Origin of the sequence: Stieleria sp. JC731, assembly GCF_020966635.1 — a bacterium.
In the GTDB taxonomy this organism is placed as follows: domain Bacteria; phylum Planctomycetota; class Planctomycetia; order Pirellulales; family Pirellulaceae; genus Stieleria.
The window spans coordinates 115,344-230,686 of the sequence record NZ_JAJKFQ010000002.1 but is presented as its reverse complement, the minus strand read 5'-3'; the positions used below and the strand labels follow the sequence as shown (position 1 = coordinate 230,686).

Below are 115,343 nucleotides of genomic sequence, written 5' to 3'. Positions count from 1 at the left end.
CAGAGGTAGCACATTCCGTCACGTCCGACGGTCGCTAGCTGATCGTCATCAACAGATTCAATGTCAAGGATGCCACCACGGTGCCCTTCGTGTGTCCGGATAGTCTGGTTCGGCCAATGCTGACGCAATGTTGATTGCTGCTCGGGTTTATCTGCGGTCATTACGGGGAAACGCATTGGCAGCGATAGAAAACTTCCGTTAGCGGTCCCGATGAGCAGCAAATTCGCTTGTGGTGCAAAGTGCGCGGTCGTGATGACAGACTTACTTTCCAGGGCACGTTCCGATGGTTGATCGGGATGCTGTAGGTCATACAAGAGAACGCTGATTTGACGATTCTTTGCAAGCTCGGCCGGCGTTTGCGGCGACAGGCTTTTAACCGGCTTTTCAAGCCGCGTCACGCCAGCGACCACATATCGTTCATCGATGACGCATGCGGTTGTGAAATGGGAACGGCGGCTATCTGGAATATTTAATTGCTGAAGCGGTTCGCCGGATCCAGGACGCATGATGTGGATTCGATCCGCGCAAGCGATAGCGATTAAGTTGGCGGCCGACTGCTGTGGGTTGGCGATCGGCAGCGACAGTTGCCTCACTTGTTTGACCGATCGATGTTCGATCGTTGCTGATGGCAGTTTGTGAGTTTGGAATCCCGGTTGGAAGCTTTTTCGATGGTTCAGGCTGACCGCGATGATGTTGTCATTGGATAGCCATTTTGCGTCCAGAAGCCCGTGGCTTGGCAGTTCGATCGCATCGATGGACTGATGGTTTTCATGTCCCCACTGAAATATGTTGCCGTTGTCGCTGCACGAAACGAGATACGCGGTTCCAAAGTACTGCCGCAGTTCACGCGGTTTTAGGATCGGCGGGAACAGATAAGCCGCATCACGTACAGGCGATTCATGTCCGAAGTAGTCTTTGACGTGTCGAACACCCAATGTCGGCCGAATTTCAGTGGAAGCGGTCGGTGCAGAGGGCTCTTGATCATTCGCAAGACGCTGGGTGTCTGAGCTTGTTGCTGCTAAGGATGATTCGGAAGAGCTTTCTTGATTGGCAGCCAGTTGAGATGATTGATTGTCCGTCTTCGAAGAGGCGGCTTTTTCGTCCGAGGTGCCTTCCAGGTTTTGGGATGCTGAGTGTGGTTCGGACGATTCGGGTAAACCGATATTCCAGCGTGAGACGTTTCCATTTAGCGATGTGACCGCAAGTTCTCGCCCACTTGGTGCGAATCTCACCTGCGTCAGAGCTTGTTCTCCGACTCGAAATTGGCACAACGACTTGTTGGAATCATGATCAAGACAGCGGACATAAACCATGCCGCTTTCGTCGCACCATGCAACCCGTCGAGTCAGCGGATGGTAGTCCATGCCCATCATCGCGGTGCCTCGCCAGATCATTTTGTCCGACCGTAGTTGACCATTTTCCAAACGCCATCGCTGAACCATTCCGATATCACGTTGTTCCAACAGTTCACCCGGGATGGTCAGGCTTCCACGCGTGCAGTAGATCTCGTCTTCGCCAGTGAAGACGAGTGATGTGAATGCGGCTCGGTCCCAATGATACGATTCGGCTAGTTCGAAAGCACCCGATTTTGACAGCTGATAGCGAGTGATCCAGCTTGACCAATCTGGTCGAACGTTTTCGCCAAGTTCGTTTCCACCGGCGACGACCAGTTGATTGGACTTTGGAGAAAAGGCCAGCGTATTCGCATTTGTTTGATCTGCTTGTTCGAGATGCTGTGCCAGTTGGTTCTCTTCAAGGTTCCAAATAAAAACGTCGCCATCGATATTAGACCAGGCGAGCCATTTCCCATTGGGGCTGGTCGCTAGGTCAGTCACTTCGGAAACGCCCGCGTAGAGAACCTCGGGTTTAGGAAATCGAGGACGCTTGTTTGGGTCTTTTAGAAAGAGCGGTTTGTGAGCGGGTAATTTCCATCGGATGACTTTGCCATCCGCGGATGCGGCAAAAAGGAATCTTCGTTGGTGGCTGACTTCGAGCGAGTTGATCGGTGCGTCAAAATCTTTGTTGGCTTTTCCGTTTAGGATCGATTGGGCTGGCGAGTGGGAAACCATATCGAGCAGTTGCCATTCCCAGTTCCTTGCGGCAACGGGAATTTCACGCAACATAGCCAAGCCACGATGGCGGTCGCCACTTTTGATTTCCTGGGATGCTCGAGCCAACTGTACCATGTGGTGTTCGGTAACCAGCTCGCGGTTTTCAACAGTCTCTTCGATCAACTTGTCGACCAGCCGATGCTGACGGAATTGAGAGACCGCCAGGAAGATAGTCAGGAGAACAATCAACGGCACCATCGTTCCGAGCAACGTCGCGATCGGGTGTAGCCGCATCCAAACCCGAACATTCTCGATCGCGGAAACCTTCCTTGCCTTAATCGGTTCGCGTTTTCGAAAACGAATCAGGTCATCGCGCAGATCGTTGGCGGTTCGGTATCGACCGGTGGGGCTTTTGGCCAAGCATCGGAGCGTTATTGTTTCCAAATCGCGTGGGATGCCTGCGCGGCGTGAGCGGGGCGGGACCGGAATGTTCGTTTTGTTCGCCTGAATGACTTCGCGTGCTTTGCCAACAAACGGCGGTGCACCGGTCAGCATCTCGTAAAGAATCACACCGAGCGCATAGATGTCCGTCGGTGGTTTATTTCCATCGTCACCGCCTTCGGCTTGTTCGGGGCTCATATAAGCAGGTGTACCAAGGACAGTGCCCTCGCTTGTTAAGCCATTGGATAGCTGTGGGTAGCTCGCCAATCCGAAGTCCAGCACCATCGGACGATTCTTGTCCAGCATGACATTAGCTGGTTTTAGATCTCGGTGAACGATGCCGCATTCGTGCGCGGTGGCGACCGCATCGGCAATCTGTGCCATCCAGTCGGCGGCCAAGTCAAAGTCCAGGGGACCGTGTTCCTTCATGTACTTGGCAAGAGATGGTCCATCGATCCATTGCTGAATCAAAATCGGCAAGCCGTCTTCGATTAGCACCTCATGAACTTGGACGACATTGGGGTGGCTAATTGCTGCGGCGGCGCGTGCTTCGGTTTGAAACCTTGCCGCATTCGTTTCGCTCATCACTCGTGTCGCATGGGGAACCTTCAGAGCGACCCAGCGTGCAAGACGTGCGTCGCGAGCGCACCAGACGCTTCCCGTTGCACCTGTGCCCAAGCGTTTACGAATTTCAAATCGGCCCAGCCAGACTTTATTCGAGTCGAGGGTGGCTAATTCGGCGAGTCGACTTTGTTTGGGTAGACGCCGACTTCCGATTTCCCCTGGCGACGCCGTTACGGTTTGCTCGCGAGTTTCTTTCGCATCGCGATAGGCCGCATCGATCGCATCGAGTTCATGCATCAATTGATCGCGCCAACCCGATGGCACACCGGCCAGGAACGGTGCGCGTTCGGTGTGTCCTTCTTGAAGCGACGCTTCGTAGGCATCGCATAGGCGGTCGATCGTGATCCACTTTTCTCGTGAATCGTCCATCGGATTGTTCGACGGTTCAGGCTGGCCGCTGTTCATCGGCGTTCTCCAAAATCGGTATCCACAATCGCCGAATCAAGTTCAGCTTGCGCTCAACCGTCCGTGTGGCACAACCGAGTTGGGACGCGATTTCTTCGTTCGTGAATCCTTGCAACTTTAGCGAGACGATCCCGCGTAGCGTTGCTTCGGAAAGCTCTTCCAAGAATCGTTCCACGACTTCGTTGGACGCAACCTGCTCGTCACCACTTTGCTGTTTACGATCACTGACAGCATCCATCGGATATTCTTCGCGACGACCGACACCGCCACGATCATCGATGCGTCGCCGGATCGCGGTGTCGCCTGCACCACCTCGATCGCCCGTCACACTCAGGCCAAGACGGTCGTTGGTGGTGCGATCCGCTGTGGCTTGCGAGCCATTGGGTTTTGCGTTTGCTGGAGGGTCAGGCTGCGCGTTGTTGCCACCACGGCGTGAGCCTTCACCTCCTCGACAAAGGGCATTGTCATATCGCACCGAGTCGATCGCCTTATTGCGAGTCAGTCTGGCCAAAATCGCCCAGGCCTGACCTCCGGTGACCAATGCATCGAGTTGACCGGTTTCGATGCGATCAAAGAAACTGCGGAAAGCGCTTTGTGCGACGTCTTCTTCATCAGCAAGCCCGCCACCGGGGCTGAGTCGACCGCGTGCGATCTTTTCCACCGGCGCACGATAACACCGGTACAGTTCTGCAGCCGCTGCTTGGCGCTCGTCTTCTGTGATCGCCTTGCGGAGGCGATTCAGAATCAATGTGATGGATCTATCAGACATCGATTTCAAGGCGGAAGAGAAGGATTAGCCGTTGCCCTCGGAGCCGAGCCGCCAGCCCTCGACCCAAACTCGACCATAAGATTCTGACATAGATACCCACTTAATGTCAAAGAAATCAACGTTCGAACAGGCCGATTCTCAATGTCGACCTAAAAACCCGTGCGCATTGTCGAATTGAGATTCGCACCGGTGCAGCTATCTGTACGCAATGTCACCACTCGTTTTGGTCGAAAGCTCTCCAGTTCACCGATACGTTCGATTGACCGCTCGAGACGTGTGTGTGATCGATTTGAGTTGCCACAGCAGCAGTGGCGATGAAACCGTCTCGAGGTTGATGACAGATGAAGTGCCACGAGCGACCGTCAGCGAGTTTCGGATTCAAGAATCGGATCTGAGGCTGCGCGGTTTCGATGCCTTCGAAGGCGAAGTCAGCGAGCGGTGTGAACAGCCCTGTTCCGATCGCTTTGATGAATGATTCTTTGAGCGTCCAGATCTTCAGAAAGTAAAACTTCTGCTCTGTCGCTTTTTGGGAACGAAGGAAATCAACCTCAGGTTCTGAAAAGTATCGGTCAGCAACTTCAGTCGTGGTGCGGCGATGAAGTGATTCGACATCGACGCCAATGGACTGTACAGAGTCGTCATCGGTGATCCCGCAGACAACTAAACCATCGGTGTGGGCGATGTTAAACGGGACTTTGGCCGATGGCGGTGCATCAACTTCGGGTTTGCCATGTGTGCCGGCACAGAAACGAATGTCATGCGGTCCAACTTGGTCTTTCGCAAGCAACCTGCGAGCCATCGCGCGGCCGATGACATGCTGGTTTCGGGTTCGAACCAGGCGATATCGATCAGCGTTCTGGAGCTCTTCAGCGGGTAGCCATTGTTCGCAGTGTTGTTCGAACGCGCCTCGTCGCTGGCTGTCTGCGGCAGAGTGCCAAACGTCAAGTTGGATCGTTTGCATGTTCGGTGCGAGCGAAAGGCTTAATTGCGAACGGTGGGTGGTTGAAAATGATAGGGCATCGGTGAGTCGTTGCAGCTCAACCGTTGGGGCTGAAATCGCGATTGGTGTACGTACCGAGTTTGATTTGGTCGCACGGTTTGCGACTGCGCCGGACGATCTGATCGCGTAATTCGCCTGCAAGATAAAACGAGCCACAGACAATCACGGTACCACGTTCTGTTGCCAGAAGATTGCTGTTTGGGCGAGCGTGGTTTTCGTCGGTCGCCCTGACCGCTGCGATTGCCAACGCGTGGTTCGGATTGGGCTCGACCTCGATGCTGATTTGCCTTTCAGTTGTAAGGTTCTGTTTGGCTTGATCAAATGCGTCGTGCACCGTCTGCGATGGCATTGCGCGGGGATTGGTTTGGTACTGCGTGCAAATCACGTGGTCGACCACATCGACTAATTGTGCGGCCATCACGTGGACGTCTTTATCACGGCTGGTGCCGAAGACCAGCACGATGGGCCGGTGCATCGCTGCATCCGCTGTGGAGTTCGTCACCCGTGATTTGATTGCACTGCACAACGCTGCGATCGAGTCCGGGTTGTGCGCGGTATCCAAAATCAGCTTGGTCGGATTTGGCAGCGTTGTCCCAAAGTCGTCCATGAATGCGTCTTCGGGCAACACAAATTTCTCTAACCGCCCGGCACACCGAACGGCATCCAGACCTCGCTGCATCGCTTGGGAAGACAGCAAAGTTCCGTGCATTGCGAAGCGTTCATGGAGCATTGCGAAACGTTCCTGGAACGTTTGGGTTTGTTGCAAGGTCCGGCAAATGGTGATAGCCACACTCGCGTTGTCGGCTTGATGTCTTCCGATCAAAGGAAGATCAACGTCGAACGATTCCGTCGCCGCGTTGATTTTTTGTGATCGCACACTTTTGCTTTTGGGATTTGGCGTACCCGCATCGCGTTCGAGATAGGTAAACCGGGTGCCACATTGCGTTTCAGCAATTTGGTCGGCCGCAAAGTCATCTTCGATGTGTAAGACCGAGCACCGATGCTGCTCTGCAATTTCTTGGATGACTCGAAACGGTCCTGCGTCTCTGACTCCGCAAACCACCGGGACGGAAGGTTTGATGATGCCAGCTTTCTCTCGCGCGATCTCCTCTAGCGTATTTCCGAGCACATGTTGGTGGTCCAATCCGATCGAAGTGATCGCTGTGACGGTGCTGTGGCAAACATTGGTACTGTCCAGTCGTCCGCCCAAGCCGACTTCAAGAACGATCGCATCGCAGCCACTGAGGTCGAAATGCAAAACGGCAAGAGCGGTTGTCAGTTCAAAAAATGAAAGCCCTTGGCCCAGGCGATCAAATTCTTCGACCACCGGTTTGACGCGTTCAACGAGTCGGACAAGGTCTTCGTCGCTACAGGGATTCCCGTTGATTCGGAATCGCTCGTTAAGGCGAGTCAGGTGAGGCGAGGTGTAGAGTCCGGCCTTAATCCCTGCGGCAGCCAAGATTGAACTGACCATCGTGGTTGTCGAGCCTTTGCCTTTTGTTCCGGCTACGTGCACGATCGGTACCGTGGTCTGGTTCTCGCGGTCCGCGTTTTCCGCATCGGTGCGATACGAAGGGTGAAGATATCTGGTCAGCCCGAGTGAACGGAACAGTTCAGCGGTGCGATCCAAGCGGAATTCGTGTTCCGACGAATTCGAAGCGATCCTTTCGTAGTCGATCCGCCCGTAGAGGTATCCGACGGCTTCTTCGTACCCGACGCAATTGTCAGCGGGTGGCATGTCGGATTCAGATGCAGGCACGTCGTTCAATCTAGGCACGTCGACTGGCCAAAGGCGATGAAGAAAAAGGTACGTGAATCGGAATAATCGGATCGATCCGCGCGGTCAATTTGGTTCCGCAAGTTCCCACCATTCGCGCCGCAGGCACCCCCAATGCGAACCGGCGGGCGATTTAGCAGGCGATTCGCCATGACAAGCTCGGCAGTTTGCGAAAGGAATGCCCCAGCGGATTGAAGCGCATTGTGGCAAGGCAAACCGGATTTTGGCAACGACCGGTGTTGCCCGTTTGCCGGCGGTTGGGTGACTGGAAAGCTGGAATCGCCGTAATGGTTCCCAGAGGCCCCCTCGATAGAAATTGACACCGAAAATGACCGAACCGGTTTCGGGTCACTCGCGTAGCGTAACCATCCTCGATTATCCACTCGAATTCTTACCCTCCTCTGATACGGAACGCTGTTCGTGGACACCGATTCAACAGCAGTCGCAAGCTCAACCGAGGCTGGCGCCGAAAATGCAACCGCTACTGCGTCAAGCCAGCCCGCAAGCAGTGACGTGGTCATCGAAACCCGCAACCTGAACAAGATTTACAAGGACTTTTGGGGCCGAAAGAAGGTCCACGCGGTGAAGTCGCTTGATATCGAAGTCCGCAAAGGCGAAATCTTTGGCCTGTTGGGCCCCAACGGTAGCGGTAAGTCGACGACGATCAAGCTGATCCTGGGGTTGTTGTTCCCCACCAGCGGCCGAGTGCTGGTTTTTGACAAAGACGCGACCGAAACCAAAAAGAACGAACGGATCGGCTACCTTCCCGAAGAGTCGTACCTGTATCAGTTTCTAAATGCCGAAGAGACACTCGATTTCTACGGCCGCCTCTTCGACATGTCCGGCACCCAGCGCCGCCAACGCGTCAACGAATTGTTGTCGCTGGTCGGGTTGCAAGCCGCACGTCACCGACAATTGCGTGAATACAGTAAAGGGATGCGTCGCCGCGTCGGTTTGGCTCAGGCCCTGATCAATGACCCGGATTTGGTCCTATTGGACGAACCGACCACCGGTCTGGACCCGATCGGTATCCGCGAAATGAAGGACCTGATCTTGGCCCTTCGTGATCAAGGCAAAACCGTTCTGCTATGCAGCCACCAACTGGGCGACGTTCAAGACGTCTGTGACCGGGTGGCAATTCTGCACCAAGGCGAGCTAAAAGAACTCGGACGCGTCAGCGATCTGCTGAAAGTTCGCGACATCACCGAAGTCCACGCGACCGGATTGTCCGACGACGCCAAGCAAGAGATTCGCGAAGTCATCAGCCGTCACGGTGGTGACCTGAAATCGATGGACAATCCGACCGCGACGATGGAAGACCTGTTCCTGGATATCGTTCGTGAAAGCGAAGCTCGTCCAGGTGCTCGACGCGTTTCGGCTTCAATGGCTGACAAACCTGAATCGAATGAAGAAGGTGACCAGTCATGAAGTTGCAACCCGATGATTTCTGGACATTCTCGGAATGGCTGATGCGTCCGGGGGCGTTCTTGGAAAGCGCCCTTTTGAAAGGCGGTGTGCTGATCGTCCTGGCGATCGTGCTGGGGCTCCTGGTCGGTTACATCATTTCGTCCGCTCGCTATGGCCCGGGTGAAGGCTTTTACGCGGTCGCACGCGCCGTTCGCGATTTCTTTCGAACCGATTTGCCTGGCACGAGTCCACGCCGAATTTTCGCGCTCGCCCGCTTGGCATTTAAAGAAGCGATTCGACGCCGCGTCTTGTTTGTTTTCGGTTTGTTCGTCGTCGTGCTGCTACTGGCAGGATGGTTTTTGAACCCTGAAAGCGACGATCCCGCCCGTCTTTACATCAGCTTCGTCCTCACAGCGACAAACTATCTGGTGTTGGCGTTGGCACTTTTCATCAGTGCTTTTTCGCTACCACAAGACATCGAAACTCGGACGATTTACACGATCGTCACCAAGCCGGTTCGATCCAGCGAGATCGTGCTGGGCCGGATGCTGGGTTTCATCGGTGTCGGCACCATGATGTTGGTCCCGATGGGATTGCTTAGCTACCTATTTGTGCGCCGTGGACTGGACCACACGCACGTCGAAGTGGTAGACGCGACGCGTGACGAAAGCGGAACGATTACCGGTAAGACCGACTACGTTCGTAAGCACCAGCACAATTTTACGATTGAGTCCGACGAAGAAATCGGCGTCACCGATTTTGTTCGTGGTCACCGTCACGTCGTTCGCAAGATCGATGACCAAACATTCGAAATCGGCCCACCGACTCAGCAATTGCGAGCACGGATTCCGGTTTATGGTGACATTCAGTTCTATGACCGATCTGGTGCACCAAAAGATGCGGGGATCGACGTCGGTGCAGAACAAATGGACGGCGGCTACGGTTCGGCAGGTATCTCGCGTTTCATCGGAATCGCCCGTGGACCACGTAAGTTGGAACACAGCTATGTCGAAGGCGGCACGCTGGGCATGGCCGAATTCACCTTTGATAACGTTGTTCCGTCGCTTTATCCCGATGGCATTCCGGTTGATTTGTCCGTTCGAGCCTATCGGTCTTACAAGGGCGATATCGAATCGGGCATCCGTGGTTCATTGACGATGAAGAACCCCGACACCGGGGCGGAGTCTAATCCGATTCCTTTTGTCGTCGAAGAATATCAAATTGACGAGCGGACGCTTCCATTGCAGATCGAAGGTACCGATTCCGAAGGTGCCACACGTGAACTGAGCGTTTACGACGACTTGGTCACCGAAGACGGTCGCATGCAGTTGATTCTGCGTTGTTTGGATCGTAGCCAGTACCTAGGCGTGACCAAGAGTGGGGTCTACCTACGTCCCGCCGAGTCTTCTTTCGGTTGGAATTTGACTAAAGCGTATATCTCGATCTGGTTCCAAATGACCATGATCATCGCTTTTGGTGTGATGTTCAGTACGTTTCTAAGCGGTCCCGTCGCGATGGTCGCCACAGCGGTCTGTGTCTTGATGGGCTTTTCCGCCGAAACGATCTACGACACTCGTTATTACATCGATTCACCGATCGAACACGGTGGTGGTCCGATTGAGTCACTTGTGCGATTGGTCAAACAAGATGCGATGACGACCCAGTTGGACGTCGAAGGCGTCGCGAATACGTTGATCAAATCTGCCGATGCCGGAATCGTGTATGCACTCGATGCCGTCGCTACTGCTCTACCTAACTTGCCGCGCATGGTCGGAACAGCCGAGTATGCTGCCAGTGGTGTGAACATCTTTGGTGCGGTGCTTGCCCGTCATGGTGTTGCGACACTGGGATATTGTTTGTTGGCCTTTCTAATCAGTTACTTCTTTTTGAAATCTCGCGAGATCGCGGCATGAACCAGTCGACTGCTTTCCGTCGCAAGATCATTTATCTCGTCATCCTTGTTGCAACATTGGTTCCGTTGTATCTGCTGGGTCGGCCGTCCGATGGGACGCCCGACTCTGGTGGGCAACTGGCGCTGATGCGGCAAAAGTATGGGATCGCCGAAAGTGATCTTGGCGAAATCAGCCCCGCTAGTGAAACAATGAAACTCGCTTCATTGGGGCTTCGTGGTGTCGCCGCGACTCTGTTGTGGGACAAGGCTCACAAGTATCGCGTTGCACACGAATGGGATCGCTTGAAAGCTTCCCTCAATAACATCGCGTTGCTACAGCCTCACTACGACAAAGTTTGGGAACACCAAGCGCACAACTTGGCGTACAACGTGTCGATTGAGTTCGACGATTACCGTCAACGTTACGAAATGGTCCGCGAAGGTACCGAGTTTTTGACTCGTGGGGTTCGGCAAAACCGAAAGGCGCCGCGTCTGATTTGGTACACCGGCTGGTTCTACGGACAAAAGCTCGGGATGTCGGATGAGAAGAAGCAGTTTCGACGTTTGTTCTCTGAAGACAAGATCCTGCATGCTTCGCTTGCAAACGAAGGGATCGCCGTCGACAGCAACGAGGCAAAAGGTCCTGACCAAAAGCCGGATAACTGGTTGGTCGGGCGCCTGTGGCTGAACCATGGCTACGACCTGGTTGATGCAGGTGTGAAAATCCGTCGCCAGTCGCCGATCAACTTTTTCGAAACCGGTCCGAAGTGGCTATTTAAGCATGCCGAAGCGATCGAAAAAGAAGGCGTGTTGGATGAACGTGCCGTCCGTGCCTACACCAAATCAGCCGAAGGCTGGGAGCAGTTCGGACGACGAAGCGTTCCTACGAACGATGGTTTCTCGATCAAGCTGGGACGTATCAACGACCTGAACGCTCAAAAGTCGGAGAAGCTGGACGAGTTCCGTAAGGTTGCAGGCGACGTCTACGAGCAAATGCGTGAAGAGAAAGTCGCCGCGTTGCCCATCGATGTTCGAAAGGTTTATGACAAAGCCCCTGAAGAACGTACTGAAGCTGGCAAGCAGGCGATGCCCGCGATTCTCGCTTCGATCGAACCTGATCGTGAAGCGGTTCTCAAACAACTGCCGCAAGCCGAGCAGCTGACCGCGATTCAGTTGATCGACGAGATCAAAGACTTGGACGCGCAGATCCAAAAGACCGATAGCTATCGTCGCCAAATCAACTACATCTACTGGGAAAGCTTGGCGATGGCTGAGCAAGAAGAGCGGACGGTTGAGGCACGCCGGTTGATTTATGAAGCCGAGAAGGCAAATGCCGACGCAGAAATCTACGTCGCAATTGAAAAGTACAAGAAGGCGTTTGAAATCTGGGCCGAGATCTTCGACGACTATCCGATTTTGACAATCGATGATTCGGCAGAAGACCTCTACATGTCGATTCGCCGATACATGATCGCGATTGATTCGGAAGATCTTCCTGACGACTTCCCGTTGGCAACGTTCGCCCGAATGATGAACAGTGAAAACGGTATCCAGAATGCCGATGCGTATAAAACTGTTCGTGAACAACAGGGCGAGTTGGCTGCCAACCGTAAGAAAGAACTCGAAGAAGAAGAGCGTGCTCGTGAGTTGGAAGCGATGAAGGCTGCTGAAGAAGAAGCCAAAGCTGACTCTGATGCTGAGCCTGCGCTCGAGTCGGCCGAAGAACCTGCTGATGCTGAGATGGCAGCAGAAGACAATGAGACCGTGTCCGAGCCGGAGCAATCGTCTGAGTCAAAAGCAGAGAGCGAAGCTGAAGCGAGTGACTCCGAAGTAAGTGACTCCGCAGAGGGCGGTGATCAATCGGGCGGTGCGGAATCTACGACTGAAGAGATGGCCGAAGACGCCGCTGAATCTGAAGATACTGCCGCGGAAGAACAACCAGCGACCGAATCTGATCCAGGGGCCGATGAGGAGTCCGAAGAGGTCGAATCGAACTGATCGACTGAAGCGACTTCGCTAAATTGGAAATCATGAAAGGCACGGGGATAAAACCTCGTGCCTTTCTCTATGTCTTGAACGCATTTCCAGGGGACAGTATTAATCCCATTGGCCACCACCGAGTTCGGCCGATAGGGAATCGATTGAATCGTTCAGTTGGCACATGAAATCGCGTTTGGAAAGTCCAGACGGGAGTGGGCTGCCAAAAACGATGTCACAGAGAAACGGCACCAAGATCGCCTCTCCTTTCGGTAGGGCTTTGCCCAGTCCACGCATGAAAACCGGAATGATGGGGACCTCGGGGTGACGTCGCGCCAAGTGTGCGACGCCGGTCTGTAGCTCTTTTAGCAGTTCAGGTTCACCTCGGGTGCCTTCGGGAAACAGTAAGACGATCTCGTCATTGGCCAGTGAATCCGAGATGTCTTGTAGAGGATGCCGACCGTCGGGGCTTCGCCCGACTTGGTTGCGGTCAATGGGGATGATTCCGACGATCTTCCTGGCGAACCAACTGCGTAGCGGTCGGCTTAAAAAGTAGTCCGCTGCGGCCACCGGTCGGACCTTCTTGAGACGCGACAAGCCGAGCACGTGCATTAGAGCAAAGACGTCCAAATGGCTATTGTGGTTGGCAACGATGATTGCCGGACCATCACCAGGAATTCGCTCGGGATGCTTTAGGTTTGTTCCGAGAATGACGATCATCAACGGCCGAATGACGATCGCGAAAAATAGCCATCGCAATTTGTGGTTCATTCGGTACAGGCTCAGCCGTAGAAGTAATAGACGAAGTGGAAGAACAGTGGCGCGGTGAATATCAGCGAGTCAACTCGGTCTAAAACGCCACCATGGCCAGGAAGAGTCGCGCCGAAGTCTTTGATTTTCAGATCGCGTTTTAGAGACGACATGCAAAGGTCACCAAAGAAGCCCGCAAACGCAATGATGACTCCTGCGATGCCAGAGCATTTCCAATCCATCAGCGTCAACTTGGGGCCAAGGATGATGGAGACGAGGATCGTTGTTGCAGCGCCACCGATCAGTCCGGCATAGGTTTTTCCTGGACTGACCGTGGGGGCGACTTTTCGGCCGCCGCAGGATTTACCCCAACAGAACTGAAAGATGTCGTTCAGTTCTGTCATCAACACCAGCAGCAATAGAAGCCCTGGCCCGGGATGGCGTTTGCCGACTTCGGAAGGGTAGCTACCAATAAGCCGAACCGAATCGGATAGCGTCGGATCAAAGGTCAGCAGGATCGCAGCGTGCGACAGGCTGAAAACTGTCAACATCAAACCCCAATGTAGGGTGCCCGCAGCTTTCAGAAATCCTTCGGTACGGCCGATCGTGATCATTCGGGCTGGCAAAGCGATGAACATGATGACCGGAATGAACACGATGAACATGCCGTACCAGTTCACTGCCGCAAAGTAGTACTGAAGCGGAATCGTGGCATAGGCGTAGAACAATACCCGCCGATCTGCCCGACGTGTCGGCGTCATCGACAAGAACTCTTTCAACGCCAAAAAGCTGACAAATGCGAAGAGCCAAACTGCTGAGTTTGCTGCGGGGACGATCGCTGCAACGAACAAGCCGACGATGACCCACCACGTTTTGATACGGCTAGTTAGCTCGCCATCTTGATCCTTGTTGAACAACCATCTTGCGACCAAGACCAACACGGTTGCAGCGCCGAGGGCGACGGCAATGCCCAAAAGGGTGTAACGGACTTCGATTGCTAGGTGTTCCATAGACCTACCAAGATAGTTGATTCTGGTGGGGGCGTGCCGCCGGATGGTGGACGCCTCAGCGATAGATACCCAAGAGCCCGCCGCTGCGCTATCGATACGCCATGCTGCGCACAAATCCTGACAAGCAGGCTCTTGTGTGGAAACACACACGCGCACTCGGGACATCGCATGAACCCCATCTCGCCAATTCGCGACAAAGACGCAAGCCGGTCACCAAATGCCAAGCCGACATGGCCGGAATCCGTCATGGTGGCTGCCGTCACATCGGCTTTGTTTCTGATGTTCTATGGTGGGGCCGCGTTTTTGACTTCTTACCGACAAGACGTTGGAACCTGGTACTACGAATGGGAGAAAGCGATCCCATTTGTTCCCGCGATGATCATTCCATACATGTCCATCGATCTGTTTTTCGTGATCGCGCCCTTTGTATGTTCCACTCGTTCTGAACTACGTGTCTTGGGCCAGCGACTATCAGCGATTGTGATCGTCGCTGCCGTTTGCTTCTTGGTCTACCCGCTTGAACTGGCTGTCGAGCGGCCGCAGCCAAGCGGCTTCTTCGGTTCGATCTACACCTGGTTTACGGCGATGGATAAGCCGTTCAACCTTTGCCCATCGATGCACATTGCGCTGCGGACCGTTTTGGCGGTTCACTTCGGAAGGCACTGCCGTGGCCTTTCCAGGGTGTTGATGAATCTTTGGTTCTGTTTAATCGGCCTATCAACTTTGCTGCTGTACCAGCATCACTTTATTGACGTCGTTGGTGGTTTCGTTCTGGCGGTGGTGGTGATGTATGTCTTCGATGGATTGGGATGGAAGCGAAAAGCCACACCGGACTTCGGGATCGCTTCGATCTATGGAGCTGCCAGTTTGCTACTGATCGCACCTATGGCTTGGATTCCGAGCTGTGGTTGGCTGACGCTTTGGCCAGGCGTGGCTTGTGGCATCACTGCACTCGGCTATCTCAAGTTGGGCGATTCGATCTACCGCCGCAAGAATGGCAGGATTTCATGGCCAGCCAGGATATTGATGGGACCGGTGCTCGCAGGACAATGGCTTTCTTGGAAGTACTACGCAAGACGATCAAATGTCGCTGATCATGTCGTCGACAACGTGTGGATTGGTCGCTTGCCAACAGCATGTGAAGAACGCCAAATCGAACAGAACGCAATTGGTGCGGTGGTCGATGTTTGTGTCGCGTTCAACGAAAATTCTCAGTTGCTGGAACTTGAGCGTCTTGAATTGCCAATTCTTGATCTGACCGCGCCAACAGAGAGCCAAATCGAAATTGCGGTAAGGTTTATCGAAGCCAATCGGCATCGTGGGGTTCTGATCCATTGCAAGGCCGGTTATTCGCGTAGCGCCGCGATCGTCGCTGCTTGGCTTGTCAAAACCGGGCGATGTCGGTCAGCCGAAGCGGCTTTCGATCGGATCCGGCTATCTCGTCCGGATATTGTTGTTCGACCTGAAATACGTTGCTTGCAGTTCGGAACCGTCGCGACGGCTTAGTTGCCGTCCGGTCGCCGTCAAACAGTTCACCCGAGATTAAATCATGCCCAGCGTTTACGACTTAAAGCCAAAGTTTCAATCGGTCCTTCGACCTGTCGTGAGGTTCCTCGCCAGCCAAGGCGTGACGGCGAATCAGGTCACTCTTTTTGCCGTCTTGATCTCGGTTTGCCAAGGGCTTTTGGTCGTACTGTTCCCGATGTCCTGGTGGGCCTTGGCGATGATGCCGGTGGTCTTGCTAATTCGCATGGGGCTTAACGCGATCGACGGTATGTTGGCAAGGGAGTTCAACCAGAAGAGCAACTTGGGAGCCATCCTGAATGAACTCGGGGACATTGTGAGCGACGTTTGTTTGTACTTGCCACTCGCATTGGTTTCACAGCTTTCGGTTTGGTTGCTGGTGCTGTTTGTGGTCCTAGCGGTCATTGTTGAATTTGCAGGAATGACCGCGATTCAAGTTGGTGGAGAACGTCGCTATGACGGCCCGATGGGAAAGAGTGACCGCGCCTTTTGGGTTGGCCTACTTTCAACCCTATTGGCAGCCGGATGGATCAATGCATCGGTTGCAAGCGGCTATCTGGTTTGTCTGATCTTTTTGTCAGTAATCTCCGTTTGGAATCGCTGCCGGAAGGCTCTTCAATTGCAGACCGCGATTTAAACTCAAACCAAAGCCTTCGCCGTGACGACAATCACCCTTCGCCAAAATGTTTCCGAGCAACAGCCCGAAGAACGGTGCGAGTCAGCACCGATCGCGGCAAGTGCCCTGCACCGTAGCCGCTCAATCGCTGAAGCTCCAAAGTCCAGTTGCAAGGAACGAAGATCAGTCGAGGATTCATTTGTTGCAAGTGACGGGCAAATCATCTTTTATCGCTATTGGCGACCTGCCAGCGAAAGCCAACGATCGGTTTTGTTGTTTCACCGTGGGCACGAGCATTCCGAAAGATGGCAGGAGTTTGTCGAAACAAGTGAGCTCGATGACTGTTGGTTTTTCGCCTGGGATGCTCGCGGTCATGGACGGACACAGGGGGCACGTGGTGCTGCCGAAAGCTTCGCGCGGATGGTTCAAGATGCCGACGAATTCGCTTGCCATCTTTCGACAAAGTTTGGTTTGCCAATTTCGGAAATGGGTGTCGTCGGTCAAAGCGTTGGTGCGGTTTTGGCGGCGGCTTGGATTCACGACTATGCCCGACCGGTGCGAGCAATGGTGCTGGCGACTCCTGCCTTGCGCATCAAGCTTTATGTGCCGCTAGCGATTCCGGGGTTGCGATTGCTTCACAAGGTTCGGCCCCAAAGCTTTATCAGCAGCTACGTTAAGCCCAAAATGTTGACTCACGACCATGATCAAGCCAGGCGTTACGCAAGCGATCCGTTGATCTCACCTCAAATCGCTGTCAACGTATTGTTGGACTTGTACGATAGCTCAACCAGATTGATGGATGATGCTTCAGCGATCACAACACCAACATTGATGTTCGTTTCGGACAAAGACTATGTTGTGCGAAACGATGCGCAGAAACAATTCTTTGCGGGGTTGTCGTCTTCTGACAAACAACTTGTTGAGCTGAAGGGGTTTTATCACAGCACATTCTGGGAACGCGATCGTGCCCAAGTTATCAAGCAAACGTCCGCATTTCTTAAGCGACAATTCGTGGGGCCAAAGATCCCCGCGAGCAGTCAGCAATTGGCTATCCCGTCCGAAAGAAAGTATCGCAAGCTGAAAGAGTCGCAGTCGATAGCGTCGTCGGCTTGGTATTCGCTGCAGCGCTTAATGTTGAATACGGCCGGTCGACTTAGCCGTGGTGTTCGCATCGGTTGGAAAAGTGGATTCGACAGCGGTCAGTCGCTCGACCATGTTTATCGCGACAAGGCCGAAGGGATTTCGTCCGTTGGTCGAATGATCGATCGCGGTTATCTGGATGCCGTTGGTTGGAAAGGCATCCGACAACGAAAAGTTCATCTAGAGCAACTGCTGGATCAAACTATCGCCCAAGCAACTCAAGAATTCGGTGAAGTTCGTATCCTGGATATCGCGGCCGGACCTGGACGATACGTTCAGGAAACGATCAAGCGAAACTCTGATACCCAAATCACCGCAACGCTCTGTGATCGCGATGCTGGTGGGTTGGAAGAGGGAATGCAAATTTCCAAGTCGCTAGGCATCGGTGATCGCGTCGAATTCAAACAGAGTGACGCTTTCGATGCCGACTCAATTAGGAAGGCGGCCGGCGATAAACCGGTTCAGATCGTGATCGTCTCTGGGCTTTATGAATTGTTCCCGGACAACCAACCAATCGAAAAGTCTTTGGCAGGAATCGCGAGTGTGCTTTGCGATGGTGGGTGGCTGATCTATACCGACCAGCCTTGGCACCCACAACAAGAAATGATTGCGAAGGTGTTACCCAATCGCGATGGAGACCCTTGGGTGATGCGTTGCCGCAGCCAGGGAGAGATGGACTCACTTGTTCGCGAGGCCGGAATGCACCGCGAAAGATTGCTGATCGATCGCTGGGGAATCTTTAGCGTTGCCAAAGCACGTAAGGTTTGATCGAACAGGCACTGATTAGGCAGCATTGCTGATCGGAACCAATCTTGGACATTGAGTCCAATTAAATCTCAGTTTCGATCAGTGTCCAATTCGCCGAATCGGTTTCGTGTTTCCAAAGGCTTTTCAGTTCTTCGCCGTTGAGGATATTTTCGGCGACCGACGCGAGCGGTTCTGGAATAATCAGTCCGATCACACCGTCACGAGCCTTTTTGGTGCATTTGCGAATCGCCTTGCTGATGCGAGTTCGTGCATCGCCCAATGGTTCGCCGCCGGGGGCGCAGAACACCTCGGGATGTTCGATACCCAAGCGATATACGCGAGGATGATTTCGTCGAACTTCGTCGATCAGTTTGCCATGCCACAGCCCATGATCCAGGTTGCGAAATGCTTCGACCATTTTGACTTTCGTGTCACAGCCTTGGCGAACCAAACGCTTGGAAAGTCGTCGAGCGGTCTCCGATGCACTTTCGCAAGGCGCGTAATAGATCGTCCGCAGATCAAAGTGGGCAAGCTGTTCGGTGAGCGCATTGACCTGCTCGTCGCCACGAGAGCTCAATGGCATGTCGAGGCAGCCCTTCATGCGACCCTGTTCATCAAAATCTGTCGCGCCTGGCCGAATCAGCAAGACACGAGTCATCGTTGCGGTTCGGCTCATGAGACGGCTCCGTCGATCGCAGCGTCTAAAAGCGAGATCGCAGACTTGTAGTCGTCTTTCTTGAATATTGCAGACCCAACCACAAACAGATCGCAGCCAGCTGCGCGAGCCGGGCCGATTGTCTCGCCATCGATGCCACCGTCAATTTCCAGTAGCAGATCGGGATGAGACGATTTCAGTGAACGAAGCTTCTCAAGTGCAATCGGATTGAACTTTTGACCGCCAAAGCCTGCTTTGACGCTCATCACTAGAACCATGTCCACGATATCGAGGCAGGACTCGATCGCACTCAATGGGGTGTCAGGGTTTAATGCGACACCGACGCCAACATCGAGATCTTTGATGCTTGCTGCGACAGCGGCAGCATCCTCGACGGCTTCGACATGAAACGTCAGTAGGTCCGCGCCCGCATCCACCATTGGTTTGGCGTATGACAACGGATCCGTGATCATCAAATGGACATCCATTGGCAAGTCACTATGCCGACGGATTCCTTCGACAATCGGCATCCCATAGGTCAGGTTGCCAACGAAGTTTCCGTCCATGACGTCCAGGTGCAGAACTTCTGAACCGGCGTCTTCCAAGCGTGCGATTTCACCTTTCAGATCGCCGAAATCACACAGCAATAAGCTTGGCAGAACACTTGGGGCAGACTTGCGAATAATATCCAGCTTGTCTCGCGACATGCAGTTCAATCTCGTTTCTTGGACAAGCGGATCGGCATCGGTGCCAAATGGTTGGACTCGGCCCTATCCTTGGACACCGACAGCAATCCCAAGTGAAGGCTCTGCGGGAGCCGTGTTCGGGCGAAAGTACGCCGAACGGGGATGCTGGAGTCAATCCGCTGAAAATCGATCAGCAGACAGGTTGGTCAACGGGTGGGTACCTTGTCAATTCACCTCGTCCGGTTCACATGGTAGCCAAGGTGGAATCCTGCTACGTTTCCAAACGGATTTCCTCGATCTTGGCTAATTGGATGCCCTGGCAAGGGAATTTAAATCAACATTAAAAAAGAATCGAAAGCTAGCCCGCGAGTCGGCTTTCGTCCTCGAATATTGAGATCGATATGCGGATCCTCGTCACCGGTGCGACGGGCCTCCTCGGTAACACCATCATTCGCGAACTTGCTCGACAGGGCTATCACTCGATCGCGTTCGTCCGCAAACGACCCGATCCAGAGGTTTTTCAGGGGATAGAGCTGAACCCGAAGCAGCCGATCGCCCAAGCTGATCAAACCGATGGGCTGGAGGTTTTAGAGGTCATCGAAGGCGAATTTGCAGACGATCCGACAAGCAATGCGGACGGGCAAAAGAACGATGGGCAGCCATCGGGCGATGCTGTTCCGATCGAATCGGCAATCGAATCCTGCGATGCCGTTATCCATTGTGCAGCCATGATTCATCTTGGCTGGAAGCAGCAAGCGGAATCGATGCGCGTCAACCGAGATGGCACGAAGCGGATCGCACAGGCATGTTTGCAGCAAAGGAAGCGTTTGATCTATATCGGAACCGTTAACGCGATCGCGCTGGGGTCTCGAGAAATGATCGCTGACGAAGATACACCGCTTGCGCACGCGGGTGGCCAAGTTCCATGCGCATACGTTGAAAGTAAGCGAGCAGGAACCGAAGAGGTTCATCGTGCGGTCGCATCAGGGCTGGACGCCGTGATCGTGCATCCAGGGTTCATGCTAGGCCCATGGGATTGGAAACCAAGCAGCGGAAGGATGCTGATCGAGGTCGGTAAAAGTTGGAAACCGGTGGCACCGCGTGGAGGTTGTAGCCTCTGCGATTCACGTGATGTCGCCAAAGGCGTGGTTTCCGCGATTGACTACGATGGTGAATCAGGGCGTCAGTTCATCATGGCTGGACACAATCTGACTTACCGCGAGCTTTGGACGGAAATGGCCAATCGCATGGACAGCCGTCCCCCGGTTCAAACATTGGGACCCGGTGTCGAATACTTGGCGGGGCTCGTTGGAGACTTATGGACCAAGGTCAGTGGCAATGAAACGGACGTCAATAGTGCCCAGGTCAGGATGAGTGGGCAATACCATTGGTACGACAGTTCACGTGCAATTCGCGAATTGGATTACGAAATCCGTAGTGCGGACAAAACGCTTGATGATGCGGCTGAATGGATTCGCAATCGATTCGTCTTGCCTTCGTAGCCGCTCGGCGGCTAAGGTCAGGTTCCTGCGCTGATTGCAGGTTGATTTTGGGGCAATTTATTCGACACGAGAGAGCGGATCTCTGTCGTTGCACTCAAGTGATGCCTGGAGGGCGTGATTGACTTTGCGGTCTGACTGGGCGATCGATTCCCAACGCAGCCATAAACTGACTATCCCATCCAACCACTGAACGATGTTGATGCAAGGACAAGGAAGTCCGAGCGAACGCAGCAATGTGTTCCGAGATCGGCCGACAGGCGTGTTGTTGATGCGCGTGATGCCAACTGAGTTGTTGCTGCATGTTTTGGTTGTCATCTCGCTGATCATTGCCATTGCCGATAGTAAGCGGCAAGCTTGTGCTGCCAACCCCGTGGCAAATGTTCATCAGCGTTCCGCCAAATTTCAGTCGCTCTACGATGGAACAACCAAGCCATTCCGACTGAGGTGTTCGAGGGCTTCCTGGCCGATTACGAACGTATCCGATTCATCAGCACTGTCTGTTTCCATTGACTCGCTCGCCAGCCATGCCGGCGCCAGATTGCGACTCCAATACGAATTGGTTCAAGTCCAAAGCGGGAATGTCGTCGCACGCGAACAAACGCAAGTCACGTTGGACTCCGAAGGCAATTCGGAACCCATCTCAATCGCATCAGATTCCCCAGACCAAGCCGGAGTCTATGAGATTCGTTTGCGGTTGTTAGAACCCAAAGACAAGATCTGGGACCGCTTTTCGCTACGCGATAGTGAGACGGTTGCTCAAATACAAACGCCGTGGGTGACGGTCGAAGCGGCATCAAGCGAATTAAACGTTGCTTCAGAGCTTGAACTCGGGGCGTCGACAACGATACCACTTCGCTGGATTTCGGTCGGCGCTGCGACGCGTTTTGATGCAAACCATTGGATCGGTACACGCTGGATTCCTGACGCGACTCGGTTTGTTCCTGGTGCAAAACGTGTTGGTGAATCCCTTCCGATCCCTAGTTGGAGAGATGAGAGTCCTCTGAAAGATCAGCTTCTGAAGGCGAAGGCAAATGTGATCGCGGTAATGCCAGCGATAGCGTCAGGTGAACTTGGTCAAATCAGGCTTTCGCTTCAATCGGCCTCGAATCTGAAAGAGCCCACGAAGTTACTGATTGAAGTTTCACCGACACCGGAGTTCGATGGTCCGGTTCAGGAGCAATTCCTCTCAATCGCTCCACAAATCGATGCCGCCTTGCCGCAGCCAATCAAGCTTGGCGATGTCAACGTGCTGCATCGTGGGAGCGGTGAGCCTCAGTTCGTCCGTCTGACAAATCAGAATGAGGTTGGCGATTTTTCAATTCTTTCGTTTGAGCTTTTCCGTCGATCCCTTCCAAGCGAACAAAGTGCGGAAGAACAAGCACAAGCGTCAGGAGACGGCGGAGGCCAAACTCGCGAACTTATCTGGTCGACCAACTCATGGCGGTGGGCTGGGCAATTGGTTGATGCTCCGACGAGAGCGTCGATATCGGGGCGGTTTGCCGCGAGCACCAGTTTGTTGCATGTGATCGAAATGGCAACGCGTCGTATCGATGACCATGCAAGTTGGCTTCAGTACGATAAAATTCTCGTTCGTTTGGGCGGGGCGGAGCCACACAATCATCTGATCGACCGACGCGTACTTGAACAGTTGGTGCAATTCGAATCCAACATCGAGTTAGAACTGAGCAGCCAAATCGCGTTCGAAGCGTTTGAGAACTGGAGCCAATCTATCGGAACAACCGTTGATGTGATTCGTCACCCGGGTTCCCAGACCATTGATGCGGCCGTAGTCGATATCAGCCCGGTTGATGATGTAGAGGGACATGCCCTGGTTGAGCCGCTGCGTAACACGGATTTGATTGAGCGTATTGTTCGTGACAGTCCAGCGAGAATCGTGATCAAGTCCGATTCGATTCCAGTGGCGATTGACGCTCAGCTTCAAAACACAATCGCTCAGATTCGCATGATCCCACTATCGATGCGAACGATTCCCAGCAGCGATGCGTCATCATCACAATTGGGCGTGCACGTTTTTTCAACAACCGGGCCACAACAGTCCACTCGATTGACAATCATCAACGAGGCTCCGTGGACGAATGAGGTGCGACTGGCAACACCGTCCGCGGTCAGACTTGTCGATTTGGTGAGCAGTACGGTCTATTCCTCGGACGACAAGATCGTCTTGGGGCCGTCGTCCATGATGAATCTGATCGCGGAAGAGTCCAACCTATCGATCCGTAGTTGGCAGGCAAATTTTCAGTCACAGGACCTCGCTGTAGAAAACGTCAAGTCACTCGTTTCAACCGTCGTCAACCAAATTGGCACATTGGGCTCACCCGGCGAGTATGGGGGGCTGCGCAACGGAGACTTTGAGACTCCCGGAAAAGTCGGGATCGTCGGTTGGATGCATACACAGTATCCGGCAGACGCGATCCAGCTCGATGCACAAGAAGCCAGCCAAGGCGATCATTCGATTCGTATGTTCTCGAACGCTCAGATCAATGGCGGCGTGTGGATTGTCAGCGAACCGATCAAAGTTCCTGTGTCCGGACGGCTTGCCGTTTCGATGGCTATTCGGGCCGAAGCCAAACCAGTGGTGAATCCCATCAGGCAAACTGCTGCTGAGATGATGCTGAATTTGGATGCAGGCACGATCGCAAATGCGTCAGGGACTGCGGCAAGCAATCTCTCGGGCAATCCTTCAGAAGGTGCCGCCGGTGCAGAAATTGCTAAGAACGATGCCAAACCGAGACCACCGAGTCACGACATTCGTGTTTCATTGGAAGGCATCCGGGGGGGCGAGCCGGTCCGATTCATTTCACAATTGTCAGTGCCGTCGGATGGCCAATGGCAGACGAAAAAGAACGTTTTGGAAATCGACGGTCTCGATCCGGCAGATCTAGAGACAATTCGATTGACAATCGACAGTTTGTCACCCGGTAAACTGTGGATAGATGAAATCCGACTACACCATGAATTTGCAACAAAGGCGGAACGATCACATTTACAAGGTAAAGTGTTTCTAGCGATCCAGGGTTTGCAGCGTGGCCAATATGCTCCCGCTGCGGAGTTGCTGCGTAACCGATGGGCGCGACATTTGCTTACCCAGTCAGACTCACATGTCCGAGTACCATCATCTGGTGCCGGAGGAAGGAATTCCGAAAAGGAACTGCAACCCACTGCCGAACTAAATTCGACAGAAGACAGTCCAAACAAAGAAAATCGTGAAAGCGTTGCGGAAAGAATCCGCGACTGGCTACCACGTCCGATTCGATTCTAATTTTCTTGCGAGGCACCATGTTTAAACGTCTGATCAAGCGAGTCTTGCTGGTCTGCGTAGGATTGGTTGCTGCAGCGTCGATCAGCGCATGGTGGGGATACCGCCAGACAAAGAAAGTCCCCGAGTTCTATCAACGGGCGATTTCGACATCAAAAACGTCGACCGCAGAAGTCGTTCAGTCGAGCGAGAAGATGCAGGCTCGTGTCGAGCAATTGCAAGCGGATGTTGAACAGGCTGGCCTTTGGGAAGCCGTCTTCGCTGAAAATCAAATCAACGCGTGGTTGATCGATCAGATGCCACGTTACTTTAAAAAGTTGCAAGCCAAGGGACTGCAGGACCCGCAAATCAAAATCGACGAAGGCAACATCATTGCCGCCGCCCAAATCAAAAGCCGTCGCTTTGAAGGTGTCGTTTCCTGTGATCTGGGAATTCAGATGACGGATCAACCCAACTGCTTGGCAATCAAAATTAACTCGATTTATGCCGGTGCGCTGCCACTGCCCTTGGTCAGCATTCAAGACAGCATTTCGAAGATCTTTGCCAAATCGAGTCTGAATCTTCGTTGGGATACGCATGACGGAGAGACCGTCGCGTTGATCGACATCCCGCAGAAGTACGAAGGGATGGATGCTTCGCCAGTGATTGTCGAATTCATCGAACTTGCCGAAGGGCAAATCAGTTTTGCAGGACGGTCAGGCGAAGGCACTCTCGCGGAGTTCGAACCACGTGGAGCGGTCTATCGAATCGCATCGGCGGAAGATCGACGTGATTCTCAGCTGACTTTTCCAATCCACAGCGTCCACGGCGAAGGCGTCGCGATCGATTGACGGTCCGGCCTTGCGTTGTCTGTTTTGAAAGCGACTTCGATGTCCGTCGCTCCCCAGTCGAACGTCGACGTTTGGATTTTTACCCGGAATGTGAACTGCTCTTCGTTGCGACTGGTTGAACGAATGATGCCGGACGTAATTCGTTCAACCGTACCGCGATCGCCACCGATGTCTCCTTGGAAATCCAGGTAAATCTGTCGGTGATCGGCAAGCCGGATCGCTTGGTGGTTTCCCCAAACGCTGAATGGCTCTGTCGCGTGTTGTTGGGTGATCAATGGGTCTGTCGCCCAGGTCCAGAGCTTTTCCGAATGGCTATGTTGAAAAAGCCAGTCCCAGTGGCATTCACCAGCAGCGATTTCAGTTTGGCGAACCAAGCTCGCCTGATCCAATGAATTAGGTTTCGCACCTTCGGTTCGCTTGAAGGCGTTCCCGATTCGGTGACACAGCAACGTAAATCGCCAAGTGTCGTGTTGAGCATCCGGTGGATGGATGCCGTCGTGGGATTCGGAATCCGGGATGTCGTTTGGGGATGAATTACTCGGCATCGGAGCGGATTCCGTAAATTCGTTCAACCTCTTTTTCCAATAGTTTTGCGTTGCGGTTATTGGACTTCCAGAATACGTCGAACACGTCCCCCGCGATCGGGATGGTTCCTAACGTCGAATCGACGAACAGGTTGATAAACATCTTCAACAGAGTTCGAAAGGAAACTCCCATTCGGGCGGCTTCGACAATCAGCCACAGGCTAACGACTGCTGTCGCCACGTCACCAGCCCCTGGCAACAAACCCACAAGGCTATCGAGCCCCAGACGAATACCTGTTCCGGGGATAACGAAGCGACTGTCCAGCCAAGACGCAATCCGGCGGACCCTTGCGACTCTGCGTCGAATGTTTTCGTACTCTGACATTGGATTGCTATTGCCCCTGGAGCGGTTTGTTCTCTATAGCGGCACGTAACCTGCGTTCCGTAGGCGCACTGACCGGTTTTGGGGAAAAGTCCTCAAGGCTGGGTGGTTCGGAACGTTTGGTGTCATTTAGGCAGCAGGTTACATCAACTCGCAAAATTCATTCCTTTGGCAACTTCGTTCCATTAGGTTGCACGACACAGCGGATTCGGCAAGGAGGCCGGAGTGGGACTTTTTTCGAAACGTCGTAAGAAGAGCTCATTCAAAAGCAGCCTACCGTTCCTCCGTTGGTTTGGCCCCGGAGCCACGTCTGCGGGGGTGTTGTACGCTATCTATCTGTTGCTGACCGGTGGATTGAGCTTCTCGTCACTGGACGACTTTCTTTCCGAAGACGCCGACACAAGCTTTCGCGGCGAAACGGTTTCTTTAGAGCAGTTGGAAGCATCGCCAGAAGACAAGATTTTGTTGGCGACATTCAATATCGAAAACTTTGGCACGAAGAAATCTGATACGCGGCTGAATGAACATGGTGTCGATGTGATGGGCACGCTGGCTCAGATCATCAGCCGATTCGATCTCGTGGCAGTACAGGAGATTCGAGGGAAGGACGGCGCGGCGCTGCAAAAACTGATCGATTTGCTCAATCAATCTGGTGGAGCTTTTTCGGCAGTCATCAGCGAACCGATTGGCAATGAAGCTCGGCAAGAGTGCTACGCGTTTGTCTACAACCGAACGCGCATTCGATTTGTCCCTGGCAGTGCCTATGTGGTTCTCGATAGTGGCGATCGGATGTACCGGGAACCAATGGTCGCGTCATTCCAAACGGTGCTACCAGCAGGGAGCGATCAGATCCCGTTTCAATTCACCGCGATCAATGTTCATACTGACCCCGATAAAGTGGACCCGGACGATCAGGACAGCGAGATCAACATTCTGGCAAGCGTTTTTCATCGCGTGCGCGACTTTGAATTCAAACTCCGAATGGAAGAAGACTTCATCCTGATGGGAGACTTGAACGTCGATCCGGACCACCTGGGGCAGCTCTCGCAGATCAACGGGATGATCTCACTTGCTGGTGATATCAAAACCAATGTCAGTCGCAGCAAAACCAATGATCATATTCTGATCGATCGCAATGTAACCGCGGAATACGCCGGGCGAACCGGTGTTGTCAGCTTTACTGAAGATCTTTCGCTTTCGCCGGAGCAAGCGGACTCCATCAGCGATCACCTGCCTCTGTTTGCTGAATTCTCGCGATTCGAAAGCCCTGCTGCGACGGCATCAGTATCCGCTGGGGTGGCAAGCAGCCGCACGCGAGAGCTGCGCTAATCAGTATCAAGGTTGGGCTAAACCGTCAGGCCTCGCGAGTTGCCAAAACCTCTGTAATCGCGGTTCATCCTTAGGCTTAGATTTCGCGGTGGCCTGTGCCTTTGGGTCACCTTGGCAAAATCGCCTTCAATTTGGCGCACAATCGCCTTGCCTTCTGCATACTTTTTAGGTTTGTCCAATCCGGTAGAGGGGAGTCCCGCAAAAGCTAATGGGAGCCCCCCGGGTAATCGTTACAACTAGAAAATCGTTTACCCAAACTGGTGTCAAGAAATGCTTCTAGGGCGACCTACCGTGCGGAATTGATATAGGGTTGCCTACACCAAGCCATCCATCTGGTTCCCCGATTCGAACCCTCGAAACGGCAAACCACATGCAAGTGTGGGACGCAAAGTTATGGGTCCATTCGCGACTGTTGCGAACGGATCGCCAGACTACCGAAAGGGAACAAGTTTGGCTTGGTTCATCCTTGTCATTTCAAACATTTGGGGAACCATCATGTCACAAGCTGCAAGAGTTTGCGGTGCTGCACGCACATTTTGTTATGGGGGCTTGTGTTTCTTGTTTGCTCTAGGTTCGATCGCCCAGGCGGAGGAGCCGAAAGTTTTCTTGGTTGAAGAAGATTGGGAACTGGTCATCAATGAGCCAGAACCGGCGATCAATTCGCCGCAGATCGCGTTCTTTATGTATCCAAAGGGTGGACGCGAAGATCTGTACTTCCAATTGCAGATGAACTATGCCGCTGAGCAAGGCTATTCCAGCGGTGGATTTCGCGTCGGTGCATTCACTGGCGATCAGCCACAAGACGAAGAGCGTAGCCGAGTAAGCCAAACGCTTGCTTGGGACAATGACCGCGTCAGTTGGACCAGCGCAATGGCTGTGTTCAACAACAAATTGATGTTCGCGGTCAAAGACGGATACGGATACCAATGGGGAGTATTCGGTGGCCCAGACTACTTGGTCGAAATGGATGACGAAGGCATCGACAGTTTGAAGGACTACACACCTGCTGAGAGCTTGGCTGCGGTCGATATCGGGTTCGGTTCTAACCGAGTCGCATCGATTCGCTTGAAGACCGTTCGCTTGATTCGCACCGATGGCAGTCAGCAAACGATCGTTGTGAACCAGTTCGTGCAGTAATCCTGCACCGGTTTCATAAGCCTTCAATCTAAACCAAGTAACCCAAGATAGATCCGTGAGTCATTCATCCATTCAATACGCGTTTAAAGTTCCACTATCACCTTCTGCACGACGTCGCCTACCCAAGCGTCATCGCAAAGGGGCAGCCGTCGTGTTCGGCGTTTTCTTGCTCGCAGGTTTGCTGATCATGAGCGCCGTTGCGGTTGATTTCGGTCGCATTAGCGTTTCACGATCCGAGATCAAACGGACCGCAGACGCGGCGGCGATGTCAGGTGCATGGGAATTGTTCGATTCTGCTGTTAGCGGCCAAGCCGGTTCCTCAGCACAAACCAATGTTGCAAACTCTGCATCGCAGTTCGCATCAAAAAACAAAGTCGCGTCGAATATCCCCGTTATTGACGATCAAACCGACGTCGAAATGGGATACTACGATCTAGACACCGGCGTTTTGGACACATCCAACACTGACTACAACGCTGTCCGTGTCAATGTGCGTCAAACCGAACAGGCCGGTTCGGCGATCTCGCTGTTCTTTGGTGCGGTCACTGGGCGTCACAAGCAATCTTTGGAAGCTCGTTCCACCGCAGCATTGTTCAAAAAGATCGGTGGCTTCCACCGTCCTCGCAAGTCCGGCGAAACACTTAACATCCTGCCGATCGCTCTCGACCTGGAGACATGGGAGAAGGTCGTTGCCAAGCAAACCGAAGACAATCTGACTTGGTCCAACGGTTCGGTCAGCAATGGCTCAGACGGCTACTTCGAGTGCTCGCTCTACCCAACCGGAACGGGCTCGCCTGGCAACCGTGGGACTGTGGACATCGGAGGTGCGAACAACAGCACCAGCGACCTGCGTCGACAGATTCTTCATGGGATTTCGCCCCAGGACATGGTCGATCTAGGGAAGCCACTGGAGTTCGATTCCAATCACGAACTAGAGCTCAACGGCGATACCGGTATCAGTGCGGGTATCAAAGCCGAACTGGCACAGATCATCGGCGAGCCCCGGATCATTCCAATTTTCACGACGGTCCACGGGAACGGTAACAACGCGACCTACACGATCGTTCGCTTCGAAGGCATTCGCATTCTGGGTGTGAAGTTGACTGGTCCGATGAACAAGAAGCATGTCACCATCCAGCCGGCACCAACGGTCGCCCATTATTCGATCGTCGAAGAATCCATTACTGAGAGTGAGTTTCTATTCACCCCAGTCATGTTGGTTGACTGATCGCGATTGGATTGTTGCTGAGTAGTCGTCACGGTCGTCGAAACGTATGTTTCTATCGACATCATGGCGGCTACTTGGCGAGCCATCAATCAAAAGGCAGTTGGCCAAGACCATTCGTTCCTGGCTTTGAATCGATAATAACCTTTCGAAATACCTCGTCATTATGAATATTCGTCGAAGAAAAAAAGCACGCCATGGAGCGGCGGCGGTCGAGTTTGCCTTGATCGTTCCTTTGATGTTGATCTTCACTTTCGGACTGATCGAAATGAGTCGTATCAGCATCATCAAAGAATCCATTATCCAAGCATCACGTGAAGGCGCGCGTGTGGGGATTCGACCAACCGCGTCCAGTTCTGACGTTCAAACTCGCATTGGAGAAGAACTGCAGATCATGAATATCACCGGTGCAAGCATCACGGTGACACCTTCGCAGTTGGATACGGCGCAACCGGGTGATGAGGTTTCTGTCAAAATCGAGATCCCGATCTCGGCTGTTAGCCTTGTGCCTGGGTTCTTCAATTTTGATGGAGTCGACATTGTCGCCGAAACCGTCATGCGCCGAGAAAGCACAGGGACGTAACGCTCAGACTGAAGCTATGCAAAGCAGTCGTTGGGCGGACTGTAGTTTGGGCCGATAATCCTCGGCTCGGTAGAACGCACGTGGTGAGATCGATTCGGCGGGATCGATTTCCTTCAGTGCAAAGAAAAGCCGGGGCTAGAAAATGCTTCGCGGGGTCAGTCGTTGTATTTTTCGCGAAGCCGAGGCGACAGCCGTAGCATCCACTGGATTCGCTCGAATTCACGTAACCAGTCGGCAGTGACATCGTCTAAGAGTGGCTGATTGACATCACCGAAACCGGTGGGGCAACTGGGGCCCAGTTGCGTCTCGGCCAAGTGTCGGTAGGTCGCTATCGTTCGGTCTCCATAGCGACCGCAGATCTGATCGTCTTCACTTACAAACAAAAGCGAAGGGACGCGTCGTCCTCCGCAGGTGCGGATCGCGTCGGCCAATTCGGTGTGATCATCACGGTCGAAATAGCGAACTTCGATGCATTCGCTGATCAGGGCAATGTGATCAAAGATCGGACATTGATTGATGCAGTCGCCGCACCAAGCACCTGCAGATACCAGCACCTTCATCTTTCGGACAAAGCTGGAAAGCAGTTGGCGTTGCGCATCGGTGATCTGCACCGCGTTGTGGACTTTGTCCCAGCGTGAACGCTGTGACTCGTTAGCGTATTTGTCCAGAAAAGCGCTGTAGCCAAGTCCCTGGTCAAACAGCGTCGCAAGATCGAGCTCTGTCATAGGATCGCAATAAGAAGGTATTTGGAGCAAGTCATCACGCGTCAGACCGGCGACTCACTCTAACAACGCGGAAAGAGTGGTCGTCTATTTCAAACACCTTCAGAAGTGCAAAGCTGGTCTATCGTTGCTCGATAGGAACCACTTTACGTTCGGTATCGCCGGTATAGATTTGGCGTGGGCGATAGATTCGCTTGCCTGGGTTCGCGTGCAGTTCACGCCAGTGGGCGATCCAGCCAGGGAGTCGACCGATCGCGAACAAGACCGTAAACATCTGAACCGGGATGCCGATCGCGCGGTAGATCACCCCAGAGTAGAAGTCGACGTTCGGGTACAATTTTCGCTCGACGAAGTAGTCATCTCTAAGCGCGACGTCTTGCAGTTCTTGAGCGACTTCGAATAGCGGATCATCGATGTTTAGCTTGGCTAGCAGCTTGTCGCAGCAAGCGCGGATGATTTTGGCACGCGGATCGAAGTTCTTGTAAACGCGGTGACCAAAGCCCATCAAGCGGAAGCTGCTGTTTTTGTCCTTGGCCATGTCGACGTACTTTTTCACATTGCCGCCGTCTTTGGCAATCTTGTCGAGCATGTTCACGCACGCTTCGTTGGCTCCACCGTGTAGTGGTCCCCAGAGGGCTCCGATACCGGCGGAGATCGACGCGAAAAGATTCGCGTTGCTACTGCCAACCATCCGGACGGTTGAGGTGCTGCAGTTCTGTTCGTGATCAGCGTGGACGATCAGCAGAAGGTTCAATGCTTCGGCAAAGTCTGGGTCGACCAAGTGTTCGTGAGCCGGTGTCGCGAACATCATGTGCAGAAAGTTTTCGCAGTAATCCAAATCGTTGTTCGGATACATGAACGGCTGCCCGATCGACTTTTTATAGCTGTAGGCAGCGATGGTCGGCAGTTTGGCAAGTAGACGATAAATCGAAATCTCGACTTGTTGCGGATCATCGACCTGCATCGAGTCTTGGTAGAACGTCGAGAGAGCACCGACAACGCTGGATAGAATTGCCATTGGGTGGGCGTCGCGAGGGAAGCCGTTGTAGAACGACCGCATATCCTCGTGAATCATCGTATGGTGGCGGATCCCTTTGCGGAACGTTGCCGCTTCTTCCGCGTTTGGCAATTCGCCATGGATCAGCAAGTAAGCGACTTCGATAAAGTCACAGTGGGCGGCCAGTTCTTCGATCGGATAGCCGCGATAGCGGAGCACACCTTTTTCGCCGTCCAAAAATGTGATCGCGCTGCGGGTGCTGCCCGTGTTCACAAATCCTTCATCTAAGGTGACCAAGCCAGTCAATCGACGAAGTGCCGAAATATCGATCGCTCGCTCGCCTTCATTTCCCTCCAGCAACGGCAACTCGATTTCCTGATCACCATAAGTCAATCGAGCGGTTCCGACGTCTTGGGTTTGGAATTTGTCGCTGGAGGTCATAGAGGTCGTCCGAAATGGATTGAACTGGCAAAGGTGGGTAAGGACGTTAGCCCGGCCAAAGTGTCTGGTCTTTAGAATCTAGGACAAAATCCAAACACTAACAAAGCCGGCATTGAGGAAGTGTTCTTCACCGAAAAGTCCCGAAAGCCAAACGCCATCGGATCGATTAGATGTTGAAACACTTGGCGAGGCATCAATTCCGCGAGATTGTCGGGATCACGAGGAGACACCGCCTAGCCGATCCGGCCGCCCTAAAGTACTCGGATCCCTGCCGCATGCGAGTTTAACGCGGTCGGACAAACCGAGCAATTAGTCGTCAATTAACTCTGCCGCAATTGAGGCACGTCCCCAGCCAATGTTTGATCAAAAGAAATTCGGCGTGGATGATTGTCGCAGTGCCCAGTCGACGGCTTAGTCACAGCGATCACCACATCGTGTCCCACGCCACAGGACTGATCGTCGCATTCATCGGTGGCGCCGCTTCGATGATTTCAGAACGACGATGGTCGCTTTGCAAACGCTGTTGAGCAGCCGATCGAGCTGATCCATAGCCCGCGGGGGGAAGTGGTTCGCTGATTACCGGGACGTGTTTCCCTAACATCCAAAACGGTAACGCGTCGGAATCACCATGTTGGTCTACATCGGTCGCGGCCGGCAGACGCTTCACACCCGTTTGTTTTCTCTCATCAGTTTTTGTCCGCGACAACTGTGTTTCGAAAGCAGCGACGCGATCTAAATTCAATTGTTGTCCAGCCACGCCGTCATTTTCAAAAAATGGATTGACCTGAAAAGTCTGCGACAATCCGTTATCGCAAAAGTGATTCAATCGTTTGGGGCCCGTCTCGGTGCCCGACGCGGCCTGAAAAAAGTTGGTTCCCTTAGGCGGATCTCCTGTGATAAACCAGTTGGACTGAATTTTGCCCGATTGGCCATTCGCCTTCGAGACCGTGCGAAAAGACGATGTGCAATTCTGGCTAACTGAAGAAGTCGGAACCGAGGTGGCCGCGGAAGGGATGCCGGGGGCTTCGTCTTCAAATTCTGTAGCCGACGCAATTAAGGAAACGATCTTTCCTCCTGTGTCTGCACCAGTGGTGGAAGGCGGATTGGGATTCCAACTTGCCAGCACTACATCGGAGTCTCGCTTTTGACCCGTCCGAAGCCGCCGCTCATTAGCATCGATCGCCGCGTCAAAGGCAGCTCGCATCCGCGACATTGCTTCCATCCGTGCAAAGTTTCCGATGCCACTGCATTGAAGCGCAACCTTCGTTTGAAAACGGTCCATGTCAGTCGCGAACGTCTCGAAGCACCCAGGATTGCTGGCTTCCAAGTGGATGCCTGTAGAGGTGTTGTGGTGATACGGGCCGCAAAAATTCGACCTTGGGACACGATTCTGTTGCCGTTCATCTGCAGTCGCTTTCGATTCCATCTGGCTCAGCAGAGACGCAAACACTGCCAGAATTACTAGCAATTTGCAGCTCGAAGAGCAGGCAATGACAGTGGTCCAATCGCATGACCAAAACAGTTTTTTCGACAGCGTTTTTGGTAGCAATTGAGCCGTGAAGACCTGTCGCAGGAGATGGGGTTTGCCAAAGCCATTCCGAGCAAAATTGCATTGTTGAGCTGATTTTGTAGCCATCCTCAGACCAAATCCTTCTGGAATACGGCGTTAGCTTGACGGCAGAGACGTGTCTATTCGGGAGGCACATTTCCGCCATGTCTGTTCGCCAAGAGCTGTCGGCTTGGCGTAAACCTTCCATCGGCCGGTGCTTGATTGAGGGTTCACCGTCAGGGTGGCGGACTCCCGAAAGGGTGGGGGCTTAGCTGGAACTTTCGTCAAGACCAGCAAACTTGGTCGTCGCTAGCAGGCTTGCCCAAGCGGTAGAGTTGGTTGTTGTGGATAAGCAACCGTGATGCGGCTGACGGAATTGTTTATGTCAGTTCCAATTTGGGTTTTTCATTCGAACACATCACCGGCACGATGCAGAAAGCCTTTATCTGGTGGGCCCAAAGTATCGCGCCCATGTCGGCTACGAATTCATGCCCAGTGATTCCCCCAGCGTTTGCAAACGCACCAAAACGACCTTCAGGTTTGATGAACGCTTTTGGACCAGGATTCGAGCGACACCGTTAGGAGATGCATCGACGAGGTGGTGTAGCGACACGGTTTGTCCGCCAACCCAGCCGACTTGTTGACCATCGACTGCGATGATTCGATCCCCGGATTCCAGTCCGGCGTTCTCGGCCGCACTCATCGGAACGACTGAAGTGACGACCGCACCGAGCGACGTGTCGTTAATGCGCACGCCCAAAATCCACTTTCGCGGATGAGACACCACGAATTCGATATTCGTTGGTGTCGAGGCGATGAAATCTTGCTCGGAAGGCTGCGAATGTTTGACCTGCGGAGTCGAGACACTCTCGGTCAGCTGTGTTGTGGCTGATTCAGGTGGCAAATCTTTGGGCGGTTGGCCAAAAACTGATGCCGAGACCATGCCGACGACCAACGCGACGGTAATGACCAAGTATCCGTAAATTGGTTTTTCAAGTTGTGAATTAGGCACGGTTGCACTCTCGCTTTCAGAGTCAGATGGCGTTTGTCTGCTGACTAAGCGAAGGAATGAAGGTGATGTTACGGCGAATACTTGGGTTCATTGACCCGATTTATATCGAAGCAAATTGCTCAATTCGATCGTTCGAGGACATTCCGGCAAGCAATTTGCAATGGCGGCCGATGGGGCAGAATCCAGCATCAATTCAAATACGGCTGCCGCGGTGAAAGGCAGATGTCGGAAATTGCCGATACTAGCTGTATGAATCCGAGGCTTTGTTCAGTAATCCAATAAGCAAGAATTGCTTCGCACAGCCGTTTTTTCAGGGAAATGATACTGGGCTCACGCTATCCGGTTTCAATCGGTACCATGCCAAGCCTGTACGGCATCGTATGTCACATTGGGACATATTCCCTTCCTACCAGCCCGCCATACACCGAGATTTATCACGTCCATGTCTGGGCACAATCAACCGAAAGGCCTGTTCCGTTTCTTTGTCGACAATTCACTGTTCTTGATCACCGGGGCAGTCATTGCGCTCATTTGGGCCAACTGGGCCGCTCAGAACAATAGCCACAGCTACCACGATTTCATCCATTTCGATGTTCGGACTTTGGTCGGCGCGGGTGAATCGCATGTTGATGGTCACGGTGAAGTCGGTGGCGAAGAGCACAGCCTTCCTGTTGTCGCCGAAAGCGAAGCTGCCGCAGGCGTTGATGAATCGGTAGGTGCTGACGAGCACACAGCGCCGGTCGAAGTTGCCGAAGATTCACATGCCAATCATGACGAGACGGTGAGCGATGATTCGACATCTGGCGAATCCGATTCTCATGATTCACCGGCAGACACCGGGCATCATTGGTATTCATTGCTGTTCATCATCAACGACGTGTTGATGGCTTTGTTTTTCGCGATCGCGGCGAAAGAGGTTTGGGAATCGTTACTTCCCGGCGGTGCGTTATCGAATCCGCGAAAAGCGGCTACTCCGTTGCTCGCGACCTTTGGCGGCATTGCCGGTCCGGCACTTTTCTTCCTCGGTGGCGCGATGCTCACCGGAACGACTGCGGAATTTGGAAAGGGCTGGGCGGTACCTTGTGCAACAGACATCGCATTTAGCTATCTGGTTGCACGACTGATATTCGGAGTCGGTCACCCGGCGATCGCGTTCTTGTTGCTCTTGGCGATTGCAGATGATGCGGCTGGACTTGTGATCCTAGCGATCTTTTATCCATCCGCACCGATCGAACCGATTTGGCTGTTGCTAACCGCTGCCGCGATGTTTGTCGCATGGCTGCTATCGAAGATGAAGGTTCAATCGCACTGGTTCTATATCCTCGGTCCCGGGATCGCATCTTGGTTTTCGTTTTACGAAGCCAACCTTCACCCCGCGCTGGGATTGGTTCCGATCATCCCGCTGCTGCCATCCGCTTCATCCGACCTCGGTATCTTTGCTCGAGAGGAACTTAATCGTCAGGACACTCTCAACGAGTTCGAGCACTTTTGGAAAGTCCCCGTCGAAATCATCCTTGGGTTGTTCGGTTTGGTGAACGCGGGTGTGGTACTTAGCAGTGTCGGTACCGGGACATGGCTGGTGCTGGTCGGATTGCTGGTTGGCAAACCAGTGGGCATCACCTTCATGACGTTCTTGTCAGAAAAGGTGCTGCGATTAGAAAAGCCCGCGGGCATGGACTATCGACATGTCGTGACGCTTGGGATGGTTGCAGGGATCGGCTTTACGGTCGCATTGTTCGTTTCGGTGGCCGCTTTCAAGGTACCCGGTGCAATCCAAGACTCGGTCAAGATGGGGGCGTTGCTCAGTTTCGCTGCCGCACCCTTGTCAATTGTTATTGCGAAAGCTCTAGGAGTTCGCGTTGGCGACCACCTGGGCTCGACAAATGACGTACCATCTGAAGGAACGACTTAAGCAAGAAATGTGGGCGATGAGATTGAAGATACGATTGCTTCTCGTCTCGGCCCCGATACGCAAGACCTTACGACAACCCTGTAGTCGACATGGATGCAAAAGATTTTGATCCCCAGCAACTTCCACCAGAAGCGATTGGGGAGAGCGAACCGGAACGACCGCAGCCGGCTGACGATCCGATTGTCGATTCGGCTCCTCCGGAAAAGACATCGCTTTTCGATGAGATGAGAGCGACGATTGATCGGCTGGAACGCGATCAGACTTCGCGTGGTGATCTGAAGGTTCTGTCGCGAACGTTGCTTGAACTGCGATACGCATTCAAAGTCTTTCGCCCGTATCGCCGTCGCCGCAAAGTCACGATCTTTGGTTCGGCCAGAACCAAACCCGATCATCCGGATTATCAATCCGCTGTCCAGCTTGGACGGCAGATGGCAGGACACGGTTGGATGGTGATCACAGGTGCCGGCGGTGGCATCATGGAAGCCGGGCACGTTGGCGCTGGTAAAGAAGCGTCGATGGGATTGAACATCATGTTGCCCTTCGAGCAAGGCGCTAACCATGTGATCGAAGGCGATCCCAAGCTTGTCACGATGAAGTACTTCTTCACTCGAAAGCTGATGTTTGTCAAAGAGTGCAGCGCGGTGGTTTGCTGCCCCGGAGGCTTCGGAACTCTTGATGAAGCTTTAGAAACGCTTACGTTGATGCAAACCGGCAAGCAAACCATGCTACCGCTGGTGCTGCTGGATCATCCCAATGGTCATTACTGGAGCGACTTTGGCAAGTTCGTCGATCGCAATTTAGGCGAAGGCGGGATGATCAGCGGTGACGACACGGCGCTATATAAGATCACCAACGATGTCGGTGTCGCTGTAAAAGAAATCTTGCAGTTCTATCGGCGTTACCACAGCATGCGATACGTGCATGACCGCTTGGTGTTCCGCCTAAAGGAACGTTTGTCCGACGAAAAACTCGATTCACTAAACGAGAACTTTGCCGATATCTTGGTTAAGGGGAAAATCACGCAGTCGAAATCGCTTCCCGAGGAAGCTGGCGAACCGGATCTAGCCGGCTTGCCGAGATTGGTGCTGCATTTCAATCGCCGATCCCTAGGCCGGTTGCGTTTGTTGATCAACGAAATCAACGCCGACTAAACGATTGTCGATTGCCAAGCTGAATCGACATTAGTCGATTTTCCAGGCAATCTTTCCAGGCAAGGTCGCAGAACAGTGCCGCTGGACCATCGCTTTCGAATTCTGATCTGACACGTCCCGGGAGTCCAACTTTCTGGGGTGTGTTGGGGCAGTTTGGTTCTGGATTTTTAGGGCAGGCGCGCTCGGGAAGGCATCGCCGGTTCCCAAGCGGCTTCATTGCCTTAAAAAAACCGCGTCATAGCCGGGCGTTCGTTCTGATCGTCAGGGCTGCGGTTTCCGCTCGCGGGATTTCGGTGTAAACGGCCGACGCACGCCGTTATCATCTTTACGTCGGTTACTATCGACGAGGCGCAAACACCTTTACTAGGTATGATAAAGGCGTCTATTTCTTCTTTCCCTCCATAGCCCCACCTATCAATGACCAGAATATCTCGCCGTCAATTTACCGGTGCGACCGCCACAGCCGCTGCCGCGTTCGCCGTTACCTCATCACTTCCCGCTCGCCAATCCTGGGCCGCCAACGCGAACGATGAGATCAATGTCGGCTTTATTAGCTGCGGCGGGCGTTCCCAAGGCTTGATGTCACAGTTTTCGAAAGTGGCCGGTGTGAACATCGCAGGCCTGTGCGACGTCGATGAGTCACGATTGGGTTCAGCGAAGAAACGTTTCCCCAAGGCGCAAGGTTGGACCGATCTTCGCGACTTGATCGCTTCGGACAGCATCGACGCTGTGGTCATTTCAACGTGCAACCACTGGCACTGCTTGGCCGCCATCTGGGCGATGGAAGCTGGCAAAGACGTTTATGTCGAAAAGCCATTGTCGCACAGCCAATGGGAAGGCAAGCAAACGGTTGCAGCCGCTCGCAAGTACAACCGAATCTGCCAACTCGGAACACAGCAGCGTTCAGACCCGATGCAAGCGGAGATCAAAAAGTTCTTGCACGAAGAGAAAGCTCTTGGCGAGATCAAAGCTGCACGCGTCAATCGCTACGGCGTTCGTGGTGCGATCGGAAAACGAAGCACACCATTGCCGATCGATAAAAACGTCGCGTACGACTTGTGGTTGGGCCCCGCAGCTGACGAGCCAATCTATCGCGAGAAGCTGCACTATGACTGGCACTGGGATTGGAACACCGGTTCGGGCGAAATGGGTAACTGGGGCGTGCACGTCCTAGACGATTGTCGCAACAACATTTTCCAAGATAGCGTCGCGCTGCCGAAACGAATTCTCGGTGGCGGCGGACGGGTTGTTTACAACGATGCGGGTGAAACCCCGAACGTTCACTTCACCTATTTCGATACCGGGTCGATTCCTGTTGTGATCGGGCTAAGCAACCTACCTGCCAAACCTGGTGCGAAAGGTAGCCCTAGCAATCCCGGACCTTCAAGCGGTTATTTGGCCTACTGCGAAGGCGGCCGATTCGAAGGTCAGCGTGGACGCGCGGTCGCTTATGACAACGAAGGCAAAAAGATTCGTGAGTTCAAAGGTAACGGCGATGTCCTTCACCAACAGAACTTTATCGATGCCGTTCGCGCTGGCGACCGAAGCCTGCTCAACGCCGAGGTTGAAGTCGGCAACGACAGCACCGGTTGGTGCAACTTGGCCAACATCGCAGTTCAAGCCGGCCAAGCGTTCTCGCAACAGAACGCCGAGCAAGTTGAACTTGAACAGTGGCAAGGTCTGTTGGGTGAAATGGAGTCGCATCTTGACGCTCACGGCCTGAAGATGACTGATAGCCAGATCAAGCTTAGCCCGATGTTGGAACTTGATCCCGAAACAGAAACGTTCGTCGGTGAAAATGCCGAGCTCGCCAATCCGTTGTTGAAACGCGAGTACCGAAAGGGCTACGAAGTTCCCGAGATCGTCTAAAGCAGCGTTCTCGTTCCGTGGGCCCGCTCGTGCATCGGTATCGAAGCGGGCACCAGCGACGTAATTCTCCGGAGGCGAAATTTCGCCTCCGGTGGCCGCGTATGAAGATTCTGGAGCCTAGATTTCTTTTGCGGGATGGGCTCGCCCGCAGCGGCGCTATCTATCTGCCCCGTCGACTGTGACCGAGGGTTAACCTCGATGAGGTGCCCCCAAATCAATAACGGAGTAAAATCAATACTCCATGGGGATACTCTGAAAATCAGACGGACACTTTGAAGTTTTCGGCGTCAATATTCGCGATGCCGGTAACTGGAAACCATTCAACAGTCCACGACTTTGCCGACTCACGGTCTAGCAGGCTCAAAAATCAAATTTGAAGGATCCGGAACGATGCATGAAAAGTACGCGGCGATGTTGCACAAGCGTCGTCCGTCGTCTCGTTTCGTTTCAATTCGATCGGCTCGGCAAGGACGTCTAAGCCGATGGGGTATCCTGGCCGCGTTAGTTGTTGCGGTTTGGTGTCAGGCGGCGTCTGCGCACGATCCTCCTCGCGGCAAAGCGTTGACACCGCCAGCCACTCAGGAAGTTGTTCAATTGGCCGAGGCCGGCGAACTTGTCATCAGCGACCTCGGTCAAGCCAGTCGTTTGTACGGGCATCCGACGATTGAATCCGTTCCGATCGATATCCATGCGACCGTTAATTATTGGGACATCCGTGACGGCGATATCTTTGTCGAAGATCAATTCGACGCGCTCTATGTCGAGGTTCCACCTGCTTTCTTTCGGCAGTACCAGCGGCTGAAGCCCGGCACCAAAGTTCGCGTGCGTGGCTACCTCGAGATCGATCACTTCTATATCTATGCCGAAGAGGTTGAAGTGCTTGATGAGCCGATTGAGATTGTTCCGCGAGCAGTCCATATCAGCGAAATCGAACTCGGCGAGCTATGGTCACACTACGTCCGTTCGCATGGCAAAGTCCGAGAGATTATTCGAGTCGGAAGCATCTGGAAGGCGCTGTGTACATCGCATCAAAGTGAATTCGTTGTCAACCGTCGTGACGAAGTGAACTACTTCGATTGGGACAAGCTGCTAAATCGAAAAGTCGAAGTGACGGGAACGCTTAGCTGTGAGATGGATACCGATTGGAATCCGACTCGCTATTACTTCCGTACCAATGAAGATGATCCGAGGCTTCAAGTCATCGGAGATTCCAAACGCCTCGATTCGGTTGAACTTCCATCGGATCCGATTTCGTTTGACGAAATTCGGGAACGATATTCCGGGACGGCGATCTACGCCTTGCAGGGCCAAATTGCCGAAGTGCTACCCAATCAGCACTACCTGCTTGAACAAGATGGCGAAAGCCTTGTCATCGGATCATCGATCATCGACTCCGCTTTGGTCGGCAGCACAGTCGATGCCTTCGTCTACAAGGTTGGGAACGATGAATACCGTAGCGTTTATGTCGTGACACGTGGTCGACGAGCACTGCTGCCGCCTCCGCAAACGGACATTCGATCGATCAATCTGGCCGAACTTCCGATGCGTGCGAGCTTGAGCGGGACCTACATCAGTTCGCATCAATTGAACGGATTCACCTACATTACGCTGCGAGATCGAGGCGTTGACTTTGTCGCGAAGCTCAATTCTGCACAGAACAATTTGCGTCCGCTCGATCTGACGACCGCCCGTCGAATCTCGGTTTCTGGGTTGGCGGTGCCCGTCAACAACGATGCGGTTGCACCTGATGACGCCGATGTCCAGCCAATCCTTGCGGTCGAGGTGCCGTCGATCGAAGAGGTCCATGTCACCGCAAGGTGGTGGCAGTTTTCACCGGCGATTGCGATCGCCTCGCTGGGTGTTTTGGCCGCAGTTTGTACTTTAGGCATGGTCTGTTTCGCGACGCTTTGGCTGCGTCTGCAGCGAACCAGCAATGACAACCGTCAACTACAATTTCAGCTGGTGCAAAGTCAAAAGCTGGATGCGCTGGGGCGTTTGACAGGCGGTGTCGCGCACGATTTCAACAATTTGCTCACCGGGATCGCTTCGAATCTCGAATTGATTGAACGTACGCAGCACACGAGCAGCGAAACCTCATTGGATTGTTTGCGATCAGCACGCCGCTGCACATTGCAAGCGACCAAACTGGTGCGTTCGTTGCTTGGCTTCTCACGTCATACGAGCGTCGAACTGTTGCCCGGTGACATCAATGAAACGGTTGAAGAAACTGCCCTACTGGCGCGATCGACGTTTTCACCAGACATTCGCGTGGTGACGGATCTTGCGCCGAATCTTCCCGCCTGTCGCTTCGATCAAACACAGCTCGGGCAGGTTCTGTTGAACCTTTGCTTCAACGCCAAAGATGCGTACGAAGGCAAGGCTGGCACAATCGTTTTGAAAACTCAGTTCGAATCATCTGCCAACTCTGCCGGATCGGTAATCATCCGATGTGCTGATGCTGGCGTGGGCATCGATGATTTAACCCTCTCGCAAATTTTTGAACCCTTTTTCACGACGAAGAAAGTAGGCGAAGGGACCGGACTTGGGCTTTCACTCGCATACGGGATCGTCAAGCAACACGGTGGGACGATTGATTGTGACAGCCAGCTCGGTCAGGGCACAACGTTCACCATTCGATTGCCGGTAGAAAAGTATCAACCGCAACCAACGATTGAACATGCCGGTTCCAATGGGTTGCGATCGGTGCCACGTCTGGAGCCACCTGAGCCCAAGGTGATGACCGGACACCGAATTTCGCCGGCTTCCCTTCAAACAGAAATCAATCGACCAGACGACATCGGCGATCTGCCGACGTACCACATCTTATTGGTCGATGATGATGATGAGGTTCGCCGAATAGCCAAGCTAAGTTTTGAGGAACTAGGCCACCGGGTAACAGCCGTCGACAACGGTTCTGATGCCCTCGATCAGCTTGCCAAAGGTTTGTGTCCTGATGTTGTCATCTTGGATTTGATCATGCCAATGGTATCAGGAGTCGACACGCTCGAACTGATCAAGCAACACGACAGTGAGATCCCCGTCATCATCTGTAGTGGTGTGGTGAACGAGATCCAAGAACGCTTTCTTGATCGAATGTTCCAGCCCGATGCCTGTATCGGAAAGCCGTTTCGTTTGGCCGAGTTGGATGCGACGCTGAATCGAGTCTGCCGTGGTTGCAATGCGGTGGCACGGCCTTCGGCGACCTAGAAGCACGGGACCTGGCGATGCGCCGAAGCGGCTCATGTTTTGTTAGGGTCGATGAGCCGAAACGCGTTAGCGTCGGTTATCCGCGTGCTGGATTTAGGCAAATGAATTCAACCGCGGCTAGCGCCGAAGCGGCTCATGGGCATACCAACTGAGCCGTTATCGCGCTAGCGACGGTTGAGTGGGTGCAAACAAGACAGGCAACAACCGCGGCTAACGCCGAAGCGGCTCATGGGAAAACCAACTGAGCCGTTATCGCGCTAGCGACGGTTGACTGGGTGCAAACAAGACAGGCAACAACCGCGGCTAACGCCAAAGCGGCTCATGGGAATACCAACTGAGCCGTTATCGCGCTAGCGACGGTTGAGTGGGTGCAAACAAGGCAGGCAACAACCGCGGCTAACGCCAAAGCGGCTCATGGGAATACCAACTGAGCCGTTATCGCGCAAGCGACGGTTGAGTGAGTGCGGACAAGATCTTCGACTAGCGAATTGAGCCCCAGAAACGTCGGTTTGAGCCGTGAAATAATGGGTTGGAATTCAAAACGAGGAATATCTGAAACATCTGGTCGGTTCTTTCGCTAGGCATTGAAGAATCAACGCTTTTTCAATCGCACAGGCGAATAGAGGTGCACAGATGTCATTCAGAATTCCACGAACAATCCTTTGCATCGCGATCGTCTTGACCGCAACCGTCGTCAATTTGCGTTCGGTCCGTGCCGATTCAGGCCAGTATCAGCAGGTCCTTCAAAGTGTCGCTTGGGTGATCACCAGCAATGCAGAAAACGAAACCAGCACGGGTACCGGTGTCTACGTCGACGCGGAAAAACGGTTGTTGTTAACCAACTCGCACGTCGTCGGCGACAGTCGAAAAGCGGTTGTTTTCTTTCCCGACTCGCCTGGCGGAAAGCTTGCCGTTCGGCGAAAGCACTACCTGCAGAACATTCTAAAATTGGGGCTGCAGGGAGACGTCATTGCTGTCGACCGTCGTCGTGACTTGGCATTGATTCAGCTACCACGCGTCCCTGAATCGGTTTCACCGATCACGCTGGCAGAGCAGAGTACGACGCCCGGCACGAAAGTCGACTTGGTCGGAAACCCTGGTGACAGCGATATCCTGTGGGTCTACACCTCCGGAACTGTTCGCTCGGTTTATCAAAAGAAATTCAAGTCGACTCATGGTGAGCATGACTTTATGGCTGTCGAAACACAAAGCCCGATCAAGCCGGGTGACAGTGGAGGGCCGATCGTTAACGAGAAGGGTGAATTGGTCGCACTGGCACAATCGTTTTCGCCACAAAGTGCTCTGGTCAGCTTTTGCGTCGATGTTAGCGAGATCCGCCAGATACTTCGAAGCCCATGGAAGAGTGCTCCATTGGCAACGCGATTGTTGCTCGATGAGGCAGGTATCGAATACACAAAACATGCCAGCGGTCACTACCAAATTGATCGTTCGATCGGCAGCGAGACGACCCAAGCGGTTTTTGTTGCCAAGCATACCGAGTATCACGGTCGAGCGGATGTGCGGCGGATCTGGTCGACGGTTCAGACCAGTCAAACCACACCTGCCGAAGACTTGATGATGCGTCTGATGCGACAGAACTCTGCAACGAAGATCGGATCCTGGGCGATCGAGAAGAATGACAGTGGCTATATCGTCTTCTATGTCGCTAAGCTAGACGCAACCGCAAGCGACGAAACACTCGAAAGCACGATTGACTATGTTGCTCGTCTAGCAGGAGCAATGCAAAAAGATCTCCAGCCCAAAGCCACCGAGGAATCTGCCGAAGCAACCCTCGCTGCTTGGCTCGCAGACTGAGGGGGGCACGTGTTAGCGGTGGGCGAGTCGGAATTGGCGTGGGGTCATACCCATGCGTTTTCGGAAGTGTTGTGTGAACGTGCTTTGATCGCAAAAGCCGTGGTCAACAGCAATGCGGCAGATCTCTTCATCAGAACGGAGCAATGACTCGGCGGCCGATTGGATTCGCATTCGCAACATTAATTCATAGGGAGGGATGCCAAAGGTTTCGTTGATCTTACGATTCAAAGTCCGCACCGATGTGCCGATCCCTTTGGCCAGTTCCTCCGCCGAAACGATTCGATCAAGACGAGTGCGTAGATAGTCCACCGCTTGAGTCGCTTCATTGACCGGTCGTAGAACCTCTCGATCGAGGTCGCGGCGTGAGATTCCCATCAACCCGACCACGGGGGCTGGCTGCTGATCCGAAAGTGGCTTTCCAAATAAAGGCAGCTTCGTCGTCACGCACCAATCCGGGCGACGGTCTTCGTCCAGCCAGACTTCCAATCGATTGACTAAAGGCTTGGCTGATTGGAAGACCCATTCATCGTCCGCCCGATACGCCGCCGCCAATTGTTTTGGGTAAACCTCTTCGTCAATCTTTCCGATGAAGTCGGCTTCGTTGTCCATCCCCAAGCGTTCAAGGATCATCGCACTGGCGGTAACGAGGCGCCGCTGACGATCCTTCACAAAAAAGTAGATGCCGGGAAGGTAGTCGAAAATGCTGCGAATCCCCGATGGATCAGCCAAACTCTCGAAAAAACGCTGCTGAAATTGCTTGGGGTTCATGGCCGGATCATAATAAGAATGGCAGCAACCCAAAAGACGTTTCCTGGGGCAGTTGTCAAGCTAGGATGCAATGATCCTCCGGTTCCTTCCCCATCGCTTGTCATTCAATATGATTCCTTTCGCCACCGAAATTCGATGCAATTCGGATTCAAATTCTTTGTTGCGACGCAGCTTGGCGGTCTTGGCATTGATCGTTCCGGCTTGCTGCGATTCCGCTGTCGCTTCGGCAGCTGATGACTTGACCGTCGCCGACTTCGAATCGAAAACCTATTCGCCATGGTCTGTCACGGGCAACGCTTTTGGTGCAGGCCCTGCCCGCGGAACGCTGCCAGGGCAAATGAGTGTCGACGGGTACCAAGGTGAAGGCTTGGTCAATAGTTTTTTTGAAGGTGATAAGACCACCGGTACTTTGGTGTCACCGCCTTTTAGAATCGAGCGTGATTACATCGGATTCTTAATCGGTGGTGGAAAAGACCCCGAGCGATTGGCGTTGCAGTTGATGATCGATGGCGAGATCGTACGAACGGCGACAGGGTTGAATGATCAAGCAGGAGGAAGTGAATCGCTTGAACAAGACTCTTGGGACGTGAAAGAGTTTAAAGGGAGTCAAGCATCAATCCGCATTGTTGATCAAGCCACCGGAGGTTGGGGGCACATCAACGTCGATTATATTGTGCAAACTGATGAGCGACCTGCGGGACCGATTCGCAATGCCGAGCGTAGCCTGATTGCCGATGCACAATTCTTGAATTTTCCAATCAAGAATGGCGCACCGAAGCGAACCGTCACACTTTTAGTCGACGGTAAGGTCGCCGTGGTCAACACCATGGAACTTGCAGACGGGCAGGTCGATTGGTGGGCACCGATGGATGTTCGTCAGTGGGCTGACAAAGAGTTGACGGTTCGTGTTGATCAGTTGCCTGAGTCATCGCATGCACTTTCACATCTTGACGTTTTGGATGAACGCAAACGGAGCGATAACCTCTATCAAGAACCCAAACGTGGTCAGTTCCACTTTTCACCCGCACGCGGTTGGAACAATGATCCCAACGGGATGGTTTACTATAACGGTGAATACCATCTGTTCTTCCAACACAATCCGTATGGCTGGGGTTGGGGGAATATGCACTGGGGGCATGCGGTCAGCCGTGACATGGTCCACTGGACTGAACTTCGGGACGAATTGCTACCCGATCAGATGGGGCCGATGTTCAGCGGCAGCGCTGTTGTTGATTGGAACAATACCAGCGGCTTCGGAAAAAATGGCAAGCCACCACTCGTGTTGTTCTATACCGCAGCAGGCAGTCCAACCATTCAAGGGCTTGCGTACAGCAATGACGGTCGCAACTTCACTAAATACGATGGCAACCCGATCATCGACGAGGTGACCGCAGGCAATCGTGATCCAAAAGTCATCTGGCATGAACCAAGCCAACACTGGGTGATGGTGCTGTACGTTGAGTTGGAAGGCAAACATACCGTCCACTTTTATACATCCAAGAACCTGCGTGATTGGGAATTGGCCAGTATCAGTGAAGGAGACTCCCCCGGTGGTCGCTATCTATTTGAGTGTCCTGATTTCTTTGAACTAGCGATCGATGGTGATCCTGCGAATAAGAAATGGGTTCTAACCGCCGCTGACAGCGTCTACGCGATCGGTACGTTCGATGGAAAACGCTTCACCCCAGAACATGAACGTTTGCCCGGTCATCGAGGCCGTGGCTTCTACGCGGCACAGACGTTTAGCGATATCCCGGAGAAAGATGGCCGGCGGATTCAAATCGGATGGTGGCAAACCGAAACGCGAGGGATGCCATTCAACCAAAGCATGACCATTCCGTTGGAACTGCGTCTGGTTTCGACAGACGATGGCCCACGAATGACGTTCACGCCGGTACAGGAATTGGACCAACTAAGGCAGGAGACACATGATCTGGGATCATTCACGATTTCTGAAGGCGATGCCAATCCGATCGACGATATTCGAAGTGACCTGATTGAGCTGCAGGTTGAGTTTGATCCCGGAGATGCCAGCGAAGTGATTTTCAATATTCGCGATGTGATGGTCGTTTACGATCCGAAGAATCAAGAATTGCGAGTGGACGATCGCACCGTCCCCGCCCCGATGCGTGGCGGGAAACAAAAGCTGACGATCTATTGTGATCGTACTGGTGTGGAGGTCTTTGCGAGTGATGGTCTGTGCTATGTGCCACTGCCTTTCAACATGGACGCAACCAACAATCGATTGCACTTTGAAGTTCGTGGTGGCCAAGTTGACGTGCAGTCACTACGCGTACATGAACTGCGTTCGGCCTGGCCAGCAAAGTGACGTGTGTCCCTAGGGCTACTGGAACAATAGAGTTCCGAACTTGTTGATTTCGTGGAAACTTTTGCCAACTCGCGACCAATCCCAAGCGGTAGACGGTTGGGAATCGTAGTCAACACGGTAAAAGTTGGCTCGCCACTTTGTTCCTGATTTCGGCGGCAAGTTTTGAAGCGGTTTCAAGACCGCATAGGGAATGAAGACTTCCGCAGTCCAACCAGAGACGTTAGCCATCGATTCATTGGGGCCGCCAATTGCAGAGACCTGTTTTTGGATTCGACGTTCGCCTTCGTAGTGCCAAGGTCGCCAGCCAAGGAAGTCGCCATCAATGTTCGGAACCAAGATAGGAAGCTCGTAGCCGAGAGGCGAAATCTCGTATTCGAAATAAATCGGATGAGCTTCATCTGTCCAGAAGAAGCATTCATAGACGTCTTCGTTCCAAAGGTCTGCAAAATCCTTGGTCATCGTCGACGTCAGCTTTTTGTCGCTGCCACTAAATAAGACGTACACGCCCGTTTCTGAATAAAGCATTTTGATCTGTGCGTCGTAGGTTAGGTCTCCGCCGTCCCGGCGGTTTAGCTTGACCCAATCGGCTTTCTGCCATGCGGCGGAGTCGCCTTTGCCGGTGACTTTGAAGTCGTCACATCGGTTCACGGAGATCTGAGGAGTCACCTCGTTCGCAACCGCTTGGCTGGTGAACCCCATGAGTAAACAGGTCAGAACGAAGGGCAAACGGGTCAACGATGTTCGGTATCGCATTAAATCTGTCATGCTGAGCGTAGGTTTTTCGAAAGTGGAATTGCGACAGACATGATACCGCCTTCCCTACGCAGGCGTTAAATTTCACCAGCCAAAACGTGAATGGTTCGCAGCAGTGGAATTTTGTTTCAGCGGCATGAAATATTGCTGAACTACATTCGGCCGCTTGGTCATTGCACAAAAAAACGCAGGCGTCATGCCTGCGTTACGAAATGTTTACACGCTGTTGCGATCGCCACTGATCCGCGGAGACTCCGATCGATTGGTCAATCGCGTCGAGGACGATGAGTGATCGGCGAGGAATGCTTATCGCAGATCGAAACGATCCAGGTTCATCACTTTGTCCCAAGCGGCAACGAAGTCTTTGACGAACTTGTCTTCACCATCATCACTTGCGTAAACTTCGGAGATCGCACGCAGTTGTGAATTGGATCCGAATACAAGGTCGACGGCGCTAGCTGTCCATTTGACGTCTCCTGTTTGGCGATCCTTCCCTTGGAAAAAGTGATCACAGACGGGTGACTTCTTCCACTGGGTATCGATGTCCAACAGGTTCACAAAGAAATCGTTCGTCAACGTCCCTGGCGAATCGGTAAAGACGCCCAAGCTTGGATAGCCAACATTGGTTCCCAACACTCGCATTCCGCCTACCAAGGCAGTCATCTCTGGCGCTGTCAGCGTCAACAGTTGAGCCTTGTCGACCAGTAATTCCTCGGCAGGTCGATCTTGGTGGTGACCCAAGTAGTTTCGGAATCCGTCTGCTTTGGGTTCCAAAACCGAAAACGATTCGACATCTGTCATTTCGTCGGTGGCATCGGTTCGTCCCGGTGTAAACGGAACTGTGACACGATGTCCGGCATTTTCAGCGGCCTTTTCGATTGCCGCACAGCCGCCAAGAACGATCAGGTCCGCAATTGAGACTTGCTTTCCACCTTGATGGGCATTGTTGAATTCTTTCTGGATTCCTTCGTAGACGGTTAGCGCTTTCGCGAGCTTTTCAGGTTGGTTGACGTCCCAGTCTTTTTGCGGTGCCAAGCGTATGCGAGCACCGTTTGCACCGCCGCGTTTATCGCTGCCACGGAAAGTCGCTGCCGAGGCCCAAGCAGTCGTGACAAGTTGTGGCACGGTCAATCCTGAGCTGAGCAACTGCTTCTTAAGCTTCGCAATGTCGTTGTCGTCGATCAATTCGAAGTCGACCTCTGGAACCGGATCCTGCCAGATCTGTGCTTCGGCAACCCAAGGACCAAGGCAACGTGAGACTGGCCCCATGTCCCGGTGAGTCAGCTTGTACCACGCTTTCGCGAATGCTTTTTCGAACTCTTCGGGATGTTCGTGAAAGCGTTTTGAAATCTTGTTGAACCCAGGATCCATCTTCAATGCCATGTCCGTCGTGAACATCATTGGTGCATGAGTCTTTGACGCGACATGTGCATCGGGAACAAGGTTGGCGGCCGCTGGGTCTTTAGGTTTCCATTGGTGGGCACCGGCAGGGCTTTTGGTCAGTTCCCATTCAAAGCCAAACAGGTTTTCAAAGTAGTCGTGCGAGAACTGTGCTGGCGTCGATGTCCAAGCACCTTCCAATCCGCTTGTGATTGTGTCTTCGGCGTTGCCTTTGCCGTGTTTGTTGATCCAGCCCAGCCCTTGTTCTTCGAGACCAGCGGCTTCTGGTTCGGGGCCGACGTTACCCTGGGGACTGGCCGCACCGTGAGCTTTACCAAAGGTATGGCCGCCCGCGATCAGTGCAACGGTTTCTTCATCGTTCATTGCCATTCGGCCGAATGTTCGACGAATCGCCTCTGCTGCTGCCAACGGATCCGGCTCACCTTTGGGGCCTTCTGGGTTGACGTAGATCAAACCCATCTGGGTTGCCGCGAGCGGGTTCTCGAGATCGTTGTCAGCTTTGTCGTAGCGTTTGCCGCCAAGCCATTCGCTTTCCGGGCCCCAGTAGATGTCCTCTTGCGGTTCCCAAACGTCGGCACGCCCGCCGGCGAAACCCATCGTCTCGAATCCCATCGATTCGAGTGCACAATTGCCGGCAAAGACCATTAGGTCGGCCCAAGAGATCTTGTTCCCATATTTCTGTTTGATCGGCCACAACAGTCGTCGTGCCTTGTCCAAGTTCGCGTTATCGGGCCAACTGTTCAGCGGCGCAAATCGTTGTGTTCCGTATCCTGCTCCCCCGCGTCCATCGGTCTCTCGATAGGTACCGGCACTGTGCCACGCCATTCGGATAAAAAGTGGACCGTAGTGACCGTAATCTGCCGGCCACCAGTCTTGCGACGTGGTCATCAATTCATCGACGTCTTTTTTCAGTTCTTCCAAGTCGAGCTTGGCGAACTCTTCGGCGTAGTCAAAGTCTGCCCCCATGGGGTTTCCCTTGACGGAATTCTGGTGGAGGACTTTTAGATTGAGCTGGTTGGGCCACCAACCGGCGTTGCCCATTGAGCCAGCGGCGGTGTGCCGCAAATGTGCCGGTGCATAGTCATGCATCCCGCCAACAACGGGGCATTTCGCTGCCGAAGCATCCGCTTCTTGTGAGACGGTTTCTTGGGCAGAAAGGCTTGTCGCCGCAGTGCCAGCAATACAGCTCGCCGCGAACACGAACGTTCGAATGGGCCTGGTGGAAGTTGCCATGGCCGTGACAAAACGATTCATAGTGATCTCCGGGGAATGGTCGTCACGTCAACACTTTCAGGCGACAGAGCCCAAAAGTTCATTACTTTCGAACAACTGTAGGCCCCTGGGAACTAGATTTCCAATGCATAGACCGGATGGTTGCAATGCACCGGGTGCATGAAAGGGTCGTCCGTCTTTATTCCCCTGATCAAGCATTCAGAGCCGCAGATCTGCGATTTAGTGATGTGATCGGCGTGAAAAAGGTGGGGTTAAGGCGTTTGGATATTTAGCTTACGCATTCGCGATGCCAATGTGGTCGGCTTGATCCCCAGACGTGCAGCCGCCCCATCGTCGCCGTAAACCTTTCCACTGCTTTCACGTAAGGCTCGGCGGATGTTTTCGGACTGAAGTTCGATCATTTCTTCTTCAGTCAAAATCCTGTCCGATGTAGATACCCGCTGTTCACCGGCGGAGGTTTCCGTGTCAAGATCTGCTGCAACTTGCGGCAAATCGAAACGCAGTTTTCCATCGGTCGAAATAATTGCCGCCCGTTCCAACACGTGCTGCAGCTCACGAATATTGCCCGGCCAAGGATATCGTTGTAATTGTTGGACGTTGGCAAGTGTCAGCCGAAACTGTTTGCGTCCGAGCTTGCGACTGATCGAATTGAGGAAGTGCTTGGCCAGCAACGGGACATCTTCTATTCGCATCCTTAACGGTGCCAGTTCGATCGGGAAAACGCTTAAGCGATAGTACAAATCCTGACGGAACTTGCCCTTCGCGGCTTCGTCACGAAGATTCCGATTGGTTGCCGCAATGAGGCGAACATCGACACGTCTTGTTCTTTCTTCGCCGACCCTTTCAAGTTCGCCTTCCTGGAGTACGCGAAGCAATTTGGATTGCAGGTCGAGCGGGATTTCCCCGACTTCGTCCAGGAAGAGTGTTCCGCCATCGGCAAGTTCAAAACGTCCGGCCCGATCACGCAGTGCTCCCGTAAAGGAGCCTTTGCTGTGGCCGAAGAATTCGCTCTCGTAAAGTTCTCGAGGAATCGCGGCGCAGTTGACTTTGATCAACGGTCGATCACGACGAGTGCTTCGGCGATGAACTTCTCGTGCGATCAGTTCTTTGCCAGTCCCGCTTTCGCCAAGAACTAAAACGCTCGAGTCCGTCGGTGCGACCAGATCGATCTGTCGTACGCTGGTCTGCAGTGCGGCGCTGCTGCCGACGAGTTCTCCAAAGGAGACATCACCGACTTCTTCCCGTAGATATTCGTTTTCTTGTTCGAGCCGGTTCCGGAGCTGTTCGATCTCATCCAATGACTGTGCATTGGCAATCGCCGCGGCCAACTGATCGCTGATCATGGCCAACCATTGATCGCAGGAAGGACCGATCGGTACACGGGAAAAGATACCAAGTACACCAAGTGTTTCGTCGCGGTATCGCAGCGGCATTCCTTGGAACGCGACGATCCCTTCATCTTTGACCCATCCGGGGTTCACGATCCAGTCTGATTGGTCGGCCAGGTTGATGCGTATGAACTCGCCACTGGCCGCGATGTGGCCAACCTTGCGAACGCCCAACGGCATCCGGCGAAAGCTGCCATCGGTTTCGACCCAGTGCTCGTCTGGCTTTAGCCGACTGTTTCCAAAGCTAGCCGCCAAGTGCAGGCAAACTTTTCGATGACGACATTCTTCGGAAAGGGCACAGCGAGCGCAGTCATCAGACGCCGGCGGCTTCATAAGCCAGATCCTGACCAACGCGATTTGAGCGTCGTGACCAAGCTGCCGAACTGCCAGTGGAAGCAGCTCTGGAAGATGATGCTTGCCAGAGATCGCAAGCAAAATCTCTTTCGGGTCGCCGAAAACGGCGTAGGTATCCAATCCCATTATCGAACCCAATCTGCGTTGGTGGATCGCTCGCGGCTGGCGCGAAGAGTCTTTCCGGAAAGGCATCTGCTCATCGTGGCGCGGTATTCTGCGGCGCTGTTCTTTGCAGCACTGTTTTCAGCAGCGATGCTCTCAGCGGCACGATGACGAAACTGGAGCACGGACCATCTACCCCGAAGTCTCAAACGCCTTTCTGGATCGACTTGAAGGACAACGAAATATCGTGATCGTCAACGAAATGCTATGGTAGCACGAAATGTCGTTGCTGTCTTTGACGGGTGTGGTTTTTTGTAAGTCCTTTGTGGGAAATGTCTTAGGGGTTTGTCTTAGTGATTGGCACGGCGTGTGTGTAAGAGGCATGATCACTGGCGATTAGGTGTCGCCAGAATTCAATCAAAGTTGTGTTCCAAATTAAACACGGAGAACCGTCATGTCTCGCATCGCACAAGTTAGCCCTGAACAAGCCACCGACAGCGTCCGTCCCCTTTACGATGCCGTGAATAAGAAGTTGGGCCTGATCCCGAATATGGTGAAGGTCATGGGCAATTCATCTGCCACGCTTTCGTCCTACCTGCAGTTCAGTGGTCAGTTGGCAGCGGGTGTTTTGACAGCGAAGCAGCGAGAATTGATCGCGCTTGCGGTCGGACAGGCCAACGAGTGCAGCTATTGCTTGGCTGCCCATTCGGCACTTGGCAAGCATGCCGGACTATCGAGTGAGCAAATCGCTGACGCACGTCGTGGTTCGGCAGTCGACTCCAAGGACGACGCGCTAGTTCGATTTGCAAAAGCGATCGTGCAGGTGAAAGGCTTTGTCAGTGACGCCGATATCGAAGACATTCGTTCGCACGGATTCGGTGATGATGCTATCACAGAGATCGTCGCCAACGTGGCGTTGAACCTCTTCACGAACTATTTCAACCATGTTGCTGATACGGTCGTCGACTTCCCAGCGGCACCCGAATTGGCTGTCGCTACCTAGCGAAGAGATCGGCAATTTTACCTGCCGATGATTTTTAAAGTGCTCCGCAAAAGTCGCTAACCGGTGGCGGCTTTCGTGGAGCAAACTTCCAACCAGTTTTGACGGCTTGCCGTTGCCGATTCTTGACCAGTCGCCACTAGCAACGCGAGGCCGAAAACCCTTGTGCGGTTTCTTCGACACAGTGGCGAACGACGGCGGACAAATCGTCTGATTGTCCCGACCATTGTCGCTGTAGAGTCGCCCCGGTACCCCGGTTTGCCAGTCGTTGGAAGAACGAGGCAACTGCGTCATAGTCGCCCGATTGTTCCAGTGCTGGTGTGCACCACTGCAGTAGTCGTTGAAGGACCTCTGATGCTGGCAACGTTTCTTTTTTTAGCGGGTCGATCAATGTATCGTCGACGCCGTAGCGTGCCGCATGCCACATCGCATAGCGCAACAGTTGTGATGTGATCGGGATCTGAGTCCGATCATCTTGGATGTCCTTCTGAGCTTGCATCACGATGCCGCGAATCAGGCCGACATACGCGACGACGTCTTCCAAGTCGAGCATCACATCGGCAACACGGAATTCGATTGTGGGGATTTTCTCGGGCAGTCGAATGTCCCAATAGATGAAGCTTTCGTCGGCGATCGCACCGACTTCGATCAGATCGGCGACTTTGGATTGATAGTCTTCGATGCTGGCGAAATGGGGTGGCGGTCCAGCCATCGGCCACTGAGCCCACAGTTCCCGGCGGTAGCTTGCGTAACCGGTGTCATGTCCATCCCAATATGGACTGTTTGCCGTGATAGCCAGCAATGCTGGAAGCCACCGGCGAGACTGGTTCATCACTTGTAATCCCAGCTCTTTGTCGGGCATCGACACATGCACATGGCAACCGAAAATGAACAAGTCGCGCGCCAGTTGCTGATAGCGCTGCGTCATGCGGCTGTAGCGTTCTTTCGGCGTGATATCATCGGCATGAGGCAGCGGCATTGGATTGGTTCCGGCGGCCGATAACGCAGTGCCCGCCTTGCTAGCCGCTTCGGAGATCGCAAGTCGTGTTTCGACCAGAGAGTGACGCACGTCTTCAAGGGTGTGGCAAACCGGGGAGGCCATCTCGATTTGCGTTAAATGCAATTCGTGCTGGACCTCGGCTCGCAGTTGGTCGTTGATCTTGCTCATCACCCGTTGGCAATCGGCGCGCATCGCACCGTGCTCGGGGTCAACCAGTTGGTATTCTTCTTCAACGCCGACTGCTGGGATATCCATCGTGATTGCTTTTGGAGTCAGGGAATTGGCGTGATCGAGACGCCGCTATGTCCCCTCGGTGGTTGCACATTGTGTGCCAACGGGTTGCAAGCTACAGGTGACGGGCCAATCCCCAAGTGGCAATCCCTGCGAGCGACGACCAACAATTCGACGAAAGGGCCGGTCTTTGCCCTGCGTATCGCGTGATGTCGCGAAGACGAACGGCGACGGAGCTACGGAATTTAGAAGCGTGCGGCGAAGTCGCTTTTAAGAGCGAGCACCAGCGACTTCCGCAGCTTTGTAGACGATCCGAGATTTTTTGAATCCCATTCGCTCATACAGTCGAACCGCACCGGTGTTTTCGGTGGTCACTTCGAGATGCATTTTTTCCAAGCCGACACTGGCGAAACCTGCAGCCGCTTTGGCAAGCAAGATCGTGCCGAGTCCTTTTCCGCGGTGCAGCGGCGAAACGCCAAGGTTTTGGATCGCGCCCCAGCCGTCACTGGATAAGCCTTGGATCGTTCCGACAGGCAGCTTGCAAATCGATCCAGTTGTCGGATCTTGTTCCAGGTGGCGGATCAACCAAGTTGCCGCCGGGACGAAGTCTTGTCGGGCGGTGATGTCTCGCATCAATTTCAAGCACCCGTCCCGCCGAGCCAGACAGGGAAAGACATCCGCATCAAGTTCAAAGCGAAAGCTGTTGAACTTCGCGACCGCATGTTCACGGATTTGATCACCTGCGTACGGTATCAACTCGTAGTCAGGCGGAATCACGGGTTCATCCATTCGCAGATTGCGAAGGTCGAACTCCATCCGGTATCGCTTGAAATATGTCATCCCCATGGCGATCAAGTTTACCACGCGTTTACCGTTTGCGCCTCTTTCGCGTAAACTTTACCGGATCGGAATAATGCGACAAACTGTTCCGATCGCGCTTTTGACTTAAACTTGTTCAGTATGACCGTTTCGATTGATTCCACGTTTCCGCCGCTGATTGATAAAGCCATCGTTCTGACCGGGGCAACAGCGTCTGGAAAAAGCCATTTGGGGATGAAGCTTGCCGAGCGAATCGGTGGCGAAATCCTGTCACTCGATTCGATCGCCGTCTACCGCAATATGGATATCGGTACGGCAAAGCCGACGCCTGCGGACCGAGAGCAGGTCCCGCACCACCTATTGGATTTGGCTGAGCCGAACGAGGATTTTAGCGTCGCGTGTTATCTGGACATTGCGCATCGCTGTGTTGGTGAAATTCTGGAGCGAGAGTCAGTTCCGATTTTCGTCGGTGGGACACCGATGTTTTTGAAAGCGATCTTGCGCGGATTCGATCCCGGGCCACCGCCAGACTGGGAGTTTCGACAAGCCGTCGAGGCTGACGTCGAACGCTACGGGGTCGAACCGCTACGGAAACGCTTGCAGCAGGTTGACCCGATTTCCGCGACCAAGATTGCACCCAATGACGTCCGACGAATGATCCGGGCCTTGGAGGTTTCCAAAGCGACGGGGTTTCCGCTGAGCCATCGCCAGGTTCAGTTTGATCGTCAAACCGATGCGAAGGACTGTCATGTCTTTGCCGTTGGGCATCCGCGTGAACGCTTGCATGAACGAATCAATCAGCGTGTCGATCAGATGTTCGAATTGGGCTTGGTAGACGAAGTCCGTGGTTTGATCGAACAGTATGGCGAGCTATCACGAACAGCATCACAAGCTGTCGGTTATCGCGAAGTGATCCAGTGGCTTCAGCAACCTGAACAAGAGACGCTGTCGCCGCTTATCGAAGAAGTCGCTGCCCACACTCGGCAGCTTGCCCGTCGCCAGGAAACATGGTTTCGCTCCTTTTCCGAAATCACGCCGCTTGATGTGACCAAGTTCGACAACGTTGACATGATGGCCGACATGATCGTCGAACGTGTGAATTCGAGAATCGGATAAACCGCGCGGTATCCCTTCGTTGGTCGATACATTCGCTCGCAATTCGACTTCGCATTGATTCGATGTTGCGGTCGCAGCCACAGCGGAACCGGGGACGTCGCGCTAGATCGAACGAAATAAGGACGCGACTAGCTTTCAGGTTGCGCTAGGATTTGCGATTCATACTCGCGAGACGTCTCGATCGATTTCCCCGATAAGTGCGATACGATTTTGTCGACGTGGTCGTGGCAGTTCTCCAAGAACGTTTTGTATTTACTGGTTTGCGATCCCGCGACAGCTGTACCGGCAACATAAATCCCTGGCACGTTTGTCTGCATCGTCGCCGGGTCATGTTCAGGGCGTTGAACGGAATCAAGCAAGTGAATTCCGGCGGATTGCAGAAGCGTCTTCTCCTGCGAGTAGCCAATGAGGCTGAGTACATCGTCTGCGGGGACTTCCACAATCTTCCCATCCGACTTTCGTCGCAGGCTGACCGAGTGACTGGTGATCTGAGTCGCTTCGGTACCGATGAGGTTCTCAATCCGACCGGCCTTAAGCAGGCCATTGATTTCAGGGCGAAGCCAGTACTTAATCCCGTCTTCGGGAAGGGCTTCGCCGCGATAGCTCAGTGAGACTTTCGCACCGGCATGATGCAGACGCAGCGCCGCTTCGATCGCACTGTTGCGTCCGCCAATGATTAGAACACGTCGTCCGAAGTATCGATGTGTTTCGCGAAGGTAGCCATCGACATGTGGTAGGTCTTCGCCGGGGATACCAAGTTTACGTGGATGGTCCGTGCCGCCGATCGCAAGCACAACCGCACGTGCTGACCAAGCCTTGACGTTGCCGCCGGGCTTGGTGGTGACACAAAAGCCATGGGTCGCCGGTTGGACGTCAACGACTGGGCAATACGGATGAACGTTCAATTGGAACTGGGTGACAACGCTGCGCAAGTACATCAGGTACTCTTCGCGTGTTGCTTTTGACTGGTCAACAGTCAGCAGCGGCACACCAGCAATGGCGATCCGTTCGTTGCTGCTGAACCATCGTGTTTGTGGCGCCCACCAAGCGATCGTTTGGCCGATCGGACCGGCATCAAAAATTTCGGCCTCGATGCCGGCACGTTTTAATGCGACACCAAGTTCGATGCCGATCGGGCCCGCGCCGACAATCGCGACATGGGTATTCGCTTCACTTGATGAGGGATCCATTGCAGGCAAGGCCTATGGGGAACGCAGTCGATATTATGAGACGGATACGGCAAGGCTACGCCGATTCGGACGCTGTATCGTTACGAAGCAGCACTATTTAATGGCAAGCCCTCGGCAGCTGCGGCGTCAAGGACGACAATGGCGTTGGGGTGCTCGCGAAGGAAGCTCGCAGGCATTTGTGGCCCGATGTCGCCGTACAACATTGCCCGGACCGCATCGCTTTTGCCGCTGCCGGTTGCCAATAGGACAATCGTTTTCGCTTTTAAGATGGTCGCGATTCCCATCGTGATTGCCTGTCGCGGAACTTCCGAAGGCGAGTCAAAGAATCGCGAGTTCTGTTCAATCGTATTGGCAGCCAGGTCGACAAGCCGTGTCGCCGATTGAGAGTCCGATCCGGGTTCGTTGAACGCGATATGACCGTTGTGCCCGATGCCCAACAGTTGCAGGTCGATCCCACCATGGTCTGTGATCAGGGCTTCGTAATCACGGCAGTGCTGATCGATGTTCGATGTGCTGCCATCGGGAACGTAGGTTTGATCGATTGGGATATCGACATTCGAAAACAGGTGCTCGTTCATGAACGAGCGGTAGCTCTGCGGATGATCGCCCGTCAATCCGATGTATTCATCAAGGTTAAATGTCGTCGCATCGCGAAAGCTGACGCGGCCGCTTTGGTTGAATTCGATCAGGTATTGATAGGTTTTAAGCGGGGTCCCGCCGGTCGCAAGTCCGAGAACGCTGTTGGGTTTCTGGCCGAGCTGATTAGCGATCAGTTCGGCGGTGGTTTTTGACGCGTCGTCAGCGCTATCGCAAACGATGACAGAGATCCCATTGACAGCTTCGGTCACGTTGACGCCCATTGTTTTTCGGATTGTTGTGCTGTCTCGAGCAGCAGTTCCGCCCAGTGTTGCGGTGTGGCAAGGCGGTCTCGCAACTGTTCACGGAGATCGGGACGAACAAAAAGTCTGACACGCTTAACGTGATGATCAAACTGTCGTTCGGCGAGCACGGCGGCGACGGGGGAAACGTCGCCAAGTCGTGACAGGCCTCCGTCGTGATGCATGACAGCGGTGTTGATGTCGACTTCTAATTTTACCGGCGGTGCATCAATCAAAATGTCTGCCGGCGCGAGGGCGACACGGTATTGTCTGGAAAGTCGCTCGGCCAACGCTTCGGAAAGTGAAACAAGCCACCAATGCGGTCGGTGCGCAAGTGATTGATGAACCTGTTCGCCGTTTAGGACGCTAAACTCGGCAACGCGTTTGAACAGCTGTCTTCTTGAACCGAACAGGCCTTCAACCATCGGTTCGGCAAGACTTCCTGCCGCGGTACGTCGAAGCTGTGCGATCCATTCGGCGTCGACCAATTTTAGTGACGCGGAAAGGTCCAGGCGGTGGTGCAAAAGGAACACACTGCGCTGCAGCATTGCTGTCGCCGCGCGGACCGCGTGATGCCAATAGACTTCACTGAACATGATGTATCTGGCAAAGACCATCATTTCGGCAGCGGTGCGGCCTTTATCGCCAACGGCCAGACGGTGCGAATGTGGATCGATTACCAACGACGAAATCAATCGACCGGCGTCAAAGTTCCGTCCGTATTCGACACCGCAGTGCAAGCTATCACGTTGCAGGTAATCCAACTTGTCGATATCGATCGGACCGCTAAGGCAGCTTTTCAGGAATCGTTGACTTGGTGTCTCGTTTTCTTGGTCGACGAGCAAGCCGATCACATCGGCAGGACTGCAGCGCCAATCCTCTTGGATCAGCGAAGTGATTTCGCTTCGGCCAATGATCTCGGCAGAACGTTCTTCGTGTCGTGGCACCTCGTCCAGTTGCATGTCTTCGATGCAGTGACAAAACGGCCAGTGGCCGACATCGTGTAGAAGTGCCGCCAGGATAAATGCGTCGCAGTCGGGTTCGTTCAGTAACTCTGCACCGAGTTTATCTGCCGAAAACCGAGCCAAGAAACGCAAGGAGTTGTGGTAAACGCCAAGTGTGTGTTCCAGGCGGGAATGCATAGCGCCGGGATAAACCGTCGAGACCAGGCCGAGCTGGCTGATCCCGGCGAGGCGATGCAGCGTTGATGTATCGAGCAGTCGGCGAACTCGATCCGTCAGCGGTACTGAGTCCGAGGGAGGTATCCGAATCAAAGACCCCGAACCGGCACCCGCTTGGTGTAAGAGATCGATTTCGGGAAGGCGAATCACTGGCAAATTGTGGTTGGTGTGGGAATGGCGGACGACGTTATCGTCAGGTCGGCTGCTATGGCAATCGGTGCCATGGCGATCAGCGTGCTGCCGTATTGATGCGTTTGATCAGCGAACGGTGGACGCAGTTGATCGAGGTTCCAGACGAGTTCTTCATCTTCCAAGTCATCGAGATCCGCATCGGTTGGTGCCCCAGCCAATGTAACGCCACTGACAAATGCCAGTAAGACGATACAAATAAAGTACAGCCCCGCGTGGATGACTCCGCTGAAGTATTCCAGTTCAAATGTTGCGGCTGATGCGAGTGCCCCCAACGCGATCATGATGCAAAGCGTCACACCGAAGACTGCCCAAGACATCTGGTTGATGTGTTCGAGTTCCAGCACGTACGAAGGAACAAATGCGTAGACGCACCAGAGGACCGGAAAGATACCGGAGCAGATCAGAACGCGGTTACGAAGTTCAGGGCCGACGTAGGGCTCGCGATCTTGATCGTACAAGAAGCTATAGCCGGCCCAGATCAACGGGGGGGCGAGCAGTAGAAGGCCGAGCAATCGAGCGAATAGCGGAACGCCGTCTGTTGGTGAGCCGTCAGTGCCAACACCTTCAGGGTGTGTGAAGCGAAATACCAGCGCGAGTCCAAAGACAGCCACGATGGCACCGATGGTGATCAGCAACCCCATGCGAGTCACATCGGTTTCTTTACGTTGGATCGGCTTGAGGACGCTTTGACCCTTGCTGTCTTTGGGTGAGTCGTCCTGGGGGGCGTGGATGACGACCTGTTCATCCAGGCTCGGGATCTCGATCGGCTTTTTACAGCTCGGGCAAGGGCCGGTCTTGCCGGCAAACTTGTCGCTGACTTGGAACCGTTTCAGGCAATGTCGGCAAGTAACTTGGATCGGCATATTTTGGGCCGCGACCTAGGGGTGAAATCGGCGTTGGAAAAGGCGACAAGCGTTGGGGCGTCTGGATCGACCAAAGACACCCCGCTGAAATCCGCGTGGAATCTGTCATGATGTACGGACAGTTTGTCACGCGCAGCTAGCGCTTTGCAACCCATCGGGCACCATGCCCACGCAATGGCGAAACCTTCGTTTAGCGAAAAAGCCATTGCCGGAAACTTTCAATGACTGACGATTCCAAAGCAAATTCAACCGGCAGCAGTCTCCGCACGGATTCGACTGCCCCCCGCGAAGTACCGATGGTAACCGCCGATCCGGACAGCCCGGTCGCACATGTCGTCCTGTACCATCCCGAAATTCCACCCAACACCGGAAATATTGGTCGTTCGTGTGTGGCCGTTGGTGCCAAGCTCTGGATCGTCAAACCAGCCGGTTTTGACTACAGCGATTCGCGGGTACGACGGGCGGGCTTGGATTACTGGAAGCATCTCGATCTGGATGATGCCGAGAATTGGTCCGACCTGACGCAGAAATTGCCAGCGACCAACATGTATTTCTTTTCTCGATTCGCCGAACGCACCATCTGGGATGTCGAATTTCAGCACGGCGATTGTTTCGTCTTTGGGAGCGAGTCGAGCGGTCTGCCACGCGAAGTGATGCAGCCTGGTGATCCTCGGGCGCTGCGTTTACCGACCACGAAAGTCGTTCGCAGCCTGAATCTGGCAACGACCGCCGGAATTGTGTTGTTCGAACAGCAGCGGCAGCTAGCGATGAGACAATCGTCATAGTCGGCTTAATCCGAACGGTGCAGCGTATTACGCCAGCCTTGCAGCGGTGTTCCCATGTCGGTTTTCTCCGTAATGCTGGACGGAACTTCATCCCACTACTAATCTGGATTCCGTCGGTACGAAGCCATTTAGGAAGCCCGTATCCAATTGGACGCCACCAATTCCGTTTTGGACCGACCGCGCCAGGCTGCTTTGTAAAGTTCACTCGTTTGTCTTTGTCATGGACATCATCGTCATTTGGGCACGATCGTTTCGGCGACATCTGATCTCGACGATGGTCTTGGTCGGCCTGATTCTGGCCGCAGCGGTTGCAGTGATCGTGTTCTATCCAAGGACCTATCACTCCCGCACTCAGTTGTTGCTGCGGATGGGGCACGAAAACGCAACGATCGACCCGACCGCGGAAGCCGCCGGGCAGATGGTCAATCTACAGGTCACGCGGAAAAACGATATCGAAACGGCCATCCAAGTGATGCATAGCCGTGCCTTGCTGGCGGAAGTCGTTGACAAGTTAGGTACTGAGCTGATTCTAGAAGGCACTGAGCTGGCTACCGAAACTGAGTTAGCCACCGAAGCTGGCCGGTCTGGTGACAACGATACGGACACTGGCAAAGCCAAGGGGCAATCTGCTCACGCGACTGAACAAAACGCGGTCGCTCGAACCTTAGGTGTGGTGACATCGCTGAAATCCCAGTTGGGATCGACATTGGCTTCGATCGATCCCGTTTCCCCACGCGAGCGGGCGATTCGTGATTTGGGTGACAACCTAGAGGTCTTTGCGACAAGCGAAGCCAGTGTCGTGGATGCCGAATACCAGGCCAAGTCGCCTCGCGTTGCCCAGCAGGTCTTGGCCGCTTGGCTGGATTGTTATCTCAGCAAGCATGCCGAACTTCACCGCACAAGTGGGGCTCACGAGTTCTTTCTATCCGAAGAGGAGGAGATTCGTCAAAAGCTTGAACAGGCCTACGGGGAACTTCAGAAAGCGAAAACCGGCAGCGACTTGGTAACAGTCGAAGGCCATCAAAAGCTTCTTGAAAACCAACTCGCTCAAGTCCGGCAATCGCTATCGCAAACCGAAACGCTTTTGGCTGGTAGCAAGGCACGCGCAAAAAAGCTGACAGCGACTCTTGCAGAAACCGAAGACCGAACGGTGACTGATGAAGTCAAGGGAAAGGCGAATGAAGCTCGTGACGAAATGCGTGGGCGATTGTTTGACTTGGAAGTGTTGGAACGCGAATACGCCGCGAAGTACAAGTCCGATCACCCTCGGTTGATCACGATACGAAATCAGCTGGCCGAAGCACAGCGAATTGTTGACCAGCAGGAAGACGGACGCGCCGAAGTGACTCGCGGTATCAATCCTGTGTTCCAGCAATTGCAGCAGGAACTGTTGCTCGAAGAAGCTTCTCAAGCGGGGCACGAGCAAAAGAAGGAGTCTCTTGTCGCACAGGTTCAACAGTTGCAGACCGAGATGGCTGCACTGAACGAAACCGAGCAAAGGATCGCATTTTTGGAACGACGCGTTGATGTGCTGGAGCGACAGTATTCAGAGCACAGCAAGCGTCTCGACCAAGCTCGCATTGACGAAGCACTGAGACAACGGCGGATCACGAGTGTCAATGTGATCCAGCCAGCCAGTTTCGAAGAAAGGCCCGTGAGTCCACGCAAAGGTTTGGTCGCGGCACTTGGGATCCTGGCTTGCTTAGCCGTTTCGGTTGGCTATCCACTGTTTTGCGTGTTCATCGCTGAAAGCCGCAGTGCCGCAAACCGAACTTTAAAATCATCCACAAGTTCCGCGCATGCCGTCGTGCCGGCAAAGACATCGGATAAGGACGAAGTCAAATCGGCCGATAGCGAAGCGACTGCCAGCAGTGTTGCCGCGGCAGAGAAAATGTCACCAGCGGATGCCGAAGAGTCTCGCTTGCACTCGATGTATTTCGAGGATGATTCCGACGAATACGTCACCAAGCGATCGGCAAAGTAGTCGTGAATGTTGCTGCGCCAAAAGCATCTGCTCAGCCGACGCCGGCAACAGAGCTTCGATTGCTCGATCGTATGGCGGCTTGGGGGCGATTCTTGGCCGCTCAGGAAACTCGTTTCGCATTTTGCGTGTTCGTGATTTACCTGCTGCCGGTGCTGACATACACGATGCCCGGGATACCGCCAGAAAATGCGTCTTCGGATCGCTTGCTGGCATTGGGCAAGGCTGCGATCTTGGGTTCGGTGATCTTTGGCGGAACCGTGTTGGTGCTGCACTGCATTCTGGACGCTAGGTTTCGGCAGGCCGCGCGAGCATTCGTCTTTCTGATCGCTTTCTTCGCTTGGGCCGTTACCACCATTCTATGGTCGCCGCTAAAAGGCACGTCGGTGGGACAGGTGGGTGGTTTTTACGGATTGCTCGTCTACGCAATCGTCTTGGCGTCGATCGCCGACCATCGTGGTAATGTTTCACGGATCTTGTGGCACCTTTGTGCCAGCTTGGTTTGCTTGGCGACATTGATCGTCGGGGTTTATTTCGTCGATCCGGTCGCTTCGGGATTGGACCGTTCGATTCTGAATTTGCTGGGCGATGGGTTAGTGCATCCGACCGCGTCAGGAGCCGCCGCATCGCTAAGTTTGCTTCTCGCTTCGATCGCGTGCTTCGTGTTCCGATTTCACTGGGCCAAGGGCATGCTTATCGCGACGCTCATAACCAGCGGTCCGTTGTTACTGCTAAGCAACAGCCGAACCGCAACGATACTCGCCGCATTGACGATTCCGGCATGCGTCTGGATGTTCGGAACGCTTCGGTTTCGCGCCGTGTCGGTGCTGATGGCAGGAGCGTTTTGTTTGGCGTACTTGGTTCTTGATCCCGGTTTCGCGCTCACAGAAGACGCGTTGGGATCAAGCGCACAGTATCTGATGCGGGGGCAAGACGTGAGCCAGCTGAGGCAGGCGTCAGGACGTCAGGAAATGTGGTCGGCGGTGTGGTCGGAGTACGTGCATGCGCCGGTTTGTGGCCATGGGTATTACATGACGAGCCGGACGGGCAGTCTTTATGTCTGGAATCACTTCGCCAATCACACTGCTCACAATGTGTATCTGCAGGTTCTTGCAGGGACCGGTTTGATTGGGTTGAGTTTGCTGCTCGTGGGACTTGGCGTTATTGCGTTTAGGTCACTGCGTTTGTTCGGCGCCGACCGCTTTGCCAATCACTTAGGCTGGTCGCTTGTGTTTTGCGCAGCCTGGTACCTCGGTTGGAGCCTAGGCTGTTCGTCGTTCATGGGACCGCTTCGATACGAATCGGTCGTCTTCTTCACGCTGGTCGGAATAGCCGTTGGGCAGACCAATCGTATTATGCGACGCCCTGATGAGATCTCATCTTGAGAACCAAGTCATCAGCCTGATGGCGAAAATGACTGTTGATGTGGTCACCAAATTGATTGGGGTGTGTCAATTCTGTTAGTCGTCGATCAATGGTCCTGATTGATCTATTCGCTCAATGATGAAAGCGGTATGAAAACTCGTGTGCTGGATCGCATCGATTCACACAGGGCTGCGGGTAAGTCGTCTTATAGGTTTTGGCGGTGACGTGGTCGAGCTTCTTCCGCGTTGAGTAATTTTGTAGATGTTCTAACCGCAGCGGAATTGGAACGAATGTTGCTAACGTTCCTGATCCGATAAAAGGTTGTCTTTCTTCACATCCATCAATGAGGCCAACGATGGTTACCTTGACTCCGCAAACCGCAGCTGGCGGTGCCGCCAGTTCCCAAATCGTCATTCAAACAGTTCATGGAAACATGATGTCCATTTCCGTTTCACTGCTTCAGCAGATCGGGATTGGTCGTGGGACGAGCAGCCTGCAAAAAACAGGTGCACAGACTCTCGACAGTAAGTGAACAACGGGGTCTGGCAGGCGGACAACCCGTTCGTCATTCCAGCAGTTGACACCGGTCAGATGATTCATCCGACCGTTCGCGGAGGAACCTGCCGACCCCTGGGGCATGCCGGTTATCCGGTGATTTCACTTGTTCGCAAGACAAAGTCATGGTGACGCCAGACCGTGGGATGATCGAAGAGCAAGTGCTGGCGGCCGTCCTTCTAGCTTCGGCCGCTTTAAACTCTCTTTGGGCAGTGATGCAGGACCGGTAACACTGGTCCGAAAGCATTGATCTAGCACGCTTTCTGAACGTGTCATTGCTTCCGCTACCGGTCTATCGCCGAGTCGGACCTGACAAAGCCCCGGAACAGACGCGGTTCTGCTGCTTTAGTTTTTGGCGCAAAAGCCAACGCCCATCGAAGTGACGAGTTGAGGTATAACTTCGAATTCTTAGGCGAGAGCTCTCTCGGAATTGGTTTCTATGGCGACGCGTGGAGGATGTGGGCGGCAGGATGGCAGCACGTTTTCAGTTGTCTGGCAGTTCGTGGAAGGCGGTTCAGGAGCTTTTCGAAGCGGGGGATCCTGCGTTTGTTGATGAACTGTGTCGGTGTGACAACGCGGACGCGCTTGGTTCATTTGCGAACACTTGGTTTTCAGATCGACGACCTGAGGCACGTGCGTTTCTGTCGCGATACCTCGATCAGCCGCTCAGCCATTTTCGGCATGAAGCTCTAGTCAAACGCTTATTCAAGTTGGCCGAAAAAGCGGGTGACGATGAAGTCATGGCTTGGATGATGGTGGCCTTTGATCGCTCCATTCGTCGCAAGCTGGTGAAAAGCTATCGATACGATTGGACAACACGCGAAAGCTGGGAAGAAGAAACTGCTGCGGTACCGGCGGGCACGGAAATGCCGCGTGACCCACGCATTTTGAAGTGGAAGAGATCACCGCGCGGTAGGCTTCCCGTGTTGCGACTGTTTTCGCTGAAGACACGGCGTTATTTGCAGCGGCGGAGCTGGCGATATTTTCGACAGCTCGGGCTGTCTGACCCGGTTCGGTACCTGAAGGGTGTGTCCTACGCACTGTGCCGTTACACGGATTCCGATGTGGCGGACGGTTTGGCGTTGATCGACAACTGGGGGTTGGTTCATGTTTTATTCCATGACACCGACGTTTTAGAATCGTCAACGGCCGGTTGGATGCTTTCTAGAGGCCGGTCGCTAGGCGATTTGGCGGCGGCGCCTGCGTTTGCGAATGCATGGGCCAGTGATTCCCAGTCGCTAATGAACTTGTTGGAAACGAGCCAGTGCCGCCCAGTTCGCCAGTGGTGCATCGCCTTGATTCGCGAGCACCATGAGTCGGCGATGGCGGCGGTGGAGGTTTCGACGCTGGTTCGGTGGGTATCCGGCGATTCGTCAGAGCTTGCCGAGTTCGCGATCGAGCTTTTGCAATCAAGTTCCCAGGCCGGCGAAATCAATTTGGATGGATGGCTCGATTTACTGCAGCAAAGCAATCCGGTGACGACGGAAGGCATCTGCCGATTGGCAGCAAAACATGTCTCAGCGGACCGCTTGTCGATCGATCAAATTGTGACCGTCGCGAATCATTCTTCGTCGCTGGTCGCTTCGTTGGCCCATCGCTGGCTGGAAAAATGTCAACTCACAACACGGGAAGACTGTTTAGCTGCCTTTGGGGTGTGCGAATCCGAATCAGAAACCGAGCGTTCGAATTTGATCAAAACGGTTTGTGCGGCGGTTTCAAAATCGCCGGGTTTTGCACCCGAGTTGGCGATGGAAGTTCTCGACAGTCGACACGAAGAAGTTCGACTTCAGGGTTGGCATTGGTTGCGGTCAGATCCACGACTATTTGAGGCCACGATTCTGTGGCAGCGATTGATCGAATCACCCTACGATGACATTCAGATGTTGTTGTCTGAATTGTTAGAAGATCAGTTGTCAAATGCCAGTTTGCGATCGCGGAAGTCCAGCGGTGGTTTGGTTTCGAAGAACCTAGATGAATCCGACTTGCGGCGATTGTGGGCGACAGTGCTATTAAACACTCGCCGTGGAAGTCGGCGCAAGCCGGGTGTGATGAACCAGGTGATCGATCAACTGATTCGGTCACCGGATCAATATGACCAGTTAGAGCCAATTCTTTCGATCGGAATTCGTTCAATTCGTTCGACCGAATGGAAGGCGACGCTCGCAGGGCTGACTCGGTTGATCGAAGCCCGTCCTGAATTCAAAGATAAATTCGAATCAGCTTTTCGTGAGCTGACGTTTTCAGCCTAGAACGCTATAACAGAACGCAACGTCCAGTCGGGAGGAGTGAATCGACGATCGAGCCTAATTTGCTGTGGTGCTACGCCATGGTGTGAGCTTGCTTTGCTATGCTTCCCCAAGCCCGTTGTTCGTTCGCCAGATACGACACCGTATCGGCGGACTGAGTCAACAAGGTTTTCGCCAATACGGTGTCGTATCTGGCTTGGTGGAACGTCCTTGGTCAACGCGTTGAAGTCGGTCGCTCGGACACTCCTCCCGATTTTTTCTTACCAACGATGGATCTATCAGTACGCTATCATCGTCGCAGCGCGATCAGCCGTGATTCAAGCGGATTGGCGATCGCGCTGGCACCAAACCTGCGGCGTGACCGGGTCGGATTTCGAGGTCAGTTGGTCGAGCCGATCGCGTTTCGCGAAGCCATCGGTGCGCTACACGATATCGTGATCAACGATCAACGCTACAAGCCGCGTGATAAGTCGGCTTATGAAGCGTATCAAGAGTCGCAGCGACAGCGAGAGTTGCAAATCCGCCGTCAGGTCTATCAATCAAAACTGGCTGAACTGCGAAGCGATCACGCCGATCCGATGCCGGAAGGTCTGGAAGATGATTATCGCCAGATGCGCAAACAATACTGGCGAGCGCGAAGCAAGTACTCCAGACGTTTGTTGGTCCGAGATCGCGAGCTGTGGCGTTACCTGATGCCTTGCGATCCGGTCGTCACCGTCGCCGAAGATGCATTGCTGTTTGAGTGCTTTAGCGCGGATGAATCGAGCTACGGATGTCTGTCGGTTGATCGCGATGCCTTTCGTGCACAGTCCGATGTCACGTTGGGGACAACCAATGTTGATTACACCTGGCAGCTGTATGAGCACTTTCAAACATTGCGAAGTTACCGCGAAACGCGATTCGAAATCGATCCGGATGGATTTGGTGTGACAACCGAATCGGCGGGTGGCCATCACGAGGAAAAAATCGATCTTCCTAATGGTTGGCTGCGTGGTTTCATGCGTTTGCAATCGGCGATGAGTATGCCGATGCGGCGTATCAAGTTCAGTCGCGAGGCGATCTACAACGTCTTGGCTTTTTTGAAACGTAATCGGGCGAAGCACAGCCCCCGGGCGTTGCGGATCGAGTGCAGCGATGGGAAGTCAGCCCAAGTGGTTTTAGAGCCTTGGGAAAAGTCGATCCCATTACCGCCCCAGGATGACGAAAGCCTGCAAAACCTATCGATCCGATTGTGGGGACGTGACCGCTTGCACGTTCTTTCACGGCTGCTGCCACTGATGGATTCGGCAGAGCTCTGCGTACTGGGAACCGGCTTGCCCAGCTTTTGGGTAATTCGCATGGGGGCGATGCGATTGACGTTGGGCCTTAGCGGTTGGACAACCAATGGCTGGACGCATTCATCGGCTTTGTCGCAGCTCACCGCGCCGGTGAAATTGAGCGATGCGATGTTGGTCAGTATCGGAACCGCGTTCAACTCATCCCCAGCACACACGTTTGACTCGCTTCGGCAAAAGGTTTCTCTACGTCCCGTTGAGATCGCGGCAGGATTAAATCGTTTGGCATTACTTGGGCAAGTGATACACGATTTATCAACGAATCAATATCGATGGCGACAGGTGATGCCGGCTCCCTTGTCGATGGACGAAATCGGTGACGATGATCCCGAAACGGCAGCCGCGATGTCGCTGATTCGAAGCAAGCGTATCCGCATCAATCGCGACCAAAGTACACATGAGGGGCTACGGATCGTCGACGCGTCTCTTGATGGGAAAGAAGTGAGCTTGGTGATCGACAGCGACGGCATGATTCGACGCGGATCTTGCAAGTGTTCACATCACTATAAAAATGCGCTTCGTCTGGGGCCGTGTCGTCACCTGCAAGTGATCCGCAACTATCTAATTGATGATCAGTCGAGTCAGTCAGCTGATCAGTGGTACCAGCGTTTTTGGAACTAGGCGGCGATGGCGGACAAAGCAACCACCGAAAAGTTCGAACTTTATGTTGTCGACCTCGTTAAGTCAGGTCAGACATTCACCGCATCGGACGTTGTGATCGGTGCACGAGCAAGAGGAATTGATGTTCGCCACAATGAGTCCCGCGATATTATTCATGACCTTCACCGGCGTGGTGTGCTGGGACCAGCTTATAGCCGAACAACCGTTCCCTTGACCGACTCGACGCGGCCGTTTGTTTATCATCCGACGAACATTAACCCCAGCGAATACCGATCTTCGTTTACCGATGTGTCATCTAGCCTTCGAAGTGGACATCGATCGCAGCCAAAACGAGGGTTCCTTGGTCGGTTGATTCAGTCCTTATTTGGGGGCGGAGACGACGAATCGAAATCAGGTCGCAAGCAACGCTCCGGTGATCAACCTGCGCCCGCAGATTTATCGTCGAACCCATCGGTGCCGCCGAAGTCATCGCGGCGAATGCCACAGCGCCGAAAGAACGTCACGCTGGATTTGGACGCGAAATCGTTTCTCCCGATTGATCGCGACGAACTGCTGTCGAGTGCAAAGAAGGTCAATTTGTGGGCAAGTCCATGGTTCGGCCGCCGGGATTTGATTCCCCCGCTGGATGATCCGAGGACGAACCTGATCGACCGGGGCATGGTCGCCGAAGGCCTGCTCACTTCGGATGAATTGCGACGCATCCACGAAGTCGGCGCGGAGATGGATTTCTATCGTCCCGACGATCTGTTGCTGCGGCATCAGGCCCAGCGATCAGCGAGCGGTGCGATCGAGGCTCAGCGGCAAGCCAGCGCTGAACGCAAAGCACTGAAAAAGGCTGAGGCGGCCGAGCGACGCCAGCAGCGCGAGAAGGAAATCCAATACCGTCGGGCAAATCAAATTGACTATCTCGGCAGGCGAGTATCGACGCAGCTGCATCTTTGTCAAAGCGATGCTGACAAGCTGCAGGCTGTCAATCTGCCGGTTCTGCATACGACCAAGGATTTGGCCGATGCGATGGGGATCGAGATCAGCAGGCTGCGTTGGTTGGCGTTTCACGAAGATGTCGCGTCGCGAATTCACTACGTATCGTTTTCGATTCCCAAACGCTCTGGCGGCACGCGGACTTTGTCGGCTCCGCTACCCAGATTGGCCGCCGCTCAGCGATGGATCTATGCGCAGATCCTTCGCGATCTACCGGTTGGCGATTGTGTTCACGGATTTGTTCCCGGGCGAGGGATCGTGAGCGGAGCCCAGCCGCATATCGGTCAGGAAGTCCTGTTGAATATGGATCTGGAGGACTTTTTTCCGACGATCGGTTTTGCTCGTGTTCGCCATGCCTTTCATTGGCTGGGTTATTCGCCAGCGGTTTCGACCGTTTTGGCATTGCTGTGTACCGAAGCACCGCGGCGAGAGGTCAGCTATCAAGGGACTGCCTATCAGGTCGCAACCGGGCCACGTGTGCTGCCGCAAGGTGCCTGCACCAGTCCAGCGATTTCCAATTTGGTTACCGAAAGGCTTGATCGGCGGGTGATCGGTTTCGCAAACAAGTTTGGCCTTACCTATACGCGTTACGCTGACGATATGACGCTGTCCGGCGGGACAGATTTTGCCGGGCAAATTGGGTATGCGATCGCAAAGATTCGCCACATCGCGGAAGAAGAAGGGTTTCGGGTGAAAACGTCCAAGACGCGGGTGTTGCGCCGCAATGCGGCGCAGCGTGTCACCAGCTTGGTCGTCAACGATAAGGCTGGGGTAGGCCGGAGGAAGCTGCGCCAGGTTCGGGCAATTCTGCACAACGCATCCAAGACCGGGTTGCAAGCACAGAACCGTGACAACCATCCCAACTATCGTGCGTCGCTCGAGGGAATGATCGCCTACATCGCGATGACTCGGCCGGACCAAGCCGCAACCATGCGAGCCAAGCTGGATGCGATTGCTGATTGATCGACATAGCTCATTCGAACGAGTGCGACGTTGGTCGAAGTTGATTTGATACAGTTCAATACAAACTGCGAGCACAAGAAATGGGAGACATTCCTTGTGCAATTTCGTTGACTGACTGGGCGGGACTTTACCGGTGAGCTACAGTTAAGGAGAAATCTGTTCCTTCACCATAGTGACGCTTGATTGACCTGCCATGGCAAACCTCCGGCTGACCAAACACAACATTGCGATGCTCGAATCGGCGATGGCTTTGGTCCAAGAAATCAATGCGGACGCGTTGGTTTTGCTGCTTGAGGGGGCCAGCGATTGGGAACGAATCTCCGAGATGGTTCGAAAAAAGGGCTGTGAAAAGCCTTTGATCGTTGCCGTCGACACCGTGGAAGAATTGCAAGGTGCGGCCGAAGCGGGGCTGAAGCCGATCGCTCTGAACAAAGAAAAGGCGCCGCTATTGGAACGCCTGCAGCACGCGATTCTCGAAGCAGCTGCCGACGAATTTATCAAGCCGAATGATGAATTGGTTGCCATCTACGGGGGATTTACCACCGGACGTCTGGATTCGATCAGCCATCTGAAGCTTGACGAGCGGATGCGTCGGTTGAGCACTCGGGATTTGCAGTCACTTGAAAGCAGCGTCCCTCTGAAAGTCCTCAAGGCCGTTGTCGATTTAGCGGTTCAGATCGGCGTCGAAGGTCGCGAAGGCAAACCTTGCGGAGCCTTGTTTGTCGTCGGCGACACGCGAAACGTTTTGCGTCATGCCAGCGAAAGCGGGGTGGATCCCTTCAAGGGGTACAACAAGAAAGCGCGGAACCTGTTGGATCCCAAGACTCAGGAAGACGCGAAAGAGCTTGCTCAGCTAGACGGGGCATTTTTGATCACAGCCGATGGGACAATCGAGCGTAGCCGCCAGATGCTGGAGGTTTTGCACGAAGATTTGAACATGTCCAAAGGCCTGGGATCACGGCACTGGGCAGCTGCAGCGATCACGCGGCGCACGAAAGCGATCGCGATTGTCGTCAGCCAGTCGACAGGAACGGTGCGTCTGTATCAAAATGGGTATCTGAAGATGCAGATCGAGCCGATGGACAAGGGCATCAAATGGCAGGAAATTTCTTTCAAGCCCCCCACTGCTAGCGGCGACGATTGAACCCGCTTGCCATGCGTGGACGTTTCAGGTGAATCGGCCCCCGGTAGGTTGCCGTGCGAAATCATCATGCGTTTTGACGGTGTCAGGATCGATACCGCCGCGCCGTTAGGTGATCGGGCACCTTTGCCAACGTTGTTTGTCGGTCCGGCACGACGATGCGGTGCTGTTTATTTGTTCGGCAATCTGCATCGCCAGTCAGATTCGCAAGATCAATAGCGAATCAAGATGCAATTGACCAGCATCCAGCAGCCCCCGTTTTAGTCAGTCGAGTCCCAGCCAGTCGAAACCATGTCGCGAGACAACATCTATGCATTGCCGCGGAATCACGTCGGCAATTTCCAATTTGACGACAGTGTCGCCGAAGTCTTCCCGGACATGATTTCTCGCAGCGTCCCAGGGTACACTTCGATCCTGTCCGTGATCGAGCAGCTCGCCGAACGATTGGTAGTTCCAAAATCCAATGTTTATGACTTGGGGTGTTCGCTCGGTGCCGCAACGACTTTGATTCGTGGCAAAGCTCCGTCGGATGCAACCATCCATGCGATTGACAATTCCGAAGCGATGGTTCGTCGGTTGATCGAACGTGTTGAAGCGGACACGCAGGTCGGACTGTGTGATGTTGCGGTTCATTTGCAGGACGTTTGTGAAACCGAGATGACGGACGCTTCGATGATCGTTCTGAATTTCACATTGCAGTTCATTGCTGCGGATAAACGATCAGACCTGCTACAGCGATGTTATGACGCAATGCTTCCTGGTGGCGGTTTGGTGCTCAGCGAAAAGGTGTGCTTTGATCATCCGGCAGAGCAGTCTTTACTGGCTGACCTGCACTTGGATTTCAAGCGAGCTTGCGGCTACAGCGAGTTGGAAATTGCCCAAAAACGCAGCTCGCTGGAAAACACATTGATTCCCGAAACGGTTCAAACGCACGTCTCTAGATTGCGGCAAGCCGGATTCGAGACGGTTTCGCCGTGGTTTCAATGTTTTAATTTCGTTTCCATTCTTGCCATCAAGTCATCATGACCGCTCCCGCATGGTTTGATCGGCGTGAACTGGATCAATGGCTACGAGATCAAAAGCAAGGCGACTTTGCCGATCTGGTCGCAAGCCTTTCAAAAGCTCGTTTGGACCAGCCAACCAACGGTGATTTAAAGCGTTGGATCAAAACTTTTGATGAGCTTCCTTCGGCTGATCAATATCGGCTGGATCTTTCTGGCGCTCGCGTCCGAGTCGTCCCGACGGGCGATGCGGCTAACGATGCGCCCAGCAACGAGGATGCGTCGGGGCAATTGAAAGACTTACTGATGCGATTCCACCCTTGGCGAAAAGGTCCCTTGGAATTCAGTGAGCATGTCATCGATACCGAATGGCGCTCGGACTGGAAATATGATCGCATCCAGCAGTGTGTCGATTTCACTGGAAAGAAAGTGCTGGACGTTGGGTGCGGGAACGGGTACTACGGTTGGCGGATGCTTGGTGATGGAGCCAGCTTTGTGTTGGGACTTGATCCGATCCTCCGTTTCCTTGCCCAGTTCGAAGTCTTTCGTCGCTACGCCGGACCCGAGTGCCCGCATCACGTGGTTCCGCTGATCGATGAAGATCTACCGGCAAAGCTAGAGCTGTTTGACGTCGCCGTTTCGGCGGGAGTTCTTTACCACCGTACTAGTCCGATCGACCATTTGCGAAGTCTGGCTGGATCACTGGTCCAAGGTGGTCAATTGATCCTTGAAACACTGATCGTCGAGAGTGATCAGCCTCGTGTGCTCGTTCCTGAAGATCGCTATGCACAGATGCGCAACGTGTGGTTTTTGCCTTCGGTACCGATGATCTTCCGGTGGCTACGTCGGACAGGTTTCAAGAACGAACGCCTGATCGATGTGACCGCCACGACCTCGCAAGAGCAGCGGACGACCGATTGGATGACTTTTCAATCGTTAACTGACTTTATGGACCCCAACGATCCGGATAAGACGATCGAAGGTTATCCAGGTCCCGTCCGAGCGATCATTGTTGCCGAACGTGTCTAAGATGCATTCGTGGTCTTGAATTTCCAAACACTAATCTTCACTAATCAACACTAATAAGCGTATCCCGCAAGGAGTATTCCGAGGTGAGCTATGATGGTGCAGTGTGCGTGATGAGCAGCTTTGATTTTGTATCCGCCGAATTGAATTTCATCCGCGCATCGGCTTTGATTAGTGCAGATCAGTATTCCCCTTTTCCAACCACTAATCTTCACTAATCAACACTAATGAGCGTACCCCGCAACGAGTATTTCGAGGTGAGCTATGATGGTGGAGTGTACGCGATGAGCAACTTGGATTTTCCATCCGCAGAATTGAATTTCATCCACGCATCGGCTTTGATTAGTGTTCGATTAGTGTTCGATTAGTGTTCGATTAGTGTTCGATTAGTGTTCGATTAGTGTTCGATTAGTGTTCGATTAGTGTTCGATTAGTGTTCGATTAGTGCAGATCAGTGTTCTCCAAAATCATCATCAGCATTTTCGGTGAACTGAAGTACCCACGGCATCGTTTTCCTCGCAAACCGTTTCATAGTTGCACAGTTTGTGACAGGCTGTCACGAAATCGCCGCAGTTGTCGCAGTGGGGTCGGATCGGCATAGCCGAAGGTCATTTCGTTTTGCTACAGCCACGATTTGTCGGTGTGTTTTGCAACGGATCCGCAACAAGAGCCACGACGATCTATCGCATCGAAACGGATCGTTTTGATCGAGCAACGTGGCTCCGCGGAAGGCGGCGATGCATTCTTTTTGTGAGACACACGCTTCACAGTGATCGTTGTCGCGAAAGAGGGCCAATCTGATGTCAAAACAAAGACTGCTCGGGGCTGGTTTAACGGCTTTGTTTATCGGTGGAATTTCAGTGTTTTGTCTGGTCGATGCGCTCGCTGACCAGCCGGTTCAACCGATCGAACAGTCCGAAGGGATGCTCATGCGTTCCAAACTGAAACGGTCGCAGGCCGTGCTGGAAGGACTGTTACGCAATGATTTCACATCGATTGCCAAAAGTGCGAAGGAGATGAAACTCATCAGTGAAGCTGCAGAGTGGCCACGAGCACGCGACCAAGTTTATGAGCACTTCAGTGCGGAATTCCGCCGTCAGTGTTCCGAGCTTGAAGACTTGGCGGAAAAGAAAAACCATCAGGGTGCGACGTTTACATATCTGAGTATGACGAAGCTGTGTATCGAGTGTCACAATTACGTCCGTGATTCACTTCGCGTTGCCGAACCCAACGGTCGAAGCGGGATACAATTGATTCCAGCCCAGTGGCCCGAAAGCGGCCGCTGATCAAGACCGCATTCTCGAATCGGTGTTACACCTGCTAAGTATCGATAGCTGATGACGTTGCTTTACCAAGACGATCGATTTCGCCTTCACAACACCGGTCAGCATCCTGAATGTGCAGCCAGGTTGGAGCCGGCAGGTGAATACCTAAAAACGCTGGGCGAAAAAGACGGTATCGTTCGTCCAACATGGGAGCTGGCATCCGCGGAGCAGATCGGTTCTATCCACCAGCCGTACTACATCGAAAAGGTCAGCAACTTCGCTGCCCGTGGTGGAGGCAGGATCGAGACCGACACGGTCATGAGTGCTGAGTCCTACGATGTCGCTCGGCTTGCAACTGGAGCGGTTTGTGATGCCGTTGAGCAGGTGGTTGCGGGTGACGATCAGCGTGCTTATTGCTTCATTCGACCGCCTGGGCATCACGCACTTGCCGGTGCACCTATGGGATTTTGTTTGTTCAACAACATCGCCATTGGCGCTCGCTTAGCGATCGATCGTCTAAAACTTGACCGAGTGATGATCGTGGATTGGGATGTCCATCATGGCAACGGTACACAGGACGTCTTCTGGGATGACGCTCAGGTCGCATTCTTTTCAATTCATCGTTGGCCGTTTTATCCAGGGACTGGAGACGAAGATGAAACCGGTACCGGCGCGGGCTTAGGAACGACTATGAATGTTCCGATCGGATTCGGGACATCGCCGCAGTCCTACATGGATCAATTCCGCAGCCATTTAGAACAATTCGCCGCTTCGTTCAAACCGCAGTTGTTGCTCCTCAGTGCCGGATTTGATTGCCACCGCAACGATCCTGTCGGGTCCTTGGGGTTGGATGCAAAGCACTTTAAAGAGATGACACAGTTCGTTGTTGGATTGGCAAACGAGCATTGCGATGGAAAGCTCGTTTCGGTTCAGGAAGGCGGCTACGATCCGCAGGCGATGCGCGAATGCGTCAAAGTCCATCTGGAAAACTTGCCGCTGTAAACGAATGGTCGGCATTTCTCGCATTGCGAGACCACAGATTCGTTTTCGTGGAAAAACAGAGTTTATTTTCTCGTGAAGGGGTAACCTTGTCGCTTTAGCTGCCATAGTAAGGCGATGACGGTTCCAAAGGACACGAGCGATACCAGGCGTCAATGCGCCCCTGATTTCGACACCGAGCCAGCGATTAATGCTGAGTTGGAGCGGGCGATCGCGTGCGCCCGTGGCGGCGAAACGTCTGCTTATGAAGGCGTTGTGCGCCATTTCGAGACTCGTTTGAGAGCTTGGCTGGCCGGTCAGGCTCCGCCCGGGATCGACGTCGACGATATCGCTCAGCGTACTTTTGTTGCCGCGTATTCTCGACTGGCAGATTACGCGCCGGGAACTCGCTTTGAAGCTTGGCTGTTCGCGATCGCTCGTTATCAGTTGAAGACCGAGATGACTCGTCTGCGCCGCGTCGCGGACTACCACGCCCGCTACGCACCCGATCTTTTGCAGCGAGAGCTAGAACGAAGGGCGAGTGGTCCGACGGAGTTTGAGATCGAACGGTTGGAGTCACTGAAAACTTGCGTCAATTCACTAGCCGATCATCTGCGGCGTTTCATTCGCTGGCGCTACGATGAGGAAATTTCATTAGAGGAAATGGCTATCCGTAGCGGACGGTCGGTCGCAGCTGTGAAAAAGCAGCTTTGGCAAATTCGCCAACGGCTTCAAGAGTGTGTTGAGCAGCGATCTGTTGCTGGCGAAGGAGGTGAACTCGGATGAGTGACGAACATCGGTTCGCAGAACTGTGGACGGATTATCTTGAAGGTGAACTTGATGCGTCGTCGATGGACGAGCTGCGTCAGCTGCTTGAGTCTGACGATCGGCAACTGGGGCAAGCCGCCGATCTGTACCAGACCCATCGCCTGCTGAATTTGGTTGCCAAGCAAGACATCGCTGCCGACCAGGAAGACGACTTTGTTGTTCAGGTGATGAAGCGATTGCCTCGTTCACCAGAACGTTTCGTCGACGACGTCATGGCTGATGTGCAGGCGAATGCGTCCGATTCCGTTTCACCTGTGACGGTGGCAAGTCCCATCCCGCCGACATTCCTGGCACTGATTGCGGCAACGCTAATCGGAATCGTTTCTCTGCTTTATTGGCAGTCGGTAAGCCGCGATGCAGGGACCAGCGTTGCTGTCTCTGAAAATCGAAATCAAAAAAACTCGGAGATTGCTGCCAACGAAATCGCTACCGTTCGTTTCGCCAATCTCGCTCACGCAAAATTCTTTGGCGAGCTGCTGCCGCCAGTGGATTCGGCTCTATCGCGTCAACGTGACTATGTGCTGATGACAGGCTTGGCCGAAGTCCATTTTCCAAGTGGCGCAGAGGCCATTATCGAAGGCCCCGCCGTCTTTCGTGTTCTTTCCGACGAATGCTTGGGATTGGATGTTGGCAAATGCAGTGTGCACGCACCCGATGGTGCGGAAGGGTTCCGGATCGAAACACCGATGATGCGTGTTGTCGATCGAGGCACCCGTTTCACAATCAATGTTGCTGAGACTAGCGAGACGGAAGTGCATGTCGTGGAAGGTGCGGCTGACGTCTATGAAACTTCGACCACGGCGACGACCACTGATCATTCACAAGTGCATCTGACTGACGGTCAAGCGCAGCGCTTTGCGGCGTTATCCGAATTCGGTGCAGATCCGATCGCGTACGATCCACGACTTTATCGGCGTGAATTGCCAGATCGTGTGATCAGCTACGAAGCTCGTGAAAACAAGGCCGGGCATGCCGACCAGCTTGTCAGTGTCACGGTTCAGCGTGGTGGTCAGATTCAAACGATCCCGGTCAAGCAATTGATTCGCGCGAAGACGATTGCATTCAGTTCTCCGGAAGTCGGTGGGTTTCTTTGTGGACCGGCAACGCTGCCAGTGGATCGTGCGTCGCTAACGTCCGACAACAGCTTGGTGACTGGAGTGATCAACCCGGGTGGTAGCAGAACACCGTACAGCTCCGATCCGGTATCGGTTGGTGATGATCCGACGCCTGGGATGGCGATTCAGTTTGAAGGTCCGATCGTCAATGGGCCGGGCGATGATCTGGTCGTCTTTGACTTGCAGGCATTTTCGAATCCACCTGATGGAGACGCCTTTCACATCGGGCCACTTAAGTTTCGTGACGGATTGAAGGTGCAGACGATCACGTCGTTTGACCTGACGTTGGAATCTCCGTCTGCTCATCCGCTCGCTGACTTTTATGTCCATATGTTTCCCGGACCTGTTTCTTCGGTCGGTGAAGTTCAGTCGACTGAAACCGTCGCACGTCGACAAACCATTCGATTCCGAGGATTGGTTGTCGGTGTCGATTTAACGGACTTGGGATTCGACGACGGTGAATCGGTAGATGGGCTATTTATCCAAGACGCACTGGACGACGACCATCATATTGATCCTGTGTTTATTGGTGGTCTTCCGCCATTGCCGTAGTCATTCGAAGAAAAAATATGGCGATCCAAAGCCAAGCAATACTGAGTAAACAGAAACGGATTCACGACTCTATGAACACTTCTATGTTTCCAGTGAAGAAAACATTGTTGCAATGGTCCGTTGTGCTCGGGATGCTCGGAGGCGGATTTGTCGGGGCAACCGAAACGAAGGTTCCGGATGAAGATAGTGCGACGCAGCACTTGGCGTTTTTTGAGAACAAAGTTCGTCCGCTGTTGGCCAGCAAGTGCGTGCAGTGTCATGGTGAAGAGCAACAGAAAGGTGAGTTGCGTCTCGATTCGATCGACGCAATGACTCGCGGTGGTGAAAGCGGGGCGGCGGTTGTTCCGCACAAACCGCAGGAGAGTTTGTTAGTCGAAGCGATCAACTATGAATCCTTCGAAATGCCGCCAGAAAAGCAACTCAAGGCGGACGAAATCGAGATCCTCACGCAGTGGGTGAAGCTCGGTGCACCTTGGCCGCAGGCAGATTCTTCGAAGATTCGTGCAGCAGGAAAAACGTTTACCGACGAAGACCGCAACTGGTGGGCAATTCAGCCTGTTGCCGATCCGATTCCAGCGGGAAGCGATACGCCAAATCCACAGTGGGCTGACCAATGGGCCGAAAATCCTATTGATCATTTCGTCGCAAAGCGATTGGAACAAGCCGGATTGAAGCCCGCCGCGAAAGCCGATCGCCACGAATTGGTCCGACGCGCTTACTTTGATTTGCATGGGCTTCCGCCTACACCGGAGCAAGTCGACGCATTTGTGAATGATCCGAAACCTGACGCATGGCCGCGTTTGGTCAAGCAGTTGTTGCAAAGTCCTCGCTATGGCGAGCGATGGGCGCAGCATTGGTTGGACGTGATCCGATTCGCCGAGAGCGATGGTTACCGTGAAGATGCGTTTCGACCCGACGCGAGCGTCTTTCGCGACTATGTCATTCGTTCGTTCAACGATGATAAGCCATTCGATCAACTGATTCGCGAACATATCGCTGGCGATGAAATTTCGCCGGATGATCCAGACGCGTTCATCGGAACGGCCTATTTGCGTCACGGTGTCTATGAGTGGAATCAACGTGACGCCCGCATGCACTGGGACCTGATCGTCAACGAAATGACTCGGGTGACCGGCGAAGCGTTCTTGGGCATCGGGATCGGATGCGCACAGTGTCACGACCACAAGTTCGATCCGATCTTGCAAAAGGACTACTTTGGCTTGCAAGCATTCCTGTCTTCAGTGTCATGGCCGATGGATAAGCCGTTAGCCACTGCCGAACAAATTCGGCATTACAACCAACAGCAAGCCATTTGGGAAAAAGCAACCGAGTCGATTCGGGACGAAATCCATGAATTGACAAAAGGGGCGGTTCAAAAAGCACGTGACAACGCGGTTGTACAATTCCCCGACGATGTCAAAGCGATCTATCACAAACCTGAATCTGAAAAGACGACTTACGACAAACAGTTGTCGTATCTGGTCGAAAGGCAGGCAGCCAGAGCGGCACGTGGCGTCGACTTTGAAAAATCACTGAAAGGAAAACCAGACGATTTAAAGCGATACAAAGAACTTCAGGATGCACTGAAGGAATTCGATTCGATCAAGCCCAAGGATCTGCCAACTGCGTTTGTCGCGGTCGATCATGGGCCACAGCCCGCACCGACGTATCTGGTAACACGGACCTCGAAGACGGAGGTTCAACCCGCGTTCTTAGAACTGTTAGGTCAGACGCCGCCCGAGATCGAATCGCTTGAACATTCCACCGGTCGGCGAACGGCTTTGGCAAACTGGATTGCGGATTCAAAGAACCCGTTGTCCACGCGAGTGATCGTCAATCGCATTTGGCAACGTCACTTTGGTACCGGGATCGTTCCCACACCAAATGATTTTGGAACGTTAGGTGAACTGCCCAGTCATCCCGAATTGCTGGATTGGCTAACCGTCCGGTTTTTGGAAGGTGAATGGAGGATTAAGGCGGTCCATGAGTTGATCATGATGAGTGCCACCTACCAGCAAACTTCATCTCGTGAGCCTTCCGAAGAAGAGCTGAAGGTGGATCCCAGCAACCGTTTGCTGTGGCGGTATCCACCGCAACGGCTGGATGCCGAGCAGGTTCGCGACGCGATGTTGGCCGTGTCTGGTGAGCTAAAGCAGCGAGAGGGTGGTGCATCGGTAGCGGGCAGCTCTCCTTACCGAAGCGTCTTCGTCAAGAAACTTCGCAACAGACCTGACGAAATGCTAGGCGGGTTTGATGCGCCGCTGGGATTCGAATCGGCGCCGGATCGTGTTTCCACAACCACTCCGCTGCAGTCTTTGCTGTTGATGAATGGACAATGGAGTGTGCAACGTTCTCAGGCATTTGCCAAACGCTTGCTCGGCCCGCAAAAGCAAGCCTCTCCAGAACTGATTCAAAACGCTTACCGCCTTGTCTACGGTCGATCGGCGACGGATGGCGAAGTCAAAGCTGCCCTGGAGTTCATCGAATTTCAAGGAGCATCGATTGACGAGCGTGCCGCGTTGACCGCTCCCAAGCCGAAGTATCCAAACGAAAACGGGTTGCGGCCCATCACACAGCACTTTGGCAATGTTGATCAAACGTTGCTTGGCGATAAGGCACTATGGATTCAGCCTGAAAGTCGGTTTGAACGGCTAAGATTGAAAAAATCTGAAGGATTGGCAGATCAATTCACCGTTGAAGCGATCGTCTGTTTGGACCGCGTTTATCCCGACGCCAGTGTCAATACACTGCTGTCACGCTGGGATGGGAATCAATCCGTTGGTGGTTGGAATATCGGAATCACCAGCAAGAAGTCTGCCTACACGCCACAGAATTTTATCGTGCAACTGGTCGGCCGGACCTTTCAAGACGAAGCCAAATATGAAGTGGTGGCGTCGGGTTTGAAATTCCCCTTGGGAAAACCGGTCTATGTCGCTGCAGCAATCTCGGCGATGGCCAGTGGCGACAACCCAACGTCCGGTACCGTGACGTTCTACATGAAAGATCTATCGGATCCGGATGCAACGCTTCAGTCTGCAACCGTCGAAACGGATATCGTCAGTCATGTGCAGAATCCCAAATTGGATGTGATCGCCGGTGGCAGGCAGTCTTCTGGTCATTTGTGGGACGGTCAAATGGCAAGGCTGTTGGTCAGCGACGGAGTACTGGCTAAAGAGCAACTGTTGGTCAATCAATCAAATACGACTTTGGAACGGTTGGTGGACTGGAAGTTTTCAGGAGCCAACGGTGAGCAACCGGCTCCCAATACCGTTTGGTATCGACCGGCAAAAAAGCAAGATAGTCATGGCTATTCGAGCAAACTTCACGCGGCGGTCACTGACTTTTGCCACGCTCTGTTTAATTCAAATGAATTCCTTTACCTGCATTAGCGAAGTTGAAACTTCGTCTTTTTGCGAGCGTTCACTTGGTGCACCGATCGCAAAATGACCGCTACACGCTAACTGGTTCGCTGCAATAACTCGTATCGTCGCGATTAAAACTCTGGAAAGAATCGCTCTGGAAAGAATCTATGAGATGCAACAATATTGACAAGCTTCATTCACGGCGTGACTTGCTGACTCGTGCCGGATGCGGATTTGGTGCACTCGCCTATGCGGCAATGTCCGGCGAGCGTTTGTTCGGTGCAGAGACTGAGAATCCGGCATCGCAAAAGATTACCAACCGATTGGGAACGGCCAAGAACGTCATTTGGCTGTTTATGGAAGGTGGTCCCAGTCACATCGATTTGTTTGACTACAAACCGGCTGTAAACGAATTGGCGGGTAAGTCATTGCCCGACAGTTTTGAAAAGCCCGTCTTAGCGATGGGCGAAATCAATGCGCCGATTTTGGAATGCAAACGAGAATGGAAGCAGTGCGGCGAAAGCGGTCTGTGGATTTCTGATTGGCTTCCACACCATCAACAAATCGCGGACGAACTGTGTGTGATTCGGTCCTGTGTTTCCGACGGAATCAATCATGCCGGTGGCGTTTGTCAAATGAACACCGGAGCTGTTTTTGGGGGCAGGCCATCGCTTGGAGCTTGGGTTTCCTACGGTCTTGGGAACCCCGCAGAAAGCCTGCCAACGTTTGTCGTCATGAAAGACAGTTCGTCAATGGTCGTCAACGGAGTGCGAGCTTGGGGATCAGGGTTCATGCCATCGATGCATCAAGGCGTCCTGTTCGAACCGGGTGATGAACCACTTCGTCACCTAAACAATCCCGCTGGAGTTTCGCAGCAACAGCAACGCAGTAAGTTGGATTTTATTAACCAGCTCAATCGCCGGCACTTTGAAGGTCGACATTCCAATACAGAGTTAGAAGCACGAATCCAAAGCTACGAGCTGGCTGCCAAAATGCAGGCCGACGCGCCCGTCGCAATCGATATTGACAACGAACCAGAGCATATCCGTTCGATGTACGGATTGGATCAGAAGGAAACTGAAGTTTATGGACGTCAGTGTCTGCTAGCTCGGCGACTGGTCGAGCGTGGAGTCCGGTTTGTGCAGTTGTATTCGGGAGCCGGTAGTAAATGGGACAGCCACAGTAATATCGAATCGAACCATTCACGTTTGTGCGGAGGAGTCGACAAGCCGATTGCCGGTTTGATTGCTGACTTGAAACAGCGTGGGATGTTGGAAGATACGCTGGTTATCTGGGGCGGTGAGTTCGGACGAACGCCAATGAGTGAAAAGGGTAATGGCCGTGATCACAACCCAACCGGATTCACCATGTGGATGGCCGGCGGTGGTGTGAAGGCCGGTCAGGCAGTCGGTGCAACAGATGAACTAGGGTTGCATGCGGTGGAAGACCGTCTGCACGTGCACGACATTCATGCGACGATCATGGGACTGTTGGGCATGGACCACAAAGAAGTCATCTACATGCACAAGGGCCGTCCCGAACGAGTCGACCTTAATGAAGGTGAGTTCTACAAAGGGATACTCGCTAAAACATAAACGCAGTAAACCTTCATCAAACCTCCCGCCTGCTCTCGAGCATCCCTCCCCGCCTTCCCACCAATCGACTGCCCAAGAAGATCCTGATGACCCGATCACAGGTTCTTCCATCTGTTGAGGAGTCCCACGGTTATGTCAATCAACCTTGTCGCCGTCTTGCTTGCCTTCACAACGACTGTTGGTGAATCTCCCGTTGCCCAGTGGAGCTTCGATGGCGCGTCCCTCGAATCGGTCAGTAACCATGGTGACGTTCGTCGTGACATTGCTGGGCCCCGTCCTCCCGAATTTCCGGATCTTTCCGAAACGAATACGGCGATCGAAGTCGGTGCCTCTGCATATGTTTCGATCCCAGATGAAGGACCTGAAAGCCGGTTTGATTTCGCTAACGGTGATGAGCTGACTTTGGAAGCCTGGGTCAATCCGCAGCGATCGGCCGAGGGACAGCCGGTTTATATCATTGGTAAGGGGAGAACGGGTTCGGCAAAATTCACGCGGGACAATCAGAACTGGGCGCTACGGATTATTAATCGCAAAGGCAATGCACACATCAGCTTTCTATTTGCGACGAAGTTGTCGGGTAGCGATCGACACTGGCACCGTTGGACGTCGAATCTAAGTTTTCCGATCGGTACCGGATGGCACCATGTAGGCGTCTCGTATCGGTTTGGGATGCCGGAATCGATCAGCGGTTGGGTCAATGGAAAGCCTACCGAAGGCAAATGGGACATGGGAGGAATCACGACTGAGACGCCCATTAACGATGATGATGAAGTGCGTCTAGGCGTCAGTTATGCCGGCGCTTTGGATCAGGTCATGATTCATCGTGAAATGCTTGACGATCAAACAATGCGGCAACGCTTCCGTCGCGTTGGCGAGCCACGGGTCATCGAGCCACAGCCCGAAGTCATGCCGCAAATTGCCTCGATCCCAAGCGGAAAAGTGGTCGTTCAACTTTGTGAGCGATTGCCAGCAGTCGACCGTTGGTTGAACAAAGGCGAGCAATGGCCTGAGGAAGCATCACGTTGGTATGGTGATTCGTTTTTGCTGCCCCGCATTCCGTTGCATTTCGATTCATGGGGAATACGTGATGCTTGGGGAGCTCCGTTGTTATTGCGTATGGCGGGTGACGTTCAGCTGCCCACGGGAACCCATCGTTTCTTGATTCGATCGCGAGCGATGAGCCGGCTTTGGATCGACGGTGAACTTGTGACGCGAACTGATTCCGTTTCCCGCAAGCCGCCAGATGGCGAAGAACCAGTCACTCCGCTCGCCGAGCCTCCGCTGCCCGGTGTTCGTCCGCACGGATACAATCAACAGGAGGCTTTTGGCGACATCACGATCGATGGATCCTCAGGCAAGTCCGAAAAGACCTGCCGTGTGGTATTTGAAGTCGTCGTCGGTGGCAGTGGGCACCGTACCGAAACGGGCGAGATCTGTGTCGCGATGCTGAATGCAGAAGGCGATGGCTATGAGCTATTGGCGACGATGGATTCCCCTGTTTCCTTGTCGAATGAAGTCGTCGAGCCACTGCTAGAACAAATCGAATCCGATTTAATCGACTTTGATCAGCAAAGCCAACGTTTGGCGGCAAAGTCGCAGGATGAATTCTGGGCCAAACGCCATCAGTTCGCAGATCAGTGGATCGATTCAAATCGTCCCGAACGAGACCCGCAATTTGCCGGTCATCCGATTGATCATTTCATCGAGTCAAAAATACAGAAACGTCGACAAAAACAGACCGATGTCGATCCTGATCTAGCGAGTCACTTCAACGAAAACGTCCTTCCGATTTTGCGTGAGGAATGTTTCCGCTGTCATGGTGAGAAAGAAAAAGGCGGTCTGCGTCTGAACTCACGGGAGGAATCCTTGTTGGCAGGCGACTCTGAAATCCCTGCTGTCGTTCCAGGCGATGTCGAAGCCAGCGAATTGATTTCGCAAATCCGCTCGGGCAACATGCCACCGACGGAAGAAGGTCTTCGTGAAGATCAAATCGCGACTTTGGAAACTTGGGTTAGCAAAGGAGCGGTTTGGCCGAGTCCACCATTGGACGAGGACGCGGTCAAGATTGCACCGGTCATTGATGACGCATCGTTTTTACGACGAGCCTACTTTGATTCCGTTGGTGTGCCGCCAACGGCTCAGGAAGTTGAAGCGTTCTTAACTGACACGTCAACCGACAAACGACAGCAGCTCATTGAGCGTTTGGTCGAAGACCAACGATTCGCGGATCGGTGGGTTAGCTTTTGGATGGATATCCTCGCCGAGAACCCTTCACTATTAAACGCGTCGCTGAACAGTACCGGTCCGTTCCGTTGGTTTTTGTACGACTCGCTTCGTGACAACAAGCCGATCGATCGCATGGTCACCGAATTAATCATGTTGCGTGGCGGTGCTGCTGAAGGCGGAAGCGCCGGTTTCGGACTCGCAGGCGAAAACGATTCGCCGATGGCTGCAAAAGGTCATATCATCGCGTCCGCTTTTCTGGGGATCGAATTGCAGTGTGCTCGATGTCATGATTCGCCGTACCACAGCACAACTCAAAAGGACCTCTATTCATTGGCGGCGATGTTCAGTCGCAAACCAATCAAAGTTCCTGCCACGAGTCGTGTTCCCGCTGCGTTTTTTGAAAACCAAAAGGTGCGCAAGTCGCTCATTCAAGTATCGCTTCCGGCAGATCAGGCTGTCATGCCGACTTGGCCTTTTGCGGACGTCACCGGTGTGGAAGATGGTCCCGAAATAGACCGACTTGTTCGATCGAGCGACGATACCCGCGAGAGGCTCGCGGCGCTAATCACGGCACCTCAGAATCACCGATTTTCTCAGGTGATCGTAAACCACGCATGGAAACGGTTGATCGGTGCTGGGATTGTTGAACCGGTCCACGATTGGGAAGGCAACCAGGCCAGTCATCCAAAGCTGCTGCAATGGCTGGCGGATGACTTTGTGTCCAGCGGATATGATTTTCGTCGACTGATTCAACAGATCATGGAATCGGATCTGTATCAGCGTCAGGCCATCGGAACGAATCAAGTGGCTGCTGCGGAGTCGCGGTTTTTCAATGCTCCTGATCGCCGCCGCCTGAGTGCAGAGCAAATTGTCGATGCGCTACATCAATCGACGGGACACACGATTTCGGTAGAAGAGCTAACGTTCGTCCATGACGGACGACGTCCCTTGGGGGCAAGGCAAACGTTGGGAACGCCGACCCGAGCTTGGATGTTCGGTGACTTGAAAAATGAACGTGATCGGCCCAGCTTGTCTCTGCCAAGGGCCCGAGCTGTTGCGGATGTATTGGAAGCCTTCGGTTGGACCGGGGCAAGGCAAATGCCGATCGCCGAACGAGATCAAGAACCCAATGTGTTGCAGCCCGGTGTGCTGGCAAACGGTGTGTTGGCAAGTTCGTTGACTCGCGTTTCAAACCGAAGCGTTCTTGCGGAGTTGGCGATTGATGAAGATTCGCCCGAAGAGCTTGTGGATCAACTTTTTCTGCGCTTCCTTAGTCGCCATCCCAATGCCGAAGAGTTGCACGTGTTTTCTTCTGCGATCACCGAAGGCTATCAGCAGCGGATCGTACCGGAGGACGAAATCACCGAAGTGCCGATCGCAAAGCCACTTCCGCAAGTTGATTGGTTCAACCATCTTCGCCCCCAGGCCAATGAGATTCAGCTTGAAATCGAAAAGCGTGTTCAAGCCGGGCCTCCTGCCGACCCACGTTTAGTCTCCGCATGGCGCGAAGTCTATGAAGACGTCGTCTGGAGTTTGATCAACCACAGTGAGTTCGTTTGGATTCCATAATCAAAGCAAACCAAGATGAACAAAGAAAACCATCAAGAACTCAGCCGTCGAGCCGTACTTCGTCGTGGGGCGGCATTGGGTAGCCTTGCGTTACCGAAGTTAGGGATTGCGAACGACGTCGCGAGTGATGTCGAAGGTGAGCACTCGCATCACCAACCGAGTATTTCGGGGAACGCAGAACATGTGATCTCGATTTGGTTGGGTGGAGGCATGGGGCAAATCGATACCTTTGACCCCAAAGAAAAAGGAGATCCAAAAGCAAAACGGCCCGGTGCTTACTATGACTCAATCGAAACGTCCGTCGATGGAGTTCGCTTGTGCGAGCATCTGCCGAACGTGGCTCGGTTGATGGAACAAGTCACCGCCGTTCGCAGCGTCAACCACGATATGATTGACGAGCATGCCGCGGCGACGAATCGAATGCATACGGGGCGACCGGTCAGTGGAACGATCACCTATCCTTCGATCGGTTCGATTATCGCACATGAACGCGGCGCCGCATCTGAAACGGCACCACCCTATGTCTTGATTGGCTATCCCAATGTGACACGCGGGCCAGGTTTCTTGGGAGCCAAGCATGGCTACCTGTACCTCACCGATACCACAAAAGGTCCTGCGGGGTTGTCGCGGCCGGAGGGCATCACGATGACACGGCAACAGCGTCGAGAGCAATTTCTTGCGACGCTTCGACAGCAAGCGACAACTGCACGAGGGCCAATGATCAATGATTATGAACAGGCGATTGACCAAAGTTTGAAACTGAGTGGTCCTGAATTCAATCGCGTGTTCGAACTTGACAGAGAGCCCGCCAGTCTTCGTGATCAGTACGGTGGTGAGTTCGGCCAGCGATGCTTACTAAGTCGGCGATTGGTCGAACGAGGCGTGCGGTTTATTGAAGTCTCGCATAACTTGAACTTCCTAAACGGATCAGGCTGGGATGTGCACAACGGAGGGATTGAGCAACAGCACAAGCTGATCCAAGAGATGGATATTGCTGTTGCGGCGTTGATAGAAGATCTGCAGTCCAAGCGACTGCTGGACAAAACGTTGATTATGATCACTACCGAATTTGGGCGTCCACCGGAATTTGACGGTGGTGGCGGTCGAGGTCATCAAGGCACCGCATTCACTTGTGTGCTCGCAGGCGGAGGGCTGAACCACTGTGGTGCCTTTGGCGAAACCGATGAACGTTCCAAAAAGATCTTGCAGGATCCTGTTAGCGTTCCCGATTTCTTCGCGACGGTTTGCGCGAGCGTTGGAGTTGACTACCAAAAGAATCTTTACGCCGGTGACCGTCCCGTCCCGATCACGGACCGTGGGCGACCGATCGAGTCGTTGTTGATCAGTTAATATGGCTTACGAACGAAAAGGCACAATGCAACGTGTGATTTGAACGATTGCAGAAAGGACGTTTTGCGTACATCTGATTAGTAAAACGGTTTCCTGAACTGCCAATGATCAATGGTTTCGGTCGCGATCAGCGATCGGTACAGACTTTGCGATCTTCGTCGATTGATAAGGGGCAACGCTTTTCAATCAACGGAGTCAGCACGATGGTTATCTTTGGAATCTCTACCAAGCAAAAAGTCGAGTCAGCTGGCGAGTTTAACTGTCCGGCGTGTGCGTCCAAAACGACCTGTGGGCGAATTGTGATCGCTCGCTACTTCACGCTTTTCTTTATTCCGGTGCTTCCGCTGGGGCGTACACGAACCCATCGTTTCGCCTGCCAACGCTGTGGAAGCGTCTATTCCGAAGCCGCAATCGGACACCGCCCGACAGCCATCGGACTAAACGGGTAGCGATGTGACTGGTCAATTTACGACCAATTGCAAGTGTCGTTTCATGCTCGAAGGCTTTGGCATGCAATTCGCATAACAGATGTTCCGAAACCTGCTCATCAAAGAGCATCCCCAAAAGTTTGACTTAGCCGCCTTCGAGCGATCCATTGATTAAGTGCATCAATGCATTGTGATGGGGGCGAGTTGTGCGGAACGGCTTGAATGCCTTCTGACTTGTGGGGAGAACCAAACGCGGTGTCAAAACTAGCTTAGCTCAGTTCGACACACAAAGAGTTAACCAACGTTAGTCAATAAAGGAGAATCCTCGATGTTAATTCCAATTCTTGGTTGGATGCTTTTCGGTCTGTTTATCGGTGCTATCGCTCGCTTGCTGGTACCCGGCCCTCAGTCAATGGGGTTGATGATGACCATGCTGTTAGGCGTGGCAGGATCCTTCGCTGGCGGATTCGTCGCCTACCTGATTTTTGGTGGCACGCCGTTTCAAGCGGCGGGTTGGATCGGATCTTTGATCGGCGCAGTTGCCCTGCTGGTCATTGCAGAGAAAACCAATCATCGAACCGTGGCCTAAATAAAGGCATCATGGTGAGCTGATTTAAAGTCAGAATCTGGTGGATTGCGATCAGGTCCAGGCAGAGATGTTGTCATGACATTTCGGTCTGGATCTTTCGCATTGATGGATACCGCTCGATAGCGTCGTCAAAGCCGCGCGCCTGATTTGAAAGCGATAGAATGGTAGCGGTGCGTTGACCAATTCGCTTTCAAGGGCTGATCCGTGAAGAGAAACTTATCTTTCAAAGCTTTCCTTCCACTGCTATTGGACTCTCAGGTTCCAAAGTTTTCGCGGATCGCGGCTCTCGCGATGTTCGCGCTGCTATCGACCTGTGACGCCATTGCTGTTGATCGTCCGAATTTGATTGTCGTGATGGTCGACGATATGGGTTACGAGGGAGTCAGCTGCTTTGGCAATCCATACTTTCAGACACCTGCGATTGACCGATTTGCAGCCGAAGGTATGAGGCTAGTCGACTTTCATTCTTCGGGGACGGTGTGCTCGCCAACACGTACGGGGCTGTTAACCGGTCGCTATCAACAACGCGCAGGTATCGAAGCGGTGATCCATCCGCATGATAGTCATCCGGAGCACCGTAAAGGTTTGCAACTGGTCGATCAAACATTTGCAGAACTGCTAAACGATGCGGGGTATGTAACGGGGTTGGTCGGCAAATGGCATCAGGGCTATCCGCAGAACAGTGATGTTTACCACCCTGACAATCATGGCTTCGACGAGTTCATTGGCTACCACAGTGGCAACATCGATTTCGTCAGCCATATTGGCGACCATAGCAAGCATGACTGGTGGAAAGGCCGCAGGGAAACCCATCAGCAAGGCTATTCAACGTATTTGATCAACGATGCCGTTTGCAATTTTGTTCAGCAACATGCAAAGGATGATTCACCGTTTTGCCTCTATGTCGCCCATGAAGCGATTCACAATCCGGTGCAGGTGCCGGGAGATCCGGTCAGAAGGACCGAGACAGCTTGGAATCGTTGGCGATGGAATCAAGTCAGCCCCGAAGAACGCATTGCCAAATACAAAGGCATGACATTGCCGGTCGATGAAGGGATGGATCGTCTCTATCGAATGTTGCACGATCTGGATATCGCCGAGAATACCTTCGTTTTATTCTTCTCAGACAATGGCCCTTCGAGTGACTTTCCGAGCGGAAGTCCTGCTTTGCGAGGCGGGAAAGGTTCGGTGTACGAAGGTGGTCACAAGGTTCCAGCGATCGCTTGGTGGCCCGGCAAAATTAAGCCAGGAACGTCGAGCGATCAGCCGATGATTAGCATTGACGTGATGCCAACGTTGCTGGAAATCGCCGATGTTCCTGAGCCGAACGATCGGAAGCTCGATGGTATTGATATATCACCTGTTTTGTTTCGGCAAGAAAGTCTTCCCAAACGGTCACTTTATTGGGCTTCGCTAAGCAACAACGGTCAACGTAGTGAGGCGGTCCGGGACGGCAAATGGAAATTGGTGGTGCAGCATCCCAAAGCGAAACCGGGTTCATTCGAGAACGAACGCTTCGAGCTTTACAATCTGGCGAACGATCCACAGGAAGCGATCAACGTTGCCGACAATCATCAAACGGAAACAACCCGCTTGGCTGGTGACTTGAAAGATTGGTATGCAGAGATGCAGGCGACTGCGACGCCACAAAAAGGCGGTTGGTGATCCCGCTTGGTAAGTGATTTAATGTTGATTCTGTTTTGACCTGGAATAAAAAAACGCTGATGATCGCAGTGCAATCATCAGCGAGTTGAATTTGATAGTTCAGGCAATGTTACTTGCCATTCGCATTTCGTCTTTGTTGCGGACGCCCGATGTCCGTGTCTTCTGGGACACCAAATTGCTTTTGAGCAGCATCAAGCTCTTTCGCCAGTCTTTGCTGGATCTCGCTGTAGTCGGTACTGCCGTAAACACTTTGCAGTTCATTCGGGTCGGACTTCAGATCGAACAATTCCCAGTCATCGATCTGCTTCCCTTCCAATGCATAGTATCGAATCAGCTTATGATGACCGTCGGTGACACCGTAGTGGCGTGCCACGTTGTGTGCGCCAGGGTTTTCGTAGTAGTGGTAATAGAAAACACTGCGCCAATCATTTGGCGTATTGCCGTTGAACAATGGAACCAACGATCGGCCTTGCATATCAGCGGGCACCCCTACACCGGCGATATCGAGGAAGGTTTCTGCGAAGTCGAGGTTCGAAGTGATGTCGTTATTGGTTGATCCAGGTTGGACAACGCCGGGCCAACGGACAAGCAACGGAGTTCGTAGCGATTCTTCGTACATCCAGCGTTTGTCAAACCAGCCGTGCTCGCCCAAGTACCAGCCTTGGTCGGACGAATAGATCACGACGGTGTTTTTGGCCAAACCGGATTCATCCAAGTAGTCGAGGACCTCACCGATTCCGTCGTCAACACTTTTGACACAGCGCAAGTAGTCCTTGACGTATCGCTGGTATTTCCATTTGATGATTTCTTCTTCCGTCATCGAATCGCGAGCGGCCAAGTAAGCTTTGTTTTTCGGGCCATAGGCTGCGTCCCAAACCTTCTTTTGTTCGGCATTCATGTTGCCGTAGCCAGAGAGCTTTAGGTCGTTGTCGTTCAGGTGCTCGCGGACCGTCATGGTTTGCTTGGCTGCTGACTGTGTTCGACCTTGGTAGTCATCCCAAAGCGTTTCTGGTTCGGGGATGGTTTCGTCGTCAAGCCAGTTGAGGTACTTGGGAGCCGGACGCCAATTGCGGTGTGGGGCTTTGTGCTGGTACATGACCATGAATGGCTTGTCAGCATCACGATCATTTTTCAACCAGTCGAGAGTCTTGTCCGTGATGATTTCGGTCGTGTATCCCGTGTGTTTCCGTGTGACCGGTTCGCCGTTGGCGTCGGCAGTGATCATCGGTGGGTTGTAATACGGACCTTGGCCTTTGAGCACGTCGTAGTAGTCGTAGCCTTGGGGTGTTGATGCGAGGTGCCACTTACCAATGATCGCGGTTTGGTATCCGGCCTTTTGCAGCAACTTTGGAAACGTCTGCTGATCACCGTTGAATCGATTGCCGTTTCGAATAAAGCCATTGAGGTGACTGTACTTGCCGGTTTGGATGACAGCACGACTGGGACCGCAGATCCCGTTGGTGACATAGCATCGATCAAATCGCATGCCTTCACGAGCGATACGATCCATGTTGGGTGTCGAGATCCGTTCCGGATCGTAGGCACTGAGCGCTTGTGTGCAGTGATCGTCGGTGAAGATAAACAGGATGTTCGGTTGGTCAGCCGCTTTGACGTTTCGAGTCGAAGCATTGGCCAAACCGATTGCGATCAGGACCATCGCCAAACCGTAGCCGATGGACCGATGATGTATGGAACTGTTGCCGTTGGTATCCCGAAGCAAACTCGCTTCAGACGCAGGCCGCGAACGGAGAAGAGCTCGAAAGAATGTACGCATAGAAACTTTGGTTGGGAGGAATTTTGGGAGGGCAGATGGTTTAGGCTCAGTCTGGTTTGCGCCCAGTCCGGCCGGAGCCAAAAGAATGGTCATCGTACCCGCACCCGACCTAGCCGACAAATTTTGGAGCAGATGCGCCAGCCAAAAAATATGGGATGCTAGAAATGCCAGTCTGGAAACGTTGATCCACACCAGTTCAGTCAAGAATGCGACCGAAACTGTTCCGATTGACCGTGGCATGCTGGAGGCCGGCCTGTCTGCGAACTAGACTTGGAGCGCTAGAACATGAACTCGCTTTTCAGCGAATAATCTCCCCCTGATTCTCCCCACCATGACCGTATCTCTACCGCGTCTGCTCGCTCAGACTCTCCTGCCCGCCTTGATCCTGGTCACAGCACCCTCCGTTTTAGCTCAGCAGCACGGCAACAACGAAAAAGGGCCTGCCTACACTGAGCCGCCAAAAGACGACGCCAGCTACAGCTTGATGGGTGAATTCGTCGGAAAAATCAAAACCGAAGGTAAGAAACGCGACGTACTGGCTTTGCAAATTCGCCCGATTAAGGGTGACCAGTTCCAAGCGATCGCTTTCTTTGGTGGGCTACCCGGGGAAGAGGGACACCAAGCCGAGGAAATGCGTTTAATCGGTTTGCGATCCGGTGAAACGGTGATTTTGTCAGGTGGCCCGTGGGGGATCTTCGTCGATTCCGAAGGATGCAATATCGTCTCGTCCGATGGCAAGATGTTGGGCAGACTTGACCGAGTCCACCGTGTCAGTCCAACGCTAGGTGCAAAGCCACCAGAAAACTCCGTCGTCGTCTTTGACGGAAGCTCTGTTGACAATTTTGTCGGTGCGGAGATGACCGACGGAGGATTGCTAAAGGAAGGCGCGTTGATTTCGCCGATGTTCCAAGATTTTGATCTGCACGCGGAATTCCGCCTGCCCTACATGCCACTGGCCGACGGTCAGCAACGCGGCAACAGCGGTATGTATCTACAAAGTCGCTACGAGTGTCAGGTTCTCGATTCATTCGGAACCGAAAAGATGTTCAACGGCTTGGGCGCCCTGTACCGAATGAAGTCTCCTGATTTCAACATGGCATTTCCCCCGTTGGTTTGGCAGACCTATGACATCTCGTTTACCGCCCCACGTTGGTCCTCTGACGGCAAGAAGATTCGTGATGCCCACATCACCAGCTGGATCAATGGTGTGAAGGTTCAAGACGACGTCGCACTTCCAAGTAAAACAGGCGCCGGAAAACCTGAAGAGCCGATCTTGTTGCCGATCAACATTCAAGACCATGGCGACCCCGTTCGATTCCGCAACATCTGGATTGTTGATCGCGGCTTGGGGCACGCCAAGTTTCCTGTCATCGCGACCAAGGAACAACGCGCCGAAGCAGCAAAATTGGAATGGAATCAGCCGGCACAGGAACAGGAAGCCGAGGCGGAGCCTAGCGAAGAAGCAGCCGCCGAATCTGCAGAGCCCGCCGAATCTGAAGAGGCAGAGTCTTCAGAAGAGGCATCTGAGAAGGCAGCAGAGTAGCATGGCAGTTTAGTAGCTCGCTGCATTTGGGCAGTCTACTGGTGCTTCGTTCGATATGAAAATACGGGTTCGGGGCATCAGCCGACGGGCATCAGCCCCGCTTATTGCACTGAAACCGTGGCTAACGCCATACGGCTAATCCTAAAATCCAGCGGTTTCGGGGCATCAGCCGATGGGCGTTAGCCCCGGTTATTGCGTTGGAACCGTGGTTAATGCCATACGGCTAATCCTAAAATCGAGCGGGTTCGGGTCATCAGCCGACGGGCGTTAGCCCCGGTTATTGCGTTGGAACCATGGCCAAAGCCATACGGCTAATCCTAAAATCGAGTTGGAACGAAGCACTGGGTTGCTGGTGGACTGCCCGGTACCGTTGCCTATGCGGCGCAGTCGCCGGTGCCAAAGGGGCGGAAGCTAAGCGGCTTGGTTTGTAGCTTGTATGCCACCTGGCTGCTGCTCCATCGCTGCGTCCTCAAACGCGACGATTTTGATTCCGTGTTGCTTGGCCAGTCGCAGGGTCTCTTCGCGTTCAACGACGATCGTCATCCCAGCTTCGATGACAATGGTTTCTCCACCGTTGGCGGCAACCTTCTGAATCGTTTGTGGACCGATTGTGGGAACGTCGAAACGCATGTCTTGATTCGGCTTGCTAACTTTGACCAGCGTCCAGCCACCACGCCGGCATAGCTTGCCAGTGCGTTCGATACATGCGTCCGTCCCTTCGACCGCTTCGACGGCCAGTACCGTCGCGTCTTTGATGGTGATCGACTGACCGATGTCCATGCCGCCCATTTGTTTTGCGACCTGCCATCCCGAGGTCGCGTCGCGTTGCTGACGTTCGTCCAGTGGCGCGCCGATTAGTTGTCCTTTCTTGACCAGCAGTTCAGGGGCAAAGTCCGTAGCCGGGCAAACGTTCATTTGATTCTTTGCATAGGTTCGGGTGACTGATAGCAGAAGACTGTCATCTCGTGAATCGCGGCGTTTTCCCAGCAGGCAGGGGCCGAATGTGCGAATCGCAGTGAGATCTGGAAAGTGTTTCAGCCAAACGCTGCCTTGGAACAACAGGTCTGATTTGAATAGCTTTCCAGCCATCGTGACATTGCGAACGTGATGTCTGCGGAAGTATCGCAAGTGAGCGCCGATCTTCCCCACGCCCGACCATTTAACGTGATCACAAATCGATTCCAGCTCGGGGCTAGCGTGCCCGGTGATCGCGATGCAGCAAACACGTCCGCCTGAACTGACAATCTCTTCGGCCACTTGGACAGGAAACGATCCCCATCCGGCAATCAGGCCGATGGGTGCAGGTTGTCCGTTCGGCTCGGCATGTTTCCATCGCGACAGAAAGTTACTCAGTAGATCGCGTCCATAGCTCTGGCGTTTGACGTGGTGGTTCATTATGCCGCGCGGTCTCGCTTGTCTTCGCGTTGAAGCTTGGCACTGGGCAAGCTGGCGCTTGGCGAACTGGTACCGGATTGCTCTGAATCGGTTTGGGGCGATTTGTCATCCACTTGATTCAAGCTCTCGGTTAAGCGTGCGATCTGTTGTTTCAGCGACTTCAGTTCGCGGCGCATATCGGGAAGCTTTCGCTGCAGTGCGAAGATCTGCATTTGATCGCGCTGCGGCATCGCGGGGGCACCCAGGTAAACCTGACCACCATCGCAGTCATCCATCACACCGGCTTTGGCGCCGACGATGGTTCCGTCGCCCAAGGTGATGTGATCCTTCAGCCCAACTTGTCCAGCCAAGATTACATGATCTCCGGTCCGGCATGAGCCTGCGATACCGACTTGGCTGCAAATCAGGTTGTGGCGTCCGATCTGGCAGTTGTGGGCAATCATGACTTGATTGTCGATCTTTGTCCCTTCGCCAATTCGCGTCGCTCCATAGGTGCCACGATCGATTGTCACGCCTGCACCGATATCAACATCACTCTCTATTTCGACATAGCCCAATTGTGATGCGGGAACATGACGCCCGTTTTCGAACCGATAGCCGAACCCATCGGCACCGATTGTCGACGACGCGTGGATGCAGACGCGATCGTAAATTCGTGTGTGTGCGTACAAAGTCACGTTGGAGTGCAACACACAGTCAGCGCCGATCCGGCAGCCTGGCATGATGACAACGCCGGGCATGATCAACGTGCGTTCCCCGATGACGACATCTCGGCAGATCGTTGCCGTGGGGTGGATCTTTGCCGAGCTGGCAATCGCCGCAGAGGAGTCAACACCGACGCCGGGAAGGCTGGTCGGCACTGGTGGGCGGAAGTAGGCGACCGCTTTTGCAAAAGCGGTGTGCGGATTTTCAACCAGGATTTGCGCCTGTGCACAATCCTCGATCAAAGTATCCGTCACGACTGCGAGAGCCTTGATCGGCCCCGAGTTGTTGAACGGTTGCACGATCAGCGTGATTTCGTTTTCGCTCGCCAGATCAAGTGGATTGGCGCCTTCGCAGATCAGTGCGCCGTCGCCATGGAGTGTTCCATTTATTAGTTGGCTGAGTTCGTCTAATCGAATTGCCATCGCGACTTCCTTTTCGCTGTTGATGCAATGTTATTGGCTGCTTGCAAAGATAGCGGTAGAGCCAATTTGGTGACAAGAGAAATGGTCAAACTGAAACGCCGCGGGCTGGCTGAAAGCGATTTGACGCCAGTGCTTCAGTCGCTACTTGCGAGCCAAGTGTGTTGTCGATTCGATGTCGGTTGTGTTTCGGTGGTGGTCGTAATGACTGCGCTTGTCGTGGCGTCTGAAATCAGTTGAATTTCGTAAGTCTTTTTATAGTAAGTGTTTGCGGTTTGGTTCGGGTTCTTGGCATGGGCGGTGCATTTATTTGGCGTGAAACACGAATCCCACCGTCGACTCAAGAATGGGTTGGCGACCACTTGAAGAACTGGAGTCCAGAAAATGATCCGCATCGCAAGAGTTTTCGCCGTCATCGCCTCGATCACCACCATGACGGCTATGGCGCGTCCTGCTTCGGCGGGGCATGATTCGCCATTGTTGTGTGCGGCTGAAAGTTATCGCGATGCGGTGAAGGACTTTGAACGCGTTGTTTTACGTGAGGACTTTGTTCAGCGATGCGATGAGCGATTGGTCGACGATTTGGAGGACAGCACCAGTCGGCTTCGTTCGGCCGCACACGATTTGCGAAATGCGGATCGATTGATCACGCGATATTCCGAGACAAAGATTTTGCACTTCCAGGTGCAGTCCATCTTCTTCGAGCGGCGTCAGTACCCCTACTGTCCTCGACTTGATGCGTCTTGGCAGTTGGTGAGCTTACGATTCAATGAGCTTCATCGTGAGATGAAACAATATCAGGCTGCTGTCCACTTCCCCGGTGGTGCTCACGAAGAGGTTTGTCATACGAGTAGCTTTGATCCGCGTCACGCTGCTCCGTCGCATCATGGCGGAATTTCGATCGAGCTGTCTCGTCCGGCACTGTCACCGGCGAATTATCAGTTTCAAAATCACTCGAGCCGATCACACGCTGATCGTGGTCGCGTGGTGAACGGCAGCAGTTTTGGTGGGCATGGAAGCATCGGCCATGATGGGCGAGGCAATCAACTGCGTAGTCAGTATTCGTTCGAGCATCGTTCGCCTGCCGATCTAAGTGCTTCGCGGAGGTTTGACAATCCTGTCGGCGCCGACATCCAGCGTCATCATGATTCGAAGCACTACACGTCCAAAAAGCTGTCTACCGGCGACGAGCTTCGCCGAGCAATCGTCGGTGCAATCTTGCAGCGAATGTAAAGTCGATCCACCAGTCTGGATCTGCTTCAGCGCCACTCGGAAGGCATTGCCCCAGCCTTCCGGGATGGCGTTGTTTTGTTGCAGAAGGTTTGCAGCGGCCCCCGAGTTTGCATGATGACGGCGCGTTGTTCGACCATGGCGTGGTCGATATCAGCAGGCACTTTGAAAAAAAGATCTTTTTCGATGGCGGATTGTTCACCTCGGTGTTGCTTCACCTTTCGGCATCCAAGTGAGGATGTGATTCGATCTAACGAAGCCGGGCACGCACCGTGATGGGGCAGCTCTACTCGCGTAGTAGAGAATTTTGCGGACGTGCCCGGCTTTCTTTTTTGACAGTGGCTTTTGAGGATTTCTTCTCGCAAGCGGCAAAGCACCTGAGCGACAGATGTTGTCACCCGCAGCCTGAAATTGGGGGGTGTGCAGTGCACTTTGTAGGACTGTTTGTTATCAGGTGTGCCGGAAAATCTGCGAAAAAAGCTTTGGCCGAGCAGATAAATTTTGTGGTGAGAAGGATGGAGCCGAAGACAATCAAGGCAATTGCTTATCCATTGCGTTGATCGCAAAAGCATAGATCTCACGAATCTTTCGGTGTTTGCCGTGGATCCTGCCCCGCCAACGACTGACATGACATCGACCGATCGGTCTTTAGTGGTAGCGGTGCGCGATGGTAATGAGCATGCGGCTTCAATTCTTTATGACCGGTACGCCCGACGCGTTTTCGGGTTGGTGCGTTCGAAGTTGGGCACCAAGCTGGGAGTCGTGACTGAGCCAGAGGACATCGTTCAGTCAGTATTTAAAAGCGTGTTCCGTGGGATGCAGTCGGGGAACTATGACGCGCCGCCCGGGGCAACGCTTTGGAATCTTCTAGCCGTTGTAGCCGTTCGCAAATTAACAAACCAAGCGAATCATCATACGCGGCAACGTCGTGACGTCAGTCGGAATGTATCGCTCGACTCGTCGAGCGACGGGCTGAAGGAGTCAATCGATCAAGCATCGATCGAATTCCTGGAGATTTGCATTCGTGAGTCCCTGGAATTGCTGCGTCCGATTGATCAGGAAATTCTGACGTTGCGGATCTCTGGGCATAGCATCGAAGAGATTCACCAGAAGACGGGACGCAGTCGGAGAACCGTCGAGCGTAGCTTGCAGCGAAGCCGCGAAGTCTTGGCAGAGTTGTTGCTTGCGGAGTGATGGCGAGTTTGCAAGGCACCGGATATGCAAGGCAACGTATTTGCGAAGCCATCTCTTTCTCCCGGTTGGCCGAGCTTGTAGTCGAAGCATGTTGCCCAAGTTCGCTGACTAAGCACGCAGGCCTGGGTTTGGGGCTGTCGCGGGAGGGCTGATCTTCTTTACGGCCTGGATGCTGAAGCGAGCGATTTCGCTGATGCTTCGATTGCACTCATTTGCGTACACTCCGATCGTGTATCCGTGTGCTGAAAGCGGCGATGGGATGGGCTGGGGAACGGGTCGGCGGTTGAGAAGGGTCTGGTTGGAACCTGCGAATTGGCTCCAAGCCGTCTGTGGTGGCTGGCAATCGCTACAAAATTCCCAGTTTGTATGGCGGGTGTGTGCCTCCGTCACTGCTCTACCAAGCACAGGATTGGTTCGGCCGGCCATGACTTTGCCGGCCCAGGTTATCCCTGATATTGGACTAGGCTCACCGGATGATTAATCGAGGCACCTTCGACAGGGTTGATGAAGCGATCGATGAATTCGAAGCCTCGTGGTCGCTCGAATCTAACGAGGCGATCGAGGATTTGGTTTCACGATATGGATTGTCGCAAGATCATGATGCGATCGCGGAGCTGATTCGTGTGGATATCGAACTTCGCTACGAGAATGGCGATTCTTGCGAAGTCGATCATTACCTCGATCGCTTTGGGCAATTGCGTGATCAACCAGAATGCGTTGCTGAAATCGCGTTCGAGGACTTTCGCGCGAGATCTGCAATGGGATATCCCGTCTCTGCTGCGCGGTGGAAAAACCTGCCGGGAGTCCATCAAGAACCCTGGTTTCAAGATCTGGCCAGGTCGGCTCGCCGAAAACAGATTCGGTCTCAAATCGATGAACTGCAGCAGAGTCCCGGTGAGGATGCTGCCTTTCAAGCTGAATTAGCTGCGGTCGGATTTCAGCTTGTGCAACAAATCGGTACCGGTGCTTTCAGCCATGTTTATTTGGCAAACCAATCTGAGTTGGCTGACCGATTTGTCGTGCTGAAGATCGTCAGTGAAACGCTTGCCGAACCCGAGCGGATGGCGACGCTTCAGCATACGAATATCGTTCCGATCTATTCGAGTCACCGAGTTCTTTCACGGACGGTGATCTGCATGCCCTATGCGGGCAGCGTCACATTGGCCGATTTTTTGGCTAGCCGTACCGAGGCGTCTCAGCGCAGCGGCGAAAGTCTTGTCGGAACCGTCGAAGCCCGCATCCAAGACACGATGGTGATGGTGGTCGGTGACGATGATGAAGAGGATTCGCCTTCGGGGGAGTTTTCGCGAGTTCCTGCTGCCGACGATCTGGTCTTGTCGCGTCCCTTGGACCGGTTCAAGTCTCTCAATTGCGATGCATTGGCGTTGTCCATCTTTTCACGGCTGGCCAACGCGCTGTCACATGCGCATATCCGGGGCGTCTTGCACAATGACTTGAAGCCAAGCAACGTTCTCATTCGGAATGATGGTGAACCGGCGCTGTTGGATTTCAACCTTTCCCAAGCGATCGGTCAAAAGACAAACCGTCGTGCCGGTGGGACGCTGCCATACATGTCACCAGAAATGTTGCGAGCGTTGATGGGGGCCAAAGAGCAGCCGGACGCGACGTCCGATCTGTATTCTCTTGGCGTCATGATGTTCGAATTCATGACAGGACGCTTGCCTTATTCGGCTCCCGCTTCGATCGCTGAGATCGATTTGGCGCCAGCGGTTTCTGATCGCAAGTCCGCTCCCGGTTGGCTTGCACAGGATCAGGTAACACCTGGGCTGAGATCGATCATCGATCGCTGTTTGCATTTTGATCCAAAGCTTCGTTACCAAAGTGCTGATGACTTGCATTCGGATTTGGTTCGAGAGCAGGACAATCGGGCGTTAAAGTTAGCAGACGAACCGCTGGGGTGGCGAGCACGCAAGTGGTCACGTCGACACCCTCGACTGTTATCGGCGTTGGTCGCGGGTGTTTTATTGCTCGGTATCGTCGGTCCGGTCTCGATCGCACTACGCAATAGCCGGATCACAATGGACCGCTTGGGCGGTCAGCACCAGTTCGCGATGTTCTATGAAGCGTCCAGCCGTTATCTGTCCGAGATAATGGCTGATCCGGGACGCCATGCACCCGAAACGATCCGGCGCGGATTCGATCTAATCGAAGAGCACGAGCTTTCCAGCCGTGATCAGATGGATCGGCTGATACGATCGCTACCGTTTCCACAGCAACAGAAGGCTCGCGATGGGATGTTCATCTATATCGCGCATCTGGCCTTTTTAGAGCAGACTCGACTCTGGCGAAAAAAGACGATCGATGGTCTTGTGGAAAGCGATTTTGAGTCGCTGGATCACTTGATCTCGCTGGCCGACTTTCTAGATGGCGATTCACAATCTCGCGCCCGCTTGCATCTTCAAGCACAGAGGGCTCGGTTGTTTGGTGACACTGAAGAACAGGTGCGACTGTCACTGCAAGCGAATGATGTTCCGGCGAACACAGACACGGAGGTCTACCTAGACGCCGTCCGATTACTTGCCATCGGCGACTACGTTTCTGCAAGAGACATGTTGGCGATTCTCGCCGACCGCGACACCGTTCCGAGTGCCTTGCGATGGACGATGTTGGGGCGAGCACAGTTCCTAAATGATCGCTTCGATGAGGCAAAGCTGTCGTTCACGCAGTCGATCGAGCGTGCACCGAATTCTGCTGAATTGCGTGTGCTTCGTGGACGCTGTCACTATCGATTGGGCCAAACTGTCGCTGCCGATCAGGACTTTCGACGGGCTGCGGAACTGGAACCGGACAATCCCTCGCCTTGGTACTACCTTGGATATTTGCAACGCGATGAGGAACAGTACGAATCATCGCTCAAAAGTTTTCAGCAAGCGAAAAAACTGGCGCCCGATCGAATTCGAAATCACCTTCAAGTCAGCCGCGCGTATCGGCTATTGGAAGAAGACGAAAAGGCAGACGAAGCTTATGAACAAGCCTTCTCACTTGAGTGCATCGACACTGAAAACCTTCTCACCCGAGCGCAGGCACGCATCAGGACCAAGGACTACGAACTGGCGTTAGCGGATTTCCAAGAGGCTCTCCAGATGAATCCGGATAGCCCTTTCCTGCTGCTGCAAGTTGCCTGGGCACAGGCTACTTATTTGGAACGCTACATCGAGGCCGTTGAAAACTACAAGCATCTGCTTGAAGTGCAGCCGTACGATGAAAACGTCTTGATCAGCTTGGCCCTTGCTTACCTGCGTTTGGAGAAATTCGATCTCGCCACAGCATACGCACGCAAAGCGATGGACCCACCGAATTCGCCTCGGACTATCTATCAGGCCGCCTGTATTCACGCCGTGATCGGACGCCCATTCAATCGGCAGCGTGCACTCGCGTTGCTTGCCGAAGCTGTCAAAAACGGGTATCCGGCAGAAAAGATCGACACCGATCCTGATCTGGATTCGATCCGAGACACCGAAGAGTTTGAATCGATTCGCAGATTCCTTGAAGCATCACAGCGTTCTCGAAGAAATCGCCGTTAGCGATCAATCCAATCGTTTCCATACACACCTAAGTTTTGGCTACTAAAGATTAGGAAGCACGAATGTCCCCCCGGGCGAATATCAAACGAAAATCATCAGTGAGACTTGAAGTGCTGGAACAACGAAGGTTGTTGACGACCTTCGGTGAAGCTTGGCCGAATGAACGTGAACTGACAATCAGCTTTCCCGCAGACGGTGTCGCGATTGGTCATGGCGAAAACGAAATCGCTTCTTTATTAGACCCAGTCGCAGATCGGCAGCAGTGGCAGGAATTGCTTCTCAGGGCATATCAAACTTGGTCGATCCATTCCGGATTCAATGTTGGGTTACGCAATGACTTTGATGTCCGGTTCGGAACGCCCGGTCTGACCGTGGGGGATCCTCGCTTTGGAGAGTTTCGTATCGGTGCTTTTCCGCAGACAGGGCTTGTCGCTAGCAGTGTGCCTTTTCAGGCAATCGCAGGAACGAATTCCGGCGATCTGTTGTTGAATTCAAACGAGACGTTCACTTTCCACGACTGGCAAGATAGCTTGCCACCGGATCCGGCGACGATCGAGGATGGTGATCGCGATGTCTTCAGTTTGTTCCTGCACGAGTCGGGCAACACGCTTGGAATCGACGACAATGACATGAGCTGGTCGGTGATGTTCGGTCAGTACACCGTGCCGAAAGGTGTTTTGGCTGAAGAAGACATTGCCGCAATTCAAGCCCTCTATGGTCAACGTATTGATCCGTATGAGCTTGTCGATAATGGCGAGATGCAAGTTGCGACCTTGCTAGGGACGCCGGCTGACTTCGAACCGAACACACAAGTGCTTCGCGCTCGCGGAAGCCTGAAAGATGGCCAAGACGTAGACGTGTTCAAAGTCGTTCCCGTTTCGGGATTCGACGAAATCACGTTTCGAGTTCGCGCCAAAGGTGTCAGTCTCGTTCAGTCGAAACTAGAGGTGCTGGATTCTGCCGGAAACGTGTTGCAGTCTCATGCCGCCACGTCCGTGTTTGACAACGATAACGAATTAACTTTGTCAGGCATGACAGGTACGAATGAACTTTACCTTCGTGTTAGCCCGCTGAACCCCGACGATATCTATGCCGTTGGCGATTATTACGTCGAAGTCGACTATCGGGACGCACAAACCCGGGCATCTGACCTGTTGCCAGGTGATTACAACAGCGGCGCTGACGCATTGTTCACCGGATTCGATTTGGCTGATCTGGAAGTGGGGCAAAACGAAACGGTTGGTGACGCCGTCTCGATCGACCCGACAGATTTGATTGCCGGAAATCGCTATGAGCTTCAAGCCGCCATCGGATCATCCAGTGATATTGATTTCTACAAGATCACCGCACCTGCGGATGTCGACGGCAAGTTGGTCGTGCATTTGTCAACTGTCGGAACCGATGCACCTTTATTGAAATTACGTGTCGTCGATTCCACTGGGCAACCGGTTGGGACGGCTGGACGCATGCGGGCGGATGGTACCATCAGCGTCGAAGTCGCATCGCCTCAAGCCTCCGAAGATTACTTTGTTCGTATTGGTGTCGATCCTAGTTCGTCGGTCGATGTGGGCAATTACGTCGTCGTCGCACAGTTCGACAACGCCGCATCAACAATGCATCAATTGTCCAGTGGAACGGTCGATGCCGATGCCGATCGCTTTATCCGATGGGAAGCAGCAAAAACAAAACTGTTCCGCTTTGATCTTTCCGCAGTTGGTCTTGATCAAGCACAGGCGGTTCGCATGACCATCTACGACGCACATACCCGTGAGGTCAAGTTGGTTGCCAAAGCAAACGCGGATGTAACTCGCACGGTGATGGCTTGGTTGCAGGAAGGGGAGTACATCCTTCAGTTTTCTGCCATTGCCGATGGTGAAGCGACCGCTACAGGAATTGACTATTCCCTCGCGATTGACGGTCTTTCGGATGACCAAGACGACTCGGAGTACGATGGGGAAAACACAGGCTATGACCCCTATGACTACGAATATCGCGATAGCTATGACTACTCCGATGTCTACGCATACGGGCCAAGCTACTACACGTACTATTACTACTATTACAACCCTGATTACTACACCTAGTCGTCTGGTGCTATCGCGGTCGCTTCTCGAATTGAAAGGCGAGCGCTGATAGTCAGGCATGCTTGAAATTCAAAACGCCGATCCAACTTTTGAATCCTTTTCTAATCGACGAGTGATACACGCAGTTACATGACTATTCAGTCTGCCACTCCGCAATCTGTTCTGCAAAGTGTTTGTGATGCGATCGATCCGTTGCGGCGACAAACCTGTGACGCGATCGTCCGGCAATCAAAACGTCAGCTGCAGCAAAATCGCGATCAGGATTTCGACGGTAAAGTCCTAGCTGTTTGTGCAGTCGCAGCCTCGTTGCTTTCCGGCGATGACTGCACTGTGATATTTGATCAACTGGAATGCTTGGATGATTGGGGATCCAGTGCCCTTGCCAATCGGATTGCCGGCTACGCAAGCTTGGCAGAAGGAGATTTTACGTCTGCGGCAAAATACTTTTGCGACTCGGTCCGGCTGGACCCACACCAATCGGACTGTTGGAACCTTCTGGGGCAAATAGCAGAACAGGACGACGATATCGATGGAGCGATTCGTTATTACGATCGAGGAGCATTCTTTGATGACGACTCATACAGGTCCGTGCTCGCATTGGTACGGATCTATAAAGCTCGCAAGAATTTAGGCGATGCGATACACGTTTGCCGTGTCGCGTTGATCCGCGATGCCCGTTCGGCTGTCCTGAACCGGACATTGGCAAAGTTGCTTGAAAAGCGGGCAAGGAACCTAATGCGGCGAATGCGCTATCGAACCGCCAAACGCCTGCGTCTGGAAGCACTAGCGTGCTACAAGGTCGTCAATGCACGCGAGCCAGAAAGAAAGATATTGATGGCGCAGGGACGCTTGCAACACATGATGGATCGCCACGATGAAGCTCGCGAGACCTATCAAAAGGCAGTCGAGCTTGATCCTAAATCACCCGTCACCCTAAGCCACCTTGCCAGTGCCAACGTCGACTTTGGTGAAATCACGACGGCGCTAAAGCAATATGAAATGGCAATTGAGCTTGATCCGAATCGAGCAGACACACACTTTCGGTATTGCAGGGCACGGAAATTTCGTCAGGGCGCTGATGTTCGGAAATACATTGCCAATCTGCAGGAGTTGATCCGCCAAGCCAAGCCAGAAGGTCAGCGGCAGATCAGTCTGAATTTTGCGTTGGCGAAGGTTTTTGAGGACCTAGGTGACTTTCCACAGGCGTGGGAGCACTACAAGCGAGCCAACGAAGTGAAAGCTCGTCGGCAACAGGCGAAAAGTCGTGCTCGTGGTCAAAACATGGACGCCGAGCGTTCGATGGAGGCCGTCGTCGATCAGGCAATGGATTTTTTCTCTGCGGAAACGTTTCGTCGACTTTCTTATCTTGGGAATGATACGCAGAAGCCTATCTTTATTGTCGGGATGCCGAGGTCGGGAACAACGCTAACTGAGCAGATCATCAGTAGCCATCCTGAAGCGGCTGGTGCCGGCGAATTGAATCACATCAGTCAGATCCGATTTCAGCTGTCTCATGTTCGGCCAGAGCGTTCGGCTGACGGTTTAAGATCGCAACAGGATCACTATCCAAGTAATTTGCCTAGCTTGGAACCTGCGTTTGTGAGACAGCTTGGGCGAGAGTACATCGATGAACTTGCCACCTTTGATGCGGCCGCGACACGTGTCACTGACAAAATGCCGACCAACTTTTGGCATCTGGGACTGATCGCATTATTGTTCCCCAATGCCACTGTCGTACATTGCCAGCGGCATCCAATGGACGTGATGGTTTCCTGCTATTGTCAAAACCTGAATCCACCATTCTGTGACTTCGACCAAATGCTGGACTATCACCGGAGCTATCGTCGGATGATGAGGCATTGGGAACAGGTTTTGCCGATCAAGATTTACAATAGCAGCTATGAGGCACTTGTTGAAAATCCGGAACCGATGTCGCGTCAGTTGATTCAGCATTGCGGACTTCAATGGTCTGATGCGTGCTTGGACTTTCATCACAACACAAAGGCCGCGCATACACCCAGCAAATGGCAGGTTCGACAACCGATGTACCAATCGTCGGTCGAAAAATGGCGAAAGTTCGAGGAACAGCTTGAAGCCGTTGCAGAACGAGTTCACCTCGAACTGGCAGATGAATCAAATCACGGAACGCTCGGTTCAGCGACCGCTTATTGAAAGTCAACACGAATGCGAGATTCAGAGTCGGGCATCCACTGGAAACGCTCTTCTTCACCCGACGCGATCGTGCTTGTTTGTACAAACCATGAGTCGCCGGATTCGATCATTCCAGATAGGCTGGATAATTGAATTGCCATTTCGCAGACCACGATGTTGTCTTGTTGATCGGTGGCAAAGTACCAGGTCGGATTCCAGGCGGTCACGCCATCAAGGTCATCGCGTGTTCTTCTGTCGCGGCAGCAAGTCAGGTTCATTGATGTGAAAAGGTCGCGATCTGCGTCAAAGCATAGCTTCAATCGGTCGACGTCTTTCAAGTCTGCATCGCGATAGTTGTTTTGGTTCGGTATTTGGCTTTGCCGAAAACGATGGCTGGGGACAACGACCGCAACGTAAAGGAACTCATTGTCCCAGGCCATCGCGATACGCACCGGGGCGTCCTCGGCTGTTGCCGCCGATTCTTTCCAAGCGGTTTGCCAAAGGTTGTCATCTAGTTTTCCGTCCAGTTTAGGTGGCACCATGGTGCGACGAGCGACGGTGACTTGATCAGAGTGTTGCCGCAACAAAGAAGCCCAGCCATTTTCCTGGTTGGCTATCTGACGCAAAGCCGCTGCTTGCGCATCCGCGTTGGCATGGACAGATTCGTCTGCCTGGTCGAGTGAACGTTTGATGGAGGCTTCCGCGATTCGTTTCACCGGGTGGACTTCCCATGCGAGGTCCAGTTCCTGGGAACCGGTTCGCGGCAAGGTTGTTTCGTCCACCGGAACCAAAGCCGAAGTTTGGATCACTGCGGATCGGGCTGCAGGTTCGTCTGTGGGCATGGACTGGAATGGTGAAACGATATTCGCGTGGCCCGATCCTGAGGGTAGGATTTCGCTGTCTTGAGGAATGGGGGCGTCGATGGCTTGGGGCATTGAAGGCTTTACCGAGCTAATGCCACGCCAGTAGTTCCATTCGACACTGCTTTCGCGAGTCCTCGCGTAGGTGCCTGCAAGCTGTCCCGCAGACGTTTGTGGAAAGCGGTTTTCAATCACCTTCAGTACGGTCGACAGGTGCGGATGGCGTCTCGCTTGAGCGGCAAGTGACCAAGCAAGTCGAAAGCGATCATGACGACTTGTTTGATCGAGTAAGCGATTGAAGGAGTCCGCAAACCAAGCGGGGGAACGTTGTGTTTGTGCGAGTAGGCTTGTCAGTCGCTCTTGTTGGCGAAGTCGGCCTTGGACAACTTGCTGCCGATGTCGGCTGGCTGTCGATTCGCGTTTAGGGAGGCGGCATTGGCTATCAATCTGAACTCCAGACGACAAATCGTCACTGCGGATTTGCTGGCTACTGGTGCTGTAGACCGTATTGATATAGATGCCCTGCCCAAGACGTTGATCGTCGGATTCGATCGAGCAGTTGCCTGACCAGAGTTGGCTATCGATTTCAAAATCATTAGCGATCGTGCCGGAGTCCGAAAGCAACGCGTTGCGATGAAGGAGCATTTCACCGGCACCATCGGACGAGAACTCAATAACCTTGCTGGTACGGCCTTGGGCAGCTTGTAAACGGATTTGTTTCCGAGTCGTTTGACTCAGTCGACTGTCGATCGCAATGACAGGTGCATCGAAAATTTCCAAGATGCGCGAGACTTCATCATTGTGCAGGTCAGTCGCTGCGTCGAGGCATTCGACTGAAGCGACCCCTAGATTCATCGCCGACTGTCGAAGGCTTGGAGGAATTCCACGATCACTTGTCGCGACCAGGATGTTGCACCGCAAGCGTTCCTCTAGCGTTTGGCGACCGATCATGGACCAAGGAATCGATGACGCGTCCTTTGCAATAACCAGCAGTCCGCACTGACCGGTTTGCCGAACGGAGTTCCAAGTCTTTCCACCGTCCGTTGAACGATATAGGTTGCCGTGGTCACCAGCACATAAAAAAGTTTGAGCGTCAATCTTGCACGACATACGAATCAGGCAGGGTTGGCCGATCAGTTCACGCCAGCGGCGGCATCGTTCCATGGTGATGTGATCGAACCTGCCGGGCTGTGCTACTTCTTTGGATTCGTTGGCTTCGATCCCTTGCCAAGTTTTTCCGGCGTCGTGCGAAACGAAGACGTGGTTCCCAGTAACAGGATCGACATCTCCTAGGGCAATGATCGAGGCTGTTCGATCGGCTGGGTTGGGAGCTCCGCGATCCTGGTATTCAGATTCGAACTGCAGTGACCAGAATCTCGGTAGGTCTTCAACGAGAGATTGCGTCCAGGTTTGGCCACCATCGCGACTGGTCAGCACTACTCCGCGAGACACCCCGGTGATCGGATCAGCGCCTCCACCGACAGCGACCAGTCGATTGGCATCAACCCAAAAGACGTCGCTCAGCGAACATTCAATTTCGCTGACGATCGAATCCCAGGTGGCACCATTATCGATACTGCGAAGCATCAGGCCGTGGTCACCGACCGCGATTCCAATACCTTTCTGGTTGAAACGCAGGCAATGGATCGTTGCTGATTCACGCAAGTTCTCGCTGTCGCAGTAGTGCGGCGTCCAAAGAGCAGTGGGAAGTTCTCGCTCAGTCGCCGCTGTGGGAATCGGTTTTAGCGATGGAGCATCTGTCAGGGGCCATAGTCCACCCAGGTAGGCCGGGTTCGATCCGCTCGGGGCATCTCGCGCCGTTCCAATTCCCATCCAATTTTGGGCCTGGCAGCGTTGGCCAGCCGAAGCGATACACAGAAAAAAAACTGTGATGAAAATCAAAGTCACCAAAGGGGGGCGGTTGATCGGCAGTTGTCGCATCGAAATCTGGCAATTTTGTTTGTTCATTAGGCCCATCCTTTGACCAGGCTGGAGGCAGCCATTAGTGCGGTCCATCCGAGAACCAGATTTGCTAGCACATAGCCAGTTGTCGGCCCCCACTGGCCTTCTTCTGCCATCGCAGCGGACTCAGCGGCGAAGGTCGAAAATGTGGTTAAGGAGCCCAGGAAACCGACTCGGACAGCGAGCGTAATGCGCTCCATTGCCTCCGAATCGCTGATCTGAAGGGCGGTTACTCCACCTAGTAATGCACACCCCAGCACATTTGCAATCGTAGTTCCGTACATGTTGGATCCCCCCGGAACGGCGGATGCGGCCAGGGTGATTCCGTATCGGCAAAGAGAACCGGTTGCACCAGCAAACGCGATTGCTAACAAATTGAACCAAGTAGTCATCGTGTCCACAGGTTTTACGCATTGCCTAAGTTTGGGCCCCCACTTACGTTAGCGTTTAGATTCGGAAGTTCTGTCGGCTGCGTAAATGTCAGTTTTTATCCCGAGCTGAATTCGGAGGGCTGACCAGCGAACCGTCGTCAGGGCAGCTGTGTCGCACCAGACGCGTGAATCTCACCTTGTGATTCCTGTTTTTCCCCAATCTTTCGCTAGAACATTTTCCCCTGCCATGAGCACTGCTGAAGCTGCAAACACTGATAATCGCGTGATGACCGGAGCCGACATTGTTGTCAAGTCTTTGGTAGATCATGGCGTCGACGTGCTCTTCGCATATCCGGGCGGATGCAGCATGCCGATTCACCAAGCGTTGACGCGTTTCGGTGATTCGATTCGTACGATTTTGCCACGACATGAGCAAGGCGGCGGATTTGCCGCTCAGGGTTACGCTCGGGCAACCGGACGAGTCGGTGTGGTGATGGCGACCAGCGGCCCCGGTGCGACGAACCTAGTCACCGCAATTGCCGATGCAAAACTAGACAGTATTCCAATGGTGTGCCTGACCGCTCAGGTCCCCACCAAAGCGATCGGATCGGACGCTTTTCAAGAAACCCCGATGGTCGAAGTCTGTCGCGGGATCACCAAGCATCATTACTTGGTGACCTCAATCGACGACCTCCCACGTGTGATGAAAGAAGCGTTTCATGTTGCCAGCTCCGGTCGTCCGGGCCCCGTTCTGGTCGACCTGCCGAAAGACGTTCAGCTTTCCGACGTCACCGAAGTCGACCTCGACCCGCCGATGGATTTGCCCGGTTACGAGCCGGCCGCACCTGCGATCCCCGCCGAGACGGTTCGCCAAATCGCCGCGGCGATCAAATTGGCACGTCGCCCAGTGATCTACTCCGGTGGTGGTGTCATTCTTGGCAATGCCAGTGAAGAGCTTCGCGAGTTCATTAACAAGACAGGTATTCCAACCGTCACCACGATCATGGGGATCGGTTCGGTTCCGCCAGAAAACGAACACTCGTTGGACTGGTTGGGAATGCACGGAGCTGCCTATGCAAACTATGCCGTACGCGATTGCGATTTGCTGATCGCTCTGGGCGTTCGATTTGATGACCGCGTGACCGGCAAGGTTGAAGCGTTCGCCAAGGACGCCAAAATCATCCACATCGATATCGATGGTTCGGAACTGAATAAGAACAAGGAAGCTCACATCCCGGTTCGCGGCGATGTCAAGCAAGCCCTGACGGAACTCAACAAGACCGTCACCCGCTGTGATATCGATCCGTGGCGTAAGCACTGCACCGAACTGAAGGCGAAATACCCCTTCACGTACGACACCGAATTCGACGGCATCCTGCAGCAGCACGCTATCCAAACGCTTAGCGATATGACCGCCAGCATGGACACGCAAATCAGCGTGGGCGTTGGACAGCACCAAATGTGGGCGGCACAGTTTTACAAGTTCCGTAAACCTCGTACCTGGCACAGCAGCAGCGGTCTGGGCACCATGGGATTCGGTTTGCCAGCGGCGATGGGGATCCAAGCCGCTTTGCCAGACTCGTTGGTGATTGACATCGACGGTGACGGCAGCTTCCAGATGAACATTCAAGAACTTGCGACTTGCTTCTGCGAAGAACTGCCCGTGAAGGTGTTCCTGTTGAACAACCAGCACCTCGGGATGGTTGTCCAGTGGGAAGACCGTTTCATGGATCGTAACCGCGCCCATACCTACCTTGGACCGATCAGTCACGACGAAGCAAGCGGCAACAGCACCGCAGAACGCTTCACCTATGCCACCGAACGATACCCGAACTTTGTTCAAATCGCGAAAGGCTATGGATGTGGTGCGGCAACCGTCCGAAAGAAAGCTGACCTCGAAGGCGCGATCAAGGAAATGATCGAGCACAAAGGCCCCTACTTGTTAGACGTTGAAGTGCCTTACCAAGAGCACGTTCTGCCGATGATCCCCGGCGGCATGACCGTCGATGACATGATCATGAAATAAGTCGTATTTAAACGCGAAACCGCCCGGTGACTGCCGGGCGGTTTTTTGTGGGTGGATGTATCAAAAGTCTTCTGCCGTCACGTCGATTCGCCGGCTTGGGCAGATCCACCATTCAGGTTTGAAGTGGTATCAAAGAGTTAAGCCGCTTTCACTGAGCCACTGAAGCGACTGTTGATAGGCATCGGCCACTTTAGTGAAGCCCACGGTCGATGCCGCCGCTGTGCCTTTCTCATAGTTCAAGACGCTCTTGAGAACATCGCCCATCGGTCCTGAATGATCGAGCAATGCGTCATTGATTTCTGAGGCAAGCGGAAGCAGTTCCAGCACTTCTTCCATCGGCTGGTCAAGCATCGCGTCGAGTACCGAGAACAGTCCAAGTGTGTAGAACCGTTCGGGAACTTCGCTAGACGTTTCTTTGGCTAGCAGTTCACATGTCTTTGCACGTGTCATCGCTAGGTTGATCAGTTCTTTCGGTTTCCGTTCGTCGAGCCCCGTGAGGACAAGCATCGAAGCGAGTGAACGCAATCGATGGATTCCCATTAGTGCGGTTGCTTGCCGAAGTGACTCGATTTTGCGCGTCGTACCGGCTCCGGCTGAGTTTACAAAACGCAGTAGCCGGTAAGACAGATTCGCATCCATTTGGATGATGTGTTCAACATCGATCGGAGTGATGTTGGGATCTTGCAGCTCCGAAACCAATTGAATAACAGCGGCGACGTTGGACTGCATTTTGCCGCGGCTGATGACTTGCGGCTTACTGAAGAAATATCCTTGGAACAAGTCACAGCCAGCGTCAAGGCATTGCTCAAACTCTTCCTGTGTTTCGACTTT

The 115,343-nt window shown here is 53.4% G+C and carries 79 protein-coding genes and 1 riboswitch (2 of these 80 cut by a window edge); of the genes, 49 read left to right on the top strand and 30 right to left on the bottom strand.

Annotated features, from left to right (window positions below; all coding sequences use genetic code 11):
• From LOC67_RS06685 to LOC67_RS06670, 4 genes are all read right to left on the bottom strand, one after another.
• On the bottom strand, nucleotides 1-3,485 hold the 5' portion of the coding sequence (locus tag LOC67_RS06685) for a WD40 repeat domain-containing serine/threonine protein kinase (protein ID WP_230261756.1). Its footprint begins 328 nt before the window's first position; the window shows 3,485 of its 3,813 coding nt (coding positions 1-3,485); the start codon lies at nucleotides 3,483-3,485; its stop codon lies beyond the left edge, outside the window.
• 16 nt (nucleotides 3,486-3,501) lie between these two features.
• Complete coding sequence (locus tag LOC67_RS06680; RefSeq protein ID WP_230261755.1) at nucleotides 3,502-4,290, bottom strand: ECF-type sigma factor; 789 nt, start codon at nucleotides 4,288-4,290, stop codon at nucleotides 3,502-3,504.
• Nucleotides 4,291-4,501: 211 nt separating this feature from the next.
• Complete coding sequence (locus LOC67_RS06675) at nucleotides 4,502-5,251, bottom strand: 4'-phosphopantetheinyl transferase family protein (RefSeq protein ID WP_230261754.1); 750 nt, start codon at nucleotides 5,249-5,251, stop codon at nucleotides 4,502-4,504.
• Nucleotides 5,252-5,327: 76 nt separating this feature from the next.
• Nucleotides 5,328-7,049 (bottom strand): bifunctional folylpolyglutamate synthase/dihydrofolate synthase, encoded by a 1,722-nt coding sequence (locus tag LOC67_RS06670; protein ID WP_230261753.1) that lies wholly within the window; start codon nucleotides 7,047-7,049, stop codon nucleotides 5,328-5,330.
• A 438-nt stretch (nucleotides 7,050-7,487) separates the two neighbouring features.
• Here LOC67_RS06670 and LOC67_RS06665 point away from each other — a divergent pair, with 438 nt between their 5' ends.
• Genes LOC67_RS06665 through LOC67_RS06655 form a run of 3 tightly spaced genes read left to right on the top strand, consistent with a single transcriptional unit; the run spans nucleotide 7,488 to nucleotide 12,363 of the window.
• Nucleotides 7,488-8,495: an ABC transporter ATP-binding protein gene (locus LOC67_RS06665; protein WP_230261752.1), complete on the top strand. Its 1,008-nt coding sequence runs from the start codon at nucleotides 7,488-7,490 to the stop codon at nucleotides 8,493-8,495.
• On the top strand, nucleotides 8,492-10,387 hold the full coding sequence (locus LOC67_RS06660; RefSeq protein ID WP_230261751.1) for an ABC transporter permease: 1,896 nt from the start codon (nucleotides 8,492-8,494) through the stop codon (nucleotides 10,385-10,387). Before LOC67_RS06665 ends, LOC67_RS06660 begins: the two co-directional genes overlap by 4 nt.
• The gene (locus LOC67_RS06655; RefSeq protein WP_230261750.1) at nucleotides 10,384-12,363 is read left to right on the top strand and encodes an IRE (iron responsive element); all 1,980 of its coding nucleotides are present in this window, start codon (nucleotides 10,384-10,386) and stop codon (nucleotides 12,361-12,363) included. The genes LOC67_RS06660 and LOC67_RS06655 overlap by 4 nt, the downstream gene beginning before the upstream one ends.
• A 99-nt stretch (nucleotides 12,364-12,462) precedes the next feature.
• Here the strand turns inward: LOC67_RS06655 and LOC67_RS06650 are convergent, their stop codons facing one another.
• Nucleotides 12,463-13,113: a lysophospholipid acyltransferase family protein gene (locus tag LOC67_RS06650; protein ID WP_230261749.1), complete on the bottom strand. Its 651-nt coding sequence runs from the start codon at nucleotides 13,111-13,113 to the stop codon at nucleotides 12,463-12,465.
• An 11-nt stretch (nucleotides 13,114-13,124) separates the two neighbouring features.
• Nucleotides 13,125-14,102 (bottom strand): phosphatidate cytidylyltransferase, encoded by a 978-nt coding sequence (locus LOC67_RS06645; protein WP_230261748.1) that lies wholly within the window; start codon nucleotides 14,100-14,102, stop codon nucleotides 13,125-13,127.
• Between the two features lie 168 nt (nucleotides 14,103-14,270).
• On the opposite strand from LOC67_RS06645, the gene LOC67_RS06640 reads away from it, so the two are divergent.
• The 3 genes from LOC67_RS06640 to LOC67_RS06630 are packed head-to-tail and all read left to right on the top strand — an operon-like array spanning nucleotide 14,271 to nucleotide 18,150.
• Nucleotides 14,271-15,608 (top strand): phosphatase PAP2/dual specificity phosphatase family protein, encoded by a 1,338-nt coding sequence (locus LOC67_RS06640; RefSeq protein ID WP_230261747.1) that lies wholly within the window; start codon nucleotides 14,271-14,273, stop codon nucleotides 15,606-15,608.
• A gap of 43 nt (nucleotides 15,609-15,651) precedes the next feature.
• The gene (locus LOC67_RS06635; protein WP_230261746.1) at nucleotides 15,652-16,263 is read left to right on the top strand and encodes a CDP-alcohol phosphatidyltransferase family protein; all 612 of its coding nucleotides are present in this window, start codon (nucleotides 15,652-15,654) and stop codon (nucleotides 16,261-16,263) included.
• Nucleotides 16,264-16,284: 21 nt separating this feature from the next.
• Nucleotides 16,285-18,150, top strand: a complete 1,866-nt coding sequence (locus tag LOC67_RS06630) for a bifunctional alpha/beta hydrolase/class I SAM-dependent methyltransferase (RefSeq protein ID WP_230261745.1) — start codon at nucleotides 16,285-16,287, stop codon at nucleotides 18,148-18,150.
• 61 nt (nucleotides 18,151-18,211) lie between these two features.
• Here the strand turns inward: LOC67_RS06630 and LOC67_RS06625 are convergent, their stop codons facing one another.
• Both LOC67_RS06625 and rpe read right to left on the bottom strand, forming a co-directional pair.
• Complete coding sequence (locus tag LOC67_RS06625; protein WP_230261744.1) at nucleotides 18,212-18,805, bottom strand: histidine phosphatase family protein; 594 nt, start codon at nucleotides 18,803-18,805, stop codon at nucleotides 18,212-18,214.
• Nucleotides 18,802-19,491 carry a ribulose-phosphate 3-epimerase gene (gene rpe, locus LOC67_RS06620; RefSeq protein WP_230261743.1) on the bottom strand — a complete coding sequence of 230 codons (690 nt, stop codon included), beginning with the start codon at nucleotides 19,489-19,491 and terminating at the stop codon, nucleotides 18,802-18,804. Before rpe ends, LOC67_RS06625 begins: the two co-directional genes overlap by 4 nt.
• A gap of 380 nt (nucleotides 19,492-19,871) precedes the next feature.
• Here rpe and LOC67_RS06615 point away from each other — a divergent pair, with 380 nt between their 5' ends.
• The 3 genes from LOC67_RS06615 (at nucleotide 19,872) to LOC67_RS06605 (ending at nucleotide 25,079) form a co-directional block, all read left to right on the top strand.
• Nucleotides 19,872-20,972, top strand: coding sequence for an NAD-dependent epimerase/dehydratase family protein (locus LOC67_RS06615; protein ID WP_230261742.1), 1,101 nt, complete (start codon nucleotides 19,872-19,874; stop codon nucleotides 20,970-20,972).
• 199 nt (nucleotides 20,973-21,171) lie between these two features.
• Nucleotides 21,172-24,252 (top strand): hypothetical protein, encoded by a 3,081-nt coding sequence (locus tag LOC67_RS06610; protein WP_230261741.1) that lies wholly within the window; start codon nucleotides 21,172-21,174, stop codon nucleotides 24,250-24,252.
• A 17-nt stretch (nucleotides 24,253-24,269) separates the two neighbouring features.
• Nucleotides 24,270-25,079 carry a hypothetical protein gene (locus LOC67_RS06605; protein WP_230261740.1) on the top strand — a complete coding sequence of 270 codons (810 nt, stop codon included), beginning with the start codon at nucleotides 24,270-24,272 and terminating at the stop codon, nucleotides 25,077-25,079.
• Here the strand turns inward: LOC67_RS06605 and LOC67_RS06600 are convergent.
• Complete coding sequence (locus LOC67_RS06600; protein WP_230261739.1) at nucleotides 25,025-25,624, bottom strand: hypothetical protein; 600 nt, start codon at nucleotides 25,622-25,624, stop codon at nucleotides 25,025-25,027. The genes LOC67_RS06605 and LOC67_RS06600 overlap by 55 nt on opposite strands.
• Complete coding sequence (locus LOC67_RS06595; RefSeq protein WP_230261738.1) at nucleotides 25,614-25,988, bottom strand: DUF4112 domain-containing protein; 375 nt, start codon at nucleotides 25,986-25,988, stop codon at nucleotides 25,614-25,616. Before LOC67_RS06595 ends, LOC67_RS06600 begins: the two co-directional genes overlap by 11 nt.
• Nucleotides 25,989-26,210: 222 nt before the next feature.
• Between LOC67_RS06595 and LOC67_RS06590 the strand changes: the two genes are divergently transcribed.
• From LOC67_RS06590 to LOC67_RS06575, 4 genes are all read left to right on the top strand, one after another.
• A complete protein-coding gene (locus LOC67_RS06590) occupies nucleotides 26,211-27,314 on the top strand; it encodes an endonuclease/exonuclease/phosphatase family protein (protein ID WP_230261737.1) in 1,104 nt (367 codons plus the stop codon).
• A 350-nt stretch (nucleotides 27,315-27,664) separates the two neighbouring features.
• A riboswitch (cyclic di-GMP riboswitch) is annotated at nucleotides 27,665-27,753 on the top strand.
• Nucleotides 27,754-27,809: 56 nt separating this feature from the next.
• Complete coding sequence (locus LOC67_RS06585; RefSeq protein WP_230261736.1) at nucleotides 27,810-28,451, top strand: hypothetical protein; 642 nt, start codon at nucleotides 27,810-27,812, stop codon at nucleotides 28,449-28,451.
• Between the two features lie 55 nt (nucleotides 28,452-28,506).
• Nucleotides 28,507-29,679, top strand: a complete 1,173-nt coding sequence (locus tag LOC67_RS06580; RefSeq protein WP_230261735.1) for a pilus assembly protein TadG-related protein — start codon at nucleotides 28,507-28,509, stop codon at nucleotides 29,677-29,679.
• Nucleotides 29,680-29,842: 163 nt separating this feature from the next.
• A complete protein-coding gene (locus LOC67_RS06575; protein WP_230261734.1) occupies nucleotides 29,843-30,259 on the top strand; it encodes a TadE/TadG family type IV pilus assembly protein in 417 nt (138 codons plus the stop codon).
• A gap of 155 nt (nucleotides 30,260-30,414) precedes the next feature.
• On the opposite strand, the gene LOC67_RS06570 is transcribed toward LOC67_RS06575, so the two are convergent.
• From LOC67_RS06570 to LOC67_RS06555, 4 genes are all read right to left on the bottom strand, one after another.
• Nucleotides 30,415-30,984 (bottom strand): thioredoxin family protein, encoded by a 570-nt coding sequence (locus LOC67_RS06570; protein WP_230261733.1) that lies wholly within the window; start codon nucleotides 30,982-30,984, stop codon nucleotides 30,415-30,417.
• A gap of 118 nt (nucleotides 30,985-31,102) precedes the next feature.
• The gene (locus LOC67_RS06565; protein ID WP_230261732.1) at nucleotides 31,103-32,419 is read right to left on the bottom strand and encodes a citrate synthase; all 1,317 of its coding nucleotides are present in this window, start codon (nucleotides 32,417-32,419) and stop codon (nucleotides 31,103-31,105) included.
• Nucleotides 32,420-32,843: 424 nt separating this feature from the next.
• Nucleotides 32,844-33,701: a hypothetical protein gene (locus LOC67_RS06560; protein ID WP_230261731.1), complete on the bottom strand. Its 858-nt coding sequence runs from the start codon at nucleotides 33,699-33,701 to the stop codon at nucleotides 32,844-32,846.
• A gap of 745 nt (nucleotides 33,702-34,446) precedes the next feature.
• On the bottom strand, nucleotides 34,447-34,980 hold the full coding sequence (locus LOC67_RS06555) for a PDZ domain-containing protein (protein WP_230261730.1): 534 nt from the start codon (nucleotides 34,978-34,980) through the stop codon (nucleotides 34,447-34,449).
• Nucleotides 34,981-35,422: 442 nt separating this feature from the next.
• Between LOC67_RS06555 and LOC67_RS06550 the strand changes: the two genes are divergently transcribed.
• From LOC67_RS06550 to LOC67_RS06530, 5 genes are all read left to right on the top strand, one after another.
• Nucleotides 35,423-36,892 carry a Na+/H+ antiporter NhaA gene (locus tag LOC67_RS06550; protein ID WP_230261729.1) on the top strand — a complete coding sequence of 490 codons (1,470 nt, stop codon included), beginning with the start codon at nucleotides 35,423-35,425 and terminating at the stop codon, nucleotides 36,890-36,892.
• An 89-nt stretch (nucleotides 36,893-36,981) separates the two neighbouring features.
• Nucleotides 36,982-38,043, top strand: coding sequence for an LOG family protein (locus LOC67_RS06545; protein WP_230261728.1), 1,062 nt, complete (start codon nucleotides 36,982-36,984; stop codon nucleotides 38,041-38,043).
• A gap of 417 nt (nucleotides 38,044-38,460) precedes the next feature.
• Nucleotides 38,461-39,912, top strand: a complete 1,452-nt coding sequence (locus LOC67_RS06540) for a Gfo/Idh/MocA family protein (RefSeq protein WP_230261727.1) — start codon at nucleotides 38,461-38,463, stop codon at nucleotides 39,910-39,912.
• Nucleotides 39,913-40,302: 390 nt separating this feature from the next.
• A complete protein-coding gene (locus tag LOC67_RS06535) occupies nucleotides 40,303-43,119 on the top strand; it encodes an ATP-binding protein (protein WP_230261726.1) in 2,817 nt (938 codons plus the stop codon).
• A 633-nt stretch (nucleotides 43,120-43,752) separates the two neighbouring features.
• Nucleotides 43,753-44,934 carry a serine protease gene (locus LOC67_RS06530; protein ID WP_230261725.1) on the top strand — a complete coding sequence of 394 codons (1,182 nt, stop codon included), beginning with the start codon at nucleotides 43,753-43,755 and terminating at the stop codon, nucleotides 44,932-44,934.
• 12 nt (nucleotides 44,935-44,946) lie between these two features.
• Here the strand turns inward: LOC67_RS06530 and LOC67_RS06525 are convergent, their stop codons facing one another.
• The gene (locus LOC67_RS06525) at nucleotides 44,947-45,702 is read right to left on the bottom strand and encodes a helix-turn-helix domain-containing protein (RefSeq protein ID WP_230261724.1); all 756 of its coding nucleotides are present in this window, start codon (nucleotides 45,700-45,702) and stop codon (nucleotides 44,947-44,949) included.
• 160 nt (nucleotides 45,703-45,862) lie between these two features.
• On the opposite strand from LOC67_RS06525, the gene LOC67_RS06520 reads away from it, so the two are divergent.
• A complete protein-coding gene (locus LOC67_RS06520; RefSeq protein WP_230261723.1) occupies nucleotides 45,863-48,031 on the top strand; it encodes a glycoside hydrolase family 32 protein in 2,169 nt (722 codons plus the stop codon).
• Between the two features lie 15 nt (nucleotides 48,032-48,046).
• Here the strand turns inward: LOC67_RS06520 and LOC67_RS06515 are convergent, their stop codons facing one another.
• From LOC67_RS06515 to LOC67_RS06505, 3 genes are all read right to left on the bottom strand, one after another.
• Nucleotides 48,047-48,784 (bottom strand): carbohydrate-binding family 9-like protein, encoded by a 738-nt coding sequence (locus LOC67_RS06515; protein WP_230261722.1) that lies wholly within the window; start codon nucleotides 48,782-48,784, stop codon nucleotides 48,047-48,049.
• Nucleotides 48,785-49,090: 306 nt separating this feature from the next.
• Nucleotides 49,091-51,439 carry a catalase/peroxidase HPI gene (gene katG / locus LOC67_RS06510; protein WP_410001119.1) on the bottom strand — a complete coding sequence of 783 codons (2,349 nt, stop codon included), beginning with the start codon at nucleotides 51,437-51,439 and terminating at the stop codon, nucleotides 49,091-49,093.
• Between the two features lie 230 nt (nucleotides 51,440-51,669).
• The gene (locus LOC67_RS06505; protein ID WP_230261721.1) at nucleotides 51,670-53,286 is read right to left on the bottom strand and encodes a sigma 54-interacting transcriptional regulator; all 1,617 of its coding nucleotides are present in this window, start codon (nucleotides 53,284-53,286) and stop codon (nucleotides 51,670-51,672) included.
• A 430-nt stretch (nucleotides 53,287-53,716) separates the two neighbouring features.
• On the opposite strand from LOC67_RS06505, the gene LOC67_RS06500 reads away from it, so the two are divergent.
• Nucleotides 53,717-54,265, top strand: a complete 549-nt coding sequence (locus LOC67_RS06500) for a carboxymuconolactone decarboxylase family protein (protein WP_230261720.1) — start codon at nucleotides 53,717-53,719, stop codon at nucleotides 54,263-54,265.
• Between the two features lie 136 nt (nucleotides 54,266-54,401).
• On the opposite strand, the gene LOC67_RS06495 is transcribed toward LOC67_RS06500, so the two are convergent.
• Both LOC67_RS06495 and LOC67_RS06490 read right to left on the bottom strand, forming a co-directional pair.
• Nucleotides 54,402-55,523, bottom strand: coding sequence for a glutamate--cysteine ligase (locus LOC67_RS06495; protein ID WP_230262606.1), 1,122 nt, complete (start codon nucleotides 55,521-55,523; stop codon nucleotides 54,402-54,404).
• Between the two features lie 240 nt (nucleotides 55,524-55,763).
• Complete coding sequence (locus LOC67_RS06490; protein ID WP_410001126.1) at nucleotides 55,764-56,282, bottom strand: GNAT family N-acetyltransferase; 519 nt, start codon at nucleotides 56,280-56,282, stop codon at nucleotides 55,764-55,766.
• 171 nt (nucleotides 56,283-56,453) lie between these two features.
• Here LOC67_RS06490 and miaA point away from each other — a divergent pair, with 171 nt between their 5' ends.
• Nucleotides 56,454-57,428 carry a tRNA (adenosine(37)-N6)-dimethylallyltransferase MiaA gene (gene miaA, locus LOC67_RS06485; protein ID WP_230261719.1) on the top strand — a complete coding sequence of 325 codons (975 nt, stop codon included), beginning with the start codon at nucleotides 56,454-56,456 and terminating at the stop codon, nucleotides 57,426-57,428.
• 128 nt (nucleotides 57,429-57,556) lie between these two features.
• On the opposite strand, the gene LOC67_RS06480 is transcribed toward miaA, so the two are convergent.
• The 4 genes from LOC67_RS06480 to LOC67_RS06465 all read right to left on the bottom strand — a co-directional run bounded on the left by LOC67_RS06480 (nucleotide 57,557) and on the right by LOC67_RS06465 (nucleotide 61,732).
• Nucleotides 57,557-58,618 (bottom strand): NAD(P)-binding domain-containing protein, encoded by a 1,062-nt coding sequence (locus tag LOC67_RS06480; RefSeq protein WP_230261718.1) that lies wholly within the window; start codon nucleotides 58,616-58,618, stop codon nucleotides 57,557-57,559.
• An 80-nt stretch (nucleotides 58,619-58,698) separates the two neighbouring features.
• Nucleotides 58,699-59,478, bottom strand: a complete 780-nt coding sequence (gene nagB, locus LOC67_RS06475; protein WP_230261717.1) for a glucosamine-6-phosphate deaminase — start codon at nucleotides 59,476-59,478, stop codon at nucleotides 58,699-58,701.
• Nucleotides 59,463-60,827: an HD domain-containing protein gene (locus LOC67_RS06470; RefSeq protein ID WP_230261716.1), complete on the bottom strand. Its 1,365-nt coding sequence runs from the start codon at nucleotides 60,825-60,827 to the stop codon at nucleotides 59,463-59,465. Before LOC67_RS06470 ends, nagB begins: the two co-directional genes overlap by 16 nt.
• Nucleotides 60,824-61,732, bottom strand: coding sequence for a hypothetical protein (locus LOC67_RS06465; RefSeq protein WP_230261715.1), 909 nt, complete (start codon nucleotides 61,730-61,732; stop codon nucleotides 60,824-60,826). Before LOC67_RS06465 ends, LOC67_RS06470 begins: the two co-directional genes overlap by 4 nt.
• 221 nt (nucleotides 61,733-61,953) lie before the next feature.
• On the opposite strand from LOC67_RS06465, the gene LOC67_RS06460 reads away from it, so the two are divergent.
• The 21 genes from LOC67_RS06460 to LOC67_RS06360 all read left to right on the top strand — a co-directional run bounded on the left by LOC67_RS06460 (nucleotide 61,954) and on the right by LOC67_RS06360 (nucleotide 93,253).
• A complete protein-coding gene (locus LOC67_RS06460) occupies nucleotides 61,954-62,517 on the top strand; it encodes a tRNA (cytidine(34)-2'-O)-methyltransferase (RefSeq protein WP_230261714.1) in 564 nt (187 codons plus the stop codon).
• A gap of 220 nt (nucleotides 62,518-62,737) precedes the next feature.
• Nucleotides 62,738-64,501 (top strand): GumC family protein, encoded by a 1,764-nt coding sequence (locus LOC67_RS06455; protein WP_230261713.1) that lies wholly within the window; start codon nucleotides 62,738-62,740, stop codon nucleotides 64,499-64,501.
• 2 nt (nucleotides 64,502-64,503) lie between these two features.
• On the top strand, nucleotides 64,504-65,883 hold the full coding sequence (locus LOC67_RS27535) for an O-antigen ligase family protein (RefSeq protein WP_230261712.1): 1,380 nt from the start codon (nucleotides 64,504-64,506) through the stop codon (nucleotides 65,881-65,883).
• Nucleotides 65,884-66,218: 335 nt separating this feature from the next.
• Complete coding sequence (locus LOC67_RS06445) at nucleotides 66,219-66,395, top strand: hypothetical protein (RefSeq protein ID WP_230261711.1); 177 nt, start codon at nucleotides 66,219-66,221, stop codon at nucleotides 66,393-66,395.
• Between the two features lie 493 nt (nucleotides 66,396-66,888).
• On the top strand, nucleotides 66,889-68,667 hold the full coding sequence (locus tag LOC67_RS06440; protein WP_230261710.1) for a hypothetical protein: 1,779 nt from the start codon (nucleotides 66,889-66,891) through the stop codon (nucleotides 68,665-68,667).
• 266 nt (nucleotides 68,668-68,933) lie between these two features.
• Nucleotides 68,934-70,619 (top strand): metal-binding protein, encoded by a 1,686-nt coding sequence (locus tag LOC67_RS06435; RefSeq protein WP_230261709.1) that lies wholly within the window; start codon nucleotides 68,934-68,936, stop codon nucleotides 70,617-70,619.
• A 6-nt stretch (nucleotides 70,620-70,625) separates the two neighbouring features.
• Entirely contained in the window at nucleotides 70,626-72,563 is a 1,938-nt protein-coding gene (locus tag LOC67_RS06430; RefSeq protein ID WP_230261708.1) for a reverse transcriptase family protein, read from the top strand.
• A gap of 193 nt (nucleotides 72,564-72,756) precedes the next feature.
• A complete protein-coding gene (locus LOC67_RS06425) occupies nucleotides 72,757-73,707 on the top strand; it encodes a DNA integrity scanning protein DisA nucleotide-binding domain protein (protein WP_230261707.1) in 951 nt (316 codons plus the stop codon).
• Nucleotides 73,708-73,995: 288 nt separating this feature from the next.
• The gene (cmoA, locus tag LOC67_RS06420; RefSeq protein WP_230261706.1) at nucleotides 73,996-74,730 is read left to right on the top strand and encodes a carboxy-S-adenosyl-L-methionine synthase CmoA; all 735 of its coding nucleotides are present in this window, start codon (nucleotides 73,996-73,998) and stop codon (nucleotides 74,728-74,730) included.
• Nucleotides 74,727-75,734: a tRNA 5-methoxyuridine(34)/uridine 5-oxyacetic acid(34) synthase CmoB gene (gene cmoB / locus LOC67_RS06415; RefSeq protein WP_230261705.1), complete on the top strand. Its 1,008-nt coding sequence runs from the start codon at nucleotides 74,727-74,729 to the stop codon at nucleotides 75,732-75,734. The genes cmoA and cmoB overlap by 4 nt, the downstream gene beginning before the upstream one ends.
• 797 nt (nucleotides 75,735-76,531) lie before the next feature.
• A complete protein-coding gene (locus LOC67_RS06410; RefSeq protein WP_230261704.1) occupies nucleotides 76,532-77,017 on the top strand; it encodes a hypothetical protein in 486 nt (161 codons plus the stop codon).
• 51 nt (nucleotides 77,018-77,068) lie between these two features.
• A complete protein-coding gene (locus tag LOC67_RS06405) occupies nucleotides 77,069-77,998 on the top strand; it encodes a histone deacetylase (RefSeq protein ID WP_230261703.1) in 930 nt (309 codons plus the stop codon).
• 114 nt (nucleotides 77,999-78,112) lie between these two features.
• Nucleotides 78,113-78,760, top strand: coding sequence for a sigma-70 family RNA polymerase sigma factor (locus LOC67_RS06400; protein WP_230261702.1), 648 nt, complete (start codon nucleotides 78,113-78,115; stop codon nucleotides 78,758-78,760).
• Nucleotides 78,757-80,469 carry a FecR domain-containing protein gene (locus LOC67_RS06395; RefSeq protein ID WP_230261701.1) on the top strand — a complete coding sequence of 571 codons (1,713 nt, stop codon included), beginning with the start codon at nucleotides 78,757-78,759 and terminating at the stop codon, nucleotides 80,467-80,469. The genes LOC67_RS06400 and LOC67_RS06395 overlap by 4 nt, the downstream gene beginning before the upstream one ends.
• 71 nt (nucleotides 80,470-80,540) lie before the next feature.
• Entirely contained in the window at nucleotides 80,541-83,858 is a 3,318-nt protein-coding gene (locus LOC67_RS06390) for a PSD1 and planctomycete cytochrome C domain-containing protein (protein WP_230261700.1), read from the top strand.
• Between the two features lie 140 nt (nucleotides 83,859-83,998).
• Nucleotides 83,999-85,426 carry a DUF1501 domain-containing protein gene (locus LOC67_RS06385; RefSeq protein WP_230261699.1) on the top strand — a complete coding sequence of 476 codons (1,428 nt, stop codon included), beginning with the start codon at nucleotides 83,999-84,001 and terminating at the stop codon, nucleotides 85,424-85,426.
• 132 nt (nucleotides 85,427-85,558) lie between these two features.
• Nucleotides 85,559-89,221 (top strand): DUF1553 domain-containing protein, encoded by a 3,663-nt coding sequence (locus tag LOC67_RS06380; RefSeq protein ID WP_230261698.1) that lies wholly within the window; start codon nucleotides 85,559-85,561, stop codon nucleotides 89,219-89,221.
• A 15-nt stretch (nucleotides 89,222-89,236) separates the two neighbouring features.
• Nucleotides 89,237-90,571, top strand: a complete 1,335-nt coding sequence (locus tag LOC67_RS06375) for a DUF1501 domain-containing protein (protein WP_230261697.1) — start codon at nucleotides 89,237-89,239, stop codon at nucleotides 90,569-90,571.
• A gap of 104 nt (nucleotides 90,572-90,675) precedes the next feature.
• On the top strand, nucleotides 90,676-91,020 hold the full coding sequence (locus LOC67_RS06370; RefSeq protein WP_230261696.1) for a zinc ribbon domain-containing protein: 345 nt from the start codon (nucleotides 90,676-90,678) through the stop codon (nucleotides 91,018-91,020).
• 307 nt (nucleotides 91,021-91,327) lie between these two features.
• Nucleotides 91,328-91,588, top strand: coding sequence for a GlsB/YeaQ/YmgE family stress response membrane protein (locus LOC67_RS06365; protein WP_230261695.1), 261 nt, complete (start codon nucleotides 91,328-91,330; stop codon nucleotides 91,586-91,588).
• Between the two features lie 204 nt (nucleotides 91,589-91,792).
• Nucleotides 91,793-93,253, top strand: coding sequence for a sulfatase-like hydrolase/transferase (locus LOC67_RS06360; protein WP_230261694.1), 1,461 nt, complete (start codon nucleotides 91,793-91,795; stop codon nucleotides 93,251-93,253).
• Nucleotides 93,254-93,362: 109 nt separating this feature from the next.
• Here the strand turns inward: LOC67_RS06360 and LOC67_RS06355 are convergent, their stop codons facing one another.
• Entirely contained in the window at nucleotides 93,363-95,027 is a 1,665-nt protein-coding gene (locus LOC67_RS06355) for a sulfatase (RefSeq protein ID WP_315861041.1), read from the bottom strand.
• A 331-nt stretch (nucleotides 95,028-95,358) separates the two neighbouring features.
• On the opposite strand from LOC67_RS06355, the gene LOC67_RS06350 reads away from it, so the two are divergent.
• Nucleotides 95,359-96,570 (top strand): DUF1080 domain-containing protein, encoded by a 1,212-nt coding sequence (locus tag LOC67_RS06350; protein ID WP_230261693.1) that lies wholly within the window; start codon nucleotides 95,359-95,361, stop codon nucleotides 96,568-96,570.
• Nucleotides 96,571-96,981: 411 nt separating this feature from the next.
• On the opposite strand, the gene LOC67_RS06345 is transcribed toward LOC67_RS06350, so the two are convergent.
• The gene (locus tag LOC67_RS06345; protein WP_230261692.1) at nucleotides 96,982-97,965 is read right to left on the bottom strand and encodes an LpxI family protein; all 984 of its coding nucleotides are present in this window, start codon (nucleotides 97,963-97,965) and stop codon (nucleotides 96,982-96,984) included.
• Nucleotides 97,965-99,092, bottom strand: coding sequence for a UDP-3-O-(3-hydroxymyristoyl)glucosamine N-acyltransferase (gene lpxD, locus LOC67_RS06340; protein WP_230261691.1), 1,128 nt, complete (start codon nucleotides 99,090-99,092; stop codon nucleotides 97,965-97,967). The genes LOC67_RS06345 and lpxD overlap by 1 nt, the downstream gene beginning before the upstream one ends.
• 381 nt (nucleotides 99,093-99,473) lie before the next feature.
• On the opposite strand from lpxD, the gene LOC67_RS06335 reads away from it, so the two are divergent.
• From LOC67_RS06335 to LOC67_RS06315, 5 genes are all read left to right on the top strand, one after another.
• Complete coding sequence (locus LOC67_RS06335) at nucleotides 99,474-100,322, top strand: hypothetical protein (protein ID WP_230261690.1); 849 nt, start codon at nucleotides 99,474-99,476, stop codon at nucleotides 100,320-100,322.
• Nucleotides 100,323-100,946: 624 nt separating this feature from the next.
• Nucleotides 100,947-101,513: an RNA polymerase sigma factor gene (locus LOC67_RS06330; RefSeq protein WP_230261689.1), complete on the top strand. Its 567-nt coding sequence runs from the start codon at nucleotides 100,947-100,949 to the stop codon at nucleotides 101,511-101,513.
• A 473-nt stretch (nucleotides 101,514-101,986) separates the two neighbouring features.
• A complete protein-coding gene (locus tag LOC67_RS06325) occupies nucleotides 101,987-105,058 on the top strand; it encodes a serine/threonine-protein kinase (protein ID WP_230261688.1) in 3,072 nt (1,023 codons plus the stop codon).
• A 98-nt stretch (nucleotides 105,059-105,156) separates the two neighbouring features.
• Nucleotides 105,157-107,142, top strand: coding sequence for a matrixin family metalloprotease (locus tag LOC67_RS06320; protein ID WP_230261687.1), 1,986 nt, complete (start codon nucleotides 105,157-105,159; stop codon nucleotides 107,140-107,142).
• A gap of 129 nt (nucleotides 107,143-107,271) precedes the next feature.
• The gene (locus LOC67_RS06315; RefSeq protein WP_230261686.1) at nucleotides 107,272-109,314 is read left to right on the top strand and encodes a tetratricopeptide repeat-containing sulfotransferase family protein; all 2,043 of its coding nucleotides are present in this window, start codon (nucleotides 107,272-107,274) and stop codon (nucleotides 109,312-109,314) included.
• Here the strand turns inward: LOC67_RS06315 and LOC67_RS06310 are convergent.
• Both LOC67_RS06310 and LOC67_RS06305 read right to left on the bottom strand, forming a co-directional pair.
• Nucleotides 109,308-112,121: a hypothetical protein gene (locus tag LOC67_RS06310; RefSeq protein WP_230261685.1), complete on the bottom strand. Its 2,814-nt coding sequence runs from the start codon at nucleotides 112,119-112,121 to the stop codon at nucleotides 109,308-109,310. The two genes, LOC67_RS06315 and LOC67_RS06310, sit on opposite strands and share 7 nt — an antisense overlap.
• Nucleotides 112,121-112,507: a fluoride efflux transporter FluC gene (locus LOC67_RS06305; protein ID WP_230261684.1), complete on the bottom strand. Its 387-nt coding sequence runs from the start codon at nucleotides 112,505-112,507 to the stop codon at nucleotides 112,121-112,123. The genes LOC67_RS06310 and LOC67_RS06305 overlap by 1 nt, the downstream gene beginning before the upstream one ends.
• 226 nt (nucleotides 112,508-112,733) lie before the next feature.
• Here LOC67_RS06305 and ilvB point away from each other — a divergent pair, with 226 nt between their 5' ends.
• Nucleotides 112,734-114,512, top strand: a complete 1,779-nt coding sequence (ilvB, locus tag LOC67_RS06300; RefSeq protein WP_230261683.1) for a biosynthetic-type acetolactate synthase large subunit — start codon at nucleotides 112,734-112,736, stop codon at nucleotides 114,510-114,512.
• Nucleotides 114,513-114,641: 129 nt separating this feature from the next.
• Here the strand turns inward: ilvB and LOC67_RS06295 are convergent, their stop codons facing one another.
• On the bottom strand, nucleotides 114,642-115,343 hold the 3' portion of the coding sequence (locus tag LOC67_RS06295; protein ID WP_230261682.1) for an EAL and HDOD domain-containing protein. Its footprint extends 495 nt past the window's final position; 702 of the gene's 1,197 nt are visible here — the last part of the coding sequence; its start codon lies beyond the right edge, outside the window; its stop codon occupies nucleotides 114,642-114,644.

What these genes read in the sequence shown, in the direction of transcription:
- lpxD (WP_230261691.1), bottom strand. Translation starts at nt 99,092, where the DNA reads ATGGCAATTCGATTAGACGAACTCAGCCAACTAATAAATGGAACACTC.
- LOC67_RS06350 (WP_230261693.1), top strand. Translation starts at nt 95,359, where the DNA reads ATGACCGTATCTCTACCGCGTCTGCTCGCTCAGACTCTCCTGCCCGCC.
- LOC67_RS06610 (WP_230261741.1), top strand. Translation starts at nt 21,172, where the DNA reads ATGCAAGGACAAGGAAGTCCGAGCGAACGCAGCAATGTGTTCCGAGAT.
- LOC67_RS06430 (WP_230261708.1), top strand. Translation starts at nt 70,626, where the DNA reads ATGGCGGACAAAGCAACCACCGAAAAGTTCGAACTTTATGTTGTCGAC.
- LOC67_RS06615 (WP_230261742.1), top strand. Translation starts at nt 19,872, where the DNA reads ATGCGGATCCTCGTCACCGGTGCGACGGGCCTCCTCGGTAACACCATC.
- LOC67_RS06480 (WP_230261718.1), bottom strand. Translation starts at nt 58,618, where the DNA reads ATGGATCCCTCATCAAGTGAAGCGAATACCCATGTCGCGATTGTCGGC.
- miaA (WP_230261719.1), top strand. Translation starts at nt 56,454, where the DNA reads ATGACCGTTTCGATTGATTCCACGTTTCCGCCGCTGATTGATAAAGCC.
- LOC67_RS06305 (WP_230261684.1), bottom strand. Translation starts at nt 112,507, where the DNA reads ATGACTACTTGGTTCAATTTGTTAGCAATCGCGTTTGCTGGTGCAACC.
- LOC67_RS06635 (WP_230261746.1), top strand. Translation starts at nt 15,652, where the DNA reads ATGCCCAGCGTTTACGACTTAAAGCCAAAGTTTCAATCGGTCCTTCGA.
- LOC67_RS06425 (WP_230261707.1), top strand. Translation starts at nt 72,757, where the DNA reads ATGGCAAACCTCCGGCTGACCAAACACAACATTGCGATGCTCGAATCG.
- LOC67_RS06525 (WP_230261724.1), bottom strand. Translation starts at nt 45,702, where the DNA reads ATGAACCCCAAGCAATTTCAGCAGCGTTTTTTCGAGAGTTTGGCTGAT.
- cmoB (WP_230261705.1), top strand. Translation starts at nt 74,727, where the DNA reads ATGACCGCTCCCGCATGGTTTGATCGGCGTGAACTGGATCAATGGCTA.
- LOC67_RS06550 (WP_230261729.1), top strand. Translation starts at nt 35,423, where the DNA reads ATGTCTGGGCACAATCAACCGAAAGGCCTGTTCCGTTTCTTTGTCGAC.
- LOC67_RS06330 (WP_230261689.1), top strand. Translation starts at nt 100,947, where the DNA reads ATGACATCGACCGATCGGTCTTTAGTGGTAGCGGTGCGCGATGGTAAT.
- LOC67_RS06680 (WP_230261755.1), bottom strand. Translation starts at nt 4,290, where the DNA reads ATGTCTGATAGATCCATCACATTGATTCTGAATCGCCTCCGCAAGGCG.
- LOC67_RS06565 (WP_230261732.1), bottom strand. Translation starts at nt 32,419, where the DNA reads ATGACCTCCAGCGACAAATTCCAAACCCAAGACGTCGGAACCGCTCGA.
- LOC67_RS06600 (WP_230261739.1), bottom strand. Translation starts at nt 25,624, where the DNA reads ATGCCGAGTAATTCATCCCCAAACGACATCCCGGATTCCGAATCCCAC.
- LOC67_RS06400 (WP_230261702.1), top strand. Translation starts at nt 78,113, where the DNA reads ATGACGGTTCCAAAGGACACGAGCGATACCAGGCGTCAATGCGCCCCT.
- LOC67_RS06440 (WP_230261710.1), top strand. Translation starts at nt 66,889, where the DNA reads ATGGCAGCACGTTTTCAGTTGTCTGGCAGTTCGTGGAAGGCGGTTCAG.
- LOC67_RS06390 (WP_230261700.1), top strand. Translation starts at nt 80,541, where the DNA reads ATGAACACTTCTATGTTTCCAGTGAAGAAAACATTGTTGCAATGGTCC.
- LOC67_RS06545 (WP_230261728.1), top strand. Translation starts at nt 36,982, where the DNA reads ATGGATGCAAAAGATTTTGATCCCCAGCAACTTCCACCAGAAGCGATT.
- LOC67_RS06675 (WP_230261754.1), bottom strand. Translation starts at nt 5,251, where the DNA reads ATGCAAACGATCCAACTTGACGTTTGGCACTCTGCCGCAGACAGCCAG.
- LOC67_RS06500 (WP_230261720.1), top strand. Translation starts at nt 53,717, where the DNA reads ATGTCTCGCATCGCACAAGTTAGCCCTGAACAAGCCACCGACAGCGTC.
- LOC67_RS06310 (WP_230261685.1), bottom strand. Translation starts at nt 112,121, where the DNA reads ATGAACAAACAAAATTGCCAGATTTCGATGCGACAACTGCCGATCAAC.
- LOC67_RS06540 (WP_230261727.1), top strand. Translation starts at nt 38,461, where the DNA reads ATGACCAGAATATCTCGCCGTCAATTTACCGGTGCGACCGCCACAGCC.
- LOC67_RS06380 (WP_230261698.1), top strand. Translation starts at nt 85,559, where the DNA reads ATGTCAATCAACCTTGTCGCCGTCTTGCTTGCCTTCACAACGACTGTT.
- LOC67_RS06345 (WP_230261692.1), bottom strand. Translation starts at nt 97,965, where the DNA reads ATGAACCACCACGTCAAACGCCAGAGCTATGGACGCGATCTACTGAGT.
- nagB (WP_230261717.1), bottom strand. Translation starts at nt 59,478, where the DNA reads ATGGGCGTCAACGTGACCGAAGCTGTCAATGGGATCTCTGTCATCGTT.
- LOC67_RS06405 (WP_230261703.1), top strand. Translation starts at nt 77,069, where the DNA reads ATGACGTTGCTTTACCAAGACGATCGATTTCGCCTTCACAACACCGGT.
- LOC67_RS06365 (WP_230261695.1), top strand. Translation starts at nt 91,328, where the DNA reads ATGTTAATTCCAATTCTTGGTTGGATGCTTTTCGGTCTGTTTATCGGT.
- LOC67_RS06575 (WP_230261734.1), top strand. Translation starts at nt 29,843, where the DNA reads ATGAATATTCGTCGAAGAAAAAAAGCACGCCATGGAGCGGCGGCGGTC.
- LOC67_RS06595 (WP_230261738.1), bottom strand. Translation starts at nt 25,988, where the DNA reads ATGTCAGAGTACGAAAACATTCGACGCAGAGTCGCAAGGGTCCGCCGG.
- LOC67_RS06640 (WP_230261747.1), top strand. Translation starts at nt 14,271, where the DNA reads ATGAACCCCATCTCGCCAATTCGCGACAAAGACGCAAGCCGGTCACCA.
- rpe (WP_230261743.1), bottom strand. Translation starts at nt 19,491, where the DNA reads ATGTCGCGAGACAAGCTGGATATTATTCGCAAGTCTGCCCCAAGTGTT.
- LOC67_RS06625 (WP_230261744.1), bottom strand. Translation starts at nt 18,805, where the DNA reads ATGAGCCGAACCGCAACGATGACTCGTGTCTTGCTGATTCGGCCAGGC.
- LOC67_RS06585 (WP_230261736.1), top strand. Translation starts at nt 27,810, where the DNA reads ATGTCACAAGCTGCAAGAGTTTGCGGTGCTGCACGCACATTTTGTTAT.
- LOC67_RS06335 (WP_230261690.1), top strand. Translation starts at nt 99,474, where the DNA reads ATGATCCGCATCGCAAGAGTTTTCGCCGTCATCGCCTCGATCACCACC.
- LOC67_RS06560 (WP_230261731.1), bottom strand. Translation starts at nt 33,701, where the DNA reads ATGGACCGTTTTCAAACGAAGGTTGCGCTTCAATGCAGTGGCATCGGA.
- LOC67_RS06505 (WP_230261721.1), bottom strand. Translation starts at nt 53,286, where the DNA reads ATGGGATTGGATACCTACGCCGTTTTCGGCGACCCGAAAGAGATTTTG.
- cmoA (WP_230261706.1), top strand. Translation starts at nt 73,996, where the DNA reads ATGTCGCGAGACAACATCTATGCATTGCCGCGGAATCACGTCGGCAAT.
- LOC67_RS06515 (WP_230261722.1), bottom strand. Translation starts at nt 48,784, where the DNA reads ATGCGATACCGAACATCGTTGACCCGTTTGCCCTTCGTTCTGACCTGT.
- LOC67_RS06530 (WP_230261725.1), top strand. Translation starts at nt 43,753, where the DNA reads ATGTCATTCAGAATTCCACGAACAATCCTTTGCATCGCGATCGTCTTG.
- LOC67_RS06660 (WP_230261751.1), top strand. Translation starts at nt 8,492, where the DNA reads ATGAAGTTGCAACCCGATGATTTCTGGACATTCTCGGAATGGCTGATG.
- katG (WP_410001119.1), bottom strand. Translation starts at nt 51,439, where the DNA reads ATGAATCGTTTTGTCACGGCCATGGCAACTTCCACCAGGCCCATTCGA.
- LOC67_RS06355 (WP_315861041.1), bottom strand. Translation starts at nt 95,027, where the DNA reads ATGCGTACATTCTTTCGAGCTCTTCTCCGTTCGCGGCCTGCGTCTGAA.
- LOC67_RS06645 (WP_230261748.1), bottom strand. Translation starts at nt 14,102, where the DNA reads ATGGAACACCTAGCAATCGAAGTCCGTTACACCCTTTTGGGCATTGCC.
- LOC67_RS06455 (WP_230261713.1), top strand. Translation starts at nt 62,738, where the DNA reads ATGGACATCATCGTCATTTGGGCACGATCGTTTCGGCGACATCTGATC.
- LOC67_RS06490 (WP_410001126.1), bottom strand. Translation starts at nt 56,282, where the DNA reads ATGGATGAACCCGTGATTCCGCCTGACTACGAGTTGATACCGTACGCA.
- LOC67_RS06655 (WP_230261750.1), top strand. Translation starts at nt 10,384, where the DNA reads ATGAACCAGTCGACTGCTTTCCGTCGCAAGATCATTTATCTCGTCATC.
- LOC67_RS06410 (WP_230261704.1), top strand. Translation starts at nt 76,532, where the DNA reads ATGTCAAAACAAAGACTGCTCGGGGCTGGTTTAACGGCTTTGTTTATC.
- LOC67_RS06375 (WP_230261697.1), top strand. Translation starts at nt 89,237, where the DNA reads ATGAACAAAGAAAACCATCAAGAACTCAGCCGTCGAGCCGTACTTCGT.
- LOC67_RS06370 (WP_230261696.1), top strand. Translation starts at nt 90,676, where the DNA reads ATGATCAATGGTTTCGGTCGCGATCAGCGATCGGTACAGACTTTGCGA.
- LOC67_RS06315 (WP_230261686.1), top strand. Translation starts at nt 107,272, where the DNA reads ATGACTATTCAGTCTGCCACTCCGCAATCTGTTCTGCAAAGTGTTTGT.
- LOC67_RS06325 (WP_230261688.1), top strand. Translation starts at nt 101,987, where the DNA reads ATGATTAATCGAGGCACCTTCGACAGGGTTGATGAAGCGATCGATGAA.
- LOC67_RS06605 (WP_230261740.1), top strand. Translation starts at nt 24,270, where the DNA reads ATGTTTAAACGTCTGATCAAGCGAGTCTTGCTGGTCTGCGTAGGATTG.
- LOC67_RS06445 (WP_230261711.1), top strand. Translation starts at nt 66,219, where the DNA reads ATGGTTACCTTGACTCCGCAAACCGCAGCTGGCGGTGCCGCCAGTTCC.
- LOC67_RS06570 (WP_230261733.1), bottom strand. Translation starts at nt 30,984, where the DNA reads ATGACAGAGCTCGATCTTGCGACGCTGTTTGACCAGGGACTTGGCTAC.
- LOC67_RS06650 (WP_230261749.1), bottom strand. Translation starts at nt 13,113, where the DNA reads ATGAACCACAAATTGCGATGGCTATTTTTCGCGATCGTCATTCGGCCG.
- LOC67_RS06385 (WP_230261699.1), top strand. Translation starts at nt 83,999, where the DNA reads ATGAGATGCAACAATATTGACAAGCTTCATTCACGGCGTGACTTGCTG.
- ilvB (WP_230261683.1), top strand. Translation starts at nt 112,734, where the DNA reads ATGAGCACTGCTGAAGCTGCAAACACTGATAATCGCGTGATGACCGGA.
- LOC67_RS06395 (WP_230261701.1), top strand. Translation starts at nt 78,757, where the DNA reads ATGAGTGACGAACATCGGTTCGCAGAACTGTGGACGGATTATCTTGAA.
- LOC67_RS06535 (WP_230261726.1), top strand. Translation starts at nt 40,303, where the DNA reads ATGCATGAAAAGTACGCGGCGATGTTGCACAAGCGTCGTCCGTCGTCT.
- LOC67_RS06465 (WP_230261715.1), bottom strand. Translation starts at nt 61,732, where the DNA reads ATGCCGATCCAAGTTACTTGCCGACATTGCCTGAAACGGTTCCAAGTC.
- LOC67_RS06460 (WP_230261714.1), top strand. Translation starts at nt 61,954, where the DNA reads ATGACTGACGATTCCAAAGCAAATTCAACCGGCAGCAGTCTCCGCACG.
- LOC67_RS06435 (WP_230261709.1), top strand. Translation starts at nt 68,934, where the DNA reads ATGGATCTATCAGTACGCTATCATCGTCGCAGCGCGATCAGCCGTGAT.